Source organism: Paenibacillus sp. 2RAB27 (assembly GCF_052115445.1).
GTDB lineage: Bacteria > Bacillota > Bacilli > Paenibacillales > NBRC-103111 > Paenibacillus_E.
In genome coordinates this window covers 1-81,021 of sequence record NZ_JBFRGR010000030.1, presented here as the reverse complement: position 1 = coordinate 81,021, position 81,021 = coordinate 1, and the positions used below count along the sequence as shown (strand labels likewise).

Genomic DNA, 81,021 nt, shown 5'->3' with positions numbered 1-81,021 from the left:
CAGTAGCACAAAACATAAAAAAGATCGCCCGACAGCTTGCGAAGTGCGCAAACAAAAGGGGGATCTTTTTTATTGCATGTAAATATGCGTGGAAAGCAAATTGGAGGGTATTGAAAGTTTCATGAAAGCGCTTTACTCGACAGCCTGAGGTTTTMCATTTATTTCCCACATTGCCACCAAGGGGAGGGGTTGAGGGGTGGATGATGGATGGCGGGATGATGGATGGTGGGATGGTGGGATGATGGATGATGGATGATGGATGATGGATGATGGATGATGGATGATGGATGGTGGATGGTGGATGGTGGATGGTGGATGGTGGATGGTGGGATGGTGGATGGTGGGATGGTGGGATGATGAAGAAGGTGGAGGTGCAAGGGTGCAGGAGTGTAAAAGGCTTGGGAGCGAACCTCACAAAGCAAAAAGAAGCCGCCGCGCAACGCGACTGGCTTCTTTTTCATCATTTTCAAATCCGCTGAACCGCAAGCGGGCATTCAATGAAAGTAACTTGCACCTCAGGAAACGCCTCGCGTACCATCTCTACGACGGTCTGCATCCCTGCTTCTTCGCTCTTCTGATGCCCCGTTACGATCAGTGCCTTCGCCAGTCCCATATCCGCGGCGTCCCTCACATATTCATTCGTTTCCCACTCACTCGTCTCGCCAACAATCAGCAAGTCAATATCCTGACTTCCGAGGAATTTAATATGAGAACGGCCACCGGACGCTCCTGGCATTAAGCCCATACGCTTCACGGGCAGATCGGGATTCCCGGCTACAAGCATATGTTCTATGCCCAGTTTACTTTTCAGATGAGCAACAACGGTGCGTACGGTATGCACTTCATCAGGACGCAGCGTCAGCAACCTCATATTCTCAGGACTTGCATACGATTCCCATTCTAGCTGCTTCAACATGCCCGTCAGAATACCATCTGGTTTATAGCTATGTACGTAATCGTGCAAGCGAAAAATCGCAATACCCGATTCCTCAATGAGCGCGCGCTTCTTTTCATACACAGGATCCCCGCTTAACCACTCGCCTTCATCGAAATGGTTGTAATACGTCGGTTCGTGCGTGATGATGAGATCGACACCTGATTCAACAGCTTGCTTAATTGCCGCATACGTCGTCATAAATACAACAGCGACTTTCCGAACTTCCGCGTCCATCCGTCCGCTTTTCAGCGTATCTACTGTCTTCTCTAGTTGTCCAACGGGTTCAATAAGGCGATCTAGTACCATTTGCACCGTAATCATGATAAGTGAAACCTCCCCATCGCTTCGTAATCCTTACCTGCATGACCTAGGAATACAATTCATGAACTTGTCGAGATAACCATCAAACGGAAATTCCTTTTTCGCAACCTTTTCCTTCAATGCCACTAGCTCTTGCTCGGCTTGCTGAATCAGATCAACGGGATATCCGAATTTAATCGCATGGGCTGTGAATTCATCTTCATCAACAACCTGCCAAACACCATGTCTTCTCACATAATCCAAATCCAAATCGACAAAAGAAACGGTGTTCCCCTTCATCACTGCCGGCTGATTGATATTACAATAAAACTGTTCTAACCTGCCGTCAACAACTTCAGCACTAACTGTAAACCAAGAATCAAATGAGAAAAATTCAATAGACCAATTATCAATCGTAAATACACTTTGTTTCGTGTAATGATGCAGTTGTCTTCCGTACTCACCTAGAACAACAATATGCGAATCTGTCTTTTCTATTAAGGTTGTGTTCCATTCGTAATGGGGACGATTGCCATATTTTAATGCCTGAATCGTGATTTGATTTGCCATTGTTTCGTCCTTCTACGTTTCAATCAGCAATCTGATTTCCCCCATGATCGGATCGGGGAGCGGTTCATTCATCAGTCTGATAAGAATGTCTTTATTAGCACCGACTTCTTTCAAATAGGACAGCAATATCTCCGCCTTCGTACTCCTATTCATCAGAGCATAGGCCACGTACCAGACTTCAGGGCTGCCAACTCCAATACCGTTCCACGTAGCGCTCGGAATGGAGGGAAGTCTGCATAGACCTAAATCCGAGTAGATCGAGAGTCCTCCTATAATCTCTACCTGTTGTGCATCACTCTGTACGACTAGCTTATAATCCGTGCCAAATGGGTAGTCCCCACTCGTTATTTCTTCAACTTGCTCGTACTGTAACGCATTCTTGACCTGATCTTTCGGGGCATCAACCATGACATCCCAGTCACCCACCGTGTTGGTTAAACCAAGGCTAAGCATTAAACCACTGCCACCCAACGAGTAACGAATGCCGTATTGATCTAAGGTTTGAGTTACAGCAACTAGGTTCCCTATATCTGGAATCACTTGTGGCTCTCCTTTTCAAAAAACCGAATACACTTTCTTCTATTCTACCACGTTTCACTTCTTGTTCAATTCAATCCCCGTAGTTCGCTTCTGTTCCTTCCAAAAAGCATCCCACTTGCTTAACGTTTCCTGGATCGTGGCATTCCCTAACAGCAAAGCTTGCCCGGATTCCATCGCTACCTTGTCCCAGTTGCTGTTGCCTGGATATTGAAAAGGTGGTTTGAAGAGAAGGAAGGTATCTGGCTTGAGCGTCATATCTAGCAAGGTTTTATAGGGTCCTGTTTGGAAAAATGGATCAGAAACCGCGGAAGTGTGAATCGGTATCAGGCCGTATTTTTTTGATAATTCCGTATTTTGCTTAGCTCCGGAAAGAAAAGCGATCAGCTTCCATGCTTCAGCTTTATGCTTGGAATACGAGGCAATCCCCCAGCCGGCTCCGCCAACACTTACAAGCGCATTCCCTTTGGGGCCCGTTGGCAGGGGGGCTGTCGCCCACGTTCCTGGTTGCATGTTATCCTGTATTGTTTGAATAACATCCGGATCCTGCAGCAATATCCCTGTCACACCTGAGGTGAACGCCTCCACCTGTTCTTGGAATCCCCAATAAATCGAATCGGGTGGCGAAGCTTCCTTATACAGGTTCAGATATAATTCCATCGCTTTCACCGATTCAGGTGTGGTGTAAATCGTCGACCCGTCATTCAGAAATTGACCATCCTCCAGATTTACGCGATCGCTATTATAAGCCCGTATCAACGTATCCGAGTTCGAAATTGAACCTTTAGCGCCACGAAAAGAAAAGCCATACTGATTCTTAGCAGGGTCTGTTAATTTTTTACTCGTTTCATACATCTCTTCCCATGAAGAAGGTGGTTTAAGGCCTGCAGCCTCCAGCCAATCCTTTCTGTAAAACATTTGACGTTGATACAAGCCGTTCGCTATAAAGTAATTCTTACGTCCCACGACTGAGATCGACTTGGCTGCATTCGACAGCGTATGGAGTTCATCCCAAGAGGACATGTATGTGTTTAATGGATCAATATAGCCTTGGCTCGCCAGATCAGCGACATTGATATCTCTGACTTCCATCACGTCGAGGTCTTGCTTCACATTCAGCATCGTCTTGATGGTAATATCAGCCTGCGAAAAAGGAGGTGAGATTAATTCCACATGGATATTGGGGTTTTGGCTCTCGAATGTTGTGAGTAAACTTTTTAAAATCACCGTTCGATTCGGATTCGTCAAACTCTCGATCATGCGCAGCGTTACTTTCGTGTTGCCCGATGGTGATGAAGTTGGCAAGGGATGCTCCTGACCGGAACACCCCATTATGGTGATCATAAGTACAATCCAACTCATGGCGATCAACCCATTCTTCCTTTCTTGATGTTTCATTCTCATCATGGTTTCCCCCTCACGCTCAAATGGTTAGCCATTATGTAATAATTCCCCAGTTGTGTCAAACACCAATCTCTCTGCCAGCAGTTCTGCACATTCGCTTGTCGGTATGGGACGGCTGTATATGTAACCCTGAATCTCATCGCAATTGCAGGCTTGTAATAAAGCTACTTGTTCCATAGACTCAACGCCCTCGGCTATCACTCGCAAATTCAAACTGTGCGCCATAATGATGATCGCTCCGACGATAGCACGTTCTTTCTCATTGCTTACAATGTCATCCAGAAAAGATTTATCAATTTTCAACCGTTGAATCGGGAAGTTTTTTAAATAATTTAAGGAAGAAAAGCCTGTACCGAAATCATCGATTGAAATTTTCACCCCTAAGGCATATAAGCCCTGCAAGGTTAAAATAACCTGCTCCACATCTTGCATCGCTATAGATTCCGTAATTTCCAATTCCAAATATTGCGGCTCCAAGCCTGTTTCCTCCAGGATCTGTGCAACGGTTTGGATAATCTCTGAATTCTGAAACTGGTGAATCGATAAGTTGACAGCTACATGCACCTTGGGTAGCCCTGCATCCTGCCAGGCTTTGTTTTGCTTACACGCTGTGTATAGAATCCATTTGCCGATGGGCACGATKAGCCGTGAGTACTCAGCAATTGGAATAAACTCCGATGGTGGAATGATACCATGCTTCGGATGTTTCCATCTGGCTAGCGTTTCAACCCCGATGATACACCCCGAATCTAGTTCGATTTGAGGCTGATAATAGAGTGACAGCTCATCCCGTTCTATCGCATGGCGTAAATCTCTTTCTAAAGATAGTTTCTCATATGTATTTTTTTCCATTGTGGTGTTATAAAACTTATGATTATTTCTGCCGCTTTCCTTCGCACTGTACATCGCAGTATCCGCGTGCTTGGTTAGACTTTGGATATCTTTTCCATCCTGCGGATACATACTAACCCCTATACTTACAGAGACATGAAGCTCTTTCTCCTCATAATATACAGGCTTCTGAATCTGAAAGGTGATCTCTTGGATGATAGTCAATATCGCATCTGGATCCCCAGAGTTCGGTATCAGCACCAGAAACTCGTCCCCGCCAAAACGAGCGATAGTGCATGATTTATCCAGCGTAACTTCTAGTCGGCGCGCTGTTTCGATGAGCAATTTGTCGCCAGCTTCATGACCAAATGTATCATTAATAATTTTGAACCTGTCCAAATCAAGAAAAAGAACGGTAAATTCCAGCTTATGTTGCCGCGCTAACTGAATTTCCTTCTCAATAATCTCCATAAACAACTTCCGGTTTGCTAAGTCCGTCAAGTGATCGTGGTAAGCCATATATCGGATTTTCTTCGCATTCCGCCGCCTCTGCAAGTAGTAGTTAAACAAGTAGGTAATGATCGCAATTCCGATCATACTAATCAACATACTATTGCCAATGGTGTTCGCATCTTTAAACAATTCCGAGCCTGGGATCACAGCTTGTACAGCCCAATCACTGGCTGCTAATTTCTCCGCAACAACTAGTTGCATCTCGCCGTTTACCTTGACCGTCCTACTTTCGGAAGGATGCCCCGCATGAATGGGATTCGCTTCGAACACGTTAGGAATGCGATAGAAGTCTCCTTCTATTTCTGAGTTCGTCCTCGTCAATAATTGATTATCCGGATTCAGGATGACCATTTCTCCACTTGGTATATCACCTATGGAACGCTTCAATACCTCAGAGCTGATCTCAATGAGAAGCACATATTTCATTCCCGAACTCAATTTAATAAGCCGATTGATGGCAAATGAGGGTTGTCCTAAATCCGAGTAGCCATATCTTTTGGTAGGGAGCCATCCAATTTCGCCATTGGCAATTACTGCCCTCTGAAACCACGCTTCCTTACTATACTCGATTAATTCCGCATGCAGCGTATCCGTTGTAATTTCTTTCAGCTTCGGATCCACTGGGATCACGTGAATATTCGTAATATCACTCTTGCTAAAGAATCGAATGGCGAAGCTCTCAATAATTTTATTCTTAGCCACGAATTTCTCGTTCTGACTTGTTGCCGCACTCCCATATATACCCAGTTGATTCAACATATCCTCATCGGTCAAAATATTAAATGTTAAATCCTCGTAATTTCGAAAAATGATATTTAACGTGTCTCTGGATTGCGCAACCGTTTGCTTGGTGGTTGAGGTCACCTTGTCTATGACAATTTGCTGCGAATGGGAGTACGAAAAAAAACTGAATCCAACAAAGAGAATCGCTGTACCGCCAACTGCCCAGACTAACAGCTTCAGACCCACCGACTGTACGCCCGGGGCCTTGCGGAACAAGTTAAAATTACGCCGCCATTGTCTAGCGAGCCTGGATAATAATTGTATCAAAAGGAAAGTCAACTCCTGTCTACTCTACCGTTACTGAATTAGAACCTTAACTAGAACCTATCATAACCTATAAATGTTTAATATCTATATAGAAAATCATTAATAATGTATTAGCTACATGCAAAAAGGACTACCCTGTGTTGGGGTAGCCCTTGAAATTGCGTTGTTAGGGTCCGGTTCCGTCAACTCCGAATAACCCTTTTATCCTTCGCTGCCTTAAGCCATAACGGAAATTCGTTCAGCAGCTGATTGTACAAATCTTCATCCGATATCTTAGCAATATCCTTGATGTGAATAAAATTTGCATTGTCTACAATTCGACCTTCCATTGTATCCAGCTTCTTCAAGACTTCGAAATCGGAATCTCCAATTCCGACGAATTGCCAAAACAGTGGTTTGAGAGAGGCTTCCACAATTACTTTTTTAATTGATTTTACAACGCCGCCATCATTAATAAAGATAACAAATGCTGGAAGCGGCGAATCCTCTTCGACGGTATATTTACGAATAACATCTTCCATGACAGGAGGTTCGTTATTACGACCAAACTTATGGATATCTCTGTTATTCAAAATATTTTTTAACACATATTGATCAAAATCCCGCTCCGTTGCAGCAGACAATCGACTAAATTCGTTGTCATACACCCAAATGTCCAGAGCCGCATTATCATCAAATTTACATGCTACCGCCAGTATCCGTTCTACAACCTCCTGAACTGTTCCGTTCTTATACAAGAGTTGCATGGATCCCGAAATGTCGAGCACTAAGCCAACTCTAGCTGCAACATTGCTCATCTTTTTCTTCTCTAATGTGATTTGAACAAGCTTCTTACGTAGATCGATAGTTGAAAGGGCAGGTTTCTTAACGATTTCAACCGTTTCTTTCACTACCTCCTCATTCTCGATCACTAAGCCAAAGTTCGTACATAACGCCGCTAATCCGCCAAAAAAACCACTGCCAATCGCGTTAAATTTCCATTCCCCATTGTGCCTATATAACTCCCCAACAACTATTGCTGTTTCTTTGGACAAGTCTGATCCATATTCATACCGAAATAATTCCTCGTTACGATCGGCATCCATAAGTCTTACATACCTATTGGAGACATCTTGCATGCTATATCCGAACTTTTCACCTTCATGAATGGTTAACGAAAAAGCAATTCTTGCTGTACTTTCTGGGATCTTCGACAAACATAAAGAGATGGCTTCTTTGTCTGGTCCACTAGCTTGACCATGCGTCACTCCCCCGTTTAGCGCAGCCGGATTCCCGTAAAAAATAAAGTCTTCATCTTTTTCGCACCGATTATTTGCCGAAAGTACAAAGCAGGAAGAATCTATGCTCAATTTCGAATCTGCTGACCATCCAAATTGCAATGTTAAGTTTGATAACCCTTTTCCCTTGGTTACATCGATCTTTTGTCCTTTTGACAGAAGCATGTATGTATCTCCTTCACACTGAAGAATGTAGTCATATTTTCAACAGTACCATACAATGGTGAACTCTCAAATACTATTTATTCCGTGCTAGGGTAGCATTACAGACGCTAGATAGATTAACTGGAAAACCTCCAGCTATTTTCGGCGCATTTTACTCATAATTCGATTTAAATGGAAAAAATGTAGCTAATTCTTCTCATTCGACTCCATTCGCACAATACGGAATAAATTAGCTGTAGGAAATCCATTTATTTGGTAAATTCGCCGTAATTCGGCTGAATTAACAACATAAAATCCATCTAGTTTGTGGGAGAGAGGTTGAGTTAACGAGGGTGAGGAAATAGCACAGGGCGGGAGACGGAGGTGAGCGGGTATCGTATGGTGAACAAAGAAGCCACGATGCTATCATCGCGGCCACTTCATTAAACAATTTGCGACGGTTCTCGCTTCAACATGTGTTCTCGATACTCGGTTGGTGTTAAACCCGTGTATTTTTTAAACGTCCGCAGGAAGCTCCTCGTATTCGCATAACCCACTGCATCCGATACATCATTTACTTTAATCGACTTGTCTTTCAACAGCTCCATGGCAGCCTTGATGCGAATCTCAATCATATAATCGATAAAATTGCTCTCCGTATGATCCTTAAACAATCTGCTGATATAAGGAGGAGTCAGATGAAACATGCTGGCTAGTCGTTCCAAAGATAGATCATGCTCTTGATAATGCGTACGAATATACGCTAGCATTTGCTCAATCGTCTCATTCTTCCCGCGTTGGTTGCGCTTTTCCTCTATTTGTGAGGCCAAGCCCTCGAGAATATCGCCGACGAGCTGTTCCGCTTCCTTCCAGTTTTCACACTTTGCGATACGCTCATAAATGCTGCTCAATGGCCCCATCGATATTTCCGGTTCAATCCCAATCGCACTTACGGTTTGCAGTGACTTCATCATGAGATCGTAACACAGCTGCCTAATCAGCTCCGGTGGAAGATTACTTTCGACAGCTGCACGGAAGGTATCTGACAAATAAGTAAGCATCTTACTGCGATCGGTCTGCCTTAAAGCTTCCATGACTGGATCAGACATGCGGCTGAGCTTGTAATAATCTTGTCGGTCTGGTGGCTGTAAATCGTCTATAGATATCACCGAGTGCTTACCAAAAATCATTTTATAGAGGAGTGCCTTTTGTGATTCATCGAACGAACGTGGTATCTCCTGCATATCCATACGGCATGTGCCTACGCCAACCGTCACTGACAAACCGAATTGTTTTTTCATAATATCGAGAATCAATTCAAGAATGACCAATGTCCGCAAATGATTTTGCTCGGGGTCACCTTCAGCAAAGCTTAACAAGACAGCCGCCCTGCCGCCTCCTAAGTCAATAGCTGCTCCCGCATGCTCTGATCGAATCAGCTCTTCCGTAACATTACAGAACATATAGGTGTACAAGGCTTCGTCACGTGGTGACAGTTGTTCGCCATCTTTGCTAATTTCTGCTGTACACACAAGGAAGCGCTCCGGGTACATGCGTATCCCCTGAAACTCCAAATGATGATACACCGCATGGAAATCAGAACGACTGCCATTCAATAGCTCCATCATGATCTTCCATTTGAGCATTGGCTTCGAGTCCCTTACATGCTGCTCCAAGTGCTCACGGTCTGTTAGAATTTCATCGAAAATATGCTCTAAGCTGCTGAGTCCAATGCTCTCGGTCCCCTGCCCTCTTCCCTGCTTCATACCGGACATCTTGCCTGCTAATCGGTCTAACGGCTTAAAGGTCCAGCGATTCACATAGAATAAGGCAGACAACGCGAGGCCGAACATGATAACAGCAAAAATGAGCAGCAGATTGCGTGTAACTTTAAGGGGTTCAAATACCGTCGATTCCGGCATAATGCTGACAACTTTCCATCCCGTATATGCACTTGTCCGATAAAAAACAGACTGCTGCACGCCATCCAATTTAACGTTAAACGAACCGCTATCCGAATCTGTTAGTATCGTAGTGATATAGGGTAACGACTTCATATTGCGGTAAAGCTGAGTTTTATCGTCATGCGTAACGATGTTCCCTTCTGCATCCAGAATGAAGAAATGACCAGGATGACCATCCTCATAGATCGTCTTAATCATTTGGAACAATTCATTCTCTTGAATACTAATGGCCATGAGACCCTTCCTAAATCCGGGACTGCTGAGAGCAGGGAAACTGCGGACCAAAGTAATTACATCCTTTGTTTTTTGACCATCCCATACTTTCTGCGTCGACAACCACTTGAAATATTCCGGCATATCCAAATATTGCGCTAACCAATTAAACTCTGTCGAGGCTTGTTTTAAAAAGGTTGCTTCGGTCATTAAGTCTCCGCTGACATGAGAATAAGCAAAAACTGAGGAGTAATTCGGATTATTCGCGATAAAATCCTTCAGCCTTGTCGTCAGTGTGTAATGGATACTGTATCTTTGTGCATCATCACTATAGCTATTATTCATAAAATAAATAAACTCCAACCCCTCGGCCATGGAGAGCAAATCCTTTTCCGTCTGACGGAAGGCACCCTCGATCTTAGAGTCGACTTGTTTCAATAGTGCCAGATTCGTATCTTTCAAATCCTTTTGCAGCCTACCCACTGTCCCCGTATAGGACAGCCAGAACGTTAGGCTGATAATAAAGAGGAATACGATGCCATAAATCATCATGGCCTTTGCAGAAATACTGTTTCTCATGGCAGGCCTCCATTCGGTCGTGCACTTGTTCTTATTGTATCATTAACACGACCTTTAGGAGGGATAATCATCCATTAATTGATGGAATTCACAGTTACGTTCGCCAGAGAGTAGATAAACAAAGGTGCCCCTGTAAGAGGTACGCTTACAACTCCCGAAACTGCAGCGACATATTTATAGCTTCCATCAATGCCAACAATTGTTACTCCTGGTTCAGTCGTCTCAATAGCGGCTGTTCGTGAACTGGTACTTGTTGTTTGCCAACTGGCATCCCATAAAGATGTGATGTATCTATTCTTATTCTCATCCCAGAATTGATAGCCATAGTAAGGATTGGCAATGCCCGGTACCACACCTAAATAGTTTGCATCTTTTAACACTCTAATCAGTGTATAGTAACCGTAATAACTCTCCTTAGGCTTACCATTCCAGTCGATCAATCCTAAGTTATGCTCCAAGTTATTCGTCTCCGTGCCATCATCGGCAAAATCGTACCAGTGCATAGTACGAATGCCGTTTGCAATGGCATGCATATAAGCTCTGGCCAAATAATTACGTTGGGTCGCACGATCTACTTTTTTCAAGTAGCTTCCGCCTGTGTAAGTGCTCCACCCTAGCTCTGTAATAACAATGGGTTTGTCTCCATCACCATGGCTCGTCATCGTGTCTTTCAATTGCTGCAGCGTGTCGAGCAGCTTCTCCGGAGTACCTTGATCAAGTCCAGGTACAGCTGGATATTCATATTTGACATAAGGATGGACATCCATGACATCGAAATAGGTCTTCACTAAAGCACCATTCTGCCCATCGGAATTATAGAAATCGTCCAGCCAATTCAAACCTTTGGTGGCATCTAAACGATCGAGACCCGCAAGTGCAGGCTCTACAAGTAAGCTCTTGCTGCTGATAGCTTTCAAGCTATCATGGTTTATTTTGAGTTGATTTGCTACAGAAGCCGGATTTCGATTGGCAAGATCGGGTTCATTATAGGTCGAGAATGTATAGACTCCTCCATTATTATCCGCCTCAACATAGCTCGGTCCATGATAGAAGTAGTGGAAATTCAATCCACTTTTACCATACAATGTTTTCATCGCAGCACTGTGATCCCACCATCTGTTCTTGTTGATACCTCCAAGATCTCTAAGCAAACGCAATTTCGTCATCAAAAAGAGATCTTCTGTCTCACCATGATGCATATAGTTTCCTCCCCCATAGGGAGCATCATTGATGGCGAATATATCTCCGACTTTGTCACCTCCAAGCACAGATGGTGTTGTTATTTTCAAAGTCTGCACATCACGCCTTTCAACGCCCGTCGATTGGAAGGGGGTCACTGCTACATAATAAGTCGTCTCGGGCTTCAAAGCGAAATAAGGTAGAAATTTACCTAATTGTTCAATGGACTTTGCCTCAGCTGTAAACTTAGGCTTTAATCCCAATGTACTAGTAAAAGATGAGGTCTCCACGTAGACACCATATTTGTTCACATTATTAACCACACTGTTGTAACTGGACCAATCGAGATACATCGTGCTGTAATTTTTGAGATTAGCAGTGAACTCTACTTGATCCGGTGTTGCCTTCTTAGGAAGTGATGCATCATACAGCTTCCACCCCCAAATGGCGATTTCTCCCACCGTCAGGATTTCCGAATTATTCGCGTTATGCATAATGATTTTGACATATTTGGCAAACTGACCAGGAACGCCGTAGCTTGGTGTATTCACGAACACATTGGCCGTACGGCTGCTTGTATTCGTAGTGTAACTGAGGGATGTGTAATTCACACCGTCTGTGCTGACGAGAACTTCATACCCGTCCATGAACTTATTGCCCCCCGATGCCAAGGTCCATACGTCAATTTTTCCGATTTGATACACATCGTTTAAGTTAAATACAACCGCACCGAATTTCCCTTTGGAGCCCCAGGTCGAGTTGGTCGTTGAAGCTGCATCCGATTCCGTGCTAGATCCGTCGATTAAATCCGGCTGTCCCCCTACCGTGTCATTCTTGGATCCATCGTTATCAAACTTGATTAAATCGCCATCTGTAATGAATGGATACTCGGTTAACCACGTGTAAGAAGCACCTGTTGCAATTTTTGGCTTGGACGTATTGTAGGTACCGGTAGCTCTCAAATAATTATTGCTGAGTATCGCCATAGGCTCAAGTGCATCTCCATAAACCGCCACTTCACCTAACCTCATGACTTGCTTGTTCGGATTTTTATGCATAATAACTTTGATATATTGCGCATTGACTATAGGCTTAATGGCAAGTGAAACAGGAGCAAAACCAGAATCTTGCGCATTCGTGTTCTCCTGAATCCCGACCCGATTGTAAGTTAAACCGTCATAGCTGGCGTATACCTCGAACTGATCCATATAACTTTGATTGTTCGTGTCTGCCCATACGGTAACTGAGGATACTTTAAATACGGATTTCAAATCATATATCAGCGTTCCGTAAACCGCTGCTCCTACAACACTCCCAGTTGAATTGCTGGCATTCTCATCTGGGCCGTTACCACCATCCGACATATCCGGTGATGCTAATTCATCCGAGGCAAGGAGACCTGGATCTGTCGCATGGGTCCCTTCGGACAGCCACGTATAAGACGCACCTGTTGCAATGGCTGGCGTATCTGCCAGAAACAATTCACTTCCAATTGTGTTCCCACTTAGCAGCTTTTGATTGACTGCCGCCTGTACGGTTTGACTAGCGGGGATCACTGTGAAAACCGAACCAAGAAGAATCACAAAAGCACTTATCAGAGCACAACTCTTTTTCGTAATACGCATGGCAAAGCTCCTTTCAGGATGGTTACATTGTGGGTCGGTATCCCCTCTGAAAACGATGGTTACCGACCCCATTCAAAATTACATAAATAACAGCCCATAAATGATTTTTGCAGCTTGTGCACGTGTCGCATTCCTATCTGGTGCGAATCGATTTTCAACTAATCCGTTAATGATACCAGCCGCTTGCATCGACTTAACCGCTTCCTGAGCATAAGAGTCAATGTCTAGCTGATCATCGAAACTCACAGGATTGATCAATGTCCGCAGCTCAATCTCTGCTAACGTAATTACTCTAGATGCCATAACGGCCATATCTTGTCTTGATATGGGTTGATTGGCACCAAAGGCCCCATCCTCATACCCTTGGATGATTCCCAATTTCTGAGCGCTTGCCACTGCTTTGAAGAACCAATCGTCTTTATTCACGTCACTGAAACTCGTTGTAGCATCCGCTTCTATAAGATCGAAGGCATTCATCAGCATCTGAATAAACTGGGCCCTCGTAACCTGTTCATTCGGAGCAAACCGATCACTTTCAATACCATTTACAATTTCTCTTGCTGCCAGCGCTTCAATACTGTTTTGCGCCCACACGGCATCCTGTAGATCTCCGAAGGTCACATGCGTATACAAGGCTGTATATGAGCTAAGATGATTTGTCGTAAAAGTGACTTGACCTGTTGCGGCATCATATTTCCCATTCTTCACCACTTCAAGCGTCTGACCATCTCGGATGTGGTACACAATGACTTGATCGCCGTTCTCGTCAGGTGCAAGCGTATAATCCATCGAGATATGAACCGCATCTCTGCGTGAAAACGAATGAATGTTAATCCCGTCAAGGATGACCTTAAAATCATATACAGCTTGGTTTCCTATGCGGGAACCCGCTGCTCCAGTAAGAGTATCTGAAGGAACCGCCTCCACTACAATCTCCAAAATAGCTGAGTTGGGCTTCACTTGGTCAGACAGCGCATCAGGAGTCAACGCTATCGTCGCCAAACCTGTTCGGAATTGGATGTTTTCGATATTATTCTTGTGAGCTGTGTCAAGGATGGATGCAGGGAGCTTAAGCTGAAATTTCTTGGCACCTGTCACTTTCCCAATATCGATGACAAGCGTTCGATCCGAAGATAATGCTCCTTCTATCGCTTTCTCCAAGGAAGCCATAGGTACTTCGATCTCCACCGTTCCGTCTTGTTTCAGCACTGGGTTTGTAAAGCGGATCGTTCCAGCCTGAACCTCAGGAAGATCTGGCGCTGGCATCCATGTTCCCCCGCCTGAAGGCACGTTACTTTCACCTGAAGGTAACTGAACGGTTACTCGACTAGTCGCCGAATAGCTGCCATCGACGGTCGTCACACAAACCGTTGCCGTTCCAGCTGAGACGCCTGTCACCGTAGCTTGCAAGCCATAGACCTCTTGCGATACGCTGACCACCGCTGGATCGCTGGATGTAAACCGAACCTGTTTGTTGGTTGAATCACTCGGAAGTACAGTTGCATTCAGAACCATGGATTGCCCTTTGTTCAAAATCACTGTCGGTTGGTCAAGCTTCACGCCAGTAACCTTTACTTCTGGCGCATTGATTTGGCTGAATATCAGATCCCCAAATAATTGCGTGTTCTTACTGGAACCAATACCGCTCATGTATTCAAGCCAACCTCGGCGGGTTGTTCCATCGTTCTCATTAATGAGCATGGAAAAGCCAAAAATGTCTTTGTCCGTCACCGTTCGTCCTGGAGGCAGCAGCTCTGTCCAAGGAATCGCGAGCTCATAGGTCGTTGTGATAGCGCTTCGATAAACAGCTGACTGCACAGTCGTCATTTCCCCTATAGGCTTGCCGTTAGCCGCGAGCCATCTCCAAACCATCGGACCTTGTTCTCCAAGTGCAATGCCGAACTCATTGTTAGCTGAGCTACCGACACCGCCTTCTCTTCCCGTATCAATGGCAAATTGGATGCTATCCCCTTGCCACAGATCACCGCCAGCTCCAACTTGATAATGCTTGTCATCTTGAACTTCCATGCCAAAGTAAAGCTGATTCATATCCCACTTCAGGAAGCCCTTGCCGCTTAAATCAGCCTCACCGCCCCAGTTGGCTATGTTTTTAATTTGATCTGGTCTGTTTATGACGATGGGCATGCTATTACTCCAGCTTTCCTCAGATAGCTTGCCATCGATAATTGGCGCTGTCTGGTCGTTTACAGCTGCAATAAAATTAAACGGTCTTTCCACAATCTTCGTAAATCCGCTATCCAAATCAATGGATAATTTCAATTTAGCTCTTGCTTGTTCCGGAAGAGCGGTAATGGGCATGGTGATCTTCGTAATTTCACCTGGCAATAAGTGATTGAAAGTAATTGGGCTTCCTTGTCCTAGGGCTAGATATACCGCCTCCGTAACTCGAACGGTACCGTTTAGCTCTTTGTCAGCAGTTGCATTCTCTACATAGATTGCCGCATTCCAATCATTCCATCTTCCAGGCACTGCAACCTCAGGCACAATACGAACTTTGACGGTCTCTAATACGTTGACCTTCAATTTCATGGCTGCAACGAGTGACGTACCCGAGATAACTTGAATCGTAACCTCGTGGACCTTCTCTTCCGCGTTAAAAGGGATGGGGATAGCAACCGGAATCGCCGTTGTTCCTACAGTAAAGCTTGCTTCACCTTCGAGTTTCCAATCACCGGATGGACCCATGAGTTGAATCTTTCCATTCAGTTCCGCTCCCAAGCCAGAACGTTGAATAACCGTATGGAGCGTATCGCCACGTCTTACATCCACCGAAGTGTTTTTTAATACAAAGGAATCATCAATCGAAGAGATTTCCAAGCCCGTGCTCGAGTATATGAAAACAGGAGCACCACTAATTGTTAAGCTCGCAATCCCATCATTAACCGGTAAGTAGGAGTAACTCCCATCAATACCTACAACAGTAAGGCTCGTATCCTTCGTTTGGAAAGTGGCTGTTTTGGTAGATTCATCAGCAGCCCACAGCGATGTAATGTACTGATTTTTCCCTTCATGCCAATATTCATATCCATAATACGGATGATCAACATTCGCTTTGGGTCCAATAAACTTGGCGTCTTTCAAAACTTTTGCCATCGTATAGTAAGCATAGTAGCTTGGCTTCGGAACGCCATACCAGTCGATCAAGCCCAGATTATGTTCCAGATTCGTCGGATCGACTCCGTCATCTTGGAAATCGTACCAATGCATGCGCTTAATACCGCCAGCAATTGCATGCATATAGGCTCTAGCTAAGTAATTACGTTGAGTTATCTTATCTACAGGTCGAAGGTAGCCGCTTCCTGTATAGGTGCTCCATCCAAGTTCACTGAATATGACGGGCTTAGGCTGATCGCCATATTTTGCTTTCAGCGCATCGATTTCATTTATTTTCCCGATTAACATTTCAGGGGCACCTGGAACGAGACCTGGCAGACTACCTTCATGATTTTTCACATAAGGATGCACATCAAGAACATCAAAGTATGTTTTTACTAAAGCGTCATTTTGCCCATCGGATTTGTACAAATTCTCAAGCCAAGTCATACTTGCTGGCTCAGTCCCGCCTAAAGCAGGCTCAATAAGTAAATTTCGGTTGTCCACTGCCTTCAGGCTCTCATGGTTTTGTTTAAACTGTAAGGCTAGTGCAGAKGGATTCGTCCCTTTCAGATCGGGCTCATTAACGGTAGAGAAGGTCCACGTCCCTTGCTTATTTTCCATGGGTACATCTTGAGGTCCGTGGTAAAACGTGTGGAACCCGATTCCGTATGTATTAGAGAATGTTTTAACCCAAGAATCATGGATCCACCACCGATTAAAATTAATCCCTTCAATGCTTCGCATGAGCATAAGCTTACGGATGATATTCTCTTCTTCTTTATCTCCGTGATGAACATAGTTTCCTCCACCGTAGGGTGTATCATTAATGGCGAAAATGTCCCCAATCTTCTCCCCGCCAAGGACACTAGGCGTCGTTATTTTCATTGAGCTGACATCCTTACGCTCACCCGAAGTAGTGCTCGTTGGCGTTACAGCTATGTAATAGGTCGTCTCTGGCTCTAAGGATGAAACGAGAAGGAATTTCCCCTTCTGTTCGGCTGACCCATTTTCGGCTGTCACCCGAGCGGTTAGCCCATTCGTCGATGTAAAGTCATTCTTCTGTATATAGATACTGTATTTATTTACCTTATTGACCACCGAATTGTAGGCTGACCAATCTAGATACAACGTGTTGTAATTTTTGATCGTAGTGGTGAGTTCAACTAGATCCGGCATGTCTTTCTTGACAAGTGTCGCATCATAAAGTCTCCAACCCTTAATCGCAATCTCTCCAGCAATTAACCGATCGGAATCGTTGGCGTTATGCATGACGATTCTGACATATTTGGCATGCTTGCCAGGGATGCCGTAGGAGGGCGTATTGACCATCGCATCGGAGTATCGATTGTTCGGATTGGCCGTATAACCGCTGGAGAAATAGTTGATGTTATCCAGGCTTAACAGAACCTCATAACCATCCATGAAATTTCCGCTGCTCGCTTTTGACCAGACATCAATCAAACCGATCTGGTATACGTCATTCAATGTAAATGTGACGGTTCCGTATTGTCCTTGCGAACCTGCAGTCATGCTGGCTGTTGTATCCGCTGTCCCCTCTGTGCTCGAGCCATCAATCAGATCAGGCAAGCCGCCTGCACTCCCGTCATTCTTCGCACCAGCCTCATTATCCGTTGCAAGTAATCCTGCCTGTGTCACAAAAGGCTGCTCCGTATTCCATCTATATGTTGCTTTCGTATCCAACTTCGGCGTCCCCATTGGGTAGTAACCGCCAGCCTTTAATTGATTATTACTTAGAATCGCCGGCTCCTGAACAGCATCACCCCAAATGGCAATTTCTCCGATGCTCATCATAAGCTTGGCTGGATCTTTATGAAGCACAACCTTTACATATCTTGCATATGGGGCAGGTTTCATATCGCTGCTCACAGGCACAATGCCTGCATCATTCCCATATACAGTCTCCGTTACCGCAACACGATTGTAATTGATGCCATCGAGACTTGCATGAATCTCTACTTGTTTCAATCCGCTTGCAGCTGAAAATTCTGACCACACCTGCAGGGATGTTAGACGGTTTACAGTTTGCAGGTCGTAGACCACTGTTCCATAAGCTTCTCCAGATTGACTAGTCGAACTGACAACGCTTACAGAACCGTCCATCATTTTACGCGCACCCAAAGGATCTGAAGCGACAAGATTGGATTCGGTTGCATAAAGCCCATCTTGTTGCCAGGTATATGAGGCTCCTGTATTCATGACAATTGTATTCGCAGGGAACAATTCACCCAGCCTATTACCGCTCAGCAATTTCGGTGAAACGGATTCAGCCGCTAGTGCGGGCATAGGACTCATCGAAGCAATACCCAAACCTTGTATGAAAACGATCATAGCGAAAAGGATAGAACTTATTTTTTTTAGACGTTTCATCACAGAACTCCCTTTCTCGAACGATTGGCCTGACCGACATGTCATTTGATCGAACCGTTATATCAACCCACGTTTTCACACGTCCTCTCTGGTCAATGATCACAACTGGATACTGAAATTAACTTAGTCAAATACGTACAAAATCACAAGAGACACTTTTTATAAGACGTGGCATTTCTTTCGATCCTGTTGAATCGACTATCATATAGCAGATTGCTTATGTTCACCTTAAAAGATGTGACCTGAAGCATGATGAGGTCACTCCATTCAACATAAAAAAAGCATTTCGAACAGAGAGAAATCCTTGCTACAAAATGCTTAATAGCCTAATTCGGATGTTTATCGTTCGGCTTCAATGAAATCGAGAGCTGTTGTGTCACATAATCGGCACTATCGTCAACATATCTTGCCGTCACTTGGTCAGCTTCTTCCAATAATGTTATTTGAGGATGTAACCCATCCAAATCGCCAATGGATAGGGAGAAAAGAAATGCTGCTTTGTTCAATGCCATAAAGTCTATCGTGCGTTTCTCTCCATGATGAATGATCAAGTCAAGCCCATATATGTCTCCTTCTTTGGTTATTTCCCAATCCCAACCTGCTAACGAGCTGGACATCTCTTCCTCACATGGTGATCGAGTTTCTTCCGACTCCTCAAAGACGGCATACACACTTTCGAACCGCAATACCATTTCATCAATGATCACCAGCGCTTTGGCACCTTGCTTCTCTAGCCTTACGCGTTCCAAGCAACCGCCAAATTCCATGCGAATCCGGAAATCATTCGCCGCTATGTTTCCTTGGATACGATCCAAATTGGGATGTGTATCCCCGCCATTCGTTAGGAAATTCACTCCGAGCAGCAGTTGAGTGCTGCTTGCTGCCGTTTGGAGTACTGCTGAGCAATAATCATATCCGTCATGCAAACAACGCATTTGCAGATAGGTGCTCTGTTCGCCATTATCGAAGTACGCCACCATCCCTCTTGTTTGATTCCACATGATTTCATGACGAAACACGCCGATTGTATACGTTGGAGTAAGAAAAGTGTCTGCCCACTTCACAAAGCCAGTCTCCTCATTTCGATAATAAATCTGACTGAGATCACTTTTCTTTTTCCGAGTAAATAGCTGCACATAAGGTTCTGGGCATTGAATTCCGTTGCCAAACCATTCTGAATCATATTCTAAATCCCATTGGTTTAAAAAAACAATTTGGTTGCTTGTAGCTATCTGCAGGAATGAAAGCGCTCTATTATTTAGCAAAGTACTATAGCTGCGGCTGTGTGGACCTGCCCATTGCCTAGAGCTTGGATGATAGTGCTCCGCAACCATTCGCCATACCAAATCCAATAATTCAGTGGCGATGGACTTTGCGCGAGAATGGGTTGCATATGTATGAATTTTTGACAGCTCTACAATGGCAATAATGGAATACGCTGGACTGTTGAATTCTTGAAATGTCCCTAACTTTGCTGTATAGCGCTGAAGCTTTTCCAATCGATCCAGCCCATAATCGGCAAAATCCTTCCGTCCATACAACTCCCCCGCGATTAAAGTCACAAATGCTCCCATGATCGCAATATTCGTATAATGAGGACCCACGTCCCGTTTGATAATGGCATCACAGGCACAACAGACCGCTTCATGGATTTGTCTCTTCAACAATTCAGGCAGCTTATGACCATGGCGCAGCATCGCTAGTAGCAGTTCTTTTCCGCAAAAGTCAGCCCAATTCCAATCAGGCGGAGCCATCTGTGCCAGTGGTTCTTCGTAAAACCAAGGCCAGATTCCGTAGGTATCATGACTCCTCTCACGATCTTGTAAGGTTAGCACACGACCTATAATATCGCAGGCTCTCTCCTCATATTCCGCTATTTCCGTATTTAACAAGCCAACCGCATAGATCAGTGAATGATAAGTCGGATGAATTGTCGGGTGATCCTGAGCTGTTAATGAGGTATGATACCCTGGACTATGAAAGGGGCGGCGAAGCATACAGATCTGGGGATCATAGTCACTTTCTTTCGCGCTAATGGCCTTTATCAATAACTCTTTATAATCAGAATTCTGCACATGTACGTTCATGTTGGGAAGTCCCTCCTTTAATAGAATAACAATGGGAAGGTCAGCCTGCATAAGCAAGCAGCCTTCCCAAAGATTCATTACTACACGTGTATTATTTCAAAAACTCTTTGTTTTTCTCATACCATTCTTGGGCCAGCTTCTCCACATTTTCCCCGCCAAGTCGCTTCCATTCTTTGCGAACTTCTTCCATCGCAGTTTCTGGGGTTGAAGCATTGCCGCCAGTTACGGCTTTCACCTCAATTTGCGTTGCAATCGGATGGAATGTTGCGATTAATTGACTGACTTCTGGAAGATCCGGATTAAAGGCAATGTCTCTGCGATATTTATTTTTGAGGGCCACATTCAAAGATTGTGTCTTTATTTTGGCATATTCTTGGGATACAGCATCTTGCGCAGCCATGACCGGGAACCACTCAGGTACTAAGCTAAAATCAGATACGATTGCGTATTCATTCGCGTAAGATACTTCCTTACGGGATTTATCAGCATTAAGAACTTGAGGAATCTTCCCATCCAACAGTTTGTAATGAACGTTTTCCTCGCCGTACTTCAGTGACATATCCCCTTTTTCCATCATCCAATCTAGGAATTTAACAGCTGTTTCGATTTTATCTTCTTTCATCTTGCTGTTAAAAGCGACAAGAATATTCGCCGGTAGCTCCTGATACAACCCATTTTTCCCATATTTACTAGCTACCGGCTCTAACGGAACCATCTTCGCATCCGGCACATTTTTCTTTAGATCTAAAAATTCATTTTGCATATTCCAAGAACTCATATAAATACCTGATTTGCCCGTCGTCCACAATTGACGCGCTCGCTGGAAGTTGCTATCCGTAATATATTCTTTATCCAACAAACCTTGGTCGAATAACGATTTCTGATAAGCGATGGAATCCTTGTAGCGATCCAACGTTCTACCAAATTTCATTTTGCCGTCTTCCAAATACCATTGATTCTCATTCACCGAAAAGAGGGCTCTGATAATTTGCACAGCATTACCATTGAACGCAATCGGTACGGTATCTGCTTTACCATTGCCGTCAGGGTCCTCATCTTTGAATTTTTTAGCCACTTCAATCAATTCTTCCGTTGTCGTTGGTGCCTTTAATCCGAGTTTATCCAACCAATCCTGACGGATCCACATGGCATGGTTGGCAATACCATCAATACTTCTACTGCTGGTAATTGCATACATTTTACCATTAATGGTCATTGCAGACTTCAGCTCAGGATGTTCTTGCAGATACTTTTTCAATGTCGTACTGTACTTCTCAATGTAGCTGTCAATGGGCTGAATGGCACCTTGGTTTGCTAATTGAGCAATATAGTTGCGATCATACTCCCAGATGAGATCTGGCGCACTGCCAGAAGCAACCAGTGTGCTTAACTTCTGTTGAGCCTGCGCTCGGGGAACTGGAACCCAATTCACTTTCGCAGGTGAATTTTCATTGATCCATTTCGTCCAGCGGTTATCCTCATAGCTGCCTTCTTCTGCGGCTACTGTACCTCTATCAAACGCGGAAATGCTGATTTCTTTCTTCGGTCCTACCGGTGTTGCCGCAGCTGGTGCACTGCCATGTGGCGCAGTCGAGCTGCTTTCGGTCGTTGTCGTATTCGAACTACAGGCAGCCAGTACCGCCAAAGACAAGCTTACAGCAAGAACTGGTTTCCAAACATGTTTCGACTTGTTCAATGCATTCATCCCCTTATAGTTTGGTATCTATACCAAGGGCTATTTGCCCCATGATATCAGCCTTTAACTGATCCAATCAAGACTCCTTTAACGAAATGTTTCTGAAGGAACGGATAGACAATCAGAATTGGCGTAACTGCGATGACGATGGCAGCCGCTTTGATGCCTTCTGGCGTCAGGACTACATTAGCCACGCCTTCACTTCCAGAAGCATTGTCGAGCAAACTCTGATCCACCTGCAGAATCATTTGGTAGAGCTTGAGCGTCAGCGTCTGCATGGTCGTTTTGGTCACATAAAGCAATACGTTGAAATACGAGTTCCACCAGCCCACAGCATAAAACAGGGAAAGAGCAGCTAGAATCGGCTTGCATAAAGGTACGATGATCTGAACCAAAATTMGCCAATCACCTGCGCCGTCGATAGCCGCAGACTCCTCAACTTCCTCTGGTAAGCCCTCCATGAACGTTTTCATCACGAACATGTTATACGTACTTATTAAAGAAGGCAGCCATAATGCCCAGTACGTATCCATAAGTCCTAAGGATTTTACGAGTATAAAATTCGGAATTACACCCGAAACGAACAGCATCGTAAATGTGATGAACATGAGGATGGATGTGCGTCCCATCAGTCTTCGTCTAGAAAGCGGATACGCGGCCAATAAAGTAAGTGCCATATTGAGCGCTGTTCCCACAATGGTTACCAGTACAGTGTTGCGCATGGCTACGAAAAGCTGCCCATCCTGGAAAAGCCGCTGGTAGGCTTCCGTATTGAATTCAATTGGCCATAAGGACACCTCCCCCGCTGTAATGGCTCTACTGCTGCTGAAAGAAGCTGCGATCTCATACCAAAAAGGGTACAAAGCAATTAGTGAACAGATAGCGAGCACCGTGTAATTCGCCGCTGTTCCCAAACGAGTAAATAAGGGTTGATTGCTATTATAGGTTTTCATCGATTACCAAAGCCCCCGTTCTCCGAAAACTCGGGTTACTCGATTCACACCMACGACTAGAATCAAACCAACCGCAGATTGGAACAAGCCTAATGCTGTCGTATAGCTATAGTTCATATTTTGTAAGCCCACACGATACACGTAGGTGCTGATGACATCCGCTACATCCAATACAGACATATTCTGGAGGACCAGCGTCTGCTCGAGACCCACATCCATCATGTGCCCCATCCGAAGGACGAGCAAAATAGCAATTGTGCTGCGAATTCCTGGTAACGTAATATGCCATATCTGGCGCAGTTTCGATGCTCCATCCATCTTCGCCGCTTCATACTGCTGAGGATCAATGGATGCCATAGCTGCTAGGTATAAAATAGTGCCCCAACCCGCTTCACGCCAAATACCGGATAATGTATATGCGACTGGCCACCAGCCGGAACTGGCCATGAAGTAGATGGGCTCGATGCCAAACACTTTCGTCAGCACCAAATTCACAACCCCTGTGCTCGGGGAAAGCATAGCTATAAAGATCCCCCCTAGAACAACCCATGAAATAAAATGAGGTAGGTAGAGCAGATTCTGCACAGTCCTTTTATACCACTCTTTGCGCACTTCATTGAGGAGAAGCGCAAGAAGAATAGGTACTGGGAATCCTAAAACAAGACTGTAGACATTGAGCAGCAAGGTATTCCTGAGAACTCTCCAAAAATCAATACTTTGGAATAAGCTAGTGAAGTGTTTAAACCCCACCCAATTACTCCTAAAAATACCATCTGCAAATCGATAATCCTTAAAGGCAATAATTTCACCAACCATCGGGGCGTATTTAAATAACAGATAAAATCCGATCACAGGCAGTAGCATCAGATACAGATGTCGATCCCTTATCATTCGGTTTCTGAATGTGGATTGCGTCGGTTTGGTCCACATTGGCTTCCTTTGGTTTCTAACTGTATTGAAACCGGTCGCTCTTTCCTCCATGTTGTGTTCACCCTTTCGAAATTGAGCCTGCTGTTGTGCTGGCAATTCGATCGTATCCTGTGGTGAAGAGATTGGAAATAGACATGTTTTGTCCAGTTGACCTTTCTTACAAATCATCCTGTCACCTTTCTTACACATAGTTCATTTTGTTAAGGTGACAATAGACATTCCCTGTTTCTATGCGGGTTCCCACTTGGTATACAAATAGCAGCCTCCCCAGAATGGAGAGACTGCTGATTATTCGATCTAGTTCACTGAGGCAACACTTTCTTATTTCGAAGCTTTCCAAGCATCAATTTGCTTCTGCATTTCAGCTAGGATATTGTCTAGTCCGGCTTTTTTCAGCTTCGCATTCATCGCTGGCAGTGTCGTGTCTGGATCAGCAATCCCCGTGATCAATCCCGCATAGAATTCATCTACGACGGAAGCGGTTTGTGCCAATTCACTCTTCACGTTACTTGGGTCAAAGGAGAAGCCAAGAATTTTGGAAGGAATCGCTGCGGCATTCTTATCCGGACCTGCTGGGAACCATTTCGGCTGCGTTGCACTAGTTCGGAACGAATTGAACATATTGCCGTACTCCCAACCGGAGTCTACCCAGTAGCCGGCGTTGTCCATCTTTTTGATCAAACCATCTGAAACCTTCGTATAGTGCTTACCTTCAATCCCATAGCTCATCAAATTAAACAGCTCTGCATTGGCGTACATCAAGTTGTAGAACATCATCGCTCTTGCAGGATCTTTGGATGTGCGAGAGATCGCTGTCATGGTCGCGATAATGGAGCCTGTGCTCATATAGGGTTTAGAGAATTCGATCGCTGCTACATTCGCTGCATCCCCACCACCAAAGCGTTGTGCTTGGTTGGCTGCCGAGTCCGGATTAATGACCGTGAACGTGGAGGATACATATTTGCCTGCCAATTCATCCGAGTTCGTATCTTTAATCGTTGCTGCATCTTTACGAATAATGCCTTTGGAGTACCATTCGCGCATTTGTTTCAAAAAGGCCGTGAATTCCTTCGTCTCATACAAATTCACAACTTTGGAGGATGCATCGTCGATGCGAACTACACCCGGGTTCTTTTGTGAGAAATACTCAAGACCGATGGCACTGCCGTAGTTCCCCATAACATCCGTATCACCCTTCAGGCTGAATGGATATTTGTCTGGCTCCGACGCTTTCACTTTCTCAAAAAATGGCGTCAAATCGGCCAATGTTTTGAACTGCTCGGCTTTATAGCCATATTTGTCTAAGGTCGTTTTGTTCATCAGTAAGCCTGGTGTACGAGCCAGAACTTGGGTATTAATAATCCCGTACAGCTTGCCCTTCACTTTCGCCGCATCCCAAGCAGCCGGAGGAACTTGTTTCAAAATATCTTGGCCGTATTTCGGCAGCAAGTCGGTGATGTCGAGGAATGCTCCTTTATTTACGTTTTGCAAATAGTCATTCGTCCAGTTGGATGTGAAAATCAGATCCGCTTTCTCGCCAGAAGCTGCAATCGCTTGCATTTTCTGATCGTACGTACCCCAATCGACCAATTGAATGTTCAATGTTGCGTTGATCTTCTCTTTGGTAATTTTGCTCATCGCATCTTGAACCAACTTCGCATCAGGGAATACGCTTTGCGGCAAATACCAAGTGATTTCATATGGCTTAAGCTCCGTTGCGGCTGGAACTGATGACGCTGTTGCCGCTGGAGATGCAGGTGCTGCGCTGGCTGCTGGGGATGGTGAAGAGCTATTCGTGCTGGAACCGCAAGCGCTGAGCAGCATAGAGAGGGACACGCAGCTTACAATAACGGGAGATAACGCTTTGATTGTTCTATTTTTCATATGATCGAACCCTCCTGATTTCATGGTCAACATGGTACAAATGAAGTCATGTATTATCATCCGATCCGGATTCGGATTGACAAACGAAATGAGCCTTACACTCAGTTAGCCTTTAACGGCACCAACTGTCAATCCTTTGATCAAGTATTTCTGAAAGAACGGGAAAGCGAACAACATCGGGCCTGCTGCCAGAATGGCAATCCCCATACGGGAAGATTCAGCTGGAATCGCACTCATATCAATGCTGATGCCTGCTTGCATATTTTTCGTCAAAAACTCGATATTAGACATGATTCGCTGCAAGTAGTATTGAAGCGGAATCAGATTCTCATTTTGAATGTACAGCATAGCAAGCCACCAATCATTCCAGTAAGCCAGGGCATAGAACAAACCTACTGTCGCTAGGGCTGGTTTCGAAAGTGGAAGAACAATTCGCACGAAGGTGCTCAGTTCGGAAGATCCATCGATTTTGGCCGACTCAATAATTTCAAAAGGCAACCCATCCATAAAACCCTTCATGAGCATCGTGAACCACGCGCTGACCCCATAGGGAAGAATTAATGCCCAAATCGTATCCTGCAGGTGTAACACACTTGTCATAACGATATACGAAGGAACTAATCCGGCATTGAAGAGCAACGTGAAGAAGACGAAGTAGCCTGTGATTTTGCTATACCGATAATCCTTCCGAGTCATGATATACGCCAAGGAAGAAGTGAGTATCAAGCTTAACGCGGTTCCTACGACTGTCACAAAAATCGTCACCATATAGGATTGAAGCAGTGCCTTCGGCGTTTGAAAAATATACGAATACGCGACAAACGTAATGCGCTCCGGGATCAGCTGGTAGCCAAATTGGGCGATATCCCCATCGAAGGAGAGTGAGACTGAAATAACGTACAGCATCGGATAGATGAACAGGATCGATAGAACCATAAAGAATAGAATAATCAGCCAGTTATTTTCTGACTTTTTCCTGATAGATGAACGCACCGCCACCCTCCTCCTTAGAACAACGCATGATCTTTACTTAATTTCCTGACGAGTAAGTTCGTCGATACGACTAGAATTAAGCCAACCACTGCTTGGTACAAGCTAGCGGCGGACGCCATGCCTAGGTCACCAACGACTCGCAACGAGCGAAACACATACGTATCTACGACATCTGTCGTCGGGTATAACATCCCTGCATCTCGGGGCACGAAGTAGAATAATCCGAAATCCGAGTAGAATATGCGGCCCACATTGAGCATGAACAACATCGTTATCAGCGGCAAAATGAGCGGGATTGAGATCTTCCGAATTTGCTGTAAACGCGAAGCTCCGTCTATGGAAGCAGCCTCGTAATAACTGTTGTCGATGGACAGCAAGCCAGTGAAGAAGATGATGGCGGTGTAGCCGACATTTTTCCATAAATAGGTGAGTGTTAAAATGAGGGGCCAATAGCCTGGCTTACTGTACCAGTCGATTGGGGCGACATGGAACTGATCCAATACCTTATTGATCACACCGAAGGATGGATTCAGCAAAATGTAGCTGACGAAACCAACAACGACCCACGAAAGAAAGTAAGGAAAGAACAAGATCGTCTGGAACAGCTTCACCCATCTCCGGCCCAACTCCGCCAGCAATAATCCAATGACTAAAGCGCAGGACATGCCCACCACAATAAACAATCCATTTAATAGCAGCGTGTTTCGTGTAATCCTTAGCGCATCTTGTGAGTTGAAGAAAAACTTGAAGTTATGCAACCCAACCCAATCGCTTCCCCAAATGCCTTTGGCGTAGTTGATATCTTTGAATGCGATCACGATCCCGTACATAGGTAAGTAGTAAAAGATGAACACCACAATGATGGCCGGCAATCCGATCAAAAACAAACTTCTTGCCTTCCAGAAATGCTTCGATTCTTTGCGTAATGCTGAGAAGATTCCCAAGTATGCTGCCTCCTTCTGTCTGGGTTACCATGCGTCCTCTTTGTGATTTCATCATACGAAATTCGTTGAGAAATTGGATACTGCTCATTTTTGCTGGGGTTAAAATAGACTGTACGATTTGAAAATCGGAGGGATTTTCACTGTATTTTTTTGTGATGGAGGTGGATAAAAGATAGGTAAAACCGTGATAGATTCAGGCTTTTGTGGAAATGTGAGCATATAAGAGGCAGGTGAAATAATGCGGACGACGGAGTACAATATCGGTCTTGAGAACGATCATAAACAACTGAGTATGCAATATACTGTTTACATGATCCACAATTCAAAGAACGGGGAGATAACGAATGACTAGGAATTCCATTGAAGTAAGCGGCTTACGCAAAAGCTTTGGCAAACAAACCGTATTGGATGGTATCGATTTACAGGTGGCAAAGGGGTCCATATTTGCGTTACTTGGGCCAAATGGAGCAGGAAAAACGACGCTGATAAACATTCTATCAACGTTATCTGAGCCGGATGCGGGCTATGCACGAATCGAAGGGTATGATGTCATCGCTGACCGCAAGATCGTGCGGGGGGCGATTTCGCTCACAGGGCAATTCGCAGCGGTGGATGAAGTGCTGACGGGCCTCGAGAATATCATCATGATGTGCCGGCTAGCTGGCTTATCTGCTGGCGAGTCCCGCATTCGTGCAGCGGAGCTGCTGAAGCAATTCGAGCTGGAAGCCGCGGCTACTAAGCGTGTGAAATCCTACTCTGGCGGTATGCGCCGCAGGCTGGATCTGGCGGTCAGCCTTGTCGTTAGTCGTCCAGTTCTCTTCCTCGACGAGCCGACGACGGGCTTAGATACGGTCAGTCGCCGCTCCCTGTGGGAGACGATTCTGCGGTTGAAGCAGCAAGGCATGACGATTCTGTTGACGACGCAATATTTGGAAGAAGCCGATCAGCTTGCTGACGAAATCGCCGTGCTGAATCATGGACGCATCGTCGCATCCGGCTCAGCAGAGTCCTTGAAAGCTCGCGTTGGCGGCGAAGTCATTGAGCTCAGGAATGCCTTGGATGAGGTCATCCTATCCATACCGACGAGCGGCACTGTTCAGGATGTTTGCCAAACGTTGAACGAGATCGCGGGCTCATGCCCGCCCGGTACGCGCATCTTCATTCGCAAACCAAGCATGGACGATGTCTTTCTTGCGCTGACGACAACTGATAACAAGGAGGCTTTCCTCGTATGAGTGATTTTCAATCTCTGAAGAACCTACAGCCGGTGAACTCGAACAACCCTCACCCCTTAAACATGAATAATCTTCAACCTATGCCCAAGCCAGCTTCTTTCGCAGCAACCAATGCTGTCTTCGTCGGACGCAGCATCCGTCACAGCTTGCGTAACATCGAGTCGCTGATGATGGCCATCATGCTACCCATTATGCTCATGCTGCTGTTTACCTATATATTCGGCGGCGCCCTTGATCCGAGCGGCAATTATGTGAACTATGTCGTTCCAGGCATCATCCTATTGTGTGCAGGCTTCGGCTCATCCAGCACGGCTGTTGATGTGGCAAGCGACATGACCAATGGCATTATCAACCGTTTCCGGACCATGCCGATCAGCAGCATCAGCGTCATTACGGGTCATGTCGCCGCAAGCCTTGCTCGAAACTTACTTGCTACTTGTATGGTTATCGGGGTTGCGCTGCTTGTTGGTTTTCGTCCAAACGCGACATTCATCGAATGGCTTGGAGCCATTGGCCTCATCATCTTGTTCATTCTGACCTTTACCTGGCTGTTCGCCGCGATTGGCCTCGTCACGGGCAGCCCTTCCGCTGCTAGCGGTTACGGCTTTGCCCTGCTGTTCCTCCCTTATCTGTCCAGCGCATTCGTCCCAACGAATACCATGCCATCTTGGATACAGGGTTTTGCGAATCATCAGCCCATTACACCGGTAATCGAAACGATCCGCGGCTTGCTAATGGGTACGCCGGTACTGCATAACGGTTGGTGGGCTATCGGCTGGTGTTCAGTCTTGCTGGTGATGTCCATTGGTTGGTGTCTCCTTGCGTTCCGTCGGAAAAGTGGGAAGTGAGTGGGGTTAACACAAACTTTTACGCACCACGTGCAACTTCCAGCGTGCGGTTCGTAGAGTTGGACCGAACCAACGAACGGCATGTTCAGATAGATAACGTTACACCATCACCTTATCTCGACGAAAAACTCTAATTAACCCCACATAACGTTATGGCGTAACGCTATTCTACTTCTACTAGCTCATTTTCAACTGACTAGTAGGAATAGCGTTATGCCATCATTCTATTTTCCTCAGATGTCGGCTCGTAACCCAAATAACGTTATCGCATAACGCTAGTCGCAGGAACAGCCACACAAATAATGATCACGTACTGAATTACGCCTAGCGGGACATCGATTGGTACATTGGACTACTGAAGATTGCCATTGGATGGTCCAACCTTGCGTTCGGTAGAAAGGGCGGTAAGCAAGGAGGAACTTCTGAAGCTGCAGCTCAGGTTCATTCCCCGGAACAATCGGCGAAAGATGCACAAGTACACTTATTTTTGGGTGAAACGCCTCAAACTAGATGAATAAGTTCGAAAAGGCATCCTTTTTCACTGAAAAGGTGTCCAAAGGATGCTTTTCGGAAAAATTGTTGCCTTTTCGCAAGCATTTCAGATAGGCGGGCTTCCCTTCGATACAAAGGTTGCGCTTTTGCATTTTTCGTAGCGACATAAGTGGCTTATAGTACTCCCTTGACCTCTGACTGAGCGACATTTCGCGCAATAATCCATATTAACGAAGGGATACGATACTCCGATGAAGAATGAGTATGTAAATCTTTTGAAAATAAGGAGTTTGATACCTTTACATGGTTATTCAGTCTAAGATTTTAGTCAAAACTACATTAGCGTTAGGATTAATGCTGAGCCTCGCCATTACAGCTTCTATTCCACCTATCCACGCCGAGGAAAACAATGTGGGTTGGAAGGATATCGCTGTTGGAGGGCGCGTTAGCCTGGGAATGAAAAACGATGGCAGCGTTTGGGCATGGGGAGAAACGAACCGTAATGGTGTTTTTGGCAATGGAGAAAAGGGTCCAAGTGCTACGAACACGAAATTTCCTACTCAGGTGAAAGAATTGAATGATGTCATCTCCATCGCTGCTGGTTCCGAGCACGCACTCGCCGTTAAAAAGGACGGTACAGTGTGGGTATGGGGTGATAATTTAGGCGGACAAGTCGGTGACGGTATGCAGACGACTCTTGAGACAGGATCAGGAAAAATGGTTACAGATAATAACCGTGCTCTTCCACATCAGGTCGAAGGATTAACACATGTCGTTTCCGTTTGGGGAGCTCGGGGGAAAAGCTATGCAATTAAAGATGATGGTACTTTATGGGCCTGGGGAGGCATCTATTATAAGAAACCCGATGGATCTACTGGCACTTATACGTACCCTGTCCAATTAAGATTTCAAAATGTGAGTAGCATTTCAACCGGATATGGCGATAACCTATTAGTTCTTGAAAAAGACGGAACCGTATGGACGCTTGACCGAGGAGCCATCGTGAAGATTGACGGACTCAGTGATATTACTGCTATTGCGGCAGGTGGAGTCAACTCCTATGCCCTACAAAAAGATGGCACCGTTTGGGCATTTGGTTCAAATGGCCAAGGCGTTGTCGCGGGAAAAGACACAGCTAACAAATCCGCTCCCCAGAAGGTACAAGGCATCCAGGACATTATCGATATCCGTGCTACCGCTGGCGGTCCCCTTTATTTGAAGAAGGATGGTACCGTTTGGGCAAGTGGAGATAACCTAGGCGGTCAATTAGGTATAGGTTCCTATAATAGTAGTGATGTCCCTGTACAAGTAAAAGGTTTAATGAAAGTTTCTAAAATCGGAGCACATGGGACTGGGTTTCGTTCCTTAGCACTTAGAGAAGATGGCACACTCTGGTCGTGGGGCGGCGGTTATTCCGGTGATGGTACGGAGTGGTATCGGACTGAACCCGTTTGGATTAAAAGTACGGATGACGAAGCTGCACCTCAAACTACGTTGATCTCTGTACGTCTAGATGGGACTTTGCTCTCGTTCGAGCAGCAACCCACGATCATCAATGGAAGCACACTGGTTCCCTTGCGTAAAATATTCGAAACATTTGGAACCCATGTAACATGGGATGCCAATACCTCAACGATTACAGCAACGAAAGGTAACAACGTACTAACACTGATTGTCGGAAACACGACAGGTTCCTTGAATGGAAAGTCGATTTCGCTTGACGCTCCTCCTACCATTATCAATGGCAGCACCCTAGTACCTGTTCGTTTTATTGCAGAGTCACTTGGTACCAAAGTTGATTGGGTTCCTGAAACACATACAGTAAACATCGTCACGAAATGAAAAAAGGCCATTCCTTCTTATTGGAGGATGGCCTTTTTGGTGTATTAACTTTTGTATTAGTCAAACGTGATGAAATCGAAATCAATGTACCGATCCTGTTGCAGTTTCATTTTCTCTTCCGCCTTTAAGGCTATCACCATAACCTCTTCATCATCATTCTCCACCGCAGCGAACTGATATCCACTTGCTTTAATCATGTCATTTATTTCCTTGAGTAAACCATAGGTATTCATATAACTACCCACATGCTCAGGATGAATGACTCGCTCTTGACCATTCAACCTAAAGCTAACGGTAATTGGCCCTTCTTCTGCTTCCCATGTTTCCTTTATATCAGTCGGCTGAAATGCCCCACGTGATATCTTGCTCCACTGCCCTAACGTAGTTACGTAAGCATCTTTTCCCTTACCGACATCTAAATCCCAATCCTCTACCCAAACACGGTCTTCATCTGCTATTAAAAGAGAGAGTTCTGCTAAATCATTGTAATACTCGCTAGAATCGAAAGGATTCCAATCTGTAAACTTCTTTTGTAGTTCCAGCATTTTGTTATCAAACTCTTGACTTGACAGTCCCTTAACACTTTCAAAAAAACCTAATTTCCGATAATATTGCCCTGCATCTAATAGTCGTTCAGTAGGCTTAAGCTGACCAAACTTCTCCTTGCTTAACTGATAGGGTGTTTTTATTTCTTCTAAAGATTGTAAGATATTTTGATAGTCTTTGTTTACTTCTGAGTAAACGAGTTCTCCTGAAACGAGAATAACATTGAAAAAACTATACGTCCCGTCGACTATTGTATGGGTAACTGTAAGATCTTCACCCTTCGTTCCTCTCTTTGAATAGGCAAATTGCCGTGCATTCAACCCATTCGTTTTCAATGTTTTTTCCTCGTAAAATTTAGTGATCTTCTGATCTTCCAACATTTTTTTTATACCCGCTTCATAATCATCTAGTGTCAGAGTCTCTTCGAATAGTGACTTTGATTCTGATGAAGATAACAAAGCGTTATTACCGCTTCCCGCGTATAGTTGGTATTTAACGTTAGCTGGAGGCGTTAGACTCAGCCAATTCCCACCTAATGTTGCTTTTAACTTCTTATCAGGGGTAACTATATCTCGAGTAGATTGAAGATAAATCGTTTTCGAACTGCTTTCCCAAGTCACAACAAATTTGGAGGCTTCTCCTACAAACCGGATTGGCACAAAAATACTGCCTTCGATATTTCTCGGCGCAACAGTTAACGTATTGGAATCGCCGTTTAAAGTAGCCTTTGGATTATCCACCTGTAGAGCAATCTTCGCTCCTTGCTTCTCCGCTTGGATCGTTCGTGTTGTCCCATCCCACTGAATAACGAAACCTAACTTTTCAAAAAGAGGTCGGAACTGTACCAAAGTCGTCCCCGCATCTACCAATGGAGCAAGATCAAACAGAACGCGGTCGTCGTTCACTAATACGGATATGCCTGATACCTTGTCCGATGAAGCAGAAGCCCGATTTACCGCAACTCCTGATTGTTCCAATTGCTCCAACAGCGCGTTAGACTTTTCATTAAGAGAATCTTTGGTAACATAGATTTGACGTAGTTTATTCATTACGCCGATCGATGAGATATCTGTTACTGGGTTATTTGAGACATCCAGCCATCCAAGCTTAAGTTTGGTAAGTGGTTGAATAGTCTTAATTTTATTGTTACTGGCCAGTAAGTCGGTCAGACCAGTCAGGCGAGAAAAACACCCAATTTCCTCAATTTGATTATTAGAAATGACTAACTTTTGTAAGTCAGACAGATTCGCGATCGGACAAGCATTTTGAATTTGATTATTATTAATAGCAAGAAACGTTAAATTATACAAACTACTTAGCGGACTGATATCAGTAATTTCCTGATTAGGCAAGTATAATTGTTCCAGATTACGTGCCATATTCAGACCTTTTAAACTCTTAATTTTCTCTTTCCCCTTCGGATATAGGGACGTTAGTTTTTGTAAATTTGTATAATCCAGTGCCGTACCTTCTTCTAGTTTCAGCTCTGCCCGAATTTCCTTTTCGAGAACAGCATCCTCGATTTTAACCTCTGGCGATGCAGCATATGTCTGAGTTGGGACCAAGCTGCTCCATGATAATATCCCGATTAAAGCAATAGCAATAATTTTATATGTCACTGTTCATACCTCCATTTCATTCTACTTGCTTACAATTACGACCGTTTGATTCTTCTCATCCCACTCTACCTTAGCGCCGAGCGTTTCGCTGACAAAACGGACTGGCACGAACGTCGTTCCATTCTGTATCTTAGGGGCAATGTCTAGCTGAATGACACGGCCATTAACGAATGCTTCTTTCGAATCAATCGTTAATTGTACCTCCTTATCTCCTTTCGTCGCTTTGACCGTACGCGTTTGCTCGTCCCACGTCACACTTGCGCCTAGAGCGTTGAAAATTCGACGCATCGGAAGTAAGACACTCCCCTCTTCACGCAGAGGTTTCTCATCGTTAGAAAAGCTTTGAATATTCGTATTGATCATGACGGTAAGCTCATTGCCATGTGAAATGACAACACCACGATTCTTAGCAGTCTCTATAAATTCTAGCGATCTATCATCAAGTGGATTGTTCCCAACGTGAATCTCCCACAGTTTTGGATGGTCATTCAGTGCTTCAATATTGGTGATCTGATTGTTAGCCAGGTATACCTCCGTTAAGTTCACAAGCTTTGTTAAAGCCGAAATGTCCTTAATCTGATTGAAGCTCACGTCTAGATCCGATAAGGTTGAAAACTCCTTAATTCCCGAAATATCAGTGACATTACTATTGGATACATGTAAACTCACCAATCGACKAAGATTCTTTAAAGATGTTAGATTCTGGATGTTATTTCCGTTAAGAGAAATGTAGTTTAATCGCTCCAGGTTAGATAAATAAGAGATATCAGAGAGACCATTGTATCCCAATGTTAAAAAAGTAAGAGATGTCAATTGCCCAAGCCTTGAAAAGTCTTGCACCGGAACCCTATCCAGAAATAGCGTTGATAGTTTATGCAATTGCACTAATGGCGTAATATCGGTAATTGGATTATAGCTGAGTTGTAAGTCCGACAAGTTCGTCATAAGTAACAACGGATTCAATTCAGTGATTTGGTTATTCATTACGTTCAGATGTTCTAATGAAGTCAACTTCGTTAGCGGTCTAATATCTCGAATATGATTTTTAGACAGATCGAGCCTAGTTAAACTATGCATGTCCTGCAAGAAAGTCAGATCTTCGATTCCAAAGTTGGAAAGATTGAGCCAATACAGTTTTTTTAGATTTTGGAGAACGGTAAAATCCTTAACTGGGTTGTCATCAAAACTTAGGATGGTAAGCCCCGGCATGTTTTGGATAACTTGGATATCTGAAATGTGATTACGACTGATTGAAAGTGAGGTTAGTTTCGTCAATTTGTTCAGCATGCTAATATCTTCGATCTCATTACTGCCTATGTATAGCGAAGTTAAATTGATCAAGCGCGACAGAGAGGAAACTTCTTTAATGTGGTTAAAAGAAACTTGCAACGAAGTTAGGTTCACCAAAYCTTGTAAAGGAGATAAGTCATAGATATCGTTACCGTAAAGAGTTAATATTTCGAGTTTAGTTAGTCCTCTTAGAGGCTCCAGATTGCGTATTTTATTATCGTACAAGGTTACATCTTTTAAATTAACCAATCCACTTAAAACGCTAATATCAGTTAATTCATTATGATTAAAATCAAGAGATTCGAGATGTGTTAAGTTAGCAATCGGCGTTAAATCGGAAATCTTATTTTCTCCCATACGAATAGAGGTTAGATTTTTGGCATATTCCAGACCGTTTAGGCTTTTGATACCTAACCAACTTGCTCCCGAAATCGACTGTAGTGACAACATATCCTTCTCTGTAATAGACGCGTCTGAAAGTTTCAACTGTTTCCGAATTAACGCATCTAAAGCGGGATCCTCAATCGTTACAACAGTTATCGATTCCGCATGGACTGTTCTAGAACCCCCCATGAATTGCCCTATGGATATAAGAAATAGAACAACTGCAACAAGCCACATATATTTCTTTATTAGTTTCAAGATCTTATCCTCCTATTTAAAATTCACCTTAAAACCTCTCCCCATTATAGTAGAGCGAAACCCCATCAGTATACTAAATATTACAAATTATCCAATCTATTAAATGTAGACACATCAATAAGCCGTTCAGGTAGATAACGTTATGCCATCGCCTTATCTCGTAGAAAATGGCTGAATATACCCATTTAACGTTATCGCATAACGTTATTGTCCCTTTACTGCTCATTTACTACTTTAAAGTAGAAATAGCGTTATGCCATCATTCTATTTTCCTTGAAAATGTGCTATTAACCGAAATAACGTTATCGCATAACGCTATTCGCAGGAACAGCCTTTACCCAAAAAAAACAGCGCCTCGACTATGAGTGGGTGATGGGGGCTGTGATTGGTGTTGGTTGCTGGGGCTGGTGCTGGGGCTGGTGGTGGTGCTGGTGGTGGTGCTGGTGGTTGCTGGTGCTGGTGGTGGTGGTGCTGGGGCTGGTGGTGGGGCTGTGATTGTGATTGGTGTTGATGTTGGTGCTGGGGCTGGTATTTGTGCTGGTATTGGTGTTGGTGGTGGTATTTGTGCTGGTGCTGGTGCTGGTGCTGGTGATCGTGCTGGTATTGGTGGTGGTGGTGGCTGTGGTGTTTACTGGAAATTGTACAGCTATTTCAGAACAATTCACCTGAAAAATCGTAATAGATGGAAAACACGCAGCTAATTCTCCCCCAACTAAGCGTATGGGCGAAATTTCCGGAAATTAGCTGTACATAATCCATCTATTCTCCATTTGTATCAATTTTACGAAGAATTAACTACAGGAAATCCATCTATTCGCTTAAATGAGTAACCTAACAGGCTTGCGGGTTGGGGTGGGGTGGCTCCGGGGTCGAGGACAGGTTACCCCTGCCCCACTCTTTTCTGCCTCAAATAACACTCAATCCCATCCAAGATCCGCTCAAGTCCGAAATCCAGATCGTTGCCGATCGGGTTCTCCACCTCATCCGTGTAAGCACCTGCCATCAAGATGGGATGCAGATGGGGGAAACGATCTGGCTTGACCAATTGCTTCAGTGCTGCGCCGTAATTGACCCCACTAAATGCTTCCGGACTCGCGCCATCACGGATCGCCTTATCCATATCCCGCGCGATCAGACCGCATGCTCTAGAATAACTGCTGATGAGCAGTAGAAATGACATCTTCTCAAAATCGTTCAGCGGAAAATCCCGCATGATTCTCAACATCCAGTCGATCACCTGAAGATTGTTTGGCGCGAGGGGAACACTCGTAATAGGAATATCGCCATACCACGCATGTTTGCGGAACACATCTACACAAGCCCAGACGTATTCCCCCATTTCCTCGCGCCACGGCTTACCTGGCACCTCCGGTGGAATCGGGATGTCACACACCGCATCCTGCATCAGCACGAGCAAATCTTCCTTACTTGTGATGTAGCGATACAAAGACATCGTTGTGTATCCCAACGATTGGGCTACCCTGCTCATCGACACTGCCGCAAGTCCATCGCTGTCAGCAATGGCAATCGCCGCGTCAACGATTTTTTTGATGCTGAGTTCACCTTTGGGCCCTCTACGGGACGGCTTCACGATTCCCCAGCTAAGAGCTACACCTGACGGTAAGCTCTGTATAATTTCATCATCGATCTCGTCACCGATCTCCATGTTGTTCAAGCCTCCATTATCCTTGCATTCCGAAAATGTATACATCGTATACAGTATATCACAATCGCATCTAGATTGATTAGTCGAGGCACCTAAGACAACAATCTAAAAATTTACAATTCCGTAATATGTAATTTACACGACCCTTACATAGTTTTGGTATAAGTAAGAAGTTAAGAGAAATGCGGATAATACCGAGGGGAGAATTACTACTAATGAAACGTAAATGGATCGTATTAACATCTTTACTGCTTACTCTTCCAGTGGCAGTTTCGGGAACAGTAACTGCTCAGCAAGTGAACGGCGTAACCTCTGAAAATGTAACCTATTCGAGTAATGGACAAGTCATTCAACCATCAGCACCAGCTGTAAATTTGGACGGCAGTTTGTACATGCCAGTTCGCGCACTATCGGAAGCCATGGGTAAATATGTGGATTGGGATGAGTTCCGTAACAGTGTATCTTTAACGGACAAGCCTGTCTTGACTGGTAAATACGAGCTGAAGGCAGCCAATCTTGCAGAAGGTATTAAAATGGGCGTGGGATCATCATTAACGCACCTTCCAGGAGACCCTGATAATGTATTCTATACGACGGCCGATCGCGGGCCTAACGGTCAACCTACAATCAATGGTAAAACAGTGCGAACATTCCCAATGCCAGACTATACACCAACGATTTATAAAATCGAAGTAAGTAAAGGTGAAATCAATATTTTAGACAAGTTCCCTTTGAAGCTAGCAGGTACTGACCCTGTGTCTGGTAAAGTTACGATTACTGGGCTGCCAAATATTAAAGGTCGCGATGAAGAGCCTTACGATGCAAAAGGCGAGAAAGTATTAGCTTACGACCCGTACGGCCTTGATATCGAAGGCTTAGCTTACAATCCAAAGGATGATTCTTTCTGGATTTCCGACGAATATGGTCCATCCATTGTCCATGTGAAACGTGACGGTACGATCATTGAGCGTATTGTGCCGAAAGGTTGGGCAAGTCAGGCATCTGCTCCGCTTGTGCCTTCCCGTGAGACGCTGCCAGAAGTGTACAACAAACTTCGCCAGAACCGTGGAGCTGAAGCTGTTGGCATAACACCTGATGGCAAATACATGTTCATGGCTATGCAAAACGCGCTTCGTAATCCAGATAAAGCCATGGACAATTCACGTCAGGTTCGGATTATTAAGTTTGACCTCGCAACTCTTAACCCTGTTGCTGAGTTTGTATACGTCCTAGAGGATGCGAAGCAATTTAAAGATCTTGTTCAAGGCGATATCGTCATCTCCGATATGGTTGTCGTGAACGAGAACACACTGTTAATCGATGAGCGGGATAAATTCTCTGGCGATAAAGTACAGTTGAAGCGCATTTATGCCATTGACCTTTCAACAGCAACCAATGTTATTGGCAAGTACGACAGTGCGACAGCAGCAGGTAAAACGCTTGAGCAAATGACGATTGCAGATCTGAAAGCCAATAACATTCTGCCTACGACGAAGCGTACCGTATTGGATGCAGTAGCATTCAAGTTCCCTTATGAAAAAATCGAAGGTGTTTCGCTCATTAATGGTGATACGCTTGCCATTACGAACGATAACGATTTCGGCATTGACAGCACGACACCAGAAAATGGTACACTTCTTTGGACATTTAAACTGCCATACACAATTAAATAGGTTACATCAACGAAAAGACCCGAAAATCCAATCATGGACTTCCGGGTCTTCTTCTTTCATCGCATGCGCTTTGCCATATACTCCCTTGGCGTCATCCCAAACTTTGCCTTGAATAGCTTATAGAAATAACTCTCATTCTCTACGCCTACTCGTTGCATGATCTCCTGAATGCTTAGCTTGGAGTTCTCCATCCATTCCACCGCTTTATGCAGCTTCACCTGATTAATATATTCGGGAATCGACATCCCGAGGTGAATCTTGGATATTTTGCTCAACTTGTAAGCAGGCAGTCTCATCATTTCAGAAATACTTGCAGCGGAGAGAGAAGAGTCGAAATAGTTGGAATCGATGATTTCCTTGATCGTGTCGGCGACAACTTGGTTGCCTTGGATGCCTTTCTCCTCACCTTCACTATGAATGGCGCGTACCGCTTCCAACAGAAGTCCCTCGAATTGCTCAATCGTTTCCTCCTCATACAGCTCGCGACTCATCAGCCTAGCGGGAACAGCAATTGGCTCCTTACTCGTACGGTTCATCTCAAAAATCGTCTTCTTCAAATGGTGCACTACCTGCATACTGACCAGCATGATGCTGCCATAGTCCAGTTTGCGAATATGAGCGAATACATCGCGCAGTCTTTCTTCTGTTTTGATTGCATGCCCCTTAGGCACTGCATCTGTAAATTTGCTTACCAACGCCAATACTTGCTCTACATCCAAACTCCCCGTATTCTCGTCAATATGTACCTGTGTAATCACAGATTTCGTTCCAAACACATACCGATAAGAACTATTAGACAAGGTTTCGTTATAGGCGGCCGCAATCGCTGTATATTCCGTAATGACGTTGCTGACCGTTGCCGAAAAAGAGATATGGTAGTGTTTCTCGATGTAGTTCTGCGCTTCCCGCAGCGCTTGTTCCACGTGTTCCACGGAATCCGCTTGACCTTCAGCCGTGTTCAAAAGAATCGTGAATGAGTCGTCTTTCATATCCACAGTTTGGGCAACCATCCCCATTTGAGATATGGCATCCGTCGTGACATTGGCGATCGCGAAGCGCAGCAACTCTCTTTCAGCCAAACTTTTATGGCTTAGGAATTTCTTGTACTCATCGATGCGCAACACACAGATTAAGAACGGTTTATCTTTCGTTAGGGCATCATTCAACAGCCTCAGTACATCTTCAAATTCAGCTGCATTCATACTGTAGCTATCTGACATCAGCTTTTTCAAAAAGTAAATCTTCATGATGCTCGTATTATTATTCTTCTCGAGGTTGTATTCATAGAGCTGTTCTCTCGACTTCCGATACACCTCGGTCAAATAGGAAAACTCGTCTTTCACCCCAGGCTTTAGGAAACCATCCCGTCCCGATCCACCGAGCGACGTCTGTTCCATCAGTCTTCTCACTGGTCGATATATGCCACGAGAGACAGATAACGTTAAGAGCAGCGCCCCGACAAAAACAGCTCCCGTTATGAGCAAAATCGTATCCAGCAGCTGCCTCAAATTCGCGTAAACTTCTTTATACGGCTTCGCCTCCAACAGCGTCCATCCCGTATTTTCCAAGTAGATATAAGAGACGATAAACTTCTCACCATTCACTTTGGATTCGTAAAATCCAGCCGGCTCTCCCGCATGCATCCGATCTTGAGAAACTGACGTTTCAAAGGCTTGCTTAATCGTAACGGCCGAAGCCTTGTCCGCGATCAAAGGGGTGGTATCGGTTTCAATAAATTGATTCTTGTTGTCTAAAATGTATAAATCGCTTTGCGTTCGCGAATCAAACTGGTTAATCGTTCGAATGTTATCGACGAGCCAATCCAATTTCACATTGAGAATGATGGCGCCGTCCATCACACCTTTTTCATCCACATTTTCAAACATGACATAACTCAGCACGGTATCGTAGGTAGGTTTGGCGCTGCTGCCACCGGTTTGCATTTTCCGCACAATCGCTTTCAAAGGCGTAATATGAGGACTCTCCGCGAGAACCTTATCTAATTCAGCATCCTTATGGTACAGCTCACCAAATGTGGAGTAATACAGCTTCTTATGGTTGTTATAGACATAGACCGATTGAACGAATGGATAATTGGCAACGACGGTCGCATTCAGTTTATTAATCGTATTCATATGATCATACGTCTCTTCGTCATTCAAATACATGAGCGCCTTCACATCATTATTACCGTATGTAGAGAAGGTAAGCTTACTGATCATCGTGTCCAAATAATCGATATTGTACTTCATTTGGGACAAGAGCTTTTGGCTTCCTTCGTATTCGCTTTGAAACACATTTTTCTCCACATTCACGTAAATAAGACTGGAAAATGACAGTAAGATGAGCAGGATCATGCAGTTGATCCATAGAAAAATGCGCAGCAAATACTTCTTCTCCCGAACGACTCGCCAAAGTTTCATGCCAGTTCCCCCTTGTGTCTAAACATTATTAGGCACGAATCCCATGTACCTTATTATAACGCTTTCAACAAAAACAGTCCCTACTGATTTGCATCATAGGGACTGTCTCATTTTATACGCCTAGCTCATCCTATTTAAACAATTTCACCGACCACACATACTCCACCGACTCACCTAACTTAAACACCACCATTGCAGCTTTCCGTGCACTTTAACACGAATATATCACTGCTGAGCATTAAAACTACCAGTCTAATTGGCTCTTCGTCTTGCTCCGAATACTCCCCCATTGTGCTCCGAGCGAGAGTTGAAATAACTGGAAAAACTACAGCTAAATTTCAACAATTTCGCTCCAAATTCAGATTAACTGGAAAACATACAGCTAATTTCTATCAATCTGACCAATATGCCACTAAAGAGGATATTTAACTACATAAAATCCATCTATTCCTCATTTTTCCACTAAAATGGCGAAATTAGCTACATGAAATACATTTATTACTAGGTGGAGGGTGTGAATGGGGGTGAGTGGATTCCCCACTCACCCCATCTTACTCTTATACTGCGTCGGGGTAACTCCCGTATGACTCTTGAACAATTTACAGAAATAGCGATAGTCGGAGATACCGACTGCGCCGGATACTTCGTATATTTTCATCGTGGTCCGCTCCAACATCTCGCTTGCTTTCTCCATACGAACCCGATTCACGTATTCCAAAAAGTTCTCGCCGATCTCCTGTTTGAACATCTGACCCGCGTACGAGGGATGCATATGAACGAGTTTGGCAAGCTCTGCCAGCTGCAAATCCGCTTGATAGTGCTCGCGAATGTAGCGGCACATCCATTGGATCTCTTTGCGTACAGTCACCGGAGGCTGGGCTTGCTGATTCCACCATTCGCAGATGGCATCAATGGTTGCCAACCACCACTCACAGTACGTGTTCCACGTCGTCAGCCGATCGATGCCACTTAACCTAGCAACGACTGCGTCTGGCAGCCGCACAAGTTCAGGTTGCAGCATTTGTCTCGTCAGACGGAGCAAATCCCCCGGATGAACCGGTGGCACGCCGAGCGTAATCATCACGGATACAGCTTCCCGGAAGGCCTCCACATTCTCACGCTGCAGAGCCTTGACAACAGCCGCCGTCCACTCCCTCGTCTGCTGCGCATCAAGTCGCCGAAGTACGATCGCTGGCTTCTCACCCTCATAATAGAAATATGCAGCCAGTCCATCACTGCCTTTGCGCATAAGGTCAGCTAGTAGTTTCCCTGTCCATTTTGGCTTCTCTAATTCTTCAACAGATCCGATGTGAACGAGGCTTTTCACAGGAGCATAGCTACTTACCGTCTCTTGCACTATTCTTGCTAGCTGATTCAAATGAAAGGCAGGCACCTCGCGCTTCGACCCGACAAGTAGAAGTAATTGGCTATGTTGCAGAGGCAGGATTGCCATTCCGTTTCCATCGCCTAACGTCTGTGTATCCAGTTTGGCTGCAAGTACTTCGGCTAGCTGGCTTTGCAGATGCACGAGTTCCTCCACAGATGTACTGGCTTGCCCGGCAGCTATCTTCGCACTTGTCTCCATACTCCCCTCTGTACTTGTCCCCGCATCCCCCGTCACGCGCCAACCAATCATGATACCCGCCACATAACTCGCGGATTCCACACCTGCAATCCACTCACTTGGCACTGGAAGCTCATGCATACTTCCCTCGCCCTCCAGCAGCCGTTCTGTCCATTGGCGTTTCCGCGCCCACTCTTTCTCCCGTTCGAGCTTAAGCTGCATCTCCAGCTTGTGATCAATATCAAGCTCTTGCTCCAGGTCCTCAGCCACCTTGCGGCAAGCTTCAAGGATTTGCTCAGGAGTTTGCGCGAGCTTAATTAAGTAGTTATCCACACCTAACTCAATCGCCTGCCTCGCATACTCAAACTCACCGTAAGCCGTCAAAATAACGATTCGGACGCGCGGCCACCTTTTCCGCACATAGGCAGCTAACTCTAGTCCGTTCATATTCGGCATCGTAATATCCGTAAGCAGCAGATGGGGCACTTCCCGCTCGATCATGCTGATTGCTTCCTTGGCACTAGATGCTGCGCCCATGAACGTAAATCCCCCCTCTGACCAAGGAATACGCTGCGCAAAGCGCTCCCTTACCCATTTCTCGTCATCCACCATCAGTATTTTCAGCATGATCGTCTCGTCCCCTCTCCCCGACGCTATCCTTGCTCTCTCGGCTCTCCGGCCGGCAGATGAATCGTTACCGTTAACCCCTCATCCGGTTCATTATGGAAATGCAGCCCATACGGATACCCGAATGTCATCCGCAATCGCTCTTGGACATTCCGCATGCCCAAATTGTTTAATCCTTTATTTGCATTGGCAGCACCTGTATCCTCTAGCAGCAGGTTCAGCTTATCCGGCGCAATCCCCGGACCTGTATCGGAGACCTCCAGCACTACACCAGCTCCCTCATGCTCTTTACCACAAACGATAATATGATTGATCCCACCTTTACTGAGTCCATAAAAAATACTGTTCTCGACCAACGTAATTAGCGTTAGCTTAGGGATCGGTGTCATGTTGTATATCTCAGGTACGGCAATATCCACCTCAAAAACGTCCCCATACCTAAGATTCATAATCTGCACATAATTGTCCAATTGCGTTAATTCATCTGCGACCGTTACAACATCGCCAACTTTATCCGTCGAATATTGCAGCAAGCCCATCAATGAGCGGATCATCTCGCACATTTCCTGTGTTTGTCCCGTCTCACCTAAGCAATAGATTGCATTGAGCGTATTATTCAGGAAATGAGGATGAATTTGCGACTGCAGTACCTTGAGTTCATGATGTCGTTTCTTCTCCTCAGAGACGCGTAATTCATTGAATAACGTTTGAATATTGTCCATCATGCCATTAAAGCTATTACCGATGTGCATAAACTCATCATTACGATTCAGTGTAATGCGAGCTTCCAGCTCACCACGCGCAGCAGCTTTTAATTGCCGTGTAATCGCCGTCACAGGCTTCCGAATATAGCTTGTTATCCATACAGATAGAATAAACGCAAGGATAATCGCGATGAATACCACAAATACAAACTGCTGCTTCAACGAATTAATTAACGGATAGGCTTGAGACTCCTCGATAACCGAGAATACGTACCAATCCCACTGATTCTGATTCGAGCTTAGTACCATATAGTTCCCAGTGGAAGTCTTCACGGTGTCGAAGGAATTCCTAGCAGATTGCGTGATCTTCTGTAAAGCATCCTTCATTTCCAAATGATTCACATACACTTTGGGGTAGACCAGATTCGTATTGGTAGAGAGAAATTCCCCATCACTAGTAAATATATAAATGCGTCGATCCGTGCCTTGCTCTGCTTGCAGCATTTTGGGTCCGATCAACGCACCTAGGTTAATATCCATCGCAACGAAACGACCACTATCAATGCGCTTAGACACGGTAATGACATAATGATCATTAATCAAATGCGGTGCACTCCACCAGAAACCTGTCGTACTCGTCTGATATTTGATTTCGGCAATACTTGGCCCATCGATATAGAACTGATAACCATAGGGAGCGCTAACTCGGACCTTATCCTCATCAATTACATAAATACTATGAAGCAGATCCATTTGGTACGATAAAATGGTTTCAATAAGCTTCGTGAAATCCGGCTCACCTACTTCATATAAAGCAGGAGTGGATAAGAAAATCAACTGACTCTGGATGTTATTCATTAACGTCTTAATATAGTTCTCCACTTGGACAACAGAGCTTTGCAGCGCTTTCTCATTATTCTGCTTAATGGGCTCAAACAATCGTTGGTAACCGAAAATCCCAATAATCAGGAATAGAACAATAACGGACATAAAGGTAAGAATGAAGAGCTTCGTACTGACGCTGGAAATCAATTTTCTCCCTTTTAAGCGACGAATCATGCTAGTCTTCTCCTCCGCATAGTCCTCATTCTCTTACCACTCTCTAAGTATAAAAAATTCCCAGCTAATTAACTAGTAGCAGAGAACGAATTGGCCCATATCAAGATACTTAAAGCCCTCGATCAACGAGGGCTTTAAAAAACTATGCCATTTCCCCTATATAAGTAACAACGACGCCAAGCACCTCGCGCGGTGAATGACTGTACAGATCATAGGCTTCCGCAATTCGCGCCAGTGGCAGACGATGCGTAATGAGTGGAGCAATATTAATCTTCCCTTGCGTCAACAATCGCATATATTCGGCCATATTGCGACCTTCTGTCCAACGTACATAACCAATGGGATAATCAATCCCTCTCTGCTCATAATCAACCATATATCGACCTGGCCCGCCTGCACGAGAGATGAGCAGTTGAGCTTCCTTCTGAAACATCTGTTCACGATTGAACGACATCGCTACATCGCCAACTATAATGATTTTGCCTCTGTCACGAATCCAACCAAGTGCTTTGTCGATCATCCCACTGAGACCACCACCGACACAGAGAATGACAACATCCACACCAATGCCACCTGTCAGTTTCGTCATGTGACGAGTCATCTCATCCTCGTTGTTATACATATTGGGTGAACCGAATTCGATCAACTTTTCTGCACGTTCCTTCATTAGATCTAATCCGAACACTTGATATGCTGACGATTCAGCAACTTGGCAAATGATCTGCCCCAGTATACCTAATCCTACGACGAGAACAGATTCACCGAAGCGCAAATCCGCTTGGCGCAGCGCATGTATCGCAATCGCCCCAGGGCCAACATAAGCGGCTTCTTGATCGCTAACCTGATCCTGCAAAAGAATGACAAGATTCTTAGGTACTTTCAGGAGCTCGGCGTGACGGACAAAAGGGGAACCATAACAAGCAACGCGATCCCCCACTTGTACATGTGTCACACCTTCTCCGACTTCAACCACCTTGCCCATTGCACTATAGCCAAGTGTACTGGGTACGGTCGTCGTGTCTTTCAGCATGATTTCCGTGCCAGGACTAATCGCTGAGCAAATGGTTTCCACTATAACATAATTGTCCTCTATGGTTGGAGCCTCCTGATCTAGAAGTTCGATATGTCCCTTCACTGTATAGACAACTCTCATTGGATATTCCCTCTTTTTCTATCCCTTAATGGAGCCCAGCATCGTACCTTTTACAAAGTATTTTTGCAGGAATGGATAAATAATTAGCATTGGTAATGTAGCAACAACGACAACCGCCATCTTAATCGTTTCTGGCGGCAAAGCATCCAAGACTAAGGAATTCAGCGATAGCTCGGTACTAATATTCAGCGTTTGAATCATACTTCGAAGTACAACCTGCATCGGCATTAACGTTTTGTCTGAGATATAGAAAATCCCTTTGAAATACTCGTTCCAATGCGTAACCCCATAGAATAGTCCAATGGTCGCCATAATCGGAGCGGATAAGGGGAGAACGATTCGCCATAACGTTGCTAATTCGCCACAACCGTCTACTCTAGCCGCTTCTTCTACTTCAACGGGAAGATTCTCGAAGTACGTCTTCACGATCAGTAGATTGAAGGTTGATACCATGCCTGGCACGATGAGTGCCCAGACGGAATCATATAACCCTATACTGCGCACCACCATGTAAAGCGGAATAATACCACCGCTAAAGATCATCGTGAAGAAAATCGCCATGAGAATAAAATTGCGTCCTGGAACTGATTTCTTGGCTAGTGGATACGCAAGCAGCGTAGTCACAACAAGGTTCAGTGTTGTCCCCACAATCGTAATGAAAACTGTGATTTTCAAGGCTTGCGGGATACGAGCCGACTGGAACACTTCCTTATAGGCTTGCAAGGTCCAATGCTCTGGCCATATGACGAAGCCCCCATTTTTCAAAACCTCAATATAAGGAGTTAAGGATACAATGATGACATAGTACAAGGGGAATAACGTAACCAAAGCGGCTACGGTAAGTACCGTATAGATGCACGCGTCAATAACTTTATCTTTTTTCGTTTTATGAATGATGAATGACATCAGAGCTCCACTCCCCTTCAAGGATCACGCAAGACATTACCATATGCCTGATCCTCCCATTTTCTTAGCTACCTTATTCGCACTGAGTACCAATATCAATCCGACCAAGGATTTGAAAACACCCATCGCCGCCGCTACACCGAACTCCAACCGTTCAAAACCGTAGCGATAAACCCACGTATCGATGATGTCTCCTGTGTCATAGACACGTGCGTTCAAGAATATGAAAATCTGATCAAAGCCTGCATCCAAGATCCCGCCAATTCGAATGATTAGCAGGAGTACAAATACATCTCGGATACCCGGCAATGTAATATGCCACAGCTGTCGTCCGCGTCCGGCACCATCGACCACGGCAGCCTCATAAAGTTCTTGATTAATAGTAGCCAGCGCAGCCATGTAAATAATGGCTCCGAATCCAGTATTTTTCCATATTTCAGTGATAATTAGTAGTGGCCTGAAGAAGTCTTTATTCGTTAATAAATCAATTTGTCCCCAACCCATATCACGCACAAACGTACTGATTAACCCCGAGCTCGGTGCAAGGAAAGAAAACACTAAACCGTAAATGATGACCCATGACAAGAAGTAAGGACCGTATGTAATCGTTTGTACCCATCTCTTGAACCAGCGAACTCTAACTTCATTTAACATAATTGCCAAGATCACGTCGGGTATCATGCTGCCAATAATTTTGAGAATACTAATTTCCAATGTATTTCTGAGGATTCTCATGAAATCAGGACTATCAAAGATCACTCGAAAATTATCGAAACCAACCCACGGGCTTCCCCAAATGCCCTTCATAATGTTGTAGTTCTGGAAAGCAATTAGCGTGCCTGCCATTGGGGCATAATGAAATATGACATAATAGAGAAGGCCTGGTATCATCATGAGATAGAACCATCTACTGCGATACACACTTTTCCATTTACTTTCTCTCGTGCGTGGAGCTATCGTTATATCGTTCTTAGCAGCTATGGTTTCCGCCATCGCCATCTCCTCCTAGCTGTCTCTATCAGACCGAAGACAGAAGGAAACCCACGAACAACGCCGGGTTCCCTTCGATGCCTTCACTCTCTTATTTAAAATCGTTAAGCTTATTCTTCAATGCTGTATTCAAAATTTTCGTGTACTCCGTGAATATATCTCTACCTTTGAATTTGGTCATGAGCTCTTCACGGTACTGCGGCCAGTTCTTGCCACTCTTATCTTCAAGAACACCTTTGATATGGTATTTACTCATCTCTTTACGGAAATCACCAATGTTAATGCCAGCTGGCGGAACCAAGCTAACCGGAGGCAATGCATCATGCTTAGGGTAAGACTCAACTGTCTTCAGAATAGCACGGTCGTGATCATTAATACGTGGATCTACTAGCTCGTATCCTAGCACCTTCGGCTCATCAGGTACAAAAGCATTGTACACATTTAACCAGTTGCCAGCTTTCGCAATATCAGCTTCGAAATTAGCAACATTCAACGTAATTTTCTTACCATCTTTCGTGTAATGTTTGCCTTCTTGACCATAATGTGTTAATAAGAAGCCTTCATCGCCTGTCAACCAGTTCAGAATTTCCATGGAACGTTTAATTTTATCAGGTGTTTTCTGAGCTGTTGTTTTACTGATCAAAATCGTGTCAACTGCAACGTTATTTTTCCAAATAATCGGCTGATCTAGCGGGAAGATCGGTACCCAATTCGCTTTAGGATCTAATGCTTTAGAACGATTCGCCACGCTTGTCGGATTGCTATCTAGGATGGTAGTCTTATCTCCAGAGAAGAACATACCTACTTTACCTTGTGACGCTTTATCCAATTGTGCACCCGGTTTATTCAAGAACCAGTCCGGATCTACAACGCCTTGATTAATCCAATCCACGACTTGATCAATGACTTTCTCTACTTTAAGATCCGTCCGGTTATCGATATACGTATTGTTCGCAATCATGAAGTCAGCTACAAGACCGTTATTCAACCATTGCGGGAAATCAAACGGCAAGTTAGCACCATTTCCTGCTGCTGAGAAACCAAACGTATCATTCTTACCATTACCGTCTGGATCATTCTTCGTGAAGGCTACCATGACTTTCGTTAATTCGTCGTATGTTTTTGGCGCTTTCAATCCAAGCTTATCTAACCAATCCTGCCGAATATGCCAAGCTGCATACGTATTACGTGGGAATATATTCATACCACGGAAGAATTCACCTTGTTTAATCTGGTAGGCATTGACTTCATCCTCAGATACCCATTTGAAATAGTTCGGTACAGCTGCTTTCGTTAAGAATGKGGCAAGGTTACCAGTGATTCCATCCGAAATATACTTTTGGGACTCTGCACCACCAGAGATGAACATATCTGGCACATTGCCGCCAGCCATCGTTGCATTCAACTTGTCATAGTATTCTTTACCGTTCATCATATAATCTATCTTGAGATCAACATTAAACTTTTCTTCAATGGCCTTCTTAACAAAATCTTTGTCTGCGGCAGGCAAATTCACATTCGCAAGATTTCCGCTAATGACGGACCAGTTCAACGTCAGCTTCTCAGGTTTAGCCGTAGCAGACGCATTGGTCGATCCTGTCGGCGTGCTTGTCGATGTTGTCGTTTTGCTATCTGAACAACCTGTAAGCGTAACGATTGTAGCAGCGAGGCCAATAACTACTAATTTCTTCATTTCATTACCCCTCCTATTTATATACGTTCCGTAAACTCTTATCTCACTTTATTTTCATGATAGCGTTTACTTGTTCTTAGTATAGAACCAACCCATTAGTGAAACTAGCAGACGCATTCAAGAAATAGTGGTTAAAATACAGATCTTTATTGGAAAATTTATACTACAATTTTAACCTTATGCTACATAATAAGAAACACCCTTATGCTGGCATTACTGCAAGTAAGGGTGTTTGGAAATCGCTCATGCAACTAAAAAGGTCCAACAAGACATCATTGCTCGATTGCAACAAAAAGGTGACGCCCAGCTTCACTTCTTTAATGGCATGTCACTGCTTGGCGACGATTATAGTGATTGTACGGTTGACGGTGTTCATCCGACAGACCTTGGCTTCCAACGCATGGCGAAGTGACTTGATCCCGTGTTCCAAGCGTTGCTGAAGGAATACTTATAACAAAAAGACCTGGCACGTGGGTAGTCCACATGTCAGGTCTCTTCCTTATGCTTGGATGCGAGTTGTTTCTCGTTCTATAAAAACAAGCGGAACTTCAAATTCTCGCTCCTCGCTGGCTTCTACGGTATGTCCAAACTTATGAAGCAATTTATGGATAGCCTGTTGCGCCTGTAGCTCATAAGGAATGTCCCAGCTAGAGATGCCAGGGTAACTATGCATAGCCATGTAGTCGTTATTAATGCCGATCATTTGTAGTCGGTTCGGGAAGTTGATCTTCTGTCTATTGGCAGCCGAAAGCAGTTTTAATGCAACATGATCATCAAAAGCGATGATCCCCGTTCGCTGCGCTGGCCCCGCTACCACCTCTTGGAGAAATGCGTCCACGTCCAGTCCCTTCATTTCGACGATGCGATGAGGAATCTCCACGGACAGTTGCTGTAAACCCAGATGAAATCCATGCCGACGCTGTTCATCAATCACATTCGAGATCTTACTGCCCGCGTAGATGAGTTCATCGCAGCCACGATCCACAAGCAATTTCGTTGATTGTCTGCATGCCTCGGCAAAGCCTAAATTTACAGCACCAACGGCAATATCCTCGGGCCAACCCCAGCCATTAATGAGCACCAGAGGCGTTCCGCTGTTGACGATTGCGCGTGTGGAATCCTTTCCCATCGCTAAACCATGACAGATGAGTCCATCCACTCTTCGCTGTAGTAACACTTCTAGATTTCTTCGTTCAATGGTCGGATCGAATCCTCCTGAAGAAAAAACGGATAAATGATAGCCCGCATKGTGGGCTTCCAATTGTAAATACTCCGCTAACCGTCCGTAATAGCTCGTCAACCCAGGAACGATGAGGCCAATTTCAAAAGTTTTGTTCCGACTTAACCCTGCTGCCATGGTATTGCGTCGATATCCCAATTGCTCTGCCGCCAATTCGACTTTGCGAATCGTCTCTTTCGACGAACGGATTCCTCCTCTATTCAGCACATTGGAGACCGTGGCAATCGATACCCCAGCTGCTGCTGCCACTTCTACAATTGTGACTTGTTTGGGTCTGCTCATATGTGTTTCAGCTCCATCGGTTAAACGTTTAACTTGCTCCTTTAGATTAAAGTGATCTAATAAGCCTGTCAAGCGAAATCCAATGGAATCCCCGCGCCTCTGCAAAAAAATCGCTCCCAGGACATAAACTATGTCCTAAGAACGATTCCTGTCATCCGTTAATCTTAATTAATGTGGGTATACCGTCTCAAATTCATCGCCGCAAGGACCGCCACTCGGGTTAATCTCCAAAGAGACAGCTTCCCCATTGGCTCGATACAAAGGTCGATAATGATTGCTAATATGCGTCGCGGAGGCATTGGCATAATGGCAGATGAACGCGCGGCGGAAGCGATCCTTGCTCTTATTTCGATAAGAACCATGAATCAGATTGCCATTGAAAAAGAGGACATCCCCCCGGTCCATGATGACCGGCATAGCCTTCTCGTCCTTCGGCGGCTTCACGTAGTGGGTCGTAAAAGATTCCTTCGAATCTGCGATGTCGGGACATGAGATTTCGAGGGCATTCGTTTTCGGAACAACGAGCAATCCGCCATTTTCCTCATCAGCCGCGTCAATAGCTGTCCATGCCGCAATACAGTTGCCTGGCTCCACCTGCAAATAAAAGTTATCCTGATGAAGCGCCTGCCCCCGGGAGCCTGGCGGTTTGTAATAAAACATACTTTGCGCAGCTAGTGCTTCTTCTTCATACAAATCTGCTAGAACATCTAACACGGGCTGATGCAGCATGTACGCTTTCGCAGTCTCATTAAACCGATGCGGGTGCATGACACGCGGATAGCGTTTCAGCGGGTCGACGACCTCCGTCGATCGATCAGGTTCAAAATATCCTGGAACCGTCTGATCGCTGATCGCTTCAAACGTTTCATCAATTTTAGTCAAATCTGCTTCAGAAAATAGCCCCTTCACGATCACGTAACCCTCGGTCTCAAAATGCTGTTTTTGTGCCTTTGTCAATTTAATTAGTGATTGTGTCATCCTTATTCCCTCCAAGTGAACCTTTACTTATTTGTCTTTAGCATATCGAAATAACCGGTTACATAGAAGTATTAATCTTGCTAATGATTCCTACAATCCTGCTATTTCATGTTATAATGAAATCTATCTTAAACAGGTAAAGAAGGGAATATCCAACATGATATTKGATGCAAATGGGTTGTTCGCCGGCCATTACATAGAATCAGATTCGTATGTGACTAAACGTCCTCAAGGTCGGGATGATTGGTTATTGATTTTCACACTAGAAGGAGCTGGCTTTGTTAACTACCAAGGTACAGAACATGTCTGTAAGAAGGGGGCCCTCCTTTTATTAGCCCCTGGAACTCCCCAACACTATGGCACTTTGACAAACCATACCTGGCAATTCGTATGGGCGCATTTCCCCTCCACACTTTCTGAAACCAACTTGCTTCCTCAGGAGAATCAGCTCCTCGTCATGATCGAGAACGAGTCCATCCAAGAGCGCATTTACCTAGCTTTCTCCCGCATTTTGGCGGATTCGCGGGAACGCGGCGAGTATTGGTTCGAGCTCTGTTGCAGCTCCTTGCGGGAAATCCTGCTGATTATGGCGCAGAAAAACATCAGCAAAATGGATCCCCGCATTGAAGAAGTTCTCCATCTACTCTCCCAGCAGATGCGCGAACAGATTCGGCTTGAAGATCTTGCGCAGACCGTCGGTCTCTCCCCGTCGAGATTATCTCACCTTTTCAAAGAGAGCACAGGCTACTCCATTATTGATACACTGAATCGCATGCGGATCCAACAAGCCGTTATGATGCTAGCCCATACGGGACGCAGAGCTTCGGACGTTTGTTACGACGTTGGTTTTCAAAACTATAACCATTTCACGAATCAATTTCGTAAATGGCAAGGCATGACCCCGAGTATGTTTATGAAAAGTCCGCGTTAAAACAATTTAATTTATTCCTATAAGATTACTATGAATTAATGTATAATGATGATAATAATTATAATAATTATTCATAGTGAATGGAGGATGACGATGACAACCCAACTTTGGCGTGGCGATTACGATTGTGTAGATGAAGTTCCCTTACATCGGGTGCGGGGTAATCAACTAGGAATTTTGCTAAGTATACTGGTCAGTGTTCTCAGTCAGCAGTTATGGATTCTCGTCCTTCCGTTAGTTGTTCAGCTGATTAGTCGTACTTTTGGCGTGAAATACAATGTATTCGTGCGGCTGTTCTCTCCACTTTTTCCAGTTAGCACACGAACAGAAAGCCGCGAATTGCTTCGTTTCAACAACTTGTTAGCTATCCTATTTCTCATCGTTACCCTTACGGCTTTGCTTTTAAATATCACGACACTCGCTTATATCGCACTAAGTATGCTTACCCTAGCTGTTGTGCTGGCTTTATGTGGATTCTGCTTCGGATGCTTCATCTATTTTCAATGGAAGCGGTTTTGGGCACGAAGAAATGCATAAGCAATTATGCTGAAAGAGGCTATTCCAGAAGTGGAAAAGGAGCTGGCGGCTGCGCAAAGCTCCTTTTTTTATACATACAATCATGCTCGCTTCTCAGGTGTCGAAATATCCACGTACACATCACCTTCAATGAGGAGTGGTTTATACCTTTCTAATTCCGGCARCTCCATACCGACAGACGTTCCCACGATATCGAATTCGGCTCCGTGACAAGGGCACCAGAAGAAAAGCTCCTTTTTCCGACTTCGCTGCGCTTCTGTAGCTGGCTCCACCGAACATCCCAGATGCGTGCATGCCGGTGAAAGGATGACAAGTGCGCCGCGCTCATCTTTGGTCACATAGACGAAGCCCTGCTTAGGCGTCTTTACCCAGGCATCTTCAATCGTAGCGGTATAAAAAACCTTCTCATAGCCAGTCATCGCTTGCAGCTGCTCTACTGCGCCAACCTTTACGAAACTAGACGGAATCTTCCGTGTGGCTGGATCATCCAGCTTTTTCCCATGAACCGCTCCGTAATAAAACAACGCTGTATCCCCAAGCAACACGCCAGATACGCCCAGGACAACTTTACTTGATGTGATCAAAAAAGCTCTTCTTGTGATCTTTCGCGGTAAATGGGTCATCATACGAAGGTCAACTCCTTCACTTGTGACTTATGTGAAACAAAACATGTCTACACAAAGGGCTATCCAACTCTACCTTCTGGTGAACATTTTAATAAACTGGAAATCATTGCACACCTCCGATTGACGTTCTATTCGCTTCTAACTTTTCCTTATTTTAACATATGACAAGAGGTTTTGTCTGACTCTTCCCATTCAATCCTTGGAAAGCACAAAAAAAAGCTGGATCTATGATCACAGCTTCTTCATTCTTRCGTTTATCCGAAAGGAGAAATTAAACATATTGCAGGCAATACTTCAACAATTTTCATTCCAATATGGATACATTTTATAATTCGAACATTATCCGGTAAACAGGTTTACTTCTAATTTCATTTTACGCAATAAAAGCTAGTATTGCCCAAATGATGCCATTTATACATGATAGGAAAAATTATTTCTTTTCCAGAATTGCAAAGTAATTTCCTTCGTCATCCGCAAAGTTAAACACTCTTCCCGTAGGCATCGTTACAAGGTCACCAACGGTAATGTCTTTCTCTTTGAATTCGGCATATAGGCTTTCAAGATCATCAGAGAAAAACAATAGCGAAGGCGTGTTCAGGTTTAGTTGCGGCTGCATTTGGGCAATAAGCTCTTTATTGTGGAGTATGATACTCGTTTGGGCATCATCCTTTGGAGCAATTTCGAACCATTTCATTGGCCCATGATTTTCTTCAGAAACAAAGATGAACCCCAATTTTTCCGTCCAAAATTTCAATGATGCGTCTTGATCATTCACATACAGCATAATTTGACCGACTTTGCTGATCATTGTCCATTCTCCGTTTCAAATAGATTTGGTAATTTTATGTCTACTTCACTGACACGTTAATTGTACAGAATATTACCATTCACTTCAACTAACCTGTCCCATTTAACCATTTGGCATAACAGTGCCTTGGCTTCCCATTGTACATCGGACGGGTGAATTGAAGGACGAACCCTGCAGCTTCTAAATTATGTTTGCTCACCATATTGTCGGGATGAACAGTGGAATAGAGGTATCGGCTGCCGCATTCTCGGGCACGTTGTTCCCGTAATTCATGGAAATAGCGTTGCAATCCCCGGCCACGAACGGTTTCGTGGACAATCGTTGCATCGAGAATCGCTACGTAAGATAAATCTGACTCAGGTACCCCAAACTCCCTGCCCAAATTGCTTTCACTCGAACCTGGGAACGCCAGAATGGAATAAGCCATAAGCTCCCCAATTAGAAAAGCACCGTAGGTTTCACCTTTCTCCTCGATATGCGTGTTTAAGTACTGTTCATCGCCCATCGCGAAATGTTCTTGTGAAGCAAGACGAGACACAACATCAACCATAAGAGCATGAATAGCTGGAACATCCCCGTGCCCTAAACGGCGGATTTCCAAATTAGCTATATTTTGAACCAACATTAGGAAAGCTCCTTCATCTATGATGTTAATTATTTACTAGGCATAGGCCTTACTATTAGAAAAATAAGCAGGATCATCCCCATATAACCAAAGAGTGGGTATAAATACGTAAGAAGCGAAGTAAAACCAACCTGACTGATTAATAAACAGATCAGCAAAATAGCCAGAACTACCCAATTACGCGGCAAGGGATATATACGCCCAATATGTCGAGTGATGCCGAACACATTTCCAATTAACGTCGTAACGATTTCCCCGTAAATAACGACGATGAATAGGACATGGAAGAACCGTCCAAAACCTCGTATAATTTCTGCCATCGGAATTTCAAAATTCAAAATCTCCGGCATCCGCGAATGTATCGCAAAATGACTGATCAATAGCATAACACCAAGCCCAATACCACCCCACAGACCGCCCCACTTCAGTATGCTCTCATCCTGCACCTCACTACCTAACGGCACCAAGACCGCTTGAGCAAAGGCAAAATTTAAGGCGACATACGTAAGTGGACTCATGATCCATTTCAAATGGGTGCTTACTTCTAGTTCTTGCCAATTCGTCGCTTCCCCAATCCCATCTATGCCAACAACTCGGATGATCACTAGCACCATGAAAAAAAGCATCAACGGCATCACAAACGAATTAATTGCTAGAATCCCATGCATGTCTTTGTTCATGACCAAATAGCATAGCAACATACTAATGATGACCCCAAATTGATAGGGCAGTCTCAGCTGCTCCTCGAAAATAGAGCCAGTCCCCGACATCATCACAGCGGTCACGCCGAATAAGATGATAAACGTCAAGGTATTCGCGACTCTGCCAAATAACTTGCCAAATAAATAATCGTTCAACTCCTGATAAGAAGACGCCTTAAGTCGATGCGCGAGGACCATCATTTTCGTCCCAATCCATATAAAAAAGGCCGTTGCAATCCCTATGCCAACTCCGCCATAGGCTCCGTAGATGGTGAAGAAATGCATAATGGACTGCCCCGAGGCAAATCCCGCCCCCACCACAGTCCCCATATACGTTGCGGCGATTTGTAAAATCATGAGCGTTTTTGGCCTCATAGCTCCCCCATAGTCAAGCGGTATCTTGTACATCTCCATTGTATGTAAGATAAGCTTGTATATGCCAGTTGACAGGAGCTAACTGTTGCTATTTACTAACTCACGAAGTAAACCATTTGGGCATACACTTTTCCAAGTTTTGATGATCATCTAACACAACCCGAATTCTACCCAACATGGATTCAAGTTGCTCGGGAACCACCTGCAGCGTCCAAGTTACTGTCGGGAAAATAATCATAGCCGTGTACAGCGCATACAAATGCCAGAACTCATCTGGAACAGTGCCATTAAAGTAACCTCGTATTTGCCCCCTGCAGAACGGGATACTAACCTCGCGGCTAAAGTAGGCGATTTTCAAAAAATCATGGTATGGGTCCCCCCAGTCGTATCGGTTAAAATCAATGACCCCCGCGTAGCTGCGATTGCGAATGAGTAGATTGCTCGTGTGAAAATCATCATGCTGAAAGCGATTGGGGCGATTGAGCATGTAGTGCGCATTCTGATTAATAAAAGAGATGATCGCATCCTCTTCGGCAAGCTTAACTCCGCAATTGCGATAAGTTTCATATTGACGCATATGTTTGGAGAATCTATGTTCATACCAGTCTTCATCTATGTGAGGGGCAGGTATGTCATGCATGATACGCAGCTCTTCCCCAGCTTGTAGGCCAATTTGGTATTGTTCATCATCCGACAAGGAAGGCAAAATATCAAAAGCATCCTCCCCTTCCACATAGCTCAGCAGCATGTAACAAATATCTAGTGACTCGATCGCACCGAATTGTATGGGTTTCGAAGTTTTTACCCCACGATCAAATACGTTAGTAATAACTTCAAATTCTGATCGTTTTTTTTGCAGCTGCTTCAGAGGTGCCGTGCGTAATACATATTGAGGCGTTTCGCTATTTTCATATATGAAATACTTGCTGTCAAAGGAGAATCCTTTCGTAATCCGTGTAATTTCAGTCACGTTTTGCAGGGATGGTAGATGCTTCTGAAGATCAGATAAATTCATTGGAATGCTCCTTTGGTTGAGAAATTCTTCACAATAAGACAATTTTATTCGGTTTCCAAAAATTACACAATGCGATATAAAGATAGCCACTACCTTTTATGCCAGCAAGTTCTACAGGGGAATTAGCTGAGACTATTATACGAGTAAAAAACCACCCTCATCAGAGTCAGAGAGTGGTTTTCTTAAAATTATGCTAACACCATTCCTACTTTTTGCCTTTACCTTCTTTTTCTTCCTTACCTTTGCCCTTTGCCTCTTTGCCTTCTTTGCCCTCTTTGCCCTCTTTGCCTTCTTTGCCTTCTTTACCTTCTTTACCTTCTTTACCTTCTTTACCTTCTTTACCTTCTTTACCTTCTTTGCCTTCTTTGCCTTCTTTGCCCTCTTTGCCTTCTTTGCCTTTACCTTTTTCTTCTTTATGTTCCGCCCCTTTTGCTGCTTCCTTACCTTCCTTACCGCCTTTTCCCTCTTTTTGTTCTTTTCCCTTTGTTTCTTTCGTTTCTTTCGTTTCCTTTGTTTCTTTTACTTCTTGTTCTTTATTACCATTCTCATTCTTGTGTTCACCGTGCTCATGGCCGTGTTTACCAGGACCTTTCCCTCCAGGCATATGCATTACCTCCTAATTTTATTGTTACATGGTCGGCGAATGGACGCTTTTAATATGTTGTATATTCGTATAAAAGGTCTTGCCTTCCGCTGTAATCATGTGAACGATATTGTTTTCAATTTCTTTAAGTAATCCTATCTTATTGGGGGTTCTCCCCAAGTCAAAAACGACTATTTTGCCTTCCAACTTTCTTAGTTGTTCCTCGAAGGAGCGTGATAGAGGCAAATCGGAAGGATTTACAGGAAAACAATTTTTATCTAGAAGGTAAGGTGTATGGTAGTCACTATACGGAATAAGCCATTTCAAATGGATTAATGGGATAAACATCGTTTTGTACACGGGGGAATAGAATTCGAAGTAATTTGTCATGATATGGGTAATGTAACCATGTACAGGCTGAAACCCCGAAACAAAAATTTCTGTAAATACACCCTTGGAATTCATTAACATTTTTCTATATGAAATTTTGTCACTATTGATTGGTTTTTCAGTAAGAGCGGAGAAGTCCGTTGAACTTTTTTTGGTATTCATACTGACATTTAGAATATGAAAAGAAGGAATATAAATATAGCGTTCTCCATTATATATAACTAGGATGTCTTGCCCCGCATCCACCAAAATGCCAGTGTGCCATTTATCACCTAGCAGTTCAACGTCAATTACCGCTCCTATCTTCTTCTGAAAAAGGTCCATCAATGTCACCTCCTTTCACTTAAATAACCAGCCCGTCCATGCATATAAACATAGAAGACTTATAAAAAGACCAATAGGAATGATCATAATCGTCACTTTGATATATTGGCTCCAAGTAAACCTTATCTGATGTTTTCTCAGAATATGCATCCATATCAGTGAAGCTAGCGTCCCCATCGGTAACAATAATGAACCGATATCTGCACCAATGACTGTCGCCAAATAGGCAGTATGCATAGTAAATGTGTCTAAACCCATATTTTGCAAAGATAAGGTACCAATCATAATTGAAGGTAGGTTATTAAACAAATTGGACATAGCAGTAAGCAAAATACCCATAACAAAAATGGCATTAAAGTGATTTTGGGCAACCGCTCCGCCAAGCCACTGTACGAGAAAATCCGTCAGACCTGAATTATGAAGCCCGTAAATGATGACATAAATACTGAAAGCGAAAATTAGAATGTGCCAGGGTGTTTTTACAAAAATATCCTTGGGGCCAATCCCTTTACGTATCCACCTAACTACAATTAGAACAATTGCACCAATAATTGCTGGCCATTCCGTTGCAACCCCAAAGGGGGTCAGCAAGAAAAAGCTGCAACGAATTAGAATAACAACAAGGATGCAAATACGAAACAGTCCCCAATCAATATATCCTTTTTCCTCTGGATCTACCTTTAGGGGGTGAAATGTCGAAAAATTATTGTGTACAATCGTGCTTATTGAGTTGGACTGCAAGGTCATAATTTTCACAGGAATCTCGCGCTTAAAATATAAAAAAAGCAGATAGGTAATTGTAATAATCCCTGTCATGGCAGGTATGAACATCATTGTTGTATATGTGTTAAGATCTAAACCAACTGTTTTTAACGCAATCAGATTTGCTAGATTACTAACGCCGATAGGTGCGCTTGCTCCAGTAGCAACTAATGCGCCAGATACGAGATAAGGAATTTTTTGCCTAGTTTTTAAGTTCAGTATAGATAAGGTTTGGATGATAATCGGGGTTGTAATTAGGATGCTTCCGTCATTATTAAAAAACATGGTCATTAGAAAACATAATATATTAATGTACCAGAAGAGTGCTCGACCTGACCCTTTTGCCCGAACAGCCAAATTAATAGCTGCCCACCGAAAAATCCCAATGCTCTCCAAAACAATAGACATTACAATTGTTGATATAATGGTTATGCTAGCCCCACTCACAATGGAAGCGATGTGGTATACACCTGTAAGAGGAACAATTCCTAATGCCAGGAAAATCAAAGCACCAAGGGTTGTTGGAATAGATTCGTTAATACCGAATGGCCTCCAAATTATCAACAACGTAACGGTAAAAAAAACAATGGAGATTACCGCAGTTGTAATATCAAACATGTGCTTGCACCTCACAAGGGCTGGCAGATGATGGTCCAAGATTCAGAACAATGACAGGGAGGGTGAGAATTTTATATAATGTCGATCCAGCTAGGATTACAATGGTCAGCAAATTCCCCCCTCCTCCCACCTACTATAAAATTCAGAAATGGATTATTTTTTTTCGCTGCTATCTTGCTTTTGTTCCTTTTTTTCCTCTTGATTTTCTTTTTTAACACCATAAGATATGCTTTTAATATGAAAGTTAAAAATAGTGACCAATTCATGATTTACAACCATGGTAATAAAATCATCACTCGCATCAGCCATAACACCCTGAATACTTTCATGCCCTCCACGGTTAACTTGGCACCAAAGATTCTTCATACCTTTTAATAAGCTAACAAAATTGTCTGCTTCCATAATTTTCAATGTTGCAGGACTAGTCGGTGTAGCTGTCAAGTACTCCACAGCGTCCTTCGTATTTACTGTAAGACTCTTCAGATGACTTGTGTTGTAATAAATAAGTCCATCCTTCTCATTATAGATACCGACATAATCAAACCCTACTGCAACAATCTCGCCTTGCCGAGACTCAGGGCCCCCACGATCAAGTCTTAGTTGTTTTCCCATTAATACAGAATAATCAAATGCCATGGTAATCATTTCCCCCTTCAGGTAGTGGTTAGTTGTTCTTGCATGATGTATATATACGCACCTAGCAATGGTTTGTACTAAACGAATGCCCCGCCTCTGAAAAACTCCACGTATATCACTAGAGGGTATTTGTACGTGGATATAAACATAGACCCCTCCAATCAATAGAGACACGTTTACACTTAAATAAACGTGTCTCATAAGTAACTGAGGGGATTATTATTTTCTTAGAATTACATATTTTTGATATTAGAAACGTTGGAAATACTGCTTAAGGCAACAACATATACGGTATCTCGCGTGGACAATACGACGATTCCTTCGATAAGTCCGATAACAGCCGCATTGGATACATCATTTAACTGTTCGGCTAACGTATTGAAATCAACTTTAGCCTTACCGACTAATGGCTTGAACAGGCCCATCATAGCTGAGCTTTCACTGTTATCGCTGTTTTCTTGATCATTCATTAACTTACTGTCGAAATCCCCCGTCCATATCTCTAGGCCAGCAATAAGATGTGTAGGTACGAAGTATTCTATTCCGTTACTTGTGAAATTTAATAGGTGGTTTTCGGCAGAAATAATCTTCGCATTCGAATATTTCCCATTAGAGTAGTCTAATGTGTGCAATTCTTTCAATTGTTTGTCCTTGAGTTGACTTAGAAGGTTTTGCATGCCATCCGCACTATGACAGCATTTGCAACCCCCGTTGTTAGACCTGTCATCCTGTTTACCTGGTCCTGGCGGTTTAGGTTTTGGTGGTCCTGGTGGCTTTGGTGGTCCTGGCGGCCCTGAGGATCCTGGAGGTCCTTCTGGTCCTTCTGGTCCTTCTGGTCCTTCTGGTCCCTTCGGTCCTTCTGGTCCCTTCGGTCCTTTTGGTCCTTCTGGTCCCCTCGGTCCTTTTGGCCCTTCTGGCCCTGCTGGTCCTGGTGGTCCCGCTGGCCCCGCTGGTCCCGCTGGCCCTGGTGGCCCCGCTGGCCCTGGTGGCCCTGCTGGTCCTGCTGGTCCTGCTGGTCCCCTTTCTCCCCTAGGGCATCGCTTACAATGATGTTTTTTGCATTTATGCCTTCTTTTTGCTTTGTGGCATGCTTTTTTATTCTTTCTCTTATGCTTTGTACAATGACCTGGGTCTTTTCGTTTGCCTAATATACAAAGTTCTTCCAAGCCACTATCTTGCGATTGGGAGATGTCTGCCTTTTCATTAACTTTGGATGGACTAAGTTTAGCAACAACTTTTTCAATACGAAACGGTTTCGTACCAAAAGCTTTAGGATTAAAAAATACTTGTGATCGATTAATCATGACGTACCTCTCCTTCCAGAAAATTAGGCATTAGTTACTAGAGAACATTTATCTATGTGGGTGTTTGCAATAACAGTGTATGAACCTATAAAATAGCCTGTTCTAGTGAAATAGCACATTTTGATACAATTTAAGAATTATAATTGATATTTAGAAGAAATACGGGCCATACCCTAGATCGCTCTCAATGACGTGACATATACATGCAGTATAAATATCGATTCATGTCATTTGTCAGGTAATATACGTGAAGTGTGATTAGTTACGATTCGACGAACAGGAGGTATCCCATGTTTATCATCTGTATACTTATTCTTTCGGGAATTGGCTTGTATGGTATATTAAAGCCTCCGACGGCGCTTTATGCTAGGTCGTTTAAAAATGATATAATTCCAGAACTTAATAGGAATAGTGCCCAGAATCCTAGCTTTTTGAAGGCACAACCTTTTAGGGAGACGGGTACTAATGACTTTGACTAGATGACCTAGTCTTGTTGATGTGGCAATTGAAATAAAAAATCCCCTACATAGGGGATTTTTTATCAGGGACAATTTTAATTAAATCTGGTCCGTTGGTTAAATAAAAAAAACTACCAACAATATGCGAATATCGCGATACTGTCGGCAGCACTTATAAGCTTCTATTCTAGCTTCATGTAATAAAGATTTGTAACATCCTCTTTGATAATGGTATGTGCGCCTGGCGCAAGTGAAACACTGACAATGCCATTGGTCATTGCATAACTTGTTCCGTCTATCTTAACTTTGAGCCCGTTTGCTGGATTAAACACTAATGTTAAAGTTTTAGCCGTTGTTGTGGTAAACCCAACACTGGTTGAGCTCTCCATTTTTAAACATTGCGTTAGTGTTAAGCCATTATATACCACTGTTCCTTTACTTGTGGAGAGGCTCCCTACAATTGTGAAGTAGCTGCTTGTTTTGCCATCTGTTGTAAAGTTATGAACAATGGATGTACCCGGTGTAGACGTTGGTGCTGGTGTAGTTGTTGGTGTGGCAGTTGGTGTAGACGTTGGTGCCGGAGTACCCGTTGGCGGTGTTGAATTACCACCTACTGATACAAGTTGAGATGTGTAATTTAGTATTTTGGTCATCAGTGGTGAATTTAGGGTGGACGAAATGTCATCAACGGAATCAACAAAATCCCATGTGAAGTCTCCCTTATTTAGGCGTCCAGCTTCTGCGGTAACCACTTGTTCAACAGTGCTTACAGCATCAATGTTCGCTACAGTTACTCCCGTATCTTTCAATGTATCAAAGTTATTATAAGCTGTTCCACCTACTAATGTTTTGTATGAACTKGGAACTGTTTCATTTCTAGATGAAGCTAAGTAGGCATCAAATGATGTTGCATTAGCTGGAGCTGTTCCTGCGTTGGAATTTGCATAAATGAGACTATTCGGATTATCAATCGTATTATTGTAGGCTTTAATCATGCCTCCTGCTTCACCGGAGAATGTGCCATTAGCAACACCATCTTTAATATCCGTGCCTTGTAAAGAAATCATGATTGGGTTATGAGCATTTCTCCAATAATTTGATTCTACAAAGGCATTACTTGCTGTTGTAGCACCCGTACCATATTTGGAGACGCCATCAAAGAAGTTATTATAGATATGAATAGATCCTGTTCGTATACGTGGATGACGAGAGTCTGAATGATCAAACCAGTTATGATGGAATGTTGCAAAGAATTCTGCCGAGTCATCAAAACCGACTAGCGCCGCTTTTCCGGAATCCCAATAGTGATTATATGAGATTGTAAGATAAGTTGAACCTTTTTTCAGGTCAGTTGAACCATCGCCCTTGGCTTGGTCAGCATCTCCGCCTGCTTTTCCATATAAAATATCATTATTATGCACCCAAACATTTACATTACCTGTATCAAGTGAAACGCCATCGTCAGGGAATAACGCTATACCAAAGTTTCTTACTTCTACATTACCAACAGCTCTAAGTAAGAATCCCCATCCATACGCATAAGCATCCTGCCCGATACCTTCTAAGGTAATATTCATTTCCGCATAATTGGCGTTACCTTTTACTTGAAGAAATCCACTGCTGTTAAGTTGTCCACTCATGTTGGCATCTGTCACTTTTCCAATAAATCGGATGGCAAGTGGTGTCTTATCATACCCTTTTTGTCTTAGTGCCATAATTGCACCTAGACCAACACCTGTTGTTTTTGTACCTGAGCTGCTTGTTATCACATCAAGTGTTACTGTCTGCGCAGTCGCAGATGTTATATAAATAACTTGAGCACCATTCTTAAGTGTTCCATCATCATTATAAGCACCTGAACCTGTGCCAAATGGTGAGTCATTTGAAAAAGCAAAACCAGATCTGTCATGTGCCGTTACGGATAGCGTATTTGTAACCGTACTTTCTTTTGAACCATCTGACAGTACGGCTTCCACTTTCATTACATAATTTCCAGCTGCAAGCCCTACAGCATCAGCTCTCCATTTGGAAGGGTATTGTCGGATTAATTGCGTATCCATTTGTTTATATTGCGAATCTGCAGCACTTGCAGGTTTAACATATACATTATAGCCTTGAGCATTGCTTACAGGTGACCATTCTACAAAGGCCGTCTCATTCCAGCCTCCACTGCCCGTAATCGAAACACCGATAGCATGTACGGCTTTACTCGCCACTCCACTTGCGATAATAGATAGCGCCAAAGCAAACAATAAAACATAACTCGTTACCTTTGAAACACTTTTTTTCAATGTAATTCCTCCCACGTAATATTGTTATAACGTATCAGAAACCGCTTACAAGTTTACGCATCCCCCCTTGCCTCATCCAAGCTCAGACTCAGCTTATCAGTTTGGAAAGAGGTTCCGAAACAATCATTTGCTCATATTTTCCATTTTTCTGAGCTAATGATTATTGGAAAGAAATATGATACTTCCTACAAATATTCAAAATACTGGGATCCGTGCCCCCTATATTTTAGATAACACAATAGAAACAATGATTCCTGCGACAGGAATCCAAAATAGATAGGATTTAAAAAGTCTAACTAACCGATTGTTTTGCGTATCCAACATTTTTTTGTGATCATGATTCATTTGTAAATCTGTTAAAGCACCTGTGGCATTGGAAACATTGTTATAACTAGACATGCCTCCACTTCCCACAAAAAATATGAGGACGCTTATTACCAAAAAAATTAAAGAACCCATAAACAGATAATCAGAAGCCTGTTGCATTGTCATCACACTCCTATTGGTCAATACGGTATTCCAATCATTTACAACATACCATCTTTTTCCTTAAATGACAAAGAAGACCCCAACAATAGGCTGAGGGTCTCTGTGCAATAGAAATAAGATCCAAAAGATCGACTTGTCACCGCATCCTTCCGGAGCGACGTTCACAATATCCTTGTTAACTACCCTCATCCTTCAGCGGCTTTCATTTTCGATCTTTATGATAATCTTCCCAAAGTGGAGCGATGTATTGTTCTAATGTTTTCACCACGTCATCTCTACGGCTCTCCTCGACATTGATAGTGTCATTTGCAATCTCATTTCTAATTCGTATGAGCACAAATAATGGAGGCAATGCTGCTTCACGAAGAGCTTTAATCATGATTTCTTCTTGTTGCGTAATCGTCATAACGTATCCTACTTCCTTTCAGGCAGATTTCTACTCGAGATAATCTCAGTATAAACGTTAACATTAGTGTCAGAGTCAAGAGGAGACAGGTATGTTAAAGCAGCAGTTGTGTTACACTGTTGGAAAATAGAGATAGAGGTGATTCATATGCGAAAAATCGCAGTCATTACCGGCGGAGGTCAGGGCATCGGACGAGCCATTGCACTTTCTTTTGCACAAAAAGGGTATGGCATATCCATAGCGGATATTCATCAAGATCGAGGATTAGAGACAATAGAGCTTCTGCGCCATTTTACGGATGATGCCCTCTTCATGAAGGTCGACGTTTCCAAGATTGAGGAGGTTGAGCAATGGATGGAACGTACGTCTTCCGTTTTGGGAAGCATCGATGTGTTGGTGAATAATGCAGGGATCATGCACAATACCGATGTATTGGAGCTTAGCGCTGAGCAGTTTCAGCGGGTCATTTCCGTAAATCTGGGAGGTACTTTTCACTGCTCACAGGCTGCAGCCCGCATTATGAAAGCACAAGACAGAGGCGGCGCCATCATTAATCTCTCGTCGACTAGAGCTGTTATGTCTGAGCCTAATACCGAGGCATATTCAGCCTCCAAGGGAGGCATCTCTGCACTGACCCATGCGATGGCCATCAGTTTAGGCGGCTACGGTATTCGTGTCAACGCGATATCTCCAGGGTGGATTGAAGTAAGGGATGAGGGCACCTTTTCCCACACGGAAGTGGATAAAAGCCAGCATCCAGTAGGCCGAGTAGGCAGGCCAGAAGATGTTGCAGAGGCTTGTCTTTATTTGGCTAGCGAGAAGGCTGGATTCATTACGGGCCAGAACTTGACGATAGATGGCGGTATGACCGTTAAAATGATGTACATAGAGGAATAACTGCCTAAATGCCTAACTGTCTATCTGCTTTCTAAGTCGCTCCATGACAGGGAATGGATAACAAATTGGATATAGGTAATCCTAATCCCTAATAAAGGAAGGGGTGAGCAATTTGAAGGATGAGACAATATTCCCTCAAGAGCAAGAAGACTCACGCACGGCAGAACCTGAGTTTAATCACGATTACGATCTGATGCGTGCCTATGCCGATCAAATGAATGGCGAAGTCGAAGCTAGAGAAGATAGACTTGACTAACATTCTCCAGCTTGCTTCTCCAGGTACGCGCGAATGGAAGGATCCATACACAGTCCGATGGAACGGCCGTATGCGGTTCGAGCTTCTTCGAACCTCTTCATCCGCTTGAGCAAATGGGCGCTCAGTGCCCAATAAGGTTGATAGCTCTTGACCGCTTCGGTCGGCATTTTTTCCAGCAGTGCCATCCCCATTTCTGCCCCACGCGCCTCAGCAACGGCTGCCGCCCGGCCGACGATTGCGCCGATCGTTGGAGCGATACCCACGAGCCCCTCGTACAGCAACGCGATTGCTTCCCATTCCGTTCGGCCCGTCCAGGCACGCTGGGCATGCACGGATTGAATCGCCGCTTCAAGCTGGAACCGCCCGATGCGGTTCCCTTGCGCGGCAACACGAAGGCAATGCTCCGCTTCCTCAATCATCGTGATTGACCAACGGGAATAATCCTGTTCGGTTATCGGAACATAGTCACCTGCCTCATTGCGCCGCACATGGCGGCGTGCTTCGCAGTGCAGCATAAGTGCCATCAACCCCAACGCTTCCGGTTCCCCTGGAATAAACTGTAAGATCAATCTTCCCATGAAAATTGCTTCTTCGGCCAGTCCTTTCCGACGTGGATCTACGCCGACTACATCATCCCAGCCACTTCCATAAGCTGCATAGACAGCTTCAAGCACGGATTTAAGACGCTCTGGCCATTCGTCCTTTCCGGGCATGTCGAAAATAATAGCGTCGCTCTTCAGTTTCGCTTTCGCACGAGTAAGCCGCTGCCCCATCGTCGCAGGCTTAACAACGAAAGCAGAAGCAATGCGGGCTGCGTCAAGGCCAAGGACGGACTGGAGCATGAGCGGTGTACGCACGGCTGGATCAATTTCGGGATGGGCGCAAATAAACAGCATCTTGAGCCGTTCATCAGGAAAAGACGCTTCGAGTTCGGACCATTGCTGCGTAGTATTCGCCATCGCGATCAAAGTCTGCTCCGCACCGGCATGCACACGGGCATGCCGTGTACCGTCGATCAGTCGGCGCTGCGCAGCCGTTAGCAACCAGGCCTCCGGTTTATCTGGTACTCCGGTCGCAGGCCATGATTCTAGCGCGGCCAGAAAAGCGTCGGCAATCGCATCCTCCGCTGCGGCTAGGTCACGCCAGCGCATAGCCAGAAAAGCAACCAGACGGCCGTAGGAATCACGGGCCGTCTGTTCAATCATTTGCTCAGCATGCATAGCGCTCATAGCGTAACCGGGTACAAGTTAGGGCGGACTTCAACCGAGCTGCCGGGACAACGTGCCGCCCATTCCAATGCGGTATCCATATCCGGCACGTCGATAACCATCAAACCGCCAATATGCTCCTTGGTTTCGGTGATCGGCCCATCCTGAACCAACATTTCACCACCCCTGAGGGTAAGCGTAGTCGCGGTCTCCGGTGCCTGCAGACCTGCACCGTTTACAACAATGCCGGAATCGAGCATTGCTTTAACATAATGGGCCCAGCTTGCGGCATATGCCTCCTTGTGAATCGGATCGTTTCGTTTGGCGAAATCCTCTGTCGTTTCATACATAAGCAGTGTGTAGTTCATGGTTATTGCTCCTCTCAACATTCATAATGGGGTTGTTTCATGACTTCACTATAATGACGACCCAGATCGATGAATTTCTACATCATGCAAAAATATTTTTGCACTATCACTAATCGTTCTCCTTATGTAATAAATCTTTCTTCTTCCTACTTATGTAAAAAAATAATACCACATATTAGGATAGTTCCGTAGGTGATCACGTCTCGTATGTATCCATAATTCGAATCAACAACGGGCTACGAGTGGCGAAGGCCGCTTCTACAGTTGAAACACCTGATGCAATTTGCCTATGTGACAAGTCGTCTTATGATCCTTATGTATCACCTGAAAGTCGCATATGTCACAATTTGTTTACAATACATATATACACATGGTATTTACAGTAATGTATCAATAATTTATAATAGTCATAAATTGTCAGATATTTTAACTGTAAATGGCAAACTTATCGAAAGATAAGGGCGCAAAGTTATGGGCCTAAAGCTTCGAAGCTATGGCTGCCAAACCGCCAGTTTGTGATAGTAAGCCTATCCCGAACACCTTGGGATAGGCTTTTTTATGCCTCTATCCCTACTGAAATTATCAAAAAATGTCGAAGAATGGGGGATATTCACGGATTATAGCGTTTCATGTCAATACAAATAGCATCTAAGGAGTGCAGTTAAATTGAAGACCAAGAACTATTTCGGCAAAAATCTTTTATTCTCGATGTTGAATTTGCTAGTCATCGGGGTAGTGCTTATTTCCATCAGCGCTTATTTTCAGAATCAAATTTTAACAGATACGTTGAGAACGCAGACCCATAATATGACATCCGTGTGGGCACAAGGTATATCCTATAAAGACGTCCAGGGTGCACTACGTGATAAAAGCTATGAAGCAAGCGAGCAGCAACGATTAACCAAGCTATTTGATAGTTACACTGCCTTCAATGCCAATGTAGCGCAAGCTTACATATTTGGGGTTGAGTTAGCGGATGGGAATAAAACATCGTTGATTTCGTTCCCGAGTCACGTTGTTAAAGCTTTTAAAGAAGCAGGTTTGAACATCGGAGATATGTATGAGCAACCGAAAGGGATCGTCAACGGTTTGAAAGCCATGTTGAAAACCAAAACCGAGACCTTCACTTCTTACTATAAAGATGATTACGGCACTTGGGTCAGCGTTCTTTACCCAATTATTGACGATAGTGGCAATGTTGCAGCTTACTTTGGCGTGGATGTAGACGCAAAAGTGATTCCCGATGCTCAAAAGTCGTTCCTCCTGAGTTCGATCATTTTACTCTTAATCGCCTTGGTGATTTGCAACGGKGCGCAATATTGGGTGGCAAGAAGAACGCTTATGCCGATCAACCAATTAATGCGTGGAATTGAACAAGCCTCTATCGGAAAGTTCAATTTCACATTGGAGGAAAACGGCGGTTTCGGCGAATTAAATCAAAAATTCAATATGATGCTTTCTAATATTCGTGAAATATTATCAAGTATTAAACAAACAGCTTCAAGTGTATCCGATGCTTCCAACGAACTGTTCAGCATCACTGAAGACAATCGTCACAGCATTGAGCTGATCACAACAGAAATCAGAGACATGAATACGCATGTCGACCAGCAAAAAAATTCTACAGAAGAATGCGGACGATCAGTTGAAGAAATTGCAGCTTCTTTACAAGTCATCGCTCAAAACGCGACCGAAGTTGCCAATGCTTCTCATGCTATGAAAAATCTATCCGAAGAAGGCAATATGGCCGCTCAGACGATATCGGATCAAATGGGTCGCATCAATACGAACTCGATTTCTACCGCAGGCACGATCAAGCTCCTTGAATCGAAATCGGAGGAGATAGGTAATATTCTCAATCTCATTAAAGACCTAACTGCGCAAACCAATCTACTTGCTTTAAACGCAAGTATTGAGGCCGCTCGAGCTGGCGAACATGGCAGAGGTTTTGCAATTGTAGCCGCTGAGGTTCGTAAGCTTGCTGATCAATCGAAAAATTCGACAAGTCAGATTGAAACTCTTGTTGCCGACATTCAATCGGAAACACAAAACACAGTTACGTTCGTGACGCAAGGTACAAATGAAACCCAAAAAGGGATGGAAATTGCCAAAAGCACAGGTGAATCCTTTACTAATATTCTCGACGCATCGCAGGTCGTATCTAATCAGGTTCTAGATATTTCATCCGCTACACAAGAAATGTCTGCTAGTACAGAGCAGGTGACTGCCATGATKGGCGAATTGGGTGGTATTTCCAGAAAAACAGCACAAAGTACAAACAAAATTATGGATTCGGTTCTGACTCAGGAATCTTCCTTACAAAGCATTTCAACTTTCGCTAGCAAGCTCTCCACGGTTGCAGAGGAATTGAGCGATATGGTAGGTAAATTTGAAATAGAGATGAAATAAATGGTTAGGAATTCCGGATTACACAACGTTTGTCGTTGTGTAATCCGTTCCAATAACATAGTTCAAACATAGAGGAGAGAGACTATGCTTAATTTCGTCACAGAAATACCGTCCATCTACAGCCAAATCAACAATACGTACGAAGCCTACCCAGCAACAGACACGATATCATCCATCTTCCGGCGCGTAGCAACGAGGTATGCAAGTAAAACAGCGATCTCTCACGGTAACAATGAAATTCTTTACGCAGATTTGTTCAAAAAGAGCGCTCAGGTTGCGAACGCATTGACCAATGCCGGCTGCCGCAAAGGTGATTTTGTCGGTATTTATATGGAGCGCAGTCCCGAAACCGTCATTTCCATTCTTGGGATATTGCGAATGGGCGGCATTTATGTCCCCATTGACCCCGAACATCCTATCGAACGCAATCGGTATATTGTACAAAATGCTAGTTGCAAACAACTCATTATGAAGATGAGCCACCTCGAAAGCGCTGCAGAGTTATGTCTTACGTTAGGTGTCGATACCCCCATTTCGATAGAGAATTGTTTGGAGAAAGACGAGACCAGTTTCGAGGATGCAAACATCACTCCGGATGATTTGGCGTATGTGATTTACACTTCAGGTTCCACCGGGAATCCAAAAGGTACACTGATCGCTCACCGAGGAGTCGTGAATCTCTGGAATACGTTCACCAAACAATTGGAAATTTCAAGCGTAGACGTACTCACTCAGTTTTCTACATTTAGTTTTGACGCTTCCATTTTGGATACGTTTAACTGCTTGCTCAATGGTGCAACGCTCGTCATTTTAACGAAGGAAGAGCAATTGACGCCTGAGCTTTTTTTGTCGCTTCTTGAAAGCAAAAAAATTACTATCATTGGTTGTATTCCCACATCTGTATTTAATAGGATATCTGAAACAACTATTTCCAGCCCCAAATCTATGTGGCAAACTGTAAGAAACATTACAGTAGGCGGGGAAGCACTACTCTCCGACCATGTACGCAAGTTCCAAGACAAGTTTGGAAAGGATATCGTCATTTTTAACGCTTATGGACCAACTGAGTGCACCGTCGTTACAACGACCTTCAAGATAACGGACTATTGGAACAGCAATTCGATAACTGTCCCCATTGGCTCCCCTATCGGCAATTACAAGATTTATGTGGTTAAAGCTGATGGCACGCTGGCAGAAGTTGGCCAAGAAGGAGAGCTTCATATAGAAACCTTTGCCCTCGCGAAAGGATATTTGAATCTTCCTGACAAAACGAATGAAGTTTTCATTAATAACCCATTCAGCAGCGCTCCTTACTCGAAGGTTTATAAATCAGGCGATATTGTCAAAATTTTATCAGATGGCAGTCTCGAATTTCAGTACCGTAAAGACGGGCAATTAAAACTGCGTGGCTTTCGCATTGAAATTGGCGAAATTGAGAACGCTTTGTCCAAACACCCTTCCGTTCTCGATGCAGCCGTAGTTGCTATCCAAGATAACAATACAGTAAAGCATCTTTCTTGCTTCTACTCCTCAAAATCCCGTGTATCCAGCGCTGAGTTGCGCGAGCATTTAAAATCGTACGTTCCCTATTATATGATTCCTAGCTTTTTTTATGGGCTGAAGGAAATACCGCTCTCGCCAACAGGCAAAGTAGACAGAAAAAAGCTGCTCGCCATGGATAACATCGATCTTGCGGAGACGAATATTCCTTATGAAGAGCCGGTTGGCGAATTAGAATGTGCCATTGCATCCGTGTGGTCTGAAATTTTAGGACTTGCGCGAGTCAGTCGCAACGAAAGTTTCTTCGAGATCGGCGGAGACTCTCTAGGGGTTATGGCGGTTTTATCGAGTCTAAAGCAGGATTACCTCAACTTGCGGATGAATAATTTGTATGAACATCCAACGGTGAAAGATTTGGCTGCCTATATTTCTACGTTATCCACCGATACTGACGAAGCTAAAGAAACGCCTGTCACCGAGTACAAAACACTTAGGGAGCTGCCGCTTCTTCCAAAGGTGGAGATGAATAGCCAAGACGGTTTAGGTTCGGACATCTTGCTAACTGGGGCAACAGGGTATTTGGGTTCACATCTGATATATGAGTTGTTAACAACCACAGAAGCCAACCTCCACCTGCTGGTTCGTCCCAAATTTGGCCATAACGGAATTTCCCGGGTTTGGGAAACCTTGGACTCCTATTGGGGTCAAACGTTTTTTGCCAAGTATACGAACAGGATTTTCGTACTCGAGGGTGATTTGGTGAATGCTGACTTAGGCTTAGGCGCCGAAGAACGCAAGTTTGTTTCTACTAAAATTACTTCTATTATCCATGCTGGTGCGGATGTTAGACATTTTGGCAGTATGGATGATTTTCATGCAACCAATGTGATTGGCACTCAAAACCTGCTGAAATTGGTATACGATAGGCCGACTGTCCCCTTCCACTTCATTTCTACAATAGGAATACCAGAAGATATGGCATCATCAGGATATTGGGAAACGGTATCGCAAAATTTCCAGGAGTTTTATAACTTAAAATTGGAAAATGTATATACAAACAGTAAACTTTTAGCGGAAAAATGTGTCATAGAAGCCATTAGTGCGGGGCTGCCATGTTCGATATATCGAGCAGGCAATTTGTCGTGCCACAGCGTGACCGGTCGCTTTCAAAAAAATATCCATGAAAACTATTTCTATCGTATGATCAAGGCATTCCTGCTTCTAGGTAAAGCACCTGTCGTAGACACACATATGGATATCTCTCCGATCGACTTTGCAAGCAGCTTTATGGTTTCCTTAATGAAGCAGCGTAAATTCGGTGAAATCTATCACATTTGTAATCCGGTTCAAGCACATTATGATGCATTCATTGATGCGCTGAGAGAACTAGGGTATGCCATTGATCTCTTACCGCAAAAAGAGTTCGAAAAGTGGGTCATCACAAAAGGCAACAACATCAGTAAGGAAGCTGTTCAATTAGCCATTCCTTTATTGGAAGGTGACGGGGTTCGAACTTCACCATACCTTTATGGCTGCGAGAGCTCCATTCAGAGAGCTGGTTACTTAACTCCCTTGCCAAGCTTGAGAGATTTGGTAGCCGCCTTGGTAGAGCATGCAGTTGATCGTGGATATTTCCCCAAACCGTAGGAACTAACATTAAATTGTGGTCAGCCCCTCCTATTCCTAATTGAATGAAATCCAATCTATTTACCATGCAGACCCTCAGCAACGTGCTGAGGGTCTACGTTTATTTCATAAAAGGGGGAGCGACTTTTATTATAAAGGTGCTATCCTTGAATACGTTATTTTTTACCATGTAACCTTCTAGCTACCTAACCGATCTAATATATACGTAACGTTACGAACATACTAAAATTACTAGTCAAGAAAGCAGGTAAACCTTTGCATTTAGATCCTATTGTCATCAAAGCCAAAGCTGGGGACCCTGAAGCATTCATGCAGTTGATGCAAGAGATAGAATTACCTTTATATAGAACTGCAAGGTCCATCGTCAACAAAGACGAAGATTGTGCAGATGCCCTTCAGGAGACGATACTTAAAGCCTTTAAGTCCATCCATACACTCAGAGAGCCCGCTTTTTTCAAAACGTGGATATTCCGAATTCTGATTAATGAATGCAACAAAATGGTCAAAAGCAGCTCAAGAGCCCTCCCTTCCGGAGAGCTTCCCGACGTCCCTTCCACTTCCAAGGATTATGAGAAAATCGAATTATGGGATGCCGTTCAACATCTTGAGGAGAACCTACGGATTGTCATTCTCCTTCATTACCTACAGGACATGCCGATCAGTGAAATTTCCAACATTCTCGAAATTTCTACGGTAGCGGTGAAGACCCGGCTGCATCGCGCCCGTAAAAAGCTAAAGCATTCATCTCAAATCAATCAAGAAAAGGGAGTTGCGACATCGTGAACACTAAGTTAGAAGAACAATTAAGGAACTGCCAAAGCCTACTTCCCGATCAGTTATCTGATATTGCCCGCTCCAAGCTGAATGAGACTTACCAAATCATCAGGGAAACCGATAATTCCATTTTCCCCATTCAGAGAAAGAGAGATGTATCAAGAACTTTTAATAAATGGTGGGTTTCCACTACAGCCGCTGCAATCCTGGGAGTTACACTCCTTGCTTCCGGCTTCGTATCGCCCGCAATGGCTGATGCACTCAAGCAAATTCCGGTTCTAGGACAAATCTATTCATTATGGGGTGAAAAAAACGGAGATCCCGGTCTTCAACAAGCCGAAGATTTCATTACAAACGTAAACCAAAGCGTAACCCATGGCAAGGTGACTATGAATATTCCAACGTTGTTATTTGACGGGACTCGAATTCTTATGAACGTAACCACTCCTGGAAACCGTCTGGCTTCGGAGCCCAATTCGCCGCCTTCGGATGCCAATAAAGGAGCGTTAGATAAGTTTGAGGTCCTCTATAAAGGTCAACCCCTAAACTGGGGTTACGAATTCATGGACGGTGAGACTGCTTCCAGCCTAATCGTTCAGGTTACCAGCACGACTAGCATTAACCAGACTGTCCAGTTCCCTGATCAGTTTGACTTGACTGTAAATGTAACGTTAAAGGGTTACGATGTCCCGTTCCAATTCGTTCTACCTGTTACAAAATCAACGCCCGTTACCGTTCTAACTTCAGAGGAGACCAAGCATCACTATAACATTAACTTGCAGAACAGCAAGCTGGAAATCAGCCCAATCACAACGCAGTTATCCGTTGCGTACAGAACCAAACCGGGCCAGAGCATAGAAGAAATGCTCGCTTCTATCCCTTCGAAATACAAGGGTGCTAACGGGGGCATCATCGCTCTTCAGTATGACATTGTGGATGAACATGGCGTTCAACTGAAGCCCATCGGTTCTCACCACATTAGCGAATCTTATACTATTCTCTTTGAACCTTTCAAGACTCTACCGCGTACCGTAACCATCAAACCGTACTTAGTCGTATCCGAAGGTCAAGCCCCAGCTGGGGTTATAGGTCGGTGGGAAGACAAAAATATAGTCAAGGAATACATCCCTGAGCTAGAGACTGTACTTTCGGTGCAATAGTTCATCTGTAAAAAGGGTATGCAAACCTACTAAAGACGGAGCACGCAATCCTCCCTTTACTTTTAAAAGCAAAAAAGAGACCCACAGCAACGGGCCGCGGGTCTAAGTTTTATATTTTAAAAGGGGGTCGTCTTTTATTATAATCCCGAATGATTAATGCAAGATGAAAATAAGATTTCAATCATGTAACAAATATTTACTTTTTTATACGAATTTGAATTGGCTAGCGCCTTTTTAAGATGTCTTCTACTTTGGCTTTCATAGATTGAATCGTTGTTTTCCTATATTGAATACCTAGCCGGATGACCTTCAATTGCTGTCTTCGGGATAGCGTTCGGAAACGTGGTTCTTGCTTTAAAAATTTACGAATAATCGTCCAACTGTTGATTTCAAACCGGTTTGGTTTTAGGTAAGGAACTTCATAAGGCATTTGTCGTTTTCGAAATCGATTGACAAGATTTCCAAAGTTAGCTGAAATCTTACTTTCATCTACAAGACACACAGCCCGATTTTTATTTGTGTGCTTTTTGAGGAAAGCGAAATGATGGTGTCCGTCTTGAATAATATATCCACCATCTTTCTTGCTTTTTTGCACAATTAACAATTGCATAAGGTCCTGTGCCACTTTTTTTAACTCCTTCTTACGTGGCGAGGTCTTCGTATCGGTACTTTCCTGCTTAATCTTACTTAGAGGTATATATTGCACAGTATATCTCAACGCTACCCCTCCTCAACACCGCTGATTAATGTAATGTATTCCAACTTAGTACAGTGTATGTATGTTAGCGTATTGGAGGTTCATACTTTCATTGGCAAGTCTGATCCTATGGCTATGAATAGCTTGGCCTTCTAGCTATTCACCCACACCGAGTCTTTTGGTCCCACATATATTGTGAGAACAGACCAATCGAATTGAGGGAGTGATAGCTATGCCCGGAATGCTACGGACAGTCAACGGAACGACCACCCTTTTTGCAACAGCAAGTATAAAATCCAAGCAAGAAGTTGCTTGAGCGCGCAGACAGTTTGCCTCATTAGCTGTTTGCCGACATAGCATTTCTATCCAAAGAAGCCACTCCATTGGCAGGAGTGGCTTTGTCTTTATATGCTGCTATATTCCTTTGAATAACATAATAATAACCATGCTTCGCGGCTTTTACGGGCCGACCAACACGCCATGAATGAATTTCTCTAATACTTCGACATCCGTTATGTTCTTGTTGCAAACCTCGCTATTCACGCACAAATAATTACCTATGGCCCTGTAATAATCTGGCGATGCACCTTCCGGTTTCCACTTCGTCACAGCAGTGAAAAGCGCGACCTCCGTATGCCGATTGCACACAAAGCAAACGCCTTTCTTATTAGTGGGCGTATACTTCCCTTCAATGCCGATTAGCTTTCCGTTCAAATCATAAACAATGAATAATTTATTCGTTGCAATATCGGTCCAGCCCAGGTATGTCGCGAATCTATAAGTGATACCTTTAAGATCAGGTATTTTCAGTTACTTGTGCTTAGGGAAAAGTTTCTTTATTTGATTCTCCGTCACATGCGCATATTCCTCCGCTAAATAAGGCTCCAAGGCATGCAGATATCGCTGAAAGTCCGCAGTGGTTTGTAGCTGTTTCAGGTTCACAAGCCATTGTTTTTGCAAATCAGTTAGATCCGAAAACAATCCGCCTATCTTGACTTCTGTATCATTGCGAACCGCTTCGACCACTTTCAAATTGGTAACGGAATTACAGGCATTTTGTAACTGACCGATCAGTTTCTTAATCTCGTTGTATTGATGGTTTCTAATGAATGGTTGACTCATAGCTTCCAGCCCCTTATTTTTGATGAAAATAAAATAAGCTGCAAAGCCCCATGATTAGAAACGATTTTTTCTCGGGCGATCACCATAAACGAATCACCCCATGCAAAGATCGCCCTAATGAAAGGCTCTGCATGAGTCGCTTCTTATTCCGGCAAAATGATTTGCCATATTTACCGCCTCCCTTATAGATTTAAATTATAAGGGAGGTCCTACTCTACCGCAAGTGTTGCGCCCAATGGAATAAATCCCAATATACTGCTTACGAGCGCGCTTTATATTTTTGAAATATATTCCTCTAGTAAAATCCCCTAATTAACCGATAGGTGTCCCATTAGGCAATTTAATATCTGGTTTCAAGAGAGTTACATCCCCCTTTTCCGGTACTCCTCCAAGAATTAATACTTCTGATCGGAAACCCGCAATAGATCGAGCGGGAAAGTTAACTACTCCAATGATTTGTTCCCCTATAATCTCTTCAGCTTTATAACGTTTAGTGATTTGAGCACTCGACGTTTTGATTCCGATATCTGGTCCAAAATCAATTTGGAGTTTAATCGCAGGTATTTTTGCTTCTGCAAAAAACTCCGCTTCAGTAATCGTTCCAACACGAATATCGAGTTTCAAAAAATCATCAATCGTTGCCATCGTTCATCCCCCTACTCAACTAAAAGAATTTTTAACTATTCATTTACTATTTTGAACATTGTACTTTAAAGATTTTAACCAAAAATACATTCCCATACCGAGTAAGGTCATCATGCCGCCTAAGAACTGAAATGAAGATATTGTTTCACCTAGTAATACATACGCAAGAATTATGGCAAGAACCGGTTCTCCAATAATCCCTACCGAGACAGTCGTTGCTCCAATTGACTTTAACAAAAAATTAAAAATGTATTGTCCAAAAATAGTTGGGATTATTGCAAGCAACAAAAAATAAGTCCAATCTGATGTGTCGTAATCAATTAATGAGAAATTATTTATCAAATTGTAGACGAGCATGACGGTACCACCAATAAAAAAGACGAAAATACTGTATACATTTGTATCGATTTTTCGGCTTACTTTCTGCCCCGCCAATAGATAGGCTGAAGCGAAGAATGTGCCTATTAACGATAATCCGTCGCCAATTAGCGCATTTTTCGAAATCCCTATGTCTCCCCATGCAATAACGATTGAACCCATAAGAGCAACGATCAAGCAAAAAACGGTTAGCAGATTAACATGTTCTTTGAACAAAAAGTAGGAACCTATCATAACAAATAACGGCTGTAATGCCAAGATGACCATCGAGCTTGCAACTGCGGTATAGACTAATGATTCCATCCAGAATAAGAAGTGTAACCCTAGAAAAAGGCCGGCTAAAATTAAACTGTACCCTATCGAGTAGACACTTTAAAAAAGTCTCTCGATAGGGTACTTTTATTTATATCAGAAAAGATGGGAATGGGAAAATGAAATGAGTAAGAAAATATTCACAGATAACGAAATCAAGTCGCTATCTATCAATCCTTATG

At 43.9% G+C, this 81,021-nt stretch carries 63 protein-coding genes, 1 pseudogene and 1 riboswitch; of the genes and pseudogenes, 15 read left to right on the top strand and 49 right to left on the bottom strand.

Annotated elements, in window-relative coordinates:
• Positions 1-308: 308 nt before the first annotated feature.
• Positions 309-479, top strand: a complete 171-nt coding sequence (locus AB4114_RS28170; RefSeq protein WP_441991445.1) for a hypothetical protein — start codon at positions 309-311, stop codon at positions 477-479.
• Here AB4114_RS28170 and AB4114_RS28165 read toward each other — a convergent pair.
• From AB4114_RS28165 to AB4114_RS28085, 17 genes and pseudogenes are all read right to left on the bottom strand, one after another.
• Complete coding sequence (locus tag AB4114_RS28165) at positions 467-1,258, bottom strand: Nif3-like dinuclear metal center hexameric protein (RefSeq protein ID WP_441991444.1); 792 nt, start codon at positions 1,256-1,258, stop codon at positions 467-469. The genes AB4114_RS28170 and AB4114_RS28165 overlap by 13 nt on opposite strands.
• A gap of 33 nt (positions 1,259-1,291) precedes the next feature.
• Positions 1,292-1,807 carry a DUF402 domain-containing protein gene (locus AB4114_RS28160; protein WP_441991443.1) on the bottom strand — a complete coding sequence of 172 codons (516 nt, stop codon included), beginning with the start codon at positions 1,805-1,807 and terminating at the stop codon, positions 1,292-1,294.
• Between the two features lie 12 nt (positions 1,808-1,819).
• Positions 1,820-2,347: a hypothetical protein gene (locus AB4114_RS28155; protein WP_441991442.1), complete on the bottom strand. Its 528-nt coding sequence runs from the start codon at positions 2,345-2,347 to the stop codon at positions 1,820-1,822.
• Between the two features lie 54 nt (positions 2,348-2,401).
• Entirely contained in the window at positions 2,402-3,751 is a 1,350-nt protein-coding gene (locus AB4114_RS28150) for an ABC transporter substrate-binding protein (RefSeq protein WP_441991441.1), read from the bottom strand.
• A gap of 24 nt (positions 3,752-3,775) precedes the next feature.
• Entirely contained in the window at positions 3,776-6,142 is a 2,367-nt protein-coding gene (locus AB4114_RS28145; protein WP_441991440.1) for a bifunctional diguanylate cyclase/phosphodiesterase, read from the bottom strand.
• Positions 6,143-6,324: 182 nt separating this feature from the next.
• Positions 6,325-6,939 carry a vWA domain-containing protein gene (locus AB4114_RS28140; protein ID WP_441991449.1) on the bottom strand — a complete coding sequence of 205 codons (615 nt, stop codon included), beginning with the start codon at positions 6,937-6,939 and terminating at the stop codon, positions 6,325-6,327.
• 132 nt (positions 6,940-7,071) lie between these two features.
• Positions 7,072-7,584 (bottom strand): annotated as a pseudogene (locus AB4114_RS28135) (TerD family protein); the annotation flags it as partial.
• Between the two features lie 422 nt (positions 7,585-8,006).
• Positions 8,007-10,319: a helix-turn-helix domain-containing protein gene (locus tag AB4114_RS28130; RefSeq protein ID WP_441991439.1), complete on the bottom strand. Its 2,313-nt coding sequence runs from the start codon at positions 10,317-10,319 to the stop codon at positions 8,007-8,009.
• A gap of 74 nt (positions 10,320-10,393) precedes the next feature.
• Entirely contained in the window at positions 10,394-13,123 is a 2,730-nt protein-coding gene (locus AB4114_RS28125) for a discoidin domain-containing protein (RefSeq protein WP_441991438.1), read from the bottom strand.
• A gap of 78 nt (positions 13,124-13,201) precedes the next feature.
• Positions 13,202-18,628 carry an S-layer homology domain-containing protein gene (locus AB4114_RS28120; RefSeq protein WP_441991437.1) on the bottom strand — a complete coding sequence of 1,809 codons (5,427 nt, stop codon included), beginning with the start codon at positions 18,626-18,628 and terminating at the stop codon, positions 13,202-13,204.
• Positions 18,629-18,954: 326 nt separating this feature from the next.
• Positions 18,955-20,715: a hypothetical protein gene (locus AB4114_RS28115; protein ID WP_441991436.1), complete on the bottom strand. Its 1,761-nt coding sequence runs from the start codon at positions 20,713-20,715 to the stop codon at positions 18,955-18,957.
• 91 nt (positions 20,716-20,806) lie between these two features.
• On the bottom strand, positions 20,807-22,411 hold the full coding sequence (locus tag AB4114_RS28110) for an extracellular solute-binding protein (RefSeq protein ID WP_441991435.1): 1,605 nt from the start codon (positions 22,409-22,411) through the stop codon (positions 20,807-20,809).
• A 56-nt stretch (positions 22,412-22,467) separates the two neighbouring features.
• A complete protein-coding gene (locus tag AB4114_RS28105) occupies positions 22,468-23,364 on the bottom strand; it encodes a carbohydrate ABC transporter permease (protein WP_441991434.1) in 897 nt (298 codons plus the stop codon).
• Positions 23,365-23,367: 3 nt separating this feature from the next.
• Complete coding sequence (locus AB4114_RS28100; protein WP_441991433.1) at positions 23,368-24,462, bottom strand: ABC transporter permease; 1,095 nt, start codon at positions 24,460-24,462, stop codon at positions 23,368-23,370.
• A 153-nt stretch (positions 24,463-24,615) separates the two neighbouring features.
• Entirely contained in the window at positions 24,616-26,178 is a 1,563-nt protein-coding gene (locus tag AB4114_RS28095) for a DUF3502 domain-containing protein (protein ID WP_441991432.1), read from the bottom strand.
• Between the two features lie 105 nt (positions 26,179-26,283).
• Positions 26,284-27,171: a carbohydrate ABC transporter permease gene (locus AB4114_RS28090; RefSeq protein WP_441991431.1), complete on the bottom strand. Its 888-nt coding sequence runs from the start codon at positions 27,169-27,171 to the stop codon at positions 26,284-26,286.
• 14 nt (positions 27,172-27,185) lie between these two features.
• Positions 27,186-28,115: an ABC transporter permease gene (locus AB4114_RS28085; RefSeq protein ID WP_441991430.1), complete on the bottom strand. Its 930-nt coding sequence runs from the start codon at positions 28,113-28,115 to the stop codon at positions 27,186-27,188.
• Between the two features lie 344 nt (positions 28,116-28,459).
• Here AB4114_RS28085 and AB4114_RS28080 point away from each other — a divergent pair, with 344 nt between their 5' ends.
• The 3 genes from AB4114_RS28080 to AB4114_RS28070 all read left to right on the top strand — a co-directional run bounded on the left by AB4114_RS28080 (position 28,460) and on the right by AB4114_RS28070 (position 32,532).
• Positions 28,460-29,350, top strand: a complete 891-nt coding sequence (locus AB4114_RS28080) for an ATP-binding cassette domain-containing protein (RefSeq protein ID WP_441991429.1) — start codon at positions 28,460-28,462, stop codon at positions 29,348-29,350.
• Positions 29,351-29,412: 62 nt separating this feature from the next.
• A complete protein-coding gene (locus AB4114_RS28075; protein ID WP_441991448.1) occupies positions 29,413-30,198 on the top strand; it encodes an ABC transporter permease in 786 nt (261 codons plus the stop codon).
• A gap of 795 nt (positions 30,199-30,993) precedes the next feature.
• Positions 30,994-32,532 carry a stalk domain-containing protein gene (locus tag AB4114_RS28070; protein WP_441991428.1) on the top strand — a complete coding sequence of 513 codons (1,539 nt, stop codon included), beginning with the start codon at positions 30,994-30,996 and terminating at the stop codon, positions 32,530-32,532.
• Positions 32,533-32,588: 56 nt separating this feature from the next.
• On the opposite strand, the gene AB4114_RS28065 is transcribed toward AB4114_RS28070, so the two are convergent.
• Positions 32,589-34,697, bottom strand: a complete 2,109-nt coding sequence (locus tag AB4114_RS28065; protein ID WP_441991427.1) for a stalk domain-containing protein — start codon at positions 34,695-34,697, stop codon at positions 32,589-32,591.
• A 21-nt stretch (positions 34,698-34,718) separates the two neighbouring features.
• On the bottom strand, positions 34,719-36,629 hold the full coding sequence (locus AB4114_RS28060; protein ID WP_441991426.1) for a leucine-rich repeat domain-containing protein: 1,911 nt from the start codon (positions 36,627-36,629) through the stop codon (positions 34,719-34,721).
• A gap of 395 nt (positions 36,630-37,024) precedes the next feature.
• On the opposite strand from AB4114_RS28060, the gene AB4114_RS28055 reads away from it, so the two are divergent.
• Positions 37,025-37,330, top strand: coding sequence for a hypothetical protein (locus AB4114_RS28055; RefSeq protein WP_441991425.1), 306 nt, complete (start codon positions 37,025-37,027; stop codon positions 37,328-37,330).
• Between the two features lie 179 nt (positions 37,331-37,509).
• Here the strand turns inward: AB4114_RS28055 and AB4114_RS28050 are convergent, their stop codons facing one another.
• The gene (locus AB4114_RS28050) at positions 37,510-38,295 is read right to left on the bottom strand and encodes a TetR/AcrR family transcriptional regulator (protein ID WP_441991424.1); all 786 of its coding nucleotides are present in this window, start codon (positions 38,293-38,295) and stop codon (positions 37,510-37,512) included.
• A 215-nt stretch (positions 38,296-38,510) separates the two neighbouring features.
• Here AB4114_RS28050 and AB4114_RS28045 point away from each other — a divergent pair, with 215 nt between their 5' ends.
• Positions 38,511-39,968: an esterase-like activity of phytase family protein gene (locus AB4114_RS28045; RefSeq protein ID WP_441991423.1), complete on the top strand. Its 1,458-nt coding sequence runs from the start codon at positions 38,511-38,513 to the stop codon at positions 39,966-39,968.
• Between the two features lie 56 nt (positions 39,969-40,024).
• Here AB4114_RS28045 and AB4114_RS28040 read toward each other — a convergent pair whose 3' ends face one another.
• The 7 genes from AB4114_RS28040 to AB4114_RS28010 all read right to left on the bottom strand — a co-directional run bounded on the left by AB4114_RS28040 (position 40,025) and on the right by AB4114_RS28010 (position 51,087).
• Entirely contained in the window at positions 40,025-42,391 is a 2,367-nt protein-coding gene (locus tag AB4114_RS28040) for a helix-turn-helix domain-containing protein (protein WP_441991422.1), read from the bottom strand.
• A gap of 541 nt (positions 42,392-42,932) precedes the next feature.
• Entirely contained in the window at positions 42,933-44,582 is a 1,650-nt protein-coding gene (locus AB4114_RS28035) for a response regulator transcription factor (protein ID WP_441991421.1), read from the bottom strand.
• 26 nt (positions 44,583-44,608) lie between these two features.
• Positions 44,609-46,345 (bottom strand): sensor histidine kinase, encoded by a 1,737-nt coding sequence (locus AB4114_RS28030; RefSeq protein WP_441991420.1) that lies wholly within the window; start codon positions 46,343-46,345, stop codon positions 44,609-44,611.
• A 142-nt stretch (positions 46,346-46,487) separates the two neighbouring features.
• Entirely contained in the window at positions 46,488-47,498 is a 1,011-nt protein-coding gene (locus tag AB4114_RS28025; protein ID WP_441991419.1) for a zinc-dependent alcohol dehydrogenase, read from the bottom strand.
• An 18-nt stretch (positions 47,499-47,516) separates the two neighbouring features.
• Positions 47,517-48,404, bottom strand: coding sequence for a carbohydrate ABC transporter permease (locus AB4114_RS28020; protein ID WP_441991418.1), 888 nt, complete (start codon positions 48,402-48,404; stop codon positions 47,517-47,519).
• 36 nt (positions 48,405-48,440) lie between these two features.
• A complete protein-coding gene (locus AB4114_RS28015; RefSeq protein ID WP_171634676.1) occupies positions 48,441-49,397 on the bottom strand; it encodes an ABC transporter permease in 957 nt (318 codons plus the stop codon).
• Between the two features lie 88 nt (positions 49,398-49,485).
• On the bottom strand, positions 49,486-51,087 hold the full coding sequence (locus tag AB4114_RS28010; RefSeq protein WP_441991417.1) for a hypothetical protein: 1,602 nt from the start codon (positions 51,085-51,087) through the stop codon (positions 49,486-49,488).
• A 232-nt stretch (positions 51,088-51,319) separates the two neighbouring features.
• Here AB4114_RS28010 and AB4114_RS28005 point away from each other — a divergent pair, with 232 nt between their 5' ends.
• The gene (locus AB4114_RS28005) at positions 51,320-51,499 is read left to right on the top strand and encodes an SGNH/GDSL hydrolase family protein (RefSeq protein ID WP_441991416.1); all 180 of its coding nucleotides are present in this window, start codon (positions 51,320-51,322) and stop codon (positions 51,497-51,499) included.
• A gap of 87 nt (positions 51,500-51,586) precedes the next feature.
• Here the strand turns inward: AB4114_RS28005 and AB4114_RS28000 are convergent, their stop codons facing one another.
• Both AB4114_RS28000 and AB4114_RS27995 read right to left on the bottom strand, forming a co-directional pair.
• Positions 51,587-52,714 (bottom strand): LacI family DNA-binding transcriptional regulator, encoded by a 1,128-nt coding sequence (locus tag AB4114_RS28000; RefSeq protein ID WP_441991415.1) that lies wholly within the window; start codon positions 52,712-52,714, stop codon positions 51,587-51,589.
• A gap of 63 nt (positions 52,715-52,777) precedes the next feature.
• Complete coding sequence (locus tag AB4114_RS27995; RefSeq protein ID WP_441991414.1) at positions 52,778-53,587, bottom strand: phytanoyl-CoA dioxygenase family protein; 810 nt, start codon at positions 53,585-53,587, stop codon at positions 52,778-52,780.
• Positions 53,588-53,744: 157 nt separating this feature from the next.
• Between AB4114_RS27995 and AB4114_RS27990 the strand changes: the two genes are divergently transcribed.
• On the top strand, positions 53,745-54,518 hold the full coding sequence (locus tag AB4114_RS27990) for a helix-turn-helix domain-containing protein (RefSeq protein ID WP_441991413.1): 774 nt from the start codon (positions 53,745-53,747) through the stop codon (positions 54,516-54,518).
• Between the two features lie 93 nt (positions 54,519-54,611).
• Positions 54,612-55,055, top strand: coding sequence for a DUF4395 domain-containing protein (locus AB4114_RS27985; protein ID WP_441991412.1), 444 nt, complete (start codon positions 54,612-54,614; stop codon positions 55,053-55,055).
• An 80-nt stretch (positions 55,056-55,135) separates the two neighbouring features.
• On the opposite strand, the gene AB4114_RS27980 is transcribed toward AB4114_RS27985, so the two are convergent.
• The 13 genes from AB4114_RS27980 to AB4114_RS27920 form a co-directional block, all read right to left on the bottom strand.
• Complete coding sequence (locus AB4114_RS27980; protein WP_441991411.1) at positions 55,136-55,681, bottom strand: Rieske 2Fe-2S domain-containing protein; 546 nt, start codon at positions 55,679-55,681, stop codon at positions 55,136-55,138.
• Between the two features lie 430 nt (positions 55,682-56,111).
• Entirely contained in the window at positions 56,112-56,489 is a 378-nt protein-coding gene (locus tag AB4114_RS27975; RefSeq protein WP_441991410.1) for a VOC family protein, read from the bottom strand.
• Between the two features lie 88 nt (positions 56,490-56,577).
• Positions 56,578-57,114, bottom strand: coding sequence for a GNAT family N-acetyltransferase (locus AB4114_RS27970; RefSeq protein ID WP_441991409.1), 537 nt, complete (start codon positions 57,112-57,114; stop codon positions 56,578-56,580).
• 29 nt (positions 57,115-57,143) lie between these two features.
• Positions 57,144-58,190 carry a YkvI family membrane protein gene (locus tag AB4114_RS27965; protein WP_441991408.1) on the bottom strand — a complete coding sequence of 349 codons (1,047 nt, stop codon included), beginning with the start codon at positions 58,188-58,190 and terminating at the stop codon, positions 57,144-57,146.
• A gap of 100 nt (positions 58,191-58,290) precedes the next feature.
• Complete coding sequence (locus AB4114_RS27960; protein ID WP_441991407.1) at positions 58,291-59,205, bottom strand: aminoglycoside phosphotransferase family protein; 915 nt, start codon at positions 59,203-59,205, stop codon at positions 58,291-58,293.
• A 205-nt stretch (positions 59,206-59,410) separates the two neighbouring features.
• Positions 59,411-59,809 carry a hypothetical protein gene (locus AB4114_RS27955; protein WP_441991406.1) on the bottom strand — a complete coding sequence of 133 codons (399 nt, stop codon included), beginning with the start codon at positions 59,807-59,809 and terminating at the stop codon, positions 59,411-59,413.
• 24 nt (positions 59,810-59,833) lie between these two features.
• Positions 59,834-60,502 (bottom strand): DUF2642 domain-containing protein, encoded by a 669-nt coding sequence (locus AB4114_RS27950; RefSeq protein WP_441991405.1) that lies wholly within the window; start codon positions 60,500-60,502, stop codon positions 59,834-59,836.
• A 15-nt stretch (positions 60,503-60,517) separates the two neighbouring features.
• Entirely contained in the window at positions 60,518-61,882 is a 1,365-nt protein-coding gene (locus tag AB4114_RS27945) for an arsenic transporter (RefSeq protein WP_441991404.1), read from the bottom strand.
• A gap of 153 nt (positions 61,883-62,035) precedes the next feature.
• A complete protein-coding gene (locus AB4114_RS27940; protein WP_441991403.1) occupies positions 62,036-62,518 on the bottom strand; it encodes a spore coat protein in 483 nt (160 codons plus the stop codon).
• Positions 62,519-62,751: 233 nt separating this feature from the next.
• Positions 62,752-63,822: a hypothetical protein gene (locus tag AB4114_RS27935; protein WP_441991402.1), complete on the bottom strand. Its 1,071-nt coding sequence runs from the start codon at positions 63,820-63,822 to the stop codon at positions 62,752-62,754.
• A gap of 640 nt (positions 63,823-64,462) precedes the next feature.
• Positions 64,463-66,571, bottom strand: a complete 2,109-nt coding sequence (locus AB4114_RS27930; protein WP_441991401.1) for a pectate lyase family protein — start codon at positions 66,569-66,571, stop codon at positions 64,463-64,465.
• Between the two features lie 219 nt (positions 66,572-66,790).
• On the bottom strand, positions 66,791-67,057 hold the full coding sequence (locus AB4114_RS27925) for a hypothetical protein (RefSeq protein WP_441991400.1): 267 nt from the start codon (positions 67,055-67,057) through the stop codon (positions 66,791-66,793).
• A 205-nt stretch (positions 67,058-67,262) separates the two neighbouring features.
• On the bottom strand, positions 67,263-67,466 hold the full coding sequence (locus tag AB4114_RS27920) for a hypothetical protein (protein ID WP_441991399.1): 204 nt from the start codon (positions 67,464-67,466) through the stop codon (positions 67,263-67,265).
• Between the two features lie 147 nt (positions 67,467-67,613).
• On the opposite strand from AB4114_RS27920, the gene AB4114_RS27915 reads away from it, so the two are divergent.
• On the top strand, positions 67,614-68,363 hold the full coding sequence (locus tag AB4114_RS27915; RefSeq protein WP_441991398.1) for an SDR family NAD(P)-dependent oxidoreductase: 750 nt from the start codon (positions 67,614-67,616) through the stop codon (positions 68,361-68,363).
• 112 nt (positions 68,364-68,475) lie between these two features.
• Positions 68,476-68,619 carry a hypothetical protein gene (locus tag AB4114_RS27910; RefSeq protein WP_441991397.1) on the top strand — a complete coding sequence of 48 codons (144 nt, stop codon included), beginning with the start codon at positions 68,476-68,478 and terminating at the stop codon, positions 68,617-68,619.
• On the opposite strand, the gene AB4114_RS27905 is transcribed toward AB4114_RS27910, so the two are convergent.
• A complete protein-coding gene (locus tag AB4114_RS27905) occupies positions 68,616-69,848 on the bottom strand; it encodes an RNA polymerase sigma factor (protein WP_441991396.1) in 1,233 nt (410 codons plus the stop codon). The two genes, AB4114_RS27910 and AB4114_RS27905, sit on opposite strands and share 4 nt — an antisense overlap.
• Positions 69,845-70,195, bottom strand: a complete 351-nt coding sequence (locus tag AB4114_RS27900) for a YciI family protein (protein WP_441991395.1) — start codon at positions 70,193-70,195, stop codon at positions 69,845-69,847. The genes AB4114_RS27905 and AB4114_RS27900 overlap by 4 nt, the downstream gene beginning before the upstream one ends.
• Positions 70,196-70,623: 428 nt before the next feature.
• A riboswitch (cyclic di-GMP riboswitch) is annotated at positions 70,624-70,708 on the top strand.
• A gap of 153 nt (positions 70,709-70,861) precedes the next feature.
• Here AB4114_RS27900 and AB4114_RS27895 point away from each other — a divergent pair.
• The 4 genes from AB4114_RS27895 (at position 70,862) to AB4114_RS27880 (ending at position 77,685) form a co-directional block, all read left to right on the top strand.
• Complete coding sequence (locus tag AB4114_RS27895; protein WP_441991394.1) at positions 70,862-72,604, top strand: methyl-accepting chemotaxis protein; 1,743 nt, start codon at positions 70,862-70,864, stop codon at positions 72,602-72,604.
• 84 nt (positions 72,605-72,688) lie between these two features.
• On the top strand, positions 72,689-75,751 hold the full coding sequence (locus AB4114_RS27890; RefSeq protein ID WP_441991393.1) for an amino acid adenylation domain-containing protein: 3,063 nt from the start codon (positions 72,689-72,691) through the stop codon (positions 75,749-75,751).
• A 255-nt stretch (positions 75,752-76,006) separates the two neighbouring features.
• Positions 76,007-76,534 carry an RNA polymerase sigma factor gene (locus tag AB4114_RS27885; RefSeq protein WP_441991392.1) on the top strand — a complete coding sequence of 176 codons (528 nt, stop codon included), beginning with the start codon at positions 76,007-76,009 and terminating at the stop codon, positions 76,532-76,534.
• Entirely contained in the window at positions 76,531-77,685 is a 1,155-nt protein-coding gene (locus tag AB4114_RS27880; protein WP_441991391.1) for a DUF4179 domain-containing protein, read from the top strand. Before AB4114_RS27885 ends, AB4114_RS27880 begins: the two co-directional genes overlap by 4 nt.
• A 223-nt stretch (positions 77,686-77,908) precedes the next feature.
• Here the strand turns inward: AB4114_RS27880 and AB4114_RS27875 are convergent, their stop codons facing one another.
• The 5 genes from AB4114_RS27875 to AB4114_RS27855 form a co-directional block, all read right to left on the bottom strand.
• Entirely contained in the window at positions 77,909-78,403 is a 495-nt protein-coding gene (locus tag AB4114_RS27875) for a hypothetical protein (protein WP_441991390.1), read from the bottom strand.
• Positions 78,404-78,841: 438 nt separating this feature from the next.
• Positions 78,842-79,186: an FBP domain-containing protein gene (locus tag AB4114_RS27870; protein ID WP_441991447.1), complete on the bottom strand. Its 345-nt coding sequence runs from the start codon at positions 79,184-79,186 to the stop codon at positions 78,842-78,844.
• Positions 79,187-79,192: 6 nt separating this feature from the next.
• Entirely contained in the window at positions 79,193-79,504 is a 312-nt protein-coding gene (locus tag AB4114_RS27865) for a hypothetical protein (protein WP_441991389.1), read from the bottom strand.
• A gap of 312 nt (positions 79,505-79,816) precedes the next feature.
• Positions 79,817-80,149 (bottom strand): chaperone CsaA, encoded by a 333-nt coding sequence (gene csaA / locus AB4114_RS27860; RefSeq protein ID WP_171634731.1) that lies wholly within the window; start codon positions 80,147-80,149, stop codon positions 79,817-79,819.
• Positions 80,150-80,188: 39 nt separating this feature from the next.
• Positions 80,189-80,872 (bottom strand): DMT family transporter, encoded by a 684-nt coding sequence (locus AB4114_RS27855; RefSeq protein WP_441991446.1) that lies wholly within the window; start codon positions 80,870-80,872, stop codon positions 80,189-80,191.
• Positions 80,873-81,021: the final 149 nt, after the last annotated feature.

Bases quoted from the DNA above. Each gene is read 5' to 3' on its own strand.
- AB4114_RS27970 (WP_441991409.1), bottom strand. From the start codon at position 57,114: ATGTTGGTTCAAAATATAGCTAATTTGGAAATCCGCCGTTTAGGGCAC.
- AB4114_RS28035 (WP_441991421.1), bottom strand. From the start codon at position 44,582: ATGCTGAAAATACTGATGGTGGATGACGAGAAATGGGTAAGGGAGCGC.
- AB4114_RS27905 (WP_441991396.1), bottom strand. From the start codon at position 69,848: ATGAGCGCTATGCATGCTGAGCAAATGATTGAACAGACGGCCCGTGAT.
- AB4114_RS28050 (WP_441991424.1), bottom strand. From the start codon at position 38,295: ATGGAGATCGGTGACGAGATCGATGATGAAATTATACAGAGCTTACCG.
- AB4114_RS28075 (WP_441991448.1), top strand. From the start codon at position 29,413: ATGAATAATCTTCAACCTATGCCCAAGCCAGCTTCTTTCGCAGCAACC.
- AB4114_RS28070 (WP_441991428.1), top strand. From the start codon at position 30,994: ATGGTTATTCAGTCTAAGATTTTAGTCAAAACTACATTAGCGTTAGGA.
- AB4114_RS28025 (WP_441991419.1), bottom strand. From the start codon at position 47,498: ATGAGAGTTGTCTATACAGTGAAGGGACATATCGAACTTCTAGATCAG.
- AB4114_RS27920 (WP_441991399.1), bottom strand. From the start codon at position 67,466: ATGACGATTACGCAACAAGAAGAAATCATGATTAAAGCTCTTCGTGAA.
- AB4114_RS27985 (WP_441991412.1), top strand. From the start codon at position 54,612: ATGACAACCCAACTTTGGCGTGGCGATTACGATTGTGTAGATGAAGTT.
- AB4114_RS28165 (WP_441991444.1), bottom strand. From the start codon at position 1,258: ATGATTACGGTGCAAATGGTACTAGATCGCCTTATTGAACCCGTTGGA.
- AB4114_RS28130 (WP_441991439.1), bottom strand. From the start codon at position 10,319: ATGAGAAACAGTATTTCTGCAAAGGCCATGATGATTTATGGCATCGTA.
- AB4114_RS28020 (WP_441991418.1), bottom strand. From the start codon at position 48,404: ATGTCATTCATCATTCATAAAACGAAAAAAGATAAAGTTATTGACGCG.
- AB4114_RS27940 (WP_441991403.1), bottom strand. From the start codon at position 62,518: ATGGCATTTGATTATTCTGTATTAATGGGAAAACAACTAAGACTTGAT.
- AB4114_RS27950 (WP_441991405.1), bottom strand. From the start codon at position 60,502: ATGGACCTTTTTCAGAAGAAGATAGGAGCGGTAATTGACGTTGAACTG.
- AB4114_RS27900 (WP_441991395.1), bottom strand. From the start codon at position 70,195: ATGAACTACACACTGCTTATGTATGAAACGACAGAGGATTTCGCCAAA.
- AB4114_RS28170 (WP_441991445.1), top strand. From the start codon at position 309: ATGGTGGATGGTGGATGGTGGGATGGTGGATGGTGGGATGGTGGGATG.
- AB4114_RS27925 (WP_441991400.1), bottom strand. From the start codon at position 67,057: ATGCAACAGGCTTCTGATTATCTGTTTATGGGTTCTTTAATTTTTTTG.
- AB4114_RS27865 (WP_441991389.1), bottom strand. From the start codon at position 79,504: ATGAGTCAACCATTCATTAGAAACCATCAATACAACGAGATTAAGAAA.
- AB4114_RS27975 (WP_441991410.1), bottom strand. From the start codon at position 56,489: ATGATCAGCAAAGTCGGTCAAATTATGCTGTATGTGAATGATCAAGAC.
- AB4114_RS28030 (WP_441991420.1), bottom strand. From the start codon at position 46,345: ATGATTCGTCGCTTAAAAGGGAGAAAATTGATTTCCAGCGTCAGTACG.
- AB4114_RS27890 (WP_441991393.1), top strand. From the start codon at position 72,689: ATGCTTAATTTCGTCACAGAAATACCGTCCATCTACAGCCAAATCAAC.
- AB4114_RS28150 (WP_441991441.1), bottom strand. From the start codon at position 3,751: ATGATGAGAATGAAACATCAAGAAAGGAAGAATGGGTTGATCGCCATG.
- AB4114_RS28040 (WP_441991422.1), bottom strand. From the start codon at position 42,391: ATGAAACTTTGGCGAGTCGTTCGGGAGAAGAAGTATTTGCTGCGCATT.
- AB4114_RS28045 (WP_441991423.1), top strand. From the start codon at position 38,511: ATGAAACGTAAATGGATCGTATTAACATCTTTACTGCTTACTCTTCCA.
- AB4114_RS27915 (WP_441991398.1), top strand. From the start codon at position 67,614: ATGCGAAAAATCGCAGTCATTACCGGCGGAGGTCAGGGCATCGGACGA.
- AB4114_RS28015 (WP_171634676.1), bottom strand. From the start codon at position 49,397: ATGGCGGAAACCATAGCTGCTAAGAACGATATAACGATAGCTCCACGC.
- AB4114_RS28125 (WP_441991438.1), bottom strand. From the start codon at position 13,123: ATGCGTATTACGAAAAAGAGTTGTGCTCTGATAAGTGCTTTTGTGATT.
- AB4114_RS27960 (WP_441991407.1), bottom strand. From the start codon at position 59,205: ATGAATTTATCTGATCTTCAGAAGCATCTACCATCCCTGCAAAACGTG.
- AB4114_RS28080 (WP_441991429.1), top strand. From the start codon at position 28,460: ATGACTAGGAATTCCATTGAAGTAAGCGGCTTACGCAAAAGCTTTGGC.
- AB4114_RS28140 (WP_441991449.1), bottom strand. From the start codon at position 6,939: ATGAGCAATGTTGCAGCTAGAGTTGGCTTAGTGCTCGACATTTCGGGA.
- AB4114_RS27945 (WP_441991404.1), bottom strand. From the start codon at position 61,882: ATGTTTGATATTACAACTGCGGTAATCTCCATTGTTTTTTTTACCGTT.
- AB4114_RS27995 (WP_441991414.1), bottom strand. From the start codon at position 53,587: ATGACACAATCACTAATTAAATTGACAAAGGCACAAAAACAGCATTTT.
- csaA (WP_171634731.1), bottom strand. From the start codon at position 80,149: ATGGCAACGATTGATGATTTTTTGAAACTCGATATTCGTGTTGGAACG.
- AB4114_RS27935 (WP_441991402.1), bottom strand. From the start codon at position 63,822: ATGATTAATCGATCACAAGTATTTTTTAATCCTAAAGCTTTTGGTACG.
- AB4114_RS28115 (WP_441991436.1), bottom strand. From the start codon at position 20,715: ATGAACGTACATGTGCAGAATTCTGATTATAAAGAGTTATTGATAAAG.
- AB4114_RS27965 (WP_441991408.1), bottom strand. From the start codon at position 58,190: ATGAGGCCAAAAACGCTCATGATTTTACAAATCGCCGCAACGTATATG.
- AB4114_RS28160 (WP_441991443.1), bottom strand. From the start codon at position 1,807: ATGGCAAATCAAATCACGATTCAGGCATTAAAATATGGCAATCGTCCC.
- AB4114_RS28095 (WP_441991432.1), bottom strand. From the start codon at position 26,178: ATGAAAAATAGAACAATCAAAGCGTTATCTCCCGTTATTGTAAGCTGC.
- AB4114_RS27955 (WP_441991406.1), bottom strand. From the start codon at position 59,809: ATGCCTGGAGGGAAAGGTCCTGGTAAACACGGCCATGAGCACGGTGAA.